The 114,854-nt window shown below is 65.8% G+C and carries 91 protein-coding genes, 1 tRNA gene, 1 pseudogene and 3 riboswitches (2 of these 96 only partly in view); of the genes and pseudogenes, 42 read left to right on the top strand and 51 right to left on the bottom strand.

Annotated features, from left to right (window positions below; genetic code table 11):
* Nucleotides 1-2,560, top strand: partial view of an autotransporter outer membrane beta-barrel domain-containing protein gene (locus ACSLUQ_RS08960; RefSeq protein WP_461808300.1) — the 3' portion only. The gene continues 1,034 nt to the left of window position 1, outside the view; only the last 2,560 of its 3,594 coding nucleotides appear in the window; its start codon lies beyond the left edge, outside the window; its stop codon occupies nt 2,558-2,560.
* Between the two features lie 24 nt (nt 2,561-2,584).
* Here the strand turns inward: ACSLUQ_RS08960 and ACSLUQ_RS08955 are convergent, their stop codons facing one another.
* The 3 genes from ACSLUQ_RS08955 to ACSLUQ_RS08945 all read right to left on the bottom strand — a co-directional run bounded on the left by ACSLUQ_RS08955 (nt 2,585) and on the right by ACSLUQ_RS08945 (nt 6,834).
* A complete protein-coding gene (locus ACSLUQ_RS08955; protein ID WP_461808299.1) occupies nt 2,585-3,418 on the bottom strand; it encodes a class I SAM-dependent methyltransferase in 834 nt (277 codons plus the stop codon).
* 253 nt (nt 3,419-3,671) lie between these two features.
* On the bottom strand, nt 3,672-4,991 hold the full coding sequence (locus ACSLUQ_RS08950; protein WP_461808298.1) for a glycosyltransferase family 4 protein: 1,320 nt from the start codon (nt 4,989-4,991) through the stop codon (nt 3,672-3,674).
* Between the two features lie 16 nt (nt 4,992-5,007).
* The gene (locus ACSLUQ_RS08945; RefSeq protein ID WP_461808297.1) at nt 5,008-6,834 is read right to left on the bottom strand and encodes a glycosyltransferase family 9 protein; all 1,827 of its coding nucleotides are present in this window, start codon (nt 6,832-6,834) and stop codon (nt 5,008-5,010) included.
* A 281-nt stretch (nt 6,835-7,115) separates the two neighbouring features.
* On the opposite strand from ACSLUQ_RS08945, the gene ACSLUQ_RS08940 reads away from it, so the two are divergent.
* The 11 genes from ACSLUQ_RS08940 (at nt 7,116) to ACSLUQ_RS08890 (ending at nt 19,838) form a co-directional block, all read left to right on the top strand.
* Entirely contained in the window at nt 7,116-8,183 is a 1,068-nt protein-coding gene (locus tag ACSLUQ_RS08940; protein ID WP_461808296.1) for a DUF2793 domain-containing protein, read from the top strand.
* Between the two features lie 135 nt (nt 8,184-8,318).
* Nucleotides 8,319-9,359 (top strand): SAM-dependent methyltransferase, encoded by a 1,041-nt coding sequence (locus tag ACSLUQ_RS08935; protein ID WP_461808295.1) that lies wholly within the window; start codon nt 8,319-8,321, stop codon nt 9,357-9,359.
* Nucleotides 9,360-9,389: 30 nt separating this feature from the next.
* Nucleotides 9,390-10,091, top strand: coding sequence for a class I SAM-dependent methyltransferase (locus tag ACSLUQ_RS08930; RefSeq protein WP_461808294.1), 702 nt, complete (start codon nt 9,390-9,392; stop codon nt 10,089-10,091).
* 281 nt (nt 10,092-10,372) lie between these two features.
* Complete coding sequence (locus ACSLUQ_RS08925; RefSeq protein ID WP_461808293.1) at nt 10,373-11,524, top strand: FkbM family methyltransferase; 1,152 nt, start codon at nt 10,373-10,375, stop codon at nt 11,522-11,524.
* Nucleotides 11,525-11,926: 402 nt separating this feature from the next.
* Complete coding sequence (gene rfaE1, locus ACSLUQ_RS08920) at nt 11,927-13,468, top strand: D-glycero-beta-D-manno-heptose-7-phosphate kinase (protein WP_461808292.1); 1,542 nt, start codon at nt 11,927-11,929, stop codon at nt 13,466-13,468.
* A 74-nt stretch (nt 13,469-13,542) separates the two neighbouring features.
* The gene (gene rfaD / locus ACSLUQ_RS08915) at nt 13,543-14,523 is read left to right on the top strand and encodes an ADP-glyceromanno-heptose 6-epimerase (protein WP_461808291.1); all 981 of its coding nucleotides are present in this window, start codon (nt 13,543-13,545) and stop codon (nt 14,521-14,523) included.
* A gap of 104 nt (nt 14,524-14,627) precedes the next feature.
* The gene (locus ACSLUQ_RS08910; RefSeq protein ID WP_417281049.1) at nt 14,628-15,809 is read left to right on the top strand and encodes a hypothetical protein; all 1,182 of its coding nucleotides are present in this window, start codon (nt 14,628-14,630) and stop codon (nt 15,807-15,809) included.
* A gap of 7 nt (nt 15,810-15,816) precedes the next feature.
* Complete coding sequence (locus ACSLUQ_RS08905; protein WP_417772613.1) at nt 15,817-16,617, top strand: ABC transporter permease; 801 nt, start codon at nt 15,817-15,819, stop codon at nt 16,615-16,617.
* Between the two features lie 75 nt (nt 16,618-16,692).
* Nucleotides 16,693-17,922 (top strand): hypothetical protein, encoded by a 1,230-nt coding sequence (locus ACSLUQ_RS08900; RefSeq protein ID WP_461808290.1) that lies wholly within the window; start codon nt 16,693-16,695, stop codon nt 17,920-17,922.
* On the top strand, nt 17,922-18,728 hold the full coding sequence (locus ACSLUQ_RS08895; protein ID WP_417772615.1) for an ABC transporter ATP-binding protein: 807 nt from the start codon (nt 17,922-17,924) through the stop codon (nt 18,726-18,728). The genes ACSLUQ_RS08900 and ACSLUQ_RS08895 overlap by 1 nt, the downstream gene beginning before the upstream one ends.
* A gap of 60 nt (nt 18,729-18,788) precedes the next feature.
* Entirely contained in the window at nt 18,789-19,838 is a 1,050-nt protein-coding gene (locus tag ACSLUQ_RS08890; RefSeq protein ID WP_461808289.1) for a hypothetical protein, read from the top strand.
* Between the two features lie 76 nt (nt 19,839-19,914).
* On the opposite strand, the gene ACSLUQ_RS08885 is transcribed toward ACSLUQ_RS08890, so the two are convergent.
* The 3 genes from ACSLUQ_RS08885 to ACSLUQ_RS08875 are packed head-to-tail and all read right to left on the bottom strand — an operon-like array spanning nt 19,915 to nt 22,452.
* Nucleotides 19,915-20,700, bottom strand: a complete 786-nt coding sequence (locus ACSLUQ_RS08885; RefSeq protein ID WP_461808288.1) for a MetQ/NlpA family ABC transporter substrate-binding protein — start codon at nt 20,698-20,700, stop codon at nt 19,915-19,917.
* Nucleotides 20,701-20,729: 29 nt separating this feature from the next.
* Nucleotides 20,730-21,407, bottom strand: a complete 678-nt coding sequence (locus tag ACSLUQ_RS08880; RefSeq protein ID WP_417772618.1) for a methionine ABC transporter permease — start codon at nt 21,405-21,407, stop codon at nt 20,730-20,732.
* On the bottom strand, nt 21,397-22,452 hold the full coding sequence (locus ACSLUQ_RS08875; protein ID WP_461808486.1) for a methionine ABC transporter ATP-binding protein: 1,056 nt from the start codon (nt 22,450-22,452) through the stop codon (nt 21,397-21,399). Before ACSLUQ_RS08875 ends, ACSLUQ_RS08880 begins: the two co-directional genes overlap by 11 nt.
* A gap of 379 nt (nt 22,453-22,831) precedes the next feature.
* Between ACSLUQ_RS08875 and ACSLUQ_RS08870 the strand changes: the two genes are divergently transcribed.
* Nucleotides 22,832-24,244 (top strand): mannose-1-phosphate guanylyltransferase/mannose-6-phosphate isomerase, encoded by a 1,413-nt coding sequence (locus ACSLUQ_RS08870; protein ID WP_461808287.1) that lies wholly within the window; start codon nt 22,832-22,834, stop codon nt 24,242-24,244.
* 116 nt (nt 24,245-24,360) lie between these two features.
* The gene (locus ACSLUQ_RS08865) at nt 24,361-25,860 is read left to right on the top strand and encodes a phosphomannomutase/phosphoglucomutase (protein ID WP_417772620.1); all 1,500 of its coding nucleotides are present in this window, start codon (nt 24,361-24,363) and stop codon (nt 25,858-25,860) included.
* Nucleotides 25,861-25,884: 24 nt separating this feature from the next.
* Here ACSLUQ_RS08865 and ACSLUQ_RS08860 read toward each other — a convergent pair whose 3' ends face one another.
* Nucleotides 25,885-27,099, bottom strand: a complete 1,215-nt coding sequence (locus ACSLUQ_RS08860; protein WP_461808286.1) for a glycosyltransferase family 4 protein — start codon at nt 27,097-27,099, stop codon at nt 25,885-25,887.
* Between the two features lie 202 nt (nt 27,100-27,301).
* On the opposite strand from ACSLUQ_RS08860, the gene ACSLUQ_RS08855 reads away from it, so the two are divergent.
* Together ACSLUQ_RS08855 and ileS are read left to right on the top strand one after the other, a co-directional pair.
* Nucleotides 27,302-28,615, top strand: coding sequence for a nucleotide sugar dehydrogenase (locus ACSLUQ_RS08855; RefSeq protein ID WP_461808285.1), 1,314 nt, complete (start codon nt 27,302-27,304; stop codon nt 28,613-28,615).
* Between the two features lie 166 nt (nt 28,616-28,781).
* A complete protein-coding gene (gene ileS / locus ACSLUQ_RS08850; protein ID WP_417772623.1) occupies nt 28,782-31,922 on the top strand; it encodes an isoleucine--tRNA ligase in 3,141 nt (1,046 codons plus the stop codon).
* Nucleotides 31,923-32,042: 120 nt separating this feature from the next.
* Here the strand turns inward: ileS and ACSLUQ_RS08845 are convergent, their stop codons facing one another.
* On the bottom strand, nt 32,043-32,477 hold the full coding sequence (locus ACSLUQ_RS08845) for a 6,7-dimethyl-8-ribityllumazine synthase (protein WP_417772624.1): 435 nt from the start codon (nt 32,475-32,477) through the stop codon (nt 32,043-32,045).
* Between the two features lie 104 nt (nt 32,478-32,581).
* Nucleotides 32,582-32,741, bottom strand: a riboswitch (FMN riboswitch).
* 318 nt (nt 32,742-33,059) lie between these two features.
* Between ACSLUQ_RS08845 and ACSLUQ_RS08840 the strand changes: the two genes are divergently transcribed.
* Nucleotides 33,060-34,247 (top strand): MFS transporter, encoded by a 1,188-nt coding sequence (locus ACSLUQ_RS08840; protein ID WP_461808284.1) that lies wholly within the window; start codon nt 33,060-33,062, stop codon nt 34,245-34,247.
* 48 nt (nt 34,248-34,295) lie between these two features.
* Here ACSLUQ_RS08840 and ACSLUQ_RS08835 read toward each other — a convergent pair whose 3' ends face one another.
* The 7 genes from ACSLUQ_RS08835 to ACSLUQ_RS08805 all read right to left on the bottom strand — a co-directional run bounded on the left by ACSLUQ_RS08835 (nt 34,296) and on the right by ACSLUQ_RS08805 (nt 41,449).
* Nucleotides 34,296-36,008 carry an FAD-dependent oxidoreductase gene (locus ACSLUQ_RS08835; RefSeq protein WP_461808283.1) on the bottom strand — a complete coding sequence of 571 codons (1,713 nt, stop codon included), beginning with the start codon at nt 36,006-36,008 and terminating at the stop codon, nt 34,296-34,298.
* Nucleotides 36,005-36,778: an SDR family NAD(P)-dependent oxidoreductase gene (locus ACSLUQ_RS08830; RefSeq protein ID WP_461808282.1), complete on the bottom strand. Its 774-nt coding sequence runs from the start codon at nt 36,776-36,778 to the stop codon at nt 36,005-36,007. Before ACSLUQ_RS08830 ends, ACSLUQ_RS08835 begins: the two co-directional genes overlap by 4 nt.
* Nucleotides 36,779-36,792: 14 nt before the next feature.
* Nucleotides 36,793-37,539: an SDR family NAD(P)-dependent oxidoreductase gene (locus ACSLUQ_RS08825; RefSeq protein WP_461808281.1), complete on the bottom strand. Its 747-nt coding sequence runs from the start codon at nt 37,537-37,539 to the stop codon at nt 36,793-36,795.
* A gap of 112 nt (nt 37,540-37,651) precedes the next feature.
* Nucleotides 37,652-38,773, bottom strand: coding sequence for a C4-dicarboxylate TRAP transporter substrate-binding protein (locus ACSLUQ_RS08820; protein ID WP_461808280.1), 1,122 nt, complete (start codon nt 38,771-38,773; stop codon nt 37,652-37,654).
* Between the two features lie 79 nt (nt 38,774-38,852).
* A complete protein-coding gene (locus ACSLUQ_RS08815) occupies nt 38,853-40,157 on the bottom strand; it encodes a TRAP transporter large permease (RefSeq protein WP_461808279.1) in 1,305 nt (434 codons plus the stop codon).
* Between the two features lie 9 nt (nt 40,158-40,166).
* Entirely contained in the window at nt 40,167-40,691 is a 525-nt protein-coding gene (locus ACSLUQ_RS08810) for a TRAP transporter small permease subunit (RefSeq protein WP_417772631.1), read from the bottom strand.
* On the bottom strand, nt 40,691-41,449 hold the full coding sequence (locus tag ACSLUQ_RS08805; RefSeq protein ID WP_461808278.1) for an SDR family NAD(P)-dependent oxidoreductase: 759 nt from the start codon (nt 41,447-41,449) through the stop codon (nt 40,691-40,693). Before ACSLUQ_RS08805 ends, ACSLUQ_RS08810 begins: the two co-directional genes overlap by 1 nt.
* A 143-nt stretch (nt 41,450-41,592) precedes the next feature.
* Between ACSLUQ_RS08805 and ACSLUQ_RS08800 the strand changes: the two genes are divergently transcribed.
* Nucleotides 41,593-42,336 (top strand): GntR family transcriptional regulator, encoded by a 744-nt coding sequence (locus ACSLUQ_RS08800; protein ID WP_417772633.1) that lies wholly within the window; start codon nt 41,593-41,595, stop codon nt 42,334-42,336.
* A gap of 36 nt (nt 42,337-42,372) precedes the next feature.
* The gene (locus tag ACSLUQ_RS08795) at nt 42,373-42,984 is read left to right on the top strand and encodes a glutathione S-transferase (RefSeq protein WP_417772634.1); all 612 of its coding nucleotides are present in this window, start codon (nt 42,373-42,375) and stop codon (nt 42,982-42,984) included.
* A 64-nt stretch (nt 42,985-43,048) separates the two neighbouring features.
* On the opposite strand, the gene ACSLUQ_RS08790 is transcribed toward ACSLUQ_RS08795, so the two are convergent.
* Complete coding sequence (locus ACSLUQ_RS08790) at nt 43,049-43,390, bottom strand: cupin domain-containing protein (RefSeq protein ID WP_417772635.1); 342 nt, start codon at nt 43,388-43,390, stop codon at nt 43,049-43,051.
* 127 nt (nt 43,391-43,517) lie between these two features.
* Nucleotides 43,518-45,140: a Na/Pi cotransporter family protein gene (locus ACSLUQ_RS08785; protein ID WP_417772636.1), complete on the bottom strand. Its 1,623-nt coding sequence runs from the start codon at nt 45,138-45,140 to the stop codon at nt 43,518-43,520.
* A gap of 511 nt (nt 45,141-45,651) precedes the next feature.
* On the opposite strand from ACSLUQ_RS08785, the gene fdhD reads away from it, so the two are divergent.
* On the top strand, nt 45,652-46,485 hold the full coding sequence (gene fdhD, locus ACSLUQ_RS08780) for a formate dehydrogenase accessory sulfurtransferase FdhD (RefSeq protein ID WP_417772637.1): 834 nt from the start codon (nt 45,652-45,654) through the stop codon (nt 46,483-46,485).
* Between the two features lie 137 nt (nt 46,486-46,622).
* Here fdhD and ACSLUQ_RS08775 read toward each other — a convergent pair whose 3' ends face one another.
* From ACSLUQ_RS08775 to ACSLUQ_RS08735, 9 genes are all read right to left on the bottom strand, one after another.
* Nucleotides 46,623-46,892: a formate dehydrogenase subunit delta gene (locus ACSLUQ_RS08775; RefSeq protein WP_417772638.1), complete on the bottom strand. Its 270-nt coding sequence runs from the start codon at nt 46,890-46,892 to the stop codon at nt 46,623-46,625.
* 34 nt (nt 46,893-46,926) lie between these two features.
* Nucleotides 46,927-49,809, bottom strand: a complete 2,883-nt coding sequence (gene fdhF, locus ACSLUQ_RS08770) for a formate dehydrogenase subunit alpha (protein ID WP_461808277.1) — start codon at nt 49,807-49,809, stop codon at nt 46,927-46,929.
* Between the two features lie 4 nt (nt 49,810-49,813).
* Complete coding sequence (locus tag ACSLUQ_RS08765) at nt 49,814-51,382, bottom strand: formate dehydrogenase beta subunit (RefSeq protein WP_461808276.1); 1,569 nt, start codon at nt 51,380-51,382, stop codon at nt 49,814-49,816.
* The gene (locus ACSLUQ_RS08760; protein WP_461808275.1) at nt 51,379-51,858 is read right to left on the bottom strand and encodes a formate dehydrogenase subunit gamma; all 480 of its coding nucleotides are present in this window, start codon (nt 51,856-51,858) and stop codon (nt 51,379-51,381) included. Before ACSLUQ_RS08760 ends, ACSLUQ_RS08765 begins: the two co-directional genes overlap by 4 nt.
* A 114-nt stretch (nt 51,859-51,972) precedes the next feature.
* Entirely contained in the window at nt 51,973-52,881 is a 909-nt protein-coding gene (locus tag ACSLUQ_RS08755) for a LysR family transcriptional regulator (RefSeq protein ID WP_417772642.1), read from the bottom strand.
* Between the two features lie 188 nt (nt 52,882-53,069).
* Nucleotides 53,070-54,824: an OFA family MFS transporter gene (locus ACSLUQ_RS08750; protein ID WP_461808274.1), complete on the bottom strand. Its 1,755-nt coding sequence runs from the start codon at nt 54,822-54,824 to the stop codon at nt 53,070-53,072.
* Between the two features lie 420 nt (nt 54,825-55,244).
* Entirely contained in the window at nt 55,245-57,308 is a 2,064-nt protein-coding gene (locus ACSLUQ_RS08745; RefSeq protein ID WP_461808273.1) for a sensor histidine kinase, read from the bottom strand.
* Nucleotides 57,301-58,827, bottom strand: a complete 1,527-nt coding sequence (locus ACSLUQ_RS08740; protein ID WP_417772645.1) for a sigma-54-dependent transcriptional regulator — start codon at nt 58,825-58,827, stop codon at nt 57,301-57,303. Before ACSLUQ_RS08740 ends, ACSLUQ_RS08745 begins: the two co-directional genes overlap by 8 nt.
* 189 nt (nt 58,828-59,016) lie before the next feature.
* Nucleotides 59,017-60,570 (bottom strand): DEAD/DEAH box helicase, encoded by a 1,554-nt coding sequence (locus ACSLUQ_RS08735; protein WP_461808272.1) that lies wholly within the window; start codon nt 60,568-60,570, stop codon nt 59,017-59,019.
* Between the two features lie 812 nt (nt 60,571-61,382).
* Between ACSLUQ_RS08735 and ACSLUQ_RS08730 the strand changes: the two genes are divergently transcribed.
* From ACSLUQ_RS08730 to iolB, 4 genes are read left to right on the top strand one after another with little or no spacing between them, the layout of a single operon-like run.
* Nucleotides 61,383-63,338, top strand: coding sequence for a bifunctional 5-dehydro-2-deoxygluconokinase/5-dehydro-2-deoxyphosphogluconate aldolase (locus tag ACSLUQ_RS08730; protein WP_461808271.1), 1,956 nt, complete (start codon nt 61,383-61,385; stop codon nt 63,336-63,338).
* 31 nt (nt 63,339-63,369) lie between these two features.
* Nucleotides 63,370-65,193: a 3D-(3,5/4)-trihydroxycyclohexane-1,2-dione acylhydrolase (decyclizing) gene (gene iolD, locus ACSLUQ_RS08725; protein WP_461808270.1), complete on the top strand. Its 1,824-nt coding sequence runs from the start codon at nt 63,370-63,372 to the stop codon at nt 65,191-65,193.
* Nucleotides 65,194-65,236: 43 nt separating this feature from the next.
* Nucleotides 65,237-66,145, top strand: coding sequence for a myo-inosose-2 dehydratase (iolE, locus tag ACSLUQ_RS08720; RefSeq protein WP_461808269.1), 909 nt, complete (start codon nt 65,237-65,239; stop codon nt 66,143-66,145).
* 30 nt (nt 66,146-66,175) lie between these two features.
* Nucleotides 66,176-66,982, top strand: coding sequence for a 5-deoxy-glucuronate isomerase (iolB, locus tag ACSLUQ_RS08715; protein ID WP_461808268.1), 807 nt, complete (start codon nt 66,176-66,178; stop codon nt 66,980-66,982).
* A gap of 196 nt (nt 66,983-67,178) precedes the next feature.
* Here iolB and ACSLUQ_RS08710 read toward each other — a convergent pair whose 3' ends face one another.
* The 4 genes from ACSLUQ_RS08710 to ACSLUQ_RS08695 form a co-directional block, all read right to left on the bottom strand.
* Complete coding sequence (locus tag ACSLUQ_RS08710; RefSeq protein ID WP_417772651.1) at nt 67,179-67,793, bottom strand: HupE/UreJ family protein; 615 nt, start codon at nt 67,791-67,793, stop codon at nt 67,179-67,181.
* 237 nt (nt 67,794-68,030) lie between these two features.
* The gene (locus ACSLUQ_RS08705) at nt 68,031-68,714 is read right to left on the bottom strand and encodes an energy-coupling factor ABC transporter permease (protein ID WP_417772652.1); all 684 of its coding nucleotides are present in this window, start codon (nt 68,712-68,714) and stop codon (nt 68,031-68,033) included.
* A 55-nt stretch (nt 68,715-68,769) separates the two neighbouring features.
* A riboswitch (cobalamin riboswitch) is annotated at nt 68,770-68,987 on the bottom strand.
* Between the two features lie 156 nt (nt 68,988-69,143).
* A complete protein-coding gene (locus tag ACSLUQ_RS08700; protein ID WP_461808267.1) occupies nt 69,144-70,781 on the bottom strand; it encodes a BCCT family transporter in 1,638 nt (545 codons plus the stop codon).
* A gap of 48 nt (nt 70,782-70,829) precedes the next feature.
* On the bottom strand, nt 70,830-71,249 hold the full coding sequence (locus tag ACSLUQ_RS08695; protein WP_417772654.1) for a universal stress protein: 420 nt from the start codon (nt 71,247-71,249) through the stop codon (nt 70,830-70,832).
* Between the two features lie 659 nt (nt 71,250-71,908).
* Here ACSLUQ_RS08695 and gph point away from each other — a divergent pair.
* Complete coding sequence (gene gph, locus ACSLUQ_RS08690; protein ID WP_417772655.1) at nt 71,909-72,607, top strand: phosphoglycolate phosphatase; 699 nt, start codon at nt 71,909-71,911, stop codon at nt 72,605-72,607.
* Here the strand turns inward: gph and ACSLUQ_RS08685 are convergent.
* A complete protein-coding gene (locus tag ACSLUQ_RS08685) occupies nt 72,604-72,810 on the bottom strand; it encodes a hypothetical protein (RefSeq protein WP_461808266.1) in 207 nt (68 codons plus the stop codon). The genes gph and ACSLUQ_RS08685 overlap by 4 nt on opposite strands.
* 293 nt (nt 72,811-73,103) lie before the next feature.
* Here ACSLUQ_RS08685 and ACSLUQ_RS08680 point away from each other — a divergent pair, with 293 nt between their 5' ends.
* From ACSLUQ_RS08680 to ACSLUQ_RS08665, 4 genes are all read left to right on the top strand, one after another.
* Nucleotides 73,104-73,847: an ectoine synthase gene (locus ACSLUQ_RS08680; protein ID WP_417772657.1), complete on the top strand. Its 744-nt coding sequence runs from the start codon at nt 73,104-73,106 to the stop codon at nt 73,845-73,847.
* Nucleotides 73,848-74,023: 176 nt separating this feature from the next.
* A complete protein-coding gene (locus tag ACSLUQ_RS08675) occupies nt 74,024-75,361 on the top strand; it encodes a lysine N(6)-hydroxylase/L-ornithine N(5)-oxygenase family protein (RefSeq protein WP_461808265.1) in 1,338 nt (445 codons plus the stop codon).
* 16 nt (nt 75,362-75,377) lie between these two features.
* Nucleotides 75,378-77,282, top strand: a complete 1,905-nt coding sequence (locus tag ACSLUQ_RS08670; protein ID WP_461808264.1) for an IucA/IucC family protein — start codon at nt 75,378-75,380, stop codon at nt 77,280-77,282.
* Nucleotides 77,283-77,447: 165 nt separating this feature from the next.
* Nucleotides 77,448-78,221, top strand: a complete 774-nt coding sequence (locus ACSLUQ_RS08665) for a 2OG-Fe(II) oxygenase family protein (protein WP_461808263.1) — start codon at nt 77,448-77,450, stop codon at nt 78,219-78,221.
* Between the two features lie 175 nt (nt 78,222-78,396).
* On the opposite strand, the gene ACSLUQ_RS08660 is transcribed toward ACSLUQ_RS08665, so the two are convergent.
* The 7 genes from ACSLUQ_RS08660 to ACSLUQ_RS08630 all read right to left on the bottom strand — a co-directional run bounded on the left by ACSLUQ_RS08660 (nt 78,397) and on the right by ACSLUQ_RS08630 (nt 86,896).
* On the bottom strand, nt 78,397-79,968 hold the full coding sequence (locus ACSLUQ_RS08660; RefSeq protein WP_417772661.1) for an MFS transporter: 1,572 nt from the start codon (nt 79,966-79,968) through the stop codon (nt 78,397-78,399).
* 213 nt (nt 79,969-80,181) lie between these two features.
* Nucleotides 80,182-81,273 (bottom strand): enoyl-CoA hydratase/isomerase family protein, encoded by a 1,092-nt coding sequence (locus ACSLUQ_RS08655; protein ID WP_461808262.1) that lies wholly within the window; start codon nt 81,271-81,273, stop codon nt 80,182-80,184.
* Nucleotides 81,274-81,283: 10 nt separating this feature from the next.
* Nucleotides 81,284-82,294, bottom strand: a complete 1,011-nt coding sequence (locus tag ACSLUQ_RS08650) for a 3-oxoacyl-ACP synthase III family protein (protein ID WP_417772663.1) — start codon at nt 82,292-82,294, stop codon at nt 81,284-81,286.
* 12 nt (nt 82,295-82,306) lie between these two features.
* Complete coding sequence (locus ACSLUQ_RS08645) at nt 82,307-83,299, bottom strand: hypothetical protein (protein WP_461808261.1); 993 nt, start codon at nt 83,297-83,299, stop codon at nt 82,307-82,309.
* 114 nt (nt 83,300-83,413) lie between these two features.
* Complete coding sequence (locus tag ACSLUQ_RS08640; protein ID WP_417772665.1) at nt 83,414-85,138, bottom strand: cobalamin-dependent protein; 1,725 nt, start codon at nt 85,136-85,138, stop codon at nt 83,414-83,416.
* A 55-nt stretch (nt 85,139-85,193) separates the two neighbouring features.
* Nucleotides 85,194-85,472, bottom strand: coding sequence for an acyl carrier protein (locus ACSLUQ_RS08635; RefSeq protein ID WP_417772666.1), 279 nt, complete (start codon nt 85,470-85,472; stop codon nt 85,194-85,196).
* 275 nt (nt 85,473-85,747) lie between these two features.
* Nucleotides 85,748-86,896, bottom strand: a complete 1,149-nt coding sequence (locus ACSLUQ_RS08630; RefSeq protein ID WP_417772667.1) for an acyl-CoA dehydrogenase family protein — start codon at nt 86,894-86,896, stop codon at nt 85,748-85,750.
* A gap of 654 nt (nt 86,897-87,550) precedes the next feature.
* On the opposite strand from ACSLUQ_RS08630, the gene ACSLUQ_RS08625 reads away from it, so the two are divergent.
* The 9 genes and pseudogenes from ACSLUQ_RS08625 to ACSLUQ_RS08585 all read left to right on the top strand — a co-directional run bounded on the left by ACSLUQ_RS08625 (nt 87,551) and on the right by ACSLUQ_RS08585 (nt 97,763).
* Complete coding sequence (locus ACSLUQ_RS08625) at nt 87,551-88,579, top strand: LysR family transcriptional regulator (RefSeq protein ID WP_417772668.1); 1,029 nt, start codon at nt 87,551-87,553, stop codon at nt 88,577-88,579.
* A gap of 281 nt (nt 88,580-88,860) precedes the next feature.
* Nucleotides 88,861-90,534 carry a dihydroxy-acid dehydratase gene (gene ilvD, locus ACSLUQ_RS08620; RefSeq protein ID WP_417772669.1) on the top strand — a complete coding sequence of 558 codons (1,674 nt, stop codon included), beginning with the start codon at nt 88,861-88,863 and terminating at the stop codon, nt 90,532-90,534.
* A 212-nt stretch (nt 90,535-90,746) separates the two neighbouring features.
* Nucleotides 90,747-92,015, top strand: a complete 1,269-nt coding sequence (gene dctP / locus ACSLUQ_RS08615) for a TRAP transporter substrate-binding protein DctP (RefSeq protein ID WP_461808260.1) — start codon at nt 90,747-90,749, stop codon at nt 92,013-92,015.
* A 76-nt stretch (nt 92,016-92,091) separates the two neighbouring features.
* Nucleotides 92,092-92,796 carry a TRAP transporter small permease gene (locus ACSLUQ_RS08610; protein ID WP_461808259.1) on the top strand — a complete coding sequence of 235 codons (705 nt, stop codon included), beginning with the start codon at nt 92,092-92,094 and terminating at the stop codon, nt 92,794-92,796.
* Entirely contained in the window at nt 92,793-94,076 is a 1,284-nt protein-coding gene (locus ACSLUQ_RS08605; protein WP_417772672.1) for a TRAP transporter large permease, read from the top strand. The genes ACSLUQ_RS08610 and ACSLUQ_RS08605 overlap by 4 nt, the downstream gene beginning before the upstream one ends.
* 28 nt (nt 94,077-94,104) lie before the next feature.
* Nucleotides 94,105-94,776 (top strand): YggS family pyridoxal phosphate-dependent enzyme, encoded by a 672-nt coding sequence (locus ACSLUQ_RS08600; RefSeq protein ID WP_461808258.1) that lies wholly within the window; start codon nt 94,105-94,107, stop codon nt 94,774-94,776.
* A gap of 48 nt (nt 94,777-94,824) precedes the next feature.
* Nucleotides 94,825-96,171 carry a hypothetical protein gene (locus ACSLUQ_RS08595; RefSeq protein ID WP_461808257.1) on the top strand — a complete coding sequence of 449 codons (1,347 nt, stop codon included), beginning with the start codon at nt 94,825-94,827 and terminating at the stop codon, nt 96,169-96,171.
* Nucleotides 96,172-96,200: 29 nt separating this feature from the next.
* Nucleotides 96,201-97,469: pseudogene (locus ACSLUQ_RS08590) on the top strand (amino acid adenylation domain-containing protein); the annotation flags it as partial.
* Nucleotides 97,446-97,763, top strand: a complete 318-nt coding sequence (locus ACSLUQ_RS08585) for an AMP-binding enzyme (protein WP_461808485.1) — start codon at nt 97,446-97,448, stop codon at nt 97,761-97,763. The pseudogene ACSLUQ_RS08590 and the gene ACSLUQ_RS08585, both read left to right, overlap by 24 nt.
* 97 nt (nt 97,764-97,860) lie before the next feature.
* On the opposite strand, the gene ACSLUQ_RS08580 is transcribed toward ACSLUQ_RS08585, so the two are convergent.
* Together ACSLUQ_RS08580 and ACSLUQ_RS08575 are read right to left on the bottom strand one after the other, a co-directional pair.
* A tRNA-Cys gene (locus ACSLUQ_RS08580) sits at nt 97,861-97,936 on the bottom strand.
* 279 nt (nt 97,937-98,215) lie between these two features.
* Complete coding sequence (locus ACSLUQ_RS08575; protein ID WP_417772676.1) at nt 98,216-98,677, bottom strand: Lrp/AsnC family transcriptional regulator; 462 nt, start codon at nt 98,675-98,677, stop codon at nt 98,216-98,218.
* A 431-nt stretch (nt 98,678-99,108) separates the two neighbouring features.
* On the opposite strand from ACSLUQ_RS08575, the gene ACSLUQ_RS08570 reads away from it, so the two are divergent.
* The 3 genes from ACSLUQ_RS08570 (at nt 99,109) to ACSLUQ_RS08560 (ending at nt 102,155) form a co-directional block, all read left to right on the top strand.
* Nucleotides 99,109-100,140, top strand: a complete 1,032-nt coding sequence (locus ACSLUQ_RS08570; RefSeq protein ID WP_461808256.1) for a TRAP transporter substrate-binding protein — start codon at nt 99,109-99,111, stop codon at nt 100,138-100,140.
* An 80-nt stretch (nt 100,141-100,220) separates the two neighbouring features.
* Complete coding sequence (locus tag ACSLUQ_RS08565; RefSeq protein ID WP_417772678.1) at nt 100,221-100,748, top strand: TRAP transporter small permease subunit; 528 nt, start codon at nt 100,221-100,223, stop codon at nt 100,746-100,748.
* A 45-nt stretch (nt 100,749-100,793) separates the two neighbouring features.
* Nucleotides 100,794-102,155, top strand: coding sequence for a TRAP transporter large permease (locus ACSLUQ_RS08560; protein WP_417772679.1), 1,362 nt, complete (start codon nt 100,794-100,796; stop codon nt 102,153-102,155).
* 134 nt (nt 102,156-102,289) lie between these two features.
* Here the strand turns inward: ACSLUQ_RS08560 and lpdA are convergent, their stop codons facing one another.
* From lpdA to ACSLUQ_RS08535, 5 genes are all read right to left on the bottom strand, one after another.
* Nucleotides 102,290-103,681, bottom strand: coding sequence for a dihydrolipoyl dehydrogenase (gene lpdA / locus ACSLUQ_RS08555; RefSeq protein ID WP_417772680.1), 1,392 nt, complete (start codon nt 103,679-103,681; stop codon nt 102,290-102,292).
* Between the two features lie 4 nt (nt 103,682-103,685).
* Nucleotides 103,686-105,056 (bottom strand): dihydrolipoamide acetyltransferase family protein, encoded by a 1,371-nt coding sequence (locus ACSLUQ_RS08550; RefSeq protein WP_461808255.1) that lies wholly within the window; start codon nt 105,054-105,056, stop codon nt 103,686-103,688.
* Between the two features lie 3 nt (nt 105,057-105,059).
* Complete coding sequence (locus tag ACSLUQ_RS08545; protein WP_417772682.1) at nt 105,060-106,073, bottom strand: alpha-ketoacid dehydrogenase subunit beta; 1,014 nt, start codon at nt 106,071-106,073, stop codon at nt 105,060-105,062.
* Nucleotide 106,074: 1 nt separating this feature from the next.
* The gene (locus tag ACSLUQ_RS08540; protein ID WP_461808254.1) at nt 106,075-107,307 is read right to left on the bottom strand and encodes a thiamine pyrophosphate-dependent enzyme; all 1,233 of its coding nucleotides are present in this window, start codon (nt 107,305-107,307) and stop codon (nt 106,075-106,077) included.
* Nucleotides 107,308-107,382: 75 nt separating this feature from the next.
* Nucleotides 107,383-108,534, bottom strand: a complete 1,152-nt coding sequence (locus tag ACSLUQ_RS08535) for an acyl-CoA dehydrogenase family protein (RefSeq protein WP_461808253.1) — start codon at nt 108,532-108,534, stop codon at nt 107,383-107,385.
* Between the two features lie 177 nt (nt 108,535-108,711).
* Here ACSLUQ_RS08535 and ACSLUQ_RS08530 point away from each other — a divergent pair, with 177 nt between their 5' ends.
* Entirely contained in the window at nt 108,712-109,185 is a 474-nt protein-coding gene (locus ACSLUQ_RS08530; protein ID WP_417772685.1) for an Lrp/AsnC family transcriptional regulator, read from the top strand.
* Between the two features lie 27 nt (nt 109,186-109,212).
* Here ACSLUQ_RS08530 and ACSLUQ_RS08525 read toward each other — a convergent pair whose 3' ends face one another.
* The 6 genes from ACSLUQ_RS08525 to ACSLUQ_RS08500 form a co-directional block, all read right to left on the bottom strand.
* Nucleotides 109,213-110,199, bottom strand: coding sequence for a FecCD family ABC transporter permease (locus tag ACSLUQ_RS08525; protein WP_417772686.1), 987 nt, complete (start codon nt 110,197-110,199; stop codon nt 109,213-109,215).
* Between the two features lie 3 nt (nt 110,200-110,202).
* On the bottom strand, nt 110,203-111,150 hold the full coding sequence (locus ACSLUQ_RS08520) for an ABC transporter substrate-binding protein (RefSeq protein ID WP_461808252.1): 948 nt from the start codon (nt 111,148-111,150) through the stop codon (nt 110,203-110,205).
* Nucleotides 111,151-111,213: 63 nt separating this feature from the next.
* The gene (locus ACSLUQ_RS08515) at nt 111,214-112,041 is read right to left on the bottom strand and encodes an ABC transporter ATP-binding protein (protein ID WP_417772688.1); all 828 of its coding nucleotides are present in this window, start codon (nt 112,039-112,041) and stop codon (nt 111,214-111,216) included.
* Nucleotides 112,038-112,520, bottom strand: a complete 483-nt coding sequence (locus tag ACSLUQ_RS08510; RefSeq protein ID WP_461808251.1) for a DUF1636 family protein — start codon at nt 112,518-112,520, stop codon at nt 112,038-112,040. The genes ACSLUQ_RS08515 and ACSLUQ_RS08510 overlap by 4 nt, the downstream gene beginning before the upstream one ends.
* A 120-nt stretch (nt 112,521-112,640) precedes the next feature.
* Nucleotides 112,641-112,852: riboswitch (cobalamin riboswitch) on the bottom strand.
* 52 nt (nt 112,853-112,904) lie between these two features.
* Nucleotides 112,905-114,128, bottom strand: coding sequence for a GTP-binding protein (locus tag ACSLUQ_RS08505; RefSeq protein ID WP_461808250.1), 1,224 nt, complete (start codon nt 114,126-114,128; stop codon nt 112,905-112,907).
* 75 nt (nt 114,129-114,203) lie between these two features.
* On the bottom strand, nt 114,204-114,854 hold the 3' portion of the coding sequence (locus tag ACSLUQ_RS08500; RefSeq protein WP_461808249.1) for a DUF4198 domain-containing protein. Its footprint extends 75 nt past the window's final position; only the last 651 of its 726 coding nucleotides appear in the window; the start codon falls outside the window, past its right edge; it ends in the stop codon at nt 114,204-114,206.

Raw genomic sequence — 114,854 nt, 5'->3', positions numbered from 1 at the left:
GTCACTGTGGAGCAATGACGGCGATCTCTTCGTGGGGCAGGGCGGCAGCGGCGCGCTGTCCGTGGAAGAAGGCGGCAAGGTCGCCAACACAGAGGGCTTCCTCGGCTATGCCGTCGGATCGAGCGGCACGGCAACCGTTTCGGGCAACGGGTCGACATGGTCCAACACCGGTGGCCTCATCGTCGGAAACCGGGGGCGCGGCGATCTGAAGGTGCTGGCTGGCGGTAAGGTCGAAAGCGGCTACGGAACCATCGGGTTTGAGAAGGATTCCATTGGCGAGGTCACGGTCTCCGGCGCCGGCTCGCTCTGGAAAAACAACAGCATCTTGTGGGTTGGCCGGTCGGGAAACGGCACGCTTACCGTGGCCGATGGTGGCGCGGTGGAGTTGAGCTATGGCTACATCGGCGAGGGCACGGGGGCCGTCGGCGTGGCCACGATCACCGGTCCCGGCTCCACGCTGCGCAGCGCCGGTGCATTGCGGGTAGGGTCGTTGGGCAAGGGCACGCTGATCGTCGCGAACGGCGGTGCCGTCGAGAACACCAACGGCACCATCGGCTACAGCGCGGGCGCGGAGGGCTCGGTGACAGTCACAGGCGTCGGCTCCAGCTGGACAAACGCCATCAACCTGAAGATCGGCAATGGCGGCAAGGGTGAACTGACGGTCGCGAACGGCGGTGTGGTCAATGTCACGGGAGCGGTCACGATCGCCCAGCAGGCTGGGTCGGCGGGTGTTCTCAACATCGGCTCTGCCTCCGGCGCGACGGCGACGGCGGCTGGAGTGCTGAACGTCGACAGCATCGCCTTCGGTGACGGTGCGGGACAGATCGTCTTCAACCACACGGGCACGGCCTTCGGGTTTTCCTCCGACGTCACCGGCACTGGTGTCATCCTTCAGGAAGCGGGCGTCACCCGGCTCACCGGCGACTATTCGGGCTTCCTCGGCACGGTAGCGGTGTCCGGCGGTACGTTGGCTGTCGACAGCGTGTTCGATGCGGCCATCTCCGTCCTGTCCGGAGGCACGCTGGCCGGCAACGGCACGCTGAGCAACGTGACGCTCGCATCCGGCGCGAGGGTCTCCCCGGGCAATTCCATCGGCACACTGAACATTGCCGGCGATCTCGGCTTTGTCGCGGGCACGAGCTACGCGGTCGAGGTGACGGGAGGAGGCGCCGTCGCCGGCGTCAACAACGACATTGTCCGCGCCACCGGTCATGTCACGATCGATGTCGGGGCCAGCGTCACGGTCGGCCCGGAAAACGGCACGGACACCGGTGTGACCTATTCGCCCGCCACCCGATACACGATCCTCACTGCCGATGCCGGGCGCGTCGGCATGTTCGGCGGCGTCTCCGACAGCTTCGCCTTCCTGGACGCGGAACTCTCCTATGACGCCAACAACGTTTACATGACGCTGTCGCGCAACGACATCGACATCGCCGATGTCGGCCAGACCCGGAACCAGATTGCCACCGGCACGGCGATCCAGAGTACCGGCATCGGCAGCTCGGTCTACGACACCATCCTGGGATTGAGCCTGGAACAGGTCCGCTCGGCCTTCGACCAGATGTCGGGAGAGGTTCACGCTTCCGTACAGACCACACTGGCGCGCGACAGCGTTTTCGTGCGCGGGGCGGTGAATGCGCGTATTCGCGCCGCCTTCGACGGAGTGGCGACCTCAGGGCAGCCACAGATCGCGACCCATGGAGGGATGGACGGGATCGTTGGAGAGCATGGAGGCGCGCGCGTCTGGGGCGAGGCTTTCGGTGCGTGGGGGCGCAACGATGGCGACGGCAATGCGGCCACGCTTGAGCGCACGACAGGCGGTTTTTTTGTCGGCGCCGACATGCAGACGGCTTTTGGGTGGCAGGCCGGCATTGTCGCTGGCTACGGGCGTACGGCTTCGTCCGTCGATGGGCGCGCCTCTTCAGCCGATGTCGACAGCTATTCGGCCGGTGTCTATGCCGGCCAGCAGTTCGGCCCGCTCGGCCTGAGGCTGGGGGGGGTCTATACCTGGCATGACGTTGATACCCGCCGCGACGTGGCCTTTGGTGCCTTCACGGATCGGCTTTCCGCCGACTATTCGGCGGCGACTGCCCAGGTGTTCGCGGAGATCGGCTACCGGATCGAGCGCGATCTGGTTCGCCTCGAGCCCTTCGCCGGGCTTGCGCTGGTACACCAGAGCAGCGACGGTTTCGCTGAAACAGGCGGTGCGGCTGCCTTGACCGCGGGCTCGACCTCGCAGGGGATAGGGGTCTCGACGTTCGGCCTGCGTGGCGAGGTCGATCTTGCGTCCGTTGTCGGGGCTCCGGCGTCGTTCACCGGGTCTCTCGGCTGGCGTCACGCCTTTGGCCGGGTCGATACGACGACACCGATGGCGATGACCGGATCGGTACCGTTTTCCATCGCCGGCGCGCCCATCGACCGGGATACGCTGGCCCTCGAGGCCGGTGTCAGGGTGGCGCTTGGAGCCGGTGCGCGCGTCGACGTCAGCTATCGCGGCGAGCTTGGCGCCAGCGCCAGCGACCAGGGCGTCACGGCAAGACTGTCGCTCCCGTTCTAGGGAGGACATTGGTCTGCGCGGATCTCACAGTTTGCGGAAGACGGCGGCATAGTCGAGGCGTTCGCCGTCTTCATACTCTTTGAAGCGCTGTGTGCCGGGCATGTCGGCCCAGTCGCGCGCATATCCGCGAAACGGCGGCGGTACGCGCGAGATGAGCGCCGCGCGCCGGGGTGCGTCCTCGGCGATCGCGGTGAACACATGGGCTGTGATGTCGCGAAAGCGCAGCGGCGCGAGACCCGCCGCTTCGGCCAGTTCGCTGACATAGGACTTCTGGCCTTCGAAGTCCTGTCGCGTGTAGCCGACCGAGAGTGTCAGCAGCCCGCCCGGGCGCAGCACGCGGGTCGCCTCGGGCAGGAAGTCCTCCATGCGGATATAGCTCGCCGCACCGACGCTGAAGACGAAGTCAAAGGCCGCGTCGTCGAGCGGCAGGCGTCGTCCGTCGCCGCTGACCACCGAAATCGCCGGATCGCCGCGGAACCGGTCGCGACAGACGCGCGCGGCCGCCCGGTCGACATCGACGCCCGTGATCCGCGATTGCGGGTGAAGCATGCGGGCCACCCGCATGCCGCCGCCGAGTCCGCAGCCGATGTCGAGCATTGCCGCGCGCGAGCCGTCGAGATCCCGCGTCATCTCGTCGATGACAACCTGATAGAGCGTCGCCTGCAACGCCTCGCGGGCAAACTGTGGTTCGGCGAGGATTGCCGGTGCAGCGGGTGCATAGCCGCTGTTGAAGAAGTTGAGCCGTCGCGCTGGCGAGAGCTTGTAGAGAATGAAGTAGATCGCCTCCTGCAGGCGGTCGCGCGCCTGACGCGGCAGGTGCTTCTGGATCGACTTCTTGAGCTCGAAAAGCGCGGACATGGCGGGAGATCCGGTTCAGGTCTGTCGGGCCATGGCGCGGCGGCGCGCGAGCGTGGCGTGATGAAGGAGAGGCGCGCCGCTCTCGAAGCCGCGCGCATGAGGCCGAAACTCGACATTGCCCTTGCCGGAGCAGGTCGGGTCACGGACAGGAACGGCGAAGAAGACCGGCTCCCGTGTGACGGCAGCTTTCGCAAGCCTCGCGGCGGCGCGGAGCGCTGCGCTTTGCGGTGGGGTAGGGGCGCGGCCGGTCACGTCACGGTTCCCGCGCTGCCTGCTGGAGCCGCTCGCGCACGGCGTCGAGCACCTGATCCGCGTGGGAAAGCCAGCCCTGGCCGGGGGCGCCTGCCGGCGCCGGGCGGGCGGAGGCGGGATCTTCGGCAAGGCGCAGGATTTCGTCGCGCCAGCCGCGCCCGTCGGTCGGGTCGAGAAGCGTCGCCCGTCCTGCAAGCGCTTCCCGGTGTGCGGCGATGTCGGAGGCGACGACCGGCACGCCGAGGGCTGCTGCTTCCGCCGGCACCAGGCCGAAGCCCTCGGCGAGCGAGGGGGCGAGAACGCCGGCCGCGCCGCGCATCAGCGCCACGATTTCCGCATCGGTGAAGCCGTTCGCCTCTGCCACATGCCCCGAAAGGCCCCGGCTGCGGTCGAGCGCGGCCAGGACATCGTCGCACGCCCAGCCGCGTCGCCCGGCGATCACCAGGCGCGGAACCATGGTCGAGGGCAGGCGCTCGGTCAGGCCGCGCCAGAGGTTGAGGAGGAAGCCTATGTTCTTGCGGCCCTCGATGGTGCCGGCACAGAGGAAATAGGGGCGCGTGGTGGCCGGTGGGGGCAGGGCGGTCGTTCCGGGACCGATGTCGCCGGGCAGCGGCACCACCGCGACGGGCGGGCGCGCCAGCCGCTCCTCCGCCTGGAACCGGGCGAGCCGTTCCGCTGTCGCCTTCGAATTCACCAGCAGCAGTTCGCCGCTCGCCGAGATCGCGCGGATGCGGGCCTTGTGCTCCTCGGTGCTGGCCGCGCCGCAAAACTCCGGGAAGTCGACGGGGATCAGGTCATGCAGGAAGAACGCCGGGCGCACCTTGCTTCGCTCCAGCCAGCGAAACAGATGCCGTTTCTCCAGCAGGATATGGGAGACGTGCAGATAAGCGGTCGGCATGTCGTTGGCGGATGCGAGCGGCCCAAGCCCCTCGGACGCGCGTGCCGCCGCCTTGAGGATCTGCCAATAGGCGGGAAGCCGCGTGCTGCGCGGCTGCGGGGCCTCGAAGCGGACCGCACCCGCGCGCTCGCGGGTGAGCGTGTTCGCGCTTTCGAGCCAGTCGACGAGCGCGCGGTAACAGGCGCGCGCGTCGCTCTGTTCGTCGATCCGCGTGCGGTGGGCGAGGATGCGGTGGAACTGCGCGCCCGACAGCGAGATCTGCCGCCCCGGCGTCAGCACCACATAGCGCAGGTCGCTCCAGCGGCCGGCGGCCTCCGGCATGGCGAGCCGGCGCACCAGCGCGTCCTCGACGCGGTCGATGCCCGAGCGCGAGGGATGGTAGAGGTGGGCGAGCGTCCGCGTGACGTCGAGGAGCAGCCTCATCGCCGGAGCGCCCCGCTCATGCTGTCGGCGCTGGGCTTGGGGCGAGGGAGCGCCGGCCGTGGTTGTCGAGCAGGCGGGTGACCTCGGCCTGGATCTCCGCGATGCCGATGGCGTTGACGCAGGGGCTGATGCCGGTGAGCCCGGTGAGGATGCAGGGCAGATCCTCGTTGCGCCAGCACGGCGAGCACCCATAGACCTCCGGCTTCCACAACACCGTCGCGTGCTTGTGGTGGCGGGTGAAGGTGCGCCCGTCCGTTGGCCCGAAGAGCGCGACGACGGGAACGTCGAAGGCGGCTGCGGCGTGAAGGAAGGCGGAATCGACGCTCACCATCGCGTCGAGCCGCGACACCAGAGCCAGCGAGGTGGCAAGCGACTGGCCGGCCGTGGACCAGATGCCCGGGCCTTGCGGAATGCCGTCGGCGAGGTGGTGGAGCACGATGACGTCGTGGTCCTCGGCAAGCTTGACGATCAGCTCGCCGATGCGCGGATGGTCCTTGTAGCTGTCGCGCGAATAGGGCTGCACGCCGACGACCGGCCGCCTGCCGATGCCGCGCTCCGCCAGGAAGGCGTCGCGCGCGGCGCGCTGGTCGGCGTCGAGCTCCATCTGGATGTTCCAGCCGTGGCGCGTGAGCAGGCGCTTGCGAATGCCCATGCCCCGGGCGAAGAGCTCGACCCGCCCCTTGCGCACATGCGGCCTGGTCCTGCTTTCGTAGCGTCCGGCCGGGCAGATCGTCAGATTGCGCCAGCCGCGATACGAAAGGGTGTCGAGCGGCGCGCCGTTGATGTCGATCAGGCGCACATGCGGGTTGTCGAGGAAGATCGGGAAGAACCCCTTCGGCACCGCCAGATCGACCGGTTGGCCGGACTTGAGCGCCAGCGCCCGCAGGCCGGGCGTCATCATCAGCAGATCGCCGATCCCGCCCATCGCGCGGGTGACGAGATAGCGGCGCGAGAGTCCGGCCTCCGCCGCTTTGGGCGCGGTCGGCGCGGTCGCGGGCTGGCGCCAGCGCAGGTCGCCGAAGCGCGACAGCAGATCGAAGAGCACCGCCATGCGCAGCGCCAGCGTTCCGCGCCTCAGGCGTGTGAGAACGCGCGGCACCAGCCCGCGTCGCGGCCGGCGCGCACTGACCAGCCGGCGCGCGGTGGTCACCAGCAGATGCGCGAACAGTCCTTCCGCCGCCGGTGGGGTATCGGCGGCGGCAAGGAACGGGGCGAAGGTGCGGGCGATGCCGACGGCCTTCATCTTGCCGTTGCGGATCAATCGGCGGCCGTGCACCAGATAGTCGGTGCCGCGCGCGCCGATGCGTCCGTCCATGAGCATGGCCTTGCCACGGATCTCGACCACGCGGCGGTAGTCGTTGAAGCCGCCCTGGATCAGGTAGGGCCGGTCGGCCAGACCGCCGATGGCCTCTTCCACGCCCTCTGGATCGCCCATGATCAGATGGACGTCGGCATGAAGGATGCGCACGCCGATCGCTTCCGCCGGATACAGCTTCTCGACGAAGGTGGCGAAGTCGGAGATCAGTTTCTCGAAGCGATGGATCGGGCCGGGATCGCGGGTGCGAAACAGCGGCTTGTAGGCCTCGAACACGGCTTCCAGCGCGGCGAGCGCGCGGCTGCAATCGGACGGCCGCACGCGCGGAACGCCGGAAACGGTCTGCCCCTGCGCCTTCAGCGTCTCGATGATGCGCTCCGCGTTCCGGTATTCCCGGTAGCTGGTTTCATCCAGAAACGCGCCGAAGAACCGCTCGAGCGTTTCCTCCAGCGTCGCGAGAGTGGCCTGGGCGGCGGGCGTGGCATCTGTCACGGAGGCGTCGAGCTCCTTCTGCGCGATCGCGGACATCAGGTCCGTAGCGGTTGAGTTCGGCGGAAACGCGGCGTCGCGGCTTGCGGGCGAGGAATCGGCGCCGCCGCCGCGCGCTTCCTTCCGGTTATCCGATGGGAGCCCTCGCAGGCAACCCAAAAGCACATCCGGTGCCTGCGAAATCCCCGCTGTCGGGCCCGATGCTAGACTCGTTTGCGCCGGGCATTGCACCGCCGTTGGCCAAACTTGCCCGCACCGCACGTCGCCGGCCGTCCGCCGCCCGTGTCTCCCGTTCCCCCTCGCACAGAGAGGACCACCGCATGTCCATCGATCCCGCAACCGCAACGCCGCTGCTCGCTCTCCCCCTCATCCAGGCCGCGCAGGCGCAAAAGCATGTCACCCACAACGAGGCGCTGATGGCGCTCGACGCGCTGTTGTTCCTGGCGCTGGAGCGGTCGGATCTGGCCACCGCTCCCGAGGAGGCGGGCGAGGCGGCGCGCTATCTGGTCGCCGCGCCGGCGACCGGCGCCTGGGCGGGACATGAGGGCGAGATCGCTCTCAGGCGCGACGGGGCCTGGCTTTTCCTTGCGCCCGCCGAGGGGTGGTGCGCCCTCGACCGCGCCCGTGGCGTGCTGATGCTGCGCGGGGCTGCCGGCTGGCGTGACCTTGCCGAGCTGCCCGATGCCGGGCGTGACGACCTCGCCCGCCTCGGCATCAACGCCAAGGCCGATCCGGTCAATCGTCTCGCCGTGCGCGCGCCCGCCAGCCTCTTTGTCGGCGAGACGGGCTCGCACCGGCTGACGGTGAGCAAGGGAGCGGCCGGCGACACGGCGGCGCTGCTTTTCCAGACCGACTATGCGGCGCGCGCCGAGATCGGCCTTTGCGGCGACGACAACCTGTCTCTCAGGGTTGCCCGCGACGGAGGCGGCCTGGCACCGGCGCTGACCGTCGCCCGCGCCTCGGGAAACGTCGGCATCGGCACCACGGAACCCGGCGCGGAGCTGGAGGTCTCCGACACAAACGGCGACGGCGACTGCCGCCTGCAACTGCGCACCGGCAACGAAATCGCCCAGTTCGGCGTGTCCACGACCCAGGTCTTCATCGACACCACCGACGAGAAGCCTTTTGTGCTCTATGGGAATGGGCAGGCCCGCCTGATTCTCTCATCTGACGGACATATTGGAATTGGAACGTACACACCTACTGTGAAGATGCACGTCACGGGGGCAATCCGAACTGCTGTCTATGAAAAGCCCGATCTGCCTGACGCTACGATCTCTGGTGTTGGTTCTCATGCATTCATGCGCGATGAATATCTTTCTGTTTTTCCGGTGTATTCTGATGGCGTTGCATGGCGATTTTATTCGAATAACGAAGAGATTGTTTGAATTTTACAATATCTGATTTTTATATATTTAAATGACTGTTGACATTCGTATAATGCGAGCGCTTTGGCTTGACGTCATGTCTTGGGATGTGCGACGACGGCACAGGTCAAACTTGCCTTGCGCAGGAGAGCACTCGTGCCGGATAAAGATGAGCAGGATCTTAGCGATCTGAGCCGAAAAATTTCCCTTCTTCGTTCACTCGTGAACGAGCATGATCAGCCGAATATCAACGCTCTTAGCGAGGCTATTCGGAATATTGACAATATTGCTCTCAATATAAAATTCTTCGGTTATGAGTTGGCGCGCAAGTTGGCGGACGATCTTCCGGTCCGGACAGGTTTGCAGGCTCAAGCCGTTGAGTTGATGTCAAAGGCGAGTACACAGAGCGATCTTGAGTCTGACTGGGTCGCTTATTGGTGTGAGCGACTTAAGATTCCTTTGGTCTTTCATAGGAAGATCTGGGAGCTCTGTTATGCAATGCAGGCATTCCATCAAGCTGGTGTCCTGCGACCTGGTGCTCGAGGTCTGGGGTTCGGGTGCGGTACTGAGCCACTTCCATCTTTGATGGCCAGCTATGGTGCGGAAGTGGTCGTTACGGACCTTCATCCGGATGCGCAGGAAACCTCGGGCTGGGCGAATACCAATCAGCACACCAAGGCGCTTGATGTTGCCTTCAAATCTGAACTGGTGGATCGGGCTACCTTTGATCGCAATGTGTCGCTTCGCTACGTTGATATGAACGACATTCCTTCCGATCTTCGTGGTTTTGATTTCTGCTGGTCGATATGTGCGCTTGAGCATCTTGGTAGTATCAAGAAGGGCCTCGATTTTATCGAAGCCTCTATTGATACGCTAAAGCCCGGTGGTGTGGCTGTGCATACGACTGAGTTCAATTTTTCGCGTGATGATGCGACGATTGATAACTGGGGGACGGTTCTTTTCCAGCGGCGCCATTTTCAGGAGATCGCGGAGCGCCTTCAAGGGAAGGGGTTTAACGTCGCGCCGCTCAACTTTGATATTGGTGACAAGCCTCTCGATAAGTTTATCGACCTGCCACCGTTCCCACACGACATGAAGGGCCTAATGGCTGAGTATTGGAATGTCGGTAGCAATCATATCAAGGTTTCGGTGGACGGATTTCCAGCGACTTGCTTTGGTTTGATTGTTACTAGGTGAGGCTTTTGTGTCGGATGGGGGAGGTGGCCGGTGGCTGACGAGCGCGGGATCCTGAGGGATAAACAGTACAGTCAGGCCTATTACGATGAGCACGTTGAGGCTGGCCTTGACTATCTAGCCTACGGCGAGTGGCATGAAGCCTATGCATTGATGGTTGCTGAGGCGACCTTGCAGACGGACTTTGTCTCACCGGCTGTTCTGGATGCTGGGTGCGCTTGCGGCGCGCAGCTTCAAGGGTTTCGCAAGTCCGGGTTGTTCAAAAAAGTACTCGGCATCGATATGTCGAGTGCGATGATCGAGATGGGGAAATCTCACTTCGGATTTTCGTCTGCTGAGCTGATGGCCGGCTCTATAGAGCATATCCCTTTGCAAGATGAGGATCTGACGCTCATTAATTCGGGTCAAGTGCTCGAGCATATCCCGGATGAACTCATAGATTCAATTTTAGCCGAGTTCTTTCGGGTTCTTGTTCCAGGTGGGCGGACGTTCCATAATCTCGCGGCGCTCAAGCGGTTCGACGCACTCGATATTCATGATGGCGACCCCACGCATGTGAATGTCAAGCCAACGATGTACTGGGCAGAGAAGTTTGCCAAGGCTGGTTTCCTTCCTGACTTCGAGAGCTATGATCGTTTCGTGCGTTCGAAGTATTCACCAGGTGCAGGATACCCTAACTTTTTTTCAACCTATGAGATATGGACCACCGTCGCATATATGAAACCTGCCTCATAGTGAGTCGTGAAATGGTCCTAAATGATGGATTTAAGGCCGTAGATAAGTTTCTCGATATAGCCCTGCTTTTGCCATTCGGAGACTGGCACAGTTGTGGTGTATGGGGTGTATAGATAGGCGCGTTCGCTTCGAGGGCTCCCCATACTTTCTCGTGAAAGCTGCGAGGGGGTGCTGATCAGCCTATAGGCACCGCTTCCAAATTGTCGCGAACAAGTGATGGCTCTCGAATATATGGGTTCGCGATGTCAAATGAATACTATTACCTTGGTCGTTCTATTGGGATGGCAAAGCTTCATGGTACGGATAGCTATATATGCGTAGATACCCGCTCTTGGGAATCCTTGGCATATATTCAAGGGTATCCTGTTGAGCCGGCCGAGCTTTCGGTTCTTAAGCGGTTTTTGTCTCCGGGTGGTGTGTTTCTCGATATCGGATCAAATTTCGGGCTTTATTCCATTGTTGCCAGCGAGATAATCGGTGCAAAAGGGTTGGTTTATTCTTTTGAAGCAAATCCTCATACCTTTGCGTATCTTAGGCAATCAGCCATTGCAAATCGCCTGTTCTGGTTGTCTCAGTACAGATGGGAAAATCTGGCAGTCGCTGAATGCTCTGGCGAGCTGGAATTTGCCTATGATCCAACTCATCTAGGTAGCGGCCATATTCGGGATGGCCGAGACATCGAGGACACCCAAAAAATCGTGCGGGTGAAGTCTGTGGCTCTTGACGACTATCTTCCCTCGGACGTGCAGCCCGATTTCGTAAAGATCGATGTCGAGGGGCACGAGCTTGGCGTCTTGAAGGGGATGGAAAAGACGCTGCGGCGCTCGCCGAACATTCGCCTTCTGCTGGAATATTACACGTTCACTGACGAGGTGACGGAGTACGGGCGGAGCGTCATCGGCTATCTGCGTGAACTTGGTTTCGGCGTCTGCGCCTTGGATGGACATGGGGCGCTTCGTGTCGTTCCCGAGGGAGAGATCCCGACGGGAAATATCTATATTCTGGCGACGCGGACGCCCGACGAAGACGCCTCGCGCGCCCTTGATTCCTTTAGTATCCGCCCGCACGGGTTCGTTTATCACCCCGTGTTTGAGTCTGGTGAGCATCGTCTTGTCCAGCGCGGCGGAGAGCTGCTCTACGACGGTGCGCGTAGTGGAGGCGTAGAGGAGCAAGCGTTATTCTATGGCCCGTATATATCTCTGCCTGCCGGCGCGTATACTCTGCGGTTTGAAGGCGAAGGCGATGGGGACGCACATTTGGCCCTGACCGCCGATGCCGGTGCGAAAGTGCTTTTCACGTCGGAGGTTTCGCGGTGGAACCAACCGATCCGGTTCGATGTCGCCGAGAGGGTCGGGCAGTTTGAGGTTGTTCTGAGGAAAACCGCCAGCTTGAAGAGCTTGAGACTGGACGGCGTTGTGATCGAAAGGCGTTGAGGCAATATGCGGCCGGGCGTTTGATGCCAATAGGTATTGAATGAAAGTCGCTTTGGGCCGTGCAAACCTTTCCGGCGTCTTGTTGATCAAGGTTGCCTGGGGAAATTGTCACGCGGCAAGCTCAACCCTGTAAATTGTGCGCGTTTTTCCGCAGTGCGGAATCTGCCATATTCCCGATGTACATATGTTTGCGTTCGATTCGGGCGCGCTCGCGCATGCTTCGGCTGTGCAACCGGTGTTGCCGGATCTCGGCTGGGGATTGTTTTGTGAGAAGGTGCGGACATGCCTGAACGCCTCCCTCGACATGGTGGGCGGCGCCCGTCTGCAGGCGACGGCGGGCCCAGCCCGAGCAGGGCGGTGCCGATCGAGGAGATCGGAAACGGGGACGGACCGGAGACACGCATGTTCGCTCGCAAGTTCTTCAACAAGTCGTTCGACGGGACCCGGATCCTCGTTGTCGGCGACGTCATGCTCGACCGCTTTGTCTACGGCAAGGTCTCGCGGATTTCTCCCGAGGCGCCCGTGCCCGTGCTGCATGTCGACAGGGCGTCCACCATGCTTGGCGGCGCCGCCAACGTCATGGCCAACGCGGTCTCCATCGGCGCCGAGGCGGTGCTGATCGGCCTTGTCGGCGCGGATCCGGCCGGCGCCCACTGCGCGGAGCTTGTCGCCGCGCATCCCAGGGCCCGCAACGGCCTGATCACCCGTCCCGATATCTGCACCACGGTCAAGACCCGCTACGTCAGCAATGGCCAGCAGATCATGCGCTGCGACGAGGAGGTCGTGCGTCATGCTCCCGCCGAGGTCGAGGACCGCGTCATCGCCGCGGCATCGGCGGCGATGGCCGATTGCGACGTGCTCGCCATCTCCGACTATGCCAAGGGGCTGCTGACCGACCGGGTTCTGGCCGAGGTGATCGCGGCAGCGCGGGCACGCGACATTCCGGTGATCGTCGACCCCAAGCGGCGCGATTTCTCCGCCTATCGCGGCGCGACGCTGATCAAGCCGAACCGCGCCGAGCTCCGCGACGCGACGGGCCATGCCTGCGCCGACCTCGAAGGATGCGCCGAGGCGGCCGCGCGGGTGATCGACCAGACCGGCGCGGACCTGCTCGTAACCCTGTCCGACGAGGGCATGGCGCTGTTTCGCGCTGGCCGCGAGCCGCTGCATTCGCCCGCCAGCGCCCGCGAGATCTTCGACGTTTCGGGCGCCGGCGATACCGCGCTGGCGGTCTTCTGCGCCGCGCTCGGCGCAAGCCATTCGATGGAGCAGGCGACGTTTCTCGCCAATGCCGGGGCAGGCGCCGTCGTGCGCCGCGCCGGCACGGCGGCGCTGACGCCGAGCGAGCTGTCGCGTGAGCTCAACCGCATCAACCGCCCGCTTGCCCATGCCGTCGCCTCGCTGGAGGACGCCGCCGAGATTGTCGAGGGCTGGAAGCGCGAGGGCCTCTCCGTCGGCTTCACCAACGGCTGCTTCGACATTGTCCACGCCGGCCATGTGGCGATGCTGGCGAAATCGGCGGAGCAATGCGACCGGCTGGTGGTCGGGCTGAACAGTGACGCCTCCGTCTCGCGGTTGAAGGGCAGCGGCCGCCCGGTGCAGCCGCTCGTCTCGCGCGCCGAGGTTCTGGCGGCGATGCAGTCCGTCGATCTGGTGGTTCCCTTCGAGGAGGACACGCCGCTGGAGCTCATCTCCGCGCTGCTGCCCGACGTCCTCGTGAAGGGCGCGGACTACCGCGAGGAAGACGTGGTCGGTGGCGATGTGGTCAAGGCCGCCGGCGGGCGCGTGGCGCTCATCGAACTCGTCCCCGGTCTCTCGACAACCCGGGCGGTGGAGCGTATCAGATCGGCGCAGGGCTCAGCGGACGTGGTGGCATCCGTTGCCCCGCCCGTCCTGTCCGCGGCCGGCGCGGCCACTGCGGAACCGGCCTCCAGCGCGGAATGAGCGCTGCGGATCGAACGACACGCGGTATCGAAACGCACACGGCATCGAAACACACACGACATGGAGCGAACGACGTGATCCTAGTGACCGGCGGCGCCGGATTTATCGGCTCCAACATCGCGCTGGCGCTGGCCGCGCGCGGCGAGCGTGTCGTGGTTTGCGATACCTTTGGCGATGGCGACAAGTGGAAGAACGTCCGCACGCTTCTGGCCGAGGAGTTCGTTTTCCCCGAGGCGCTTGACGGCTGGCTCGCCGCCAACGGCGATGCGCTCAGCGCCATCGTGCACATGGGCGCGATCAGCGCCACGACGGAGCGCGACGTCGATCTGATCGTGGCGAGCAACCTGCAGCTTTCGAAGCGGCTCTGGAGCTTTTGCGCGGCGCGGGCGATCCCCTTCGTCTATGCCTCCTCGGCCGCCACATATGGTGACGGCGCGCGCGGTTTCGACGACCGTTCCGACGATGCCTATCTGTCGGCGCTTCGTCCGCTCAACCCCTATGGCTGGAGCAAGCTCCTGTTCGACCGGCAGGTGATGGCCGCCGTCGGTCGTGGCGAACCGGCCCCGTCGAAATGGGCGGGCCTCAGGTTCTTCAACGTCTATGGCCCGCGCGAGGACCACAAGGGCTCGATGCGCTCCGTGATGCGGTCCAACTGGGAAAAGCTGTGCGCCGGCGAGCCGCTGCGGCTCTTCCGCTCCGACCGGTCCGACTATGTGGACGGCGGGCAGATGCGCGACTTCGTCCATGTGGACGATTGCGTCGCCGTGGTGCTGTGGATGCTCGACAATTCCTTCCCCGGCGACATCTACAATGTCGGCACCGGCACGGCGCGGCGCTGGGTCGATGTGGGCGAGGCGATGTTCGCGGCACTGGGGCGGGCGACCGACATCACCTTCATCGACATGCCGGAGCAGCTCAAGGGGCGCTACCAGTATTTCACGGAAGCGCGCATGGACAAGCTGCGTGCCGCGGGCTTCGACCGGCCGCCGACCGGCCTGACGGAGGGCGTCGCGGCTTATTATGCGTTTCTGGAGCGGGAATCAGACATACTTTGACCATAGAAGCCGCGTAGGAGGCGAGAACGCAACGTGATGACCGGCATCATTGGCACGGGTCGCGAACGCCTGACCCGCGCGGACGCGGGCAAACGGAGACGGTCGTGAACGTCGAACCGGACAGGCACCTGCTGCTCGCGGCGGCCGGGCAAGGCGGTGCGCGCGGGCTTTTCCGGCGTGCCTGGGATTTCGTGTCGCGCCACTACGCTCTGCTTCTCGTCACGGGCATCTTCGTTGTCCCGGTCACCTGGGCGCTTCTCTTCTACGGGCTGATCGCCGCCGACCGCTACGTGTCGGAGACCAAGTTCATCGTGCGCGGCGTCAACAGCCAGCAGATCGGCGGTCTCTCCGTGCTGCTGCGCAGCTTCGGCCTGGCGCGCGCCAATGACGACGCCTATGCGATCCACAGCTACATCCGCTCGCGTGACGCGATGGACGAGCTGATGAAGCAGGTGGACCTCAGGGCGGTCTACACCCGACCCGAAGCGGATTTCATCACCGGCTACTCCACTCTGTTCGGCGATACATCGGAGGGCTTCTTCCGCTATTTCTCCGATCAGATCGTGGTGGAAGAGGACATCCAGACCGGCATCACCACCCTGCGCGTCTCGGCCTACCGGCCGCAGGACGCGGTGGCCATCGCCCGCGCGCTGCTCAGCCTCAGCGAGGCCAGGGTCAACCAGATGAACGACCGCGCCCGGCGCGATGCGCTCGATGCCGCCGGCGAACTCCTCAGCGAGGCGGAAACGCGCGTGATCGAAAGCCAGACGGCGATCACCGCCTACCGCAACCGGGTGCTGATGGTCGATCCGGAGGAGAATGTCAGCAAGCGCACGGAGCTGATCGCCGCGCTCACCTCGGAGATGGTCGAGGACGAGGTTCTGCTGCGTCAGCTCCGCACCTCCTCACCGAACAATCCGCGCATCCCCCCGCTGGTCACCAAGATCACCTCCCTACGGGACCAGATCGCGGAAGAGCAGGGCCAGATCGCCGGCTCGGACGCTTCCATCGCCAGCAAGATCTCCGACTACGAGGGGCTTGTGCTGAAGCGCGTGCTTGCCGACAAGGCGTTCGAGAGCGCCATGCGCACCATCGACAACGCCCGGCAGGAAACGCAGCGCAAGCGTATCTACATCGAGGCCGTCGTCAGCCCGCACCAACCGGACAAATCGACCGAGCCCAAGCGCCTGCGCCGCATTTTCACGGTGATGATCATTTCTTTCGCCGCGTTCGTGATGATCTACCTGCTGGTTTCCGGCGGGCGCGATCACCTCAACATCCATTGAGGGCGCCATGACGGACGAGATCGCCGCCACCGATACCTCGATGATCCTCAAGCGACGCTTCAAGACGCTGAACGCGCTGCTGATCCGCGAGCTGATGGTGCGCTTCGGGCACAACAACATCGGTTTTCTCTGGCTGGTCGGCGAGCCGCTGATCCTGACGGTCGGGGTGATGATCGTCTGGTCGTTCATCTACGGGCGGGAGAACCATGGCGTTCCGATCCTGCCGCTGGTGCTGACGGGCTACTCCATGCTCACGGTCTGGCGGCACATGGTCTCGCGCTTCGTGCACTGCTTCCGCCACAACTCGGGGCTGTTCTTTCACCGCCGCATCCGCCCCTTCGACATGCTGGTCGCCCGCGGGCTGTTGGAGCTTGTCGGCACGCTGATCGCGTTCTTCGTCGCCTACATCCCGCTCGCCCTGCTCGAGGTGATTGCCCCGGTGCACGACTACCTGATCATGCTGACCGCCTGGTTCCTGATGTGCGCCTTCACCTTCGGCGTCGGCCTCATCATCGCCAGCCTGACGGAGATGTCGGAGACGCTCGAGCGCTTCGTGCAGCCGGTCATGTATCTGTTGCTGCCGCTGACCGGCTCCTTCTACATGGTCGCCTGGTTGCCCAGCACGGCGCAGAAAGTGGTGCTTTGGTCGCCGCTGGTGCACGCCAGCGAGATGTTCCGCGGCGGCTATTTCGGCGCGACTGTTCCCACCACCTGGGATGCGTCCTACCTCGCGGTCTGGGCGGTGGTCGTCAATGCTGTCGGCCTTGCCATGATCCGCAAGGCGCAGAACCATATCGAGGTGCAGTAGGATGGCGCGCCTGGCTCGCGGCATCGGCGGGCGGACAGGTCACCGTGCCCGCCAATCGGATGGATTCGGAGCGAGATGAGCGAAACGAAACAACGCGACGACACGCAGGAAGTCACGAGGGAGCGCAAGCTGGAGCTTGTGCCCGTCGACGGGACCGCGCATGTCGATATCGTGCGCCGTTTCGCCGGCCCCACCAGCCCGGACAAGGCGACGGTCGGCGGGCGTCTTTCGTGGCGCGCCTGGCTCTTTCTTTTCCTGGTGGCGCTGCCGGTGTCGGTCTCGCTCCTGTACAACGGCCTGATCGCCAGCGACCGCTACCTGTCGACCGCCTCCTACATCGTACGCCAGACACAGCCCGACAGCTCCCTGCTCGGCATGCTGCAATCCCAGACGGTGTCGAGGGTCGACGACGAGAGCTTCGCGGTTGCCGAGTTCATGCGTTCGCGCGACGCGGTCGACGAGCTCGACCGCGACGGCATGCTCTCCGCCATCTTTGCCGCTGACAATGTCGACATGTTTTCCCGTTTCCCCGGGATGTGGGCCGGTGACACGCGCGAGGATCTCTACGATCACTTCCAGAAGTATCTGCACGTCGAGTTCCAGCGCTCGACCGGCGTCAGCGTGCTCGACGTGCAGTCCTTCTCGCCCGAGGCGGCGCGGCGGATCGCCGAGAAGCTTCTCGTCGCGGCCGAGGCTCTGGTCAACCGGCTGAACGACCGCGCCCGCAACGACGCCATCGATCTTGGCCGCAAGATGGTCGATGACGCGCTGGCGCGCCTGTCCGGCATCCGCGACCGCATCACCCAGTTTCGCAACGATGAAAGCATGATCGACCCGAGCGTCGAGGTGAAGGCCGCTTCCGAGCTGATCAAGCAGCTGCTGCTTGAGACCAGCAAGATCGATGCAAAGCTTGCGGAGACCATCGCCTCGACGCCGGACAACCCGATGATCCCGCAGCTTCGTATCAAGCGCGATGCGCTGGAGGAGAGCATCCGTGGCATCCGTGAGCGCGTCGCCGGCAGCGGTAACGCCTCTCTGGCGCGCAAGATCTCCGATTACGAACGGCTTGTGCTGGAGCGCGAGCTTGCCGAAAAGCAGCTCGCCGGTGCGGTTGGAACCATGGAGGCGGCGGTGCAGGAGGCGAGGTCCGGCCGGCTCTACCTGGAGCGGGTCGTCGAGCCCAGCCACCCGGATCGCCCGGCGTTTCCGCGCCGCCTGCTCAACATCCTGGCGACGCTCGGCATCTGCCTCCTGCTCTACTGGATTGTCCGCTCCATGGCGGACCTGCTGACGGAGCAGAACTGATGTGGTCGGCTCTAGCGCGCCGTGGCCGCGGCTTTCCGCTCGCCAAGCGCCGCACGACCCGTCCCGCGGCGCAGGACACGCCCGAGATCGAGGGCGAGCGGATCGCCGACGTGACCCGCGCGCCCGGCCGCGCCGCGGATGCGCGCGCGCCTGAGCGCGCCATCGTGCTCGAGAATATCGTCAAGTGTTACCACACCCAGGCCGGAACCAAGCGCGTGCTCGACGGGATCGGCTTTCGCGTCGGCGCGGGCGAGAAGATCGCCGTCCTCGGCCGCAATGGCGCGGGCAAGTCGACGCTCGTCAAGCTCATCGGTGGTGTCGAGCAGCCGACCGCCGGCACGATCTCGCGCGGGCTTTCCATGTCGTGGCCGATCGCCTTCGGTGGCGGCTTCGAGGCCAATATGACCGGCTACGACAACATCCGCTTCATCGCCCGCCTCTATGACCGGCCGATCCAGGAGACCATCGAGATGGTCGACGATTTCGCCGAGCTGGGGCGAAATCTCCTGCTGCCGATCCGCATGTATTCCTCCGGCATGCGCGCGCGACTGGCCTTCGCGCTGACCCTCGCCATTGATTTCGAGTGTTTCCTGATCGACGAGGTCATTGCCGTCGGCGATCAGCGCTTCCACCGCAAGTGCCATGACGCGCTGTTCGTGCAGCGCGCCAATTCCGCGATGATCCTGGTCAGCCATGACATCGGCATCATCCGCTCGTTCTGCGACAGGGCCCTGGTGCTGAAGAACGGACGTGGCCGCGTTTTCAACGACATCGATCTCGCCCTCGACATCTATTCGTCGTTGTGACGGCGCCGGCAGGAAGGACCGCAATGAACCGCACCGCCAGGCAGGGCAGGCAGGTCTGAGATGTTTCTCGCGCTTTGCGGTCCGCCGTCCCCCAATACGATCTTCGTCTCGCGCGTCGCACTCGACATCCTGCGCCTGCAGGGCGAGGAGTTCCGCTTCGTCTCGGGCAACTCCGCCGCCGACATGGTGCAGGCGCTGAAGGAGAGGGGGGATACGTCCGCCATCCTGTTCTTCGATGTGCCGGACTGGCGCGTGGTGCGCGCGATTGTCTCCGGACACGTTCCCACGCTTCAGCTCTCCCAGACGTTCGAACGGGTCGTCGTCTACAACATGGTCTCGCGCAGCATGACCATGGAGCAGGCGATCCGCTTTGCCAGCCAGTCCGCCTCCTGCCTCTTCCCCGTGGCAGGCGCTCCCGAAACGCTGCTCGTGCGCATCGACGACAGCATCTCGACGCTTGGCGGCCTGGTCGAGGAGATCGGCGCCGCCTGGGGCCTGCCGATAGATGACCGGATCCAGGAGGAGGTCGCCCGCATCTACATGCCCGATGGCCAGATGGATCTGGAGGAGCTGATCCTTGCCAGGGTCGAGCACGCCCAGGCTGCACACCTTCGATCGCTGGAACTCACCGGCAGCGAACGCTCCCTGCTTGCCGCCGTCGGCGAGGAGTACCAGCCCCTGCTGGACGGCGCCCCGGTCGAGCGGGTCGAATGGCCGGTGCGCATCCTGATGAACGCGGCAAAGCCGGATCTGCCGTTCGAGGGCGGGGCCATCGACATGGTCGGGCCCGCGCGCTGCCTCACCTTCGGGCCCTACCTCCACCTTGCGCCCGGAGACTGGGAGGCAGACATCGCCTTCGCGGTGTTCGACAACCTGTCGGGCAACAGCCTGATGATCGACATCGTGGCCGACGGCGCCATCGCCAGCGTCGGGCGGGCGGAGCTTCCCGCCGAAGGGCTCTTTCGGGTGCGGCTGCCGTTTCGCGTCAGCGAGCCGCAGCAACCCGTCGAAGTGAGAACCGTCATGCTCACCGGCGCCATCGAGGGGGCCTTCCAGCCTGTCCACGTCGTCATGACACGCCGGCGGGACGACGCGCAGGCGGACGGCTGAGCCCCGACGCGGCGCGCGCAACGCAGAAAGGGCGGCACGATGGCCGCCCTTTCGCGTCTTTCCGTGAAACGGATGCTTACCAGCTCGACAGCACGGCGCCCTGGAAGGTCTCGGCGACGAACGCGCGGATCTCGTCGGACTGGTAGGTCTCGACGAGCGTGCGCACCCAGTCGGCATTCTTGTCGACCGTGCGAACGGCGATCACGTTGACATAGGGGCCCTTCGGGCTTTCGCGCAGGATCGGGTCGTTGACCGGGTCGAGGCCTGCTTCCTTGGCGTAGTTGGTGTTGATGCCGGCGGCGTCGACGTCCGGCAGCGAGCGCGGAAGCTGGGCTGCGTCGATCTCGATGATCTTCAGGTTCTTCGGGTTTTCGACGATGTCGGCGACCGAGGCCTTGGTGCCGACGCCTTCGGTCAGCTTGAGCAGGCCCTTGTCCTGGAGCAGCAGCAGCACCCGGCCGCCGTTGGTCGGATCGTTGGGAATGGCGATGGAGCCGCCCTCGGGAATGTCCTCGACGCTCTTGTACTTCTGCGAATAGACGCCGATGGGGAAGTTGACCGTGGTCGCCACGTCGGTCAGCTCATAGCCGCGGTCGCGCACCTGGTTGTCGAGATAGGGCTTGTGCTGGAAAGAGTTCGCATCGAGGTCGTCCGAGTTCAGCGCCTCGTTGGGCACCACGTAGTCGGAGAACTCGAGGATCTCGATGTCGAGCCCCTTCGGCGCGGCCAGTTCCTTGACCGCTTCCATGATCTGCGCATGGGGTCCGGGGGTGACACCGACCTTGATGCTCTTGGCGGAGGCCGGAGCGGCGGCGAGAAGCGAGACGGCGGCGAGGCCGGCGAGGAGAGTCCTGGTGAACATGATGAAGCCTTCCAGGTTGGAGGAGTGCGTCAGTGCCGGGCGCGCTTGTCGAAGCGCCGGGCAAGAAAATCGCCAAGGCTCTGAACGCCTTGAACGAGCAGGATCAGCACCAGCACCACGGCCAGCATGACGTCTGGCATGAAGCGCTGATAGCCGAAGCGGATACCGAGATCGCCCAGGCCGCCGCCGCCGACGGCCCCCACCATCGCCGAATAGCCGATGAGGCTGACGGCGGTGAGCGTGAGCGCCAGCGTGATGGCAGGCAGAGCCTCGGGAAGCAGGACCTTGCGCACGATCTGCAGCGGCGAGGCGCCCATGGCGCGCGCGGCCTCGATCAGCCCCTGGTCGACGCCGCGCACCGCGCCCTCGATCACCCGTGCGATGAACGGCGCGGCGGCGATCGTCAGCGGGACGATGGCCGCGGTGGTGCCGATGGAGGTGCCGGCGATAAAGCGCGTGAACGGCACGATGGCGACCACCAGGATGATGAAGGGCGTCGAGCGCGCGGCGTTCACCACCAGCCCGATCCCGGTGTTCAGCGCCGGAGCGGCGAAAAGCTCACCCTTGCGGCTTGTCGCCAGGAAGACGCCGAGCGGCAGGCCGACGAGCGTGCCGATCAGCCCGGAGACCGCCACCATGTGCAGTGTCTGGACAAGCGCGTCGACAAGCAGCCGCAGGATCTGCGGGGGCAGGAAATCAGGAAACATAGCCGAGCACCTCGGTTGTCAGGCCGTGAGCGCGTGCGCCCGTGTCGAGGGCGGCGAGCGCCGTGTCCGTTCCCTCGACGCTGAAGACGAGCTGGCCGAAGGTCTGGCCGGCGATCTGGTCGACCTTGCCCTGGACGATGGAAAGATCGAGCCCCAGCTCGCGCGAGAGATGGCTGATGAAGGGGGCTTCGCTGCCCGGCCCCTTGAAGACCACGCGCACCAGCGCCTTGGCGCCCGGGCTCCGGCTGGCGGTGAGTTTCTCGCGCAGATGATCGGGCAGCACCGCGCCGGTGACCGCCGAGACGAAGGAGCGTGTCGTCTCGTGCCGGGGCTCGGTGAAGACGTCGAAGGTTGCCCCGTGCTCGACGATCTCGCCGCCGTCGATGACCGCCACGGAATCGGTCACCGCGTTGATCACGCTCATTTCGTGTGTGATGAGCAGGATGGTGACGCCGAGGTCGCGATTGACCTGCTTCAGCAGCGCGAGGATCTGTTCCGTTGTCTCTGGATCGAGCGCCGAGGTCGCCTCGTCCGAAAGCAGCACCTTGGGATCAGTGGCGAGCGCGCGGGCAATGCCGACGCGCTGCTTCTGGCCGCCCGAAAGCTCGGCTGGATAGCGGTCGGCCTTGTCCGCGAGGCCGACGAGGTCGAGGAGGGGGCGCACCCGCTTTTCGATCTCGGAGCGGTTCGTGCCGATGATCTCCAGGGGCAGGGCCACGTTCTGGAACGCCGTGCGCCGGGCCAACAGGTTGAAGTGCTGGAAGATCATGCCGATGGAGCGGCGCTCGCGGCGCAGCGCCGCCTCGTCGAGCCGCGTGATGTCGGTGCCGTCGATGATGACAGAGCCGCTCGTCGGCCGCTCCAGCCCGTTGACGAGGCGGATCAGCGTCGACTTGCCCGCGCCCGAGCGTCCGATGACCCCGAGGATGCTTCCGCGCGCCACAGTCAGGTCGATGTTGCGCAGCGCCTGCACCGAGGCGTGGCCGGAGCGGGAGGGGAAGGTCTTCTCGATGGATTTCAGCTCGACGATCGCCTCGCGCGCCACCTGTGGCGTGGAACGATCAGGCGTCGGATGGTGTTGGCTATTCAATTCTGATGAACCGGTCTTTGGGGAGGCAGGGGGCGACACTATCGCCGTGCTGCACCGCAAAATCTAGAGACCGGGTGTTGTATTCCCCCGCTGGGGAGGATCCTGTTCTCTGCTTGGGCATGTTCGCGAAAATGGAATCCACCGACACCGGTTTCGCGGAGTGGTTCGAGTCTGGCGTCAGGGCGTGAATGCCCGTCCCCAGACGATTTCGCGTTGCAGAGCTTTGCGGTTAACGTTGCATCAGTCGCGGAGATGGCAAAAGGGACCGTGCCATCATCCGCGTGCTGCGGTGGCCAATTGCGACCAGAGACCCCTTGCGACGAGAGACCCAAGCGTGATCGTTCCCTGTATTCTGTCCGGCGGTGCCGGGTCGCGGCTGTGGCCCCTGTCCCGCTCGCTTCGCCCCAAGCAGTTCCTTCCGATCTTCGGCGGCGAAAGCCTGTTCCAGAAGACGCTCTCGCGTTTCTCCGGGGAGGGGTTCGCCGCGCCGCTGATCATCTCCAACGCCGACCATCGTTTTCTCGTCGGCGAGCAGATGGCGGAAATGAGCATCTCGCCCGGCGCCATCGTCCTCGAGCCCGTCGGTCGCAATACGGCGGCACCGGCGGCGGCGGCGGCGCTCATGGCGGCGGAGCAGGACCCGGACACGCTCGTCCTGCTGGCCCCTTCCGATCACATGGTGGCCGATCCGTCGACCTTTCTCGAGGCGGTGACGCTCGCCGCGCCGGCCGCCCGGGCAGGGCGCATCGTCACCTTCGGCATCACGCCCAGCGAACCCAACACCGGCTATGGCTACATCCGCCTGCGCGCCGGCGACAGCGCCGTGCGCGAGGTTGCCGCCTTTGTCGAAAAGCCCGACCGCGCGCGCGCCGAGGCGTTCCTTGCCTCGGGCGACCACGTCTGGAACGCCGGGATCTTCCTGTTTCGCGCCGGGACCATGATCGCGCAGTTCGAGCGCCATGCGCCGGAGGTTCTCGCCGGGGTGCGCTCCGCGCTTGCAGCCGCGGTACGCGATCTCGACTTCCTGCGCCTCGATGCGGAGCTTTTCGCGGCCTTGCCCGATATCTCCATCGACTTCGCCATCATGGAGCGCTCGGATGCGATCTCCTGCGTGCCGGTCGATCCGGGCTGGAACGATCTTGGTTCCTGGTCAGCGGTCTGGGAGACCTTGGAGAAGGAGGAGAACGGCAACAGCGCACTCGGCGAGGCGATGTTCCTGAAGAGCCACGACAGCCTGGTCGTCAGCGATTCGGCGCTGGTGTCCGTCGTCGGCCTCGACCATGTCATGGTGGTTGCGACGAAGGACGCCATTCTGGTCGCCGACAAGGGGCATGCCCAGGACGTGAAGACCATCGTCGACCGCTTGAAGGCCGATGGCCGGCGGGAGGTGCGCGAGCATCTTCGCGCCTATCGGCCCTGGGGCTGGCGCGAGGAGATCGCCGCCGGCACCCGGTTCCTCGTTCAGGAGATCGAGATCCGTCCGGGAGCAGCCCTGACCGAGCAGAGCCACGTCAACCGGGCCGAACACTGGGTGGTGGTGTCCGGCACGCTTGAGATCTGCATCGACGGGGAAACGCGGCTCGTGACGGAGAACCAGTCGGCCTATGCGCCGGTTGGCGCGCGCCACCGGCTGGCGAATCCGGGCCGAGTGCCGACCCGTGTCATCGAAATTCAGTCGGGCGCCTATATCGGCGATGACGACATCGTTCGCTATCACGCGAAGGCGGACGCCGCGCCTGAAGCGTGAAGCGGGGGAACCCGCCGCAGTTTCGGCCGTTTTAACAAGGAGAAGGACGTGGGCCCGTCGCGCCCGCGTCTTCGTTTCGCATTCGAATCGCTTGCCAGCATTCAAAGAGGTCTCACATGTTTCCAGTGCCCGTCGCCGGCCTCGTGCCCAATACCTATGCCTTCGAATCGACGCCGCTGGTGAAGCCGACGGGCTTTCGCGAGTACGACGCGCGCTGGCTGTTCGAGAAGGAAATCAACCTCATGGGCGTGCAGGCGCTGGGCATGGCCATCGCCACGCTCATGCACGAGCGCGGCGTGCGCCCGGAGATCGTCGTCGGCCATGATTTCCGCAGCTATTCCGCGTCGATCAAGCTGGCGCTTGTCACCGGTCTCATGGCTGGCGGCGTCAAGGTCCACGACATTGGCCTGGCCCTGTCTCCGATGGCCTATTTCGCCCAGTTCGCGCTTGATGTTCCCGCCGTCGCGATGGTCACCGCCTCGCACAACGACAACGGTTGGACCGGCGTCAAGATGGGCATCGACCGCCCGTTGACCTTCGGCCCGGACGAGATGGGCCGGCTCAAGGAGATCGTGCTCACCGCGTCCTTCCGTGAGGGTTCCGGTGGCGGCTATCGCTTTGTCGAGAACTTCCCCGAGCGCTATATCGCCGATCTCACCGACCGAGCGAAGCTGTCGCGTCCGATCCGCATCGTCGCGGCGTGCGGAAACGGCACCGCGGGCGCCTTTGCTCCGCAGATCCTCGAGGCGGTCGGCGCCGAGGTGATCCCGCTTGATTGCGAGCTCGACCACACCTTCCCGAATTACAATCCGAACCCGGAAGACATGAAGATGCTTCATGCGCTGCGCGACAAGGTGCTGGAGACCGGCGCCGAGGTCGGTCTGGGCTTCGACGGCGACGGCGACCGCTGCGGCGTTGTCGACAATGAGGGCGAGGAGATCTTCGCCGACAAGGTTGGCGTCATGCTGGCGCGCGATCTCTCCGCGCTGCATCCCGGCGCGACCTTTGTCGTCGACGTCAAGTCGACGGGCCTGTTCGCCACCGATCCGGTGCTTCAGGAAAACGGTGTCATCGCCGACTACTGGAAGACCGGCCATTCCTACATCAAGCGTCGCGTCAACGAACTTGGCGCGCTCGCCGGCTTCGAGAAGTCGGGGCACTATTTCTTCAACGCCCCCATCGGTCGCGGCTATGACGATGGCCTCGTCTCCGCCCTCGCCATCCTCGACATGCTCGACCGCAATCCGGAGCGCACCATGGCCGACCTGCGCCGGGCGCTGCCGCGCACCTGGGGCTCTCCGACCATGTCGCCGCATTGCGCCGACGAGATCAAATACGAAGTGGTCGACCGGGTCGTCGCCCGTTTCACCGCGATGCGCGACAAGGGCGAGGAGTTCGCCGGCGGCATGATCGTCGACCTGGTGACCGTCAACGGCGTGCGCGTTGTCATGGAAGACGGGACCTGGGGGCTGGTACGCGCCTCCTCCAACAAGCCGGAACTGGTTGTCGTCATCGAGAGCCCGGTGTCGGACGCGCGCCTGCGCGAGATGTTCAAGGCGGTCGACACCGTGTTGCGCGAGAACCCGGAAGTGGGCGACTACAACCAGACGATCTGACGCCCGGCGCGCGGCGCGGCTTTCTCAGTCGAGGCCGAGCCGCGCGCAGACCAGATCGAGATGCGTCTCCCAGCCAGGCGGGCGATAGTGTGCGAGCCGCGCGATCTGCGCCGCCCGCCGGGGCGCGTCTGGGCGGGCGTAGTCGATCACCGCCTGCTGCCATCCGAGACCGTCGAGGGGGTCGAGGAAGTCCGGCACCGTGCCGCCGACCTCCCGAAAGGCGGGTATGTCGGACACCACGGCGGGAACCCCCATGGCCAGCGCCTCCGCGAGCGGCAGGCCGAAGCCTTCCGCGAACGAGGGAAACAGCAGGGCGCGCGCACTGGCCAGAAGCCCGCGCAGGTCCGCGTCGCCCATGCCGGCGACCTCGCGCACGTGCCCCTTCAGTGCCGGCGCCCTGTCGAGCATGTCGAAGGCGGCCTCCGCCTCCCAGCCGCGCCTGCCGACGATGACGAGTTCCGGCATCTCGGACAGCCCCAGCCGGCCGTCCCGGTAGCGCTCGGCGAGCTTGCGCCACAGGTTCAGCAGCAGCAGATGGTTCTTGCGCGCCTCGATGGTGCCGAGCACGACGAAGCGCGGCCGGCCGTTCCGCGCCGCCGGCTCGACCGGAACCCAGTCGTCCTCGATGCCGAGAGGCGCGGTGATCGTTTCCGGCTGGGCAAGGCCGAAGTCGGCGACCGCCTCGGCGAAGCGTGCGGCCGTATCGCTGGAGTTGGCGATCACCAGCCGCGCATGGGCGGCCATCGTGCGCACCCGCGTGGCGTGGCGCGGGATCTGCGCCGGCACCACATATTCCGGGTGGGTGAGGGGGATGACGTCATGCAGCAGGCAGACGGGATCGGCCACGCCCGCCCGGCCGAGCCGCTCCACCGTGCCGCCACGCTCGAGGCCCCGGTGATCGAGGCAGAAGAACAGCGGTCGTCCGTCGACGCCCGGCGCTTCGCGTGGCCGCGAAAGCGTGCCGCGCAACGCGGCCGCAAGGGCTGCCGCGCGTGTCGGCCGATCACCCGCCGCGGCCGTCCCCGCCCAGATCGCCTGTGTCGCGCACATCGCCTCGTCGGCGAAGTCTGGCGGATAGCGCAGGACGCGGCCGGCAAGGGTGTCGACGCGAACGACCCTGTCGCCGAAGCGCGCCCGCAGGCCGCGCTCGTAGGCAAGCACCACCCGGTCGACGCCGGTTGGCGTCGTGCGGTTCAGGCGGCGCACCAGTCGGCCGATATCGATGAAGATCTCGCGCATGTCCTGTCCTCTTGCATGAAAATCGCGCGCGTCCTATCCCCCTTCGTCGGAAAACCATGATAGACGCAGTCGCGACAGGGGCGCGGGCGGCAGTCCTGTCGGGCCGTCAGGCCGCTTCCGCCACGCGCCCGACACGGATCTCTGGCGGTGGACGGACGCCCTGCGCGGGCCCTGGTCGCTGCGTCATGCGAGAGCACTGAACATGCAGCCTTCCTCCGCGCTTGCGAGCCTTTCCGGCCGTATGTCCGACCGTTCCGCCGTCATCGGCATCATCGGGCTCGGCTATGTCGGCCTGCCGCTTGCCTATCGCTTCTCGGAGCTCGGCCATGCCGTCGTCGGCTTCGATGTCGACCCGGCAAAGATCGCCGCGCTCAACGCCGACAACGGTTACCGCCGCTATGTCGGCTCGCGGACCGAGGACATCCGTTTTCCCGCGCCCTTCGAAGCAACCTCGGACTTCGCCCGTTCGGCCGACTGCGATGCATTGGTGATCTGCGTGCCGACGCCGCTCGGCAAGTATCACGATCCCGATATCGGCTATATCCTCGACGCCGCGCGGCGCGTGCGGCCGCACTTGCGCCCCGGTCAGGTGATCGCGCTCGAATCGACCACCTATCCCGGCACCACCGAGGAGGACATGCTCCCCGAACTGGCGCGCGACGGGCTGACGGTGGGTGAGGACATTTTCGTCGTCTATTCGCCCGAGCGCGAGGATCCCGGCAACGAGCGCTTCGGCATCCGCCAGATCCCCAAGGTCGTCAGCGGCGTCACCGCCAATTGCCTGGAGGCGGCGAAGGCGCTCTACGGCGGAGCTGTCGACACCCTGGTGCCGGTCGCCTCGACCCGCGTTGCCGAGATGACCAAGCTCCTGGAGAACATCCACCGGGCGGTGAACATTGGCCTCGTCAACGAGATGAAGACGCTGGCCGACCGCATGGGCATCGATATCTTCGACGTGATCCGCGCGGCCGCGACCAAGCCCTTCGGCTTCACCGCCTTCTATCCGGGGCCGGGGGTCGGTGGTCACTGCATTCCCGTCGACCCGTTCTATCTGACGTGGAAAGCGCGCGAATACGGGCTCCACACCCGCTTCATCGAGCTGGCGGGCGAGATCAACCGCTATATGCCCGATTACATCGTCGAGAAGACGATGGAAGCGCTCAACGGCGACCGCAAGGCACTGAACGGCTCGCGGGTGCTGGTGCTGGGCGCGGCCTTCAAGAAGAACATCGACGACATCCGGGAATCCCCGAGCCTTCAGGTGATGGAGGGGCTCGCCGCGCGCGGTGCCCGGCTCGGCTATGCCGATCCCTTCGTGCCCGCGCTGGCGCTCGCCGACGGAACCCGGCTTGAGGCCGTGACGGCGGACGCGGCGACCATTGCCGCGCAGGACGTGGTGGTGATCGCCACGGATCACGATGCCTTCGACTACGACATGATCGCCCGCGAGGCGAAGCGCATCGTCGACACGCGCGGACGCTTCCCCGCCGCCGATGCGAAGGTGACGCGGGCCTGAACGGCAGCGCGTCGCCGGCTTTTCCGTCCGGCCGCGCCGCCACGATGATTGTTTTTTGCGCGCCGGTCGGCTAACCCACGAATGCCAACCGGCGCCTCCAGCCGGGATCCACGGAAGAGGGCGGCAAGGCCCTGTCCGCGATCAACAACACAGCGGGACTTTCGCGATGTATGAAGCCATCGATCCAAACCCCAATTTTCCCAAGCTCGAGGAAGATATCCTCAAGTTCTGGGAAGAAAACCGGATTTTCGAGGCTTCCGTCGAGAACCGGCGCAACCAGGACGGCGCTGGCGAATATGTCTTTTATGATGGCCCTCCCTTCGCCAACGGCCTGCCGCACTACGGCCATCTGGCGACCGGCTTCGTCAAGGACCTGATCCCGCGCTACCGCACCATGCGCGGCGACTGCGTCGTGCGCCGCTTCGGCTGGGACTGTCACGGTCTTCCCGCGGAGCTGACGTCGGAGAAGGAACTGGGCATCTCGGGCCGCAACGAGATCCTCGAGTACGGTATCGGCAAGTTCAACGAGCATTGCTCCGTTTCGGTCATGCGCTTTACCAACGAGTGGCGCTATTACGTCAACCGGCAGGGGCGCTGGGTCGATTTCGATAACGATTACAAGACTATGAACCTCTCCTTCATGGAGAGCGTGATCTGGGGGTTCAAGCGCCTCTGGGACAAGGGACTGGTCTATCGCGGCTATCGCGTCGTGCCCTATTCCTGGGCCGTGCAGACGCCGCTGTCGAATTTCGAGACCCGCCTCGACAACTCCTACCGCGAGCGCCAGGACCCGGCTCTGACCGTCGGCTTCCTGCTCAAGGACGAGCGCTTCGCCAGCCGGCCGACCCGCCTGCTCGCCTGGACGACCACGCCCTGGACGCTGCCGTCCAACCTGGCGCTGGCCGTCTCTCCCGATCTCGACTACGCGGTCCTGGAAAAGGACGGCCAGCGGGTCATCCTGGCCGAGGCCGCGCTGGAGCGCTACGAGCGCGAGTTCGGTGAATGGACCAGGGTCGACAGTCTCAAGGGCGCGGCGCTTGCAGGCGTTGCCTATGAGCCGCTCTTTCCCTATTTCGCCGACACCGAGAACGCCTTCACGGTGCTTGCCGCCGAGTTCGTCGAGGCGGGCGACGGTACGGGCTGCGTGCATATCGCGCCCGGTTTCGGTGAGGAGGATTTCGAGCTCGCCCGCGACCGCAACATTCCGCTCGTGGTCCCGGTCGACGAGGCTGGCAAGTTTACCGCCGAGGTCACCGATTACGTCGGCAAGAACGTCATCGAGGCCAACAAGGACATCATCCGCGACCTGAAGGCGCGCGATGTCGTCTACCGCCACGAGACCTATCTCCACGACTATCCGCACTGCTGGCGCACGGACACGCCGCTGATCTACAAGGCGATCGACGCCTGGTACGTGGCGGTGTCCCAGTTCAAGGACCGCATGGTCGAGCTCAACAAGGAGATCGACTGGGTTCCCTCCCACGTGCGCGACGGCCAGTTCGGCAAGTGGCTGGAGAATGCCCGCGACTGGAACATCTCGCGCAACCGTTTCTGGGGATGTCCGATCCCGGTATGGATCAGCGACGACGCCAACTACCCGCGCACCGACGTGTATGGCTCCATCGAGGAGATCGAGCGCGATTTCGGCGTCAAGGTCGACAACCTGCACCGTCCGATGATCGATGAGCTGGTGCGCCCCAACCCGGACGACCCGACCGGCAAGTCGATGATGCGCCGCGTGCCGGAAGTTCTCGACGTGTGGTTCGATTCCGGCTCCATGCCCTTCGCGCAGGAGCACTATCCGTTCGAGAACAAGGAGCGGTTCGACCGCAACTTCCCGGCCGACTTCATTGTCGAATACGTCGCCCAGACGCGCGGCTGGTTCTACACGCTGATGGTGCTGTCGACGGCGATCTTCGACCGTGCGCCGTTCCGCAACGCGGTCTGCCACGGCGTCGTGCTCGACGAGAACAAGCAGAAGCTGTCCAAGCGGCTGATGAACTATCCCGACCCCGTGGGCGTGTTCAACACCTACGGCGCCGACGCGCTGCGCTGGTACATGCTGTCCTCGCCGCTGCTCGTCGGCGGTGACCTGGCGGTCGCCAAGGACGGGCGCGGCATTGCCCAGTCGCTGCGCCAGGCGATCATCCCGATCTGGAGCGCCTATTACTTCTTCACGCTCTACGCCAACGCGGACAAGTACAAGGCCGAGGTGCGCTTCGACCAGAAGAACCTGCTTGACCGCTACATCCTGGCCAAGACCCGCGAACTGATCGAGAAGATCGAGGGATCGCTCGACGCTTACGACATTCCCGCTGCCTATTCGCATGTGCCGGGCTATATCGACGCGCTCAACAACTGGTACATCCGCCGCTCGCGGTCGCGCTTCTGGGGGGAGGAGCTCGATGCCGACAAGCGCGACGCGCTCGACACGCTCTACACCGTTCTGACCCACCTGATGCGCACGTTGGCGCCGATGATGCCCTTCGTTGCCGAGCGCATCTACAAGGGCCTGACCGGTGAGCTGTCGGTGCATCTCGTCGACTGGCCGGACGCGACGAAGCTGCCGCACGACCCGGACCTGGTTCGCCGCATGGACCTGATCCGCGACATCTGCGCCTCGGTCATGTCGCTGCGCGAGGCCAAGCGCCTGCGCGCCCGCCTGCCGCTGAAGACGTTGACCGTCGCCCATGTCGACATTGAGGATCTTCGCGACTACGCGCCGCTCATCGCCGAGGAGGTCAACGTCAAGGACCTGGTGCTCGAGTCCGACCCGCTTTCGGTCGGCGAGCACAGCCTTGTCGTCAAGCCGCAGATCGGCAAGCGTCTGGGACAGAAGATGAAGGAGGTGATGATTGCCTCCAAGTCCGGCAACTGGACGCTGCGCGACGACGGCATGGTCGAGCTCGCCGGCATCGAGCTGCCGCCGGAGGACTACACGATGCGTGTCACCGCGCCGGAAGGCTCCGACACGGGTCTCTTCGACGCCGGTCGCGGTGTGGTCGTCATGGACACGCGCCTTTATCCGGAGCTCGAGCGCGAGGGCTACGCCCGCGATATCGTCCGCCTCATCCAGCAGACGCGCAAGGACGCTGGGTTCGACGTCAGCGACCGCATCCGCCTGGCGCTTAGCGTCCCTGCGGGGCTTGTCGAGGCGGTCGAGGAGCACAAGGCCCGCATCGCGCAGGACACACTGGCGATCGATCTCGTGATCTGCGATGCGCCGAAGGGTGGCGCCGGCGTTCATGCCGCGACCCATGAGGTCGGCGGCGAGAGCGTCACCATCGAGGTTGCAAAGGCCGGCTGACGCCGGTCTGACGCGCGACATTAAAGAAGGCCGCCGTCCCTTCCGGGGCGGCGGCCTTCCTTATTGTGCGCATGGCGGTGGAGGGCCACGGCGTCTGCCGCCTTGGCCCGGCCGTGGCCGCTAGGCGGCGAGCGAGGCCCGGATCTTGCCGATCTGCAGCGCGGCGCGTGCGGCCTCGCGGCCTTTCTCGACGAAATGCGTGCGATAGATCGCGTTGTGGTGCTCGTCGTCGCGATATTGGTGCGGCGTGAGCGAGACCGACAGCACCGGCACGCCGGTGTCGAGGCCGGCGCGCATGAGCCCGTCGACGACGGCGCTGGCGACAAAGTCATGCCGGTAGATGCCGCCGTCGACGACCAGCGCGGCCGCAGCCACCGCCGCATAGCGGCCGGTCTGCGCGAGGTCGCGGGCAACGAGTGGCATCTCGAAGGCTCCGGGCACGTCGAAGACATCGACCTGTGCGGCGGGGATCAGCTCGAGGAAACCCTCGAGCGCGCGGTCGACGATGTCGGAATGCCAGTTGGCCTTGATAAAGGCGTAGCGGGGTTCTGTCATTGGATCACCCTGGTCGTGGCCCCGGTGGGGCGCGTCTGCGGTCAGGTCACCCAAGGCGATTACCCGCGAGCCGGCCGAGGGCTCCGCCTGGAGCCTGCCGGTTCGCTGGTTCTCTTCCATCCGGACTGTGACCGTCGGCCCAGGCATCGCACCTGGTCTGCTGACCCCTCGGCCGGCGTGGTGCCGGGTCGAAGGCGCTCGCGGGCTCGCCGCACGACGCGGCATACCGCCGGTGGGGAATTTCGCCCCGCCCTGAGAACTGCGCCAACATAATGCCGTCCGTCCGCCGCTTCAATGCACTTGAGCTCTGAACGGACTGTCGAATTCCGCCCGGGCTTGACGGCCGGCAGACTTTGCGGCACCTCTGGATTACTGGAACCGCCGCCAGGGCGCAGTTTCGTTCCGGTCTTTCCCGTTGCATTTTTTCGAAAGTCGGGAGCGCAAGGTTTGCCGCGCCGCGCCGCGCGCGCCGCCTCCGTTTCAAGCGTCTCCCGCAAATCCCCCAAACGCTCCTCGGTTCCCGCAAGGCGCTCCGCGCGCCTGCGGGCGCTCGTCTTTGATCTCTCCGCAAGGATGCCTCACATGTCCGTTTCCCCGCTTCTCGGGTTGCTTGCGCTTGCCGTCTTCTTCGTCGGCGCGAGCGAATTCATGATTTCCGCGATGCTGAGCCCGCTTGGCGCGGCCTTCGGCGTGTCGACGGCGCAAGCCGCGATGCTGGTTTCCGCCTACGGATTTGCCTATGCGGCGGCCGCACCCTTGCTGGGACGCCTGTCCGACCGGGTGAACCGGGAGCGGCTGCTTGTCGTCGCGCTGCTGCTGCTGGCCGCCGATGGGCTGGCACTGACGCTGGCGCCGCATTTTGCCGCCGCCGTTGTGCTGCGTGTTCTTGGCGGCTTTGCCTCGGCTGCGCTGGTGCCCAGTGCCTTCGCGCTCATCGCCGAGCGGGTCGGGGAGGGGAAACAGGCGGCGGCCATGGGAAGCGTCATGCTCGGAATGACAGCAGGGATCGTGCTTGGTCCCGTCGGCGCGGGGCTTTTGACAGAGGCCTTCGGCTGGCGCGCGCCCTTCCTGGCGACCGCCGCCGGCTGCTTCACGCTCGCCTGTTGCGCGGGACTGCTGCTTGTGCGCCAGGCAGGTTCGACGTGCGAGGGGCAAGAGAGCGCCCCGGCACGGGCAACGGTCTGGCGCGCCTGCCTGCGGGGCCCGCTTCTGCGCCCGCTTGTGGCCAAGGGATTGTGGAACGGCGCGGCGGTCGCCGGGTTTCTGCTCGCAGGCGAGGTCTTGCGCCGGCGCTTTGGTCTGTCGACCGGCTCGGTCGGATTGGCCATTGCCGCCTTTGGCCTCGGCCTTGGCGTGGGCAATCTCGCTGTCGGGCCGCTCGGTCGTGTCTTGCGCTCGAACGAAGGGACCCTGGCGCTGGCGAGCGCTGTTGCCGCTGCGGCGGCGCTTGCCTTCCTGTCCGGCTTCGCGTCCCTGCCGGCGGCAGTCCTGCTGCTTGCCATATGGGGCGCGGCGCTTGGCGTTGCCGCGCCCGCCAGCACGGCGATCATCGCGGGTCGGGCGGCGGGGCTGCGCGGCACGGCCCTGGCGCTCTCCGAGAGCCTCAACAATCTGGCGGTGCTGACCCTGCTGCCGCTCGCGGCACTGGCTCTGGAGACGGGTGGCGGCGCGCGGGCCGGGCTCGTTCTAGGAAGCGCTGCGGTGGCCGGCGCGGTGCTTGCTGCGTGCGACCGACACCTTGAAGAGGAGAACCGGGCGGCTGGAGGATGAGCCGCCCGGCCGGGAGGCACCCGGCGGCACGCCGCCGGGTGTTGTGTTTCAGTTGGCCGCCGTCGCCTGCGCGCCGGCCGCGTGCCGGCCGACCACATAGCCGAAGGTCAGCGCCGGGCCGAGCGTGATGCCCGCCCCCGGATAGGCGCCGGCCATGATCGAGTTCATATCGTTGCCGCAGGCATAGAGGCCCTCGACCGTGGCACCGTCCTCGTCGAGGACCTGGCCGTTGCCATTGGTCGACAGGCCAATGCTCGTGCCGATATCGCCGGGATAGATGCGAATGGCGTAATAGGGGCCCGTGTCGAGCGGATGCAGGCAGGGGTTGGGTGCATTCTCCGCGTCGCCCAGATAGGTCTGGTAGGCGGTCGAGCCCTTGCCGAAGTCGTGGTCCTTGCCGTTTTCCGCATCGTGGTTGAAGCGCGAGATGGTGTCGGCCAGTGCCTCCGGCGGGACGCCGATCTTTTCTGCCAGGGCCTCCGGCGTCGCACCACTGGTGATGTAGCCGGAGCGCAGATGCGCGCGATAGGGCGCGGGGAAGGGGCGTACTGCCCCGAGCCCGTATTTGCGCAGCGCCCGATGGTCGCACATCAGCCAGGCCTGCTGTTTGCCGGCGTTCAGCATTGCCTGGACGAAGTCGTGATAGGACAACGCCTCGTTGGCAAAGCGCCGGCCGTCGTCGCCGATGGCGATCACGCCGGGCTTGGCCCGATCGAGGAAGAGATGCGGGAAGGGACGCGGCCCCTCCTTGCCCGGCAGCAGCGATACTGGCGCCCAGAAGGCGGCGTTGCTGTTGGTTGAAACCAGCGCCGCGCCGACGCCGAGGCTGGCGTCGATGGCATCGCCCGTGCTTGTCGCCGGCGACATAGAATAGTGCCGCGCGCCCGCCTGTACATGCGGCATGTAGGTGGCGCGCTTCGCCTCGCTCTGCGGAAAGCCGCCGGTCGCCAGCACCACGCCGCGTCGCGCCAGCACGCTCCGCGTGACGCCGCCGTGATGCACGCTCACGCCGCTGACGCGGCCGCCGTCGCGCTCGAGCGAGACGAGGGGCGTTTCCACGAAAAGCGGAATGCCGAGCGCGAAGACCGTTTCGGCCAGCCGTCCGGCAACCGCCTGCCCGAGCACCAGCCGGGTGCCGCGCGGGTGGGTGAGCCTGTCGAGCGCATGGCGCATCATGAGCTTCGTCGCGTGGATCGCCGATTTCGGCGAACGCGTCATCTTCATGAAGTGGCCGATGTCGAAGCGGTTCAGCATCATGCCGCCAAAGACGGTAAAATCGGCGATCGGCGGCTTCAGCCGCTTGAAGTTGGCGCCGAGCCGCCGCCCGTCATAGTCCTTGGCGTCGAGCACGCGCCCGCCCATCGCCGCGCCGTCCTGGTCGGGGTGATAGTCCGGCGAATAGCTGCGGTGCTCGAACTGGAGCGCGGTGTTGGCCTCGAAGAAGCGGACCATCTCGGGTCCGTTGTCGAGGAAGGAGTCGACCAGCTCGGCGTTCATCCGGTTGCCGGTCTCGGTCTTCAGGTAGGTGCGCGCCGCCTCCTTGCTGTCCTGCATGCCGGCGTCGCGCATCTTCGGATTGTCGGGGATCCAGATCGCGCCACCCGAGACGGCGGTGGAGCCGCCGTAGTGGGCGGCCTTCTCCAGGATGGCGACATCGAGTCCGGCGAGCTTCGCCGTGATCGCAGCCGCCATGCCGGCGGCTCCCGAGCCTACGACGACGAGATCATAGGCATCGGCGAGAACGGGGTCTGTCCGGCTCATGCGGTTTCTCCGACCGTGGACTGCTGGCGCGGGTAGCGTCCGACCGCCCAGCCGCCGTCGACCCGCAGCGTTGCGCCGGTGATGAAGCGCGCCTCGTCGCTGGCGAGGAAGGCGACCGCCGCGGCCACCTCCGCAGGCGTCCCGACGCGGCGCAGCGGCGCCTGCTCGATGAAGATCTGGTGGCGCCAGGCCTCGGTGCGGATACGCTCGGCGGTGAGCGGCGTCTCGATCAGCCCCGGAGCGACGGCGTTGACGCGAATGCCCTCGGGGCCGAAGTCGGTCGCCATCTGCCGGGTCATCCCGTCGACGGCGGCCTTGCTCATACTGTAGGCGGCGCTGCCTGTCGCGCCGATCAGCGCATAGATCGAGGCGATGTTGACGATGGCGCCGCCACCGGTCCCGCGCATTCGCTTCACCGCATAGGCGCTGAGGCGGAAGACGGAGCGCACGTTGATATCGAAATAGCGCTGCAGGTCGTCGTCGCTGGTTTCGTCCGCGCGTCCGCCGCCGCCAATGCCGGCGTTGTTGACGAGGATCGACAGAGGCCTGGCGCCGAGCTGCTGGTCGAGCCGCGCGCCAAGCTGAGGATCGGTGACATTGCCCTTCACCTTCTCCACGCCGTCGGGCAGCAAGGTCAGGCCGGCGGCATTGCGGTCGACGGCGATGACCGTCGCGCCCTGCTCGAACATTTGGGTGGCGATGGCGAGACCGATGCCGGAGCCGGCGCCGGTGACGATCGCCGTCTTGCCGGAAAAGCGGTTGGTGTCCATGGGTGTCGCCCTTCTCAGAATGCCGTTGTGCCGCCGAGCGAGCGGCCGCCGTCGACAAGCAGGACCTGTCCGGTGATGAAGCCCGCGACCGGCGATCCCAGGAAGGCGACCGCCTCGGCGATGTCCTCGGGCCGGCCAAGCCGACCGCTCGGCTGCTGGGCGCGCAGGCCGTCGAGGTTGGTGTCGGAGCGTGCCTTCAGCATGTCCGTCTCGATCACGCCGGGAGCGACCGCGTTGACGCGGATCTGCCGCTCGGCAAGCTCCAGCGCCATGGCCCGGGTCAGCCCGCCGACGGCCGCCTTGGAGGCGACGTAATGGGCGTAGTGGCGCGCGCCGAGCATGGCGCGCGAGGCGATGTTGACGATCGCCGCGTCCTCGCGCATGCGCTCGGCCACGAGCCGCGACAGGTCGAAGAGCGCGACGAGGTTGATCTCGTACATCTTGCGGAAGTCGTCGGCGGTGAGGTCGAAGAAGTCCTTCACGCCAAAGATGCCGGCGTTGTTGACGAGAAGCCGCACGTCACCGGCCTCTTCGGCCAGGCGGACAAGCGCAGCGCTGTCGGTGATGTCGAGCGCGCGGGCGCGCGCCTTGCCGCCCTCGGCGATGATGGCGGCTGCGGTCGCCTCGGCCCGCTCGCCGTCGCGGTCGACGATGATCACATCATGGCGACGGGACTGGTCGTGCAGGGCAAGGCGCCGGCAGATGGCCGCGCCGATCCCGGCGCCGCCGCCGGTGACGATGGCGATGGGGCTCTCGGTCATGGTCTGGATCCGTTCTGGCTGGGGCAGGTCGCTAAGGACGGCGGGCATCGAAATGCCCGCCGCAAGTTTCGACAGGGCAGGGGCGGCCAGGGGAGCCGCCCCAACCTACGGCTCAATCGAGGCCGAAGGTCTTCTCGTCGATCTTCGAGTAGAGGTTGTCCTGCAGGACCTTGGCGAGTGCGTCCGCGTCCGTGCGGTCGACGCCCTCGAGCAGGCCCTTCCACTTGGTCTGAAGCTCCTGGAACTCCTTGACCATGTCGGTCGGGTCCTCGACGCCGCGGCTCTCGACGGACTTCTGCGGCAGCGCATCGACGAAGCCGCTCTGGAAGGCGGCGAGCTTCTCGGTCATGTCGGCCGACGGCTCGATGATCTCGAGGCCGCGCTCCTTGGAGCCCTCGATCGCCGCGTTGACGCCGATGTGGTAGGAAACCTGCGCGCGCGCCTCGCCCTTGGCCATCTCGTCCAGCATCGCCCGGCGCTCTTCCGGCGTCAGGCCGGCCCAGAAGTCCGGGTTGATGACGTAGTTGGCGCCCATGACCACGCCCATCGGCAGGCGGGTGACCGACTTGGCGACCTCCCAGAACTTGTTGCCCTTGTCCAGGTTGGTCGGATCGGACATCGTGCAGTCGATGGACCCACGGCTCAGGCCGGAATAGACGTCGCCGATCGGCACGGAGACCGGCACGCCGCCGATGGCTTCCACCCAGGCGGTCTGGGCGCCGCCGGCGGTGCGGATCTTCAGGCCCTGGGCATCGGCGAGGGCGCGGATCGGCTTGACGCAGATGAAGTTGTAGACCGGCGTGGAATAGCCGCCGGCGAAGATGCCGCCGTTCTTCTTCCACTCACCCTTCAGCCGGGCGTTGGTCATGCCCATCTCGGTGTAGGCGAACGCCGAGGCGATGTCGTCGTCGGAGACGAAGACAAGATCATTGAGCACGTTGTTGAGCGGCAGCTCGGAAGGCGTGTAGCCCGGATAGACGATGCCAAGCTGGACGACGCCATCGCGGATCGCCTGCATGGTCGACTTGGCCGGCACCAGCGAGCCGCCCGAATAGACCTCGAAGGTGATCGCGCCGTCGGTGTCGGCGGCCAGATCCTTGGCGAACTTCTGGTAGGTCTCCTCGTTGAGGATATGAACCGGCGTCATCCAGTTGCTCGCCTGATAGGTCTCGGCCGAGGCCGTCGACGCGGCAAGGCTGGCGGTCAGTGCGGCAAGAACCAGCAGTTTTTTCATGTTTCTCCCACTCCCAGTGTTTGGCGCCTCTCGCGGGCGCCATCTTGTTTTGCGAACCGGCCGTTGGATCGATGGGGCCTCAGTTCGCCATGAAGGCAGGCAGCCACAGGCTGATCACGGGGAAGGCGATCAGCAGGGCAAGCGTGATCAGATCGGCAAGGATGAACCAGGAGACGCCGGCGAAGATCTTGCCGAGCGGTATGACGTTGCCGAGACTCGAGCGGATCACGTAGACGTTCATCCCGACCGGCGGCGTCACGAGGCCGATTTCCAGCAGCTTCACCGTCAGGATGCCGAACCAGATCAGGTCGACGCCGAGATGAGCGAGCAGCGGCGCCAGCACGGGCAGCGTCAGCAGCATGATCGAGATGCTTTCCAGGAAGCATCCGAGCACGAGGTAGAGCACGCCGATCATCAGGATGACCGACAACGCGCTGTAGCCCTCGAAGAAGCCCGTCACCCAGACCGGCACGGTCGACAGCGCGATGAAGCGGGCAAAGAGGGCCGCGCCGACGACGATGATGAAGATCGCGGAGGTGCTCAGCGCCGTGTCGATCAGCGCCGTACGCATCACGGAGAACGAGAGCTGGCGGCGGAAGAGCGCGATCAGCGCGGCCAGGAACGCGCCGATGGCGCCGGCTTCCGTGGCCGTGAAGATGCCCGTGAAGATGCCGCCGAGCACGCCGGCGATGAGCACCGGCAGGGGCCACACGTCCTTGATCAGGTCGATCTTCTGGCGAAGCGTGTAGTGCTCCTTGAGCCGCGGCGCGAGCGAGGGGTTGAGCGTCGTGCGCACGGTGATCAGCGCGATGAACATCACGCCCGACAGAAGCCCGGGAATGAGGCCGGCGACGAACAGCGTGCTGATCGAGACGTCCATCATCAGGCCGAAGACGATGAGCAGCACGCTCGGCGGGATAAGCGAGCCGAGCGTTCCCGCCGCGGCGACCGAACCGGCGGCCAGCGAGGGCGCGTAGCCTGCCTTCAGCATCTCCGGAATGGCGATGCGCGAGAAGGCGGCGGCGGTGGCGACGCTGGAGCCGCTGGCGGAGGCAAACAGCGCGCTCGAGGCGACGGAGGCCGAGGCCAGCCCGCCTGGAACCCTGTTGAGGAAGACGCGGGCGGCGGCGAAGAGGCCGCTGGTCAGCCCGGCGCCGGAGGCGACATAGCCCATGAGCAGGAACATCGGCACGGCCGACAGGTTCCAGTCGCCGACGAGTTCGTAGGGGATGGCCTTGGCAATGCCGATGGCCGGCATCAGCCCGAGCATGGCATAGATGCCGGCGATCGCGACCGCGCCCATGGCAACGCCGATGGGGATGCGGATGCCGATGAGAAGCAGCGTGATGACGATGCCGATGAAGCCGATATCGAGACGATCCATGGTCAGGCCTCAGGCTGGGTCAGCGTGGTCGGCGGCGGGACCGTCTGCGGTCACGTCGCGGCCGGAAAGGATGAGGACGAGGCGCAGTGCCAGCGCGACGCAGGCAAGGCCGAGGCCGATCGGCAGAAGGAACTTGGTCGGCCAGATCGTGACCTTCCAGGCGCCCTCGACGATCTCGCCGATGTTCCAGGCGTGCATGGCCGGCTTCCAGGAAAGCCAGGCAAGCACGGCGTAGAGCACCAACGAAAGCACCGTGCCGAGCACCAGCATGCCGCGCTTCATCCAGTCGGGGCTCAGTTCGTAAAAGAGATCGACGGTGATCGGCCCGTTGGTTGCCTCCAGCCAGGCCAGCGGCAGGAACACGACGGAGATCATGTAGTAGCTGGCGACGACCTCGGCGGTGCCGGGGATCGGCTTGTTGAAGAGATACTTGCCCGCAACGTCGGCCGTCACGTGCAGCATCATCAGCAGAAGTGCCAGCGCCGCCACCGAGGCAAGCGCGAAGGACAGTCGGTTGAGGGCCTTTTCCACCATCACTGCATCCGGTATCCGCCGTTGACGTCTATGGTCGCTCCGGTGACATAGGCACCATCCGCGCCGGCGAGATAGGCGACCGCGCCGGCGACGTCCTCGGGCGTGCCGATGCGGTTGAGCGGGATCGACTTGGCGATTTCCACGTCGTTGGCCGGGTCGAGCGACAGGCGCAGCATCGGCGCGTCGATCAGCCCCGGAGCCACCGCGTTGACGGTGACGCCGATTGCCGCGGCCTCGCGGGCGGCAGCCTTCACCAGGCCGCTGATCGCGCTCTTGCTGGCGATATAGGCGGCGCTGGAGCGGTAGCCGCCGAGCTGTGCGGCGACCGAGCTGAAGGCGATGAAGCGTGCGTGGTCGATGGGGGTCTGCGTTCTGTGCCGCAGGTATTCACGCACGAGAAGGAACGTGCCGGTGCTGTTGACCTGCTGCGTCCTGTCCCATTCCTTCATGCCTGTCTCGATGATCGGGCGGCGCTGGCCGTTCTCGTCGAGAATGAGCAAGCCTGCGGCGGCGACGAGCACGTTGATCGGCCCGTGCTCGCTCTCGACGCGGGCAAGGGTGTCGGCAACCGCCGCCTCATCCGCCACGTCAAGCGCTAGGCCCGCGTGACCGCTGCCCGGCAACGACCCGGCGACGTCTCGCGCCAGAGCGGCGTCGATGTCCGATGCAATGATCCTGAAACCGTCGGCTGCAAGCCGCCGTGCGACCGCACGGCCGATACCGCCTGCGGCGCCGGTGACGAACGCGGTAAGCGTCATCACGTACCTCCCTGGTTGTTGACCGAGGAATGGATACATTTTTGAGGTATGTCAAGCTGGAACTGCCGATTTTTGCACTGCAACAATCAAAATGTATCCGATTTTCGCTTGCCTCGAAGCTAGAAACTGGCCATCTTTCGCCCATGAAGATCAAGGGCTTCACCGCATCACCGCCGGTTGACGTGACCAGCGCCGACGCCGCCGCCACCGCGATCCGGGAGATGATTCTGGAAGGTCGCTTCCTGCCGGGAGAGCGGCTGCACCAGGATCACCTGGCCGAGACGCTTGGCGTCTCGCGGACGCCTCTGCGCACCGCGCTGGCGCGTCTCGCCCAGGACGGGCTCATCGACTACGAGCCGAATCGCGGCTACCGCATCCGTCTGTTCCTCGTCGATGACATTCGCGATGCTTTCGCCGTGCGCGCCAATCTCGAGGGCTTTGCCTGCCGGCTCGCGGCCGAGGTCGGGATGAGCGTCGAGGATCTCGACCGGCTTGCGGCGCTGGTGGAGGAGGGGGACCGCATTCTGGTTCTCGGCAAGCTGGAACCGGACATGCTTCCGGGCTACCGTCGCATGAACGTGGAGTTCCACGAGACCATCATCGAGGCGACCGGCAACAGCTGGCTCGGCCGCTTCGTGCACCAGTCCCACAACGTCCCGCTGGTGTCGGATCGCGTCATCCTGTGGGACGATTTCGAAGTGATCCATCGCTCTCACGACGACCATCGTCGCATCGCCAAGGCGCTGGCCGACCGCGACGGCGTCAGGGCACAGAACCTGATGAGCGAGCATGTGATCTACGCCGGCCAGCTTCTGGCCGACAGGCTGGAGGACGATCCCTCCGCCGCTCTGCGCCACGCCTACCAGGAGCGCCAGGCCGGAACGTGACCGGCTGGCGCATCAACAAACCCGGAGTATCTACTGATGAAGCTCTATTTTTCGCCTGCGTCTCCCTATGTCCGCAAGGTCGTGGTCACCGCCCATGAAAAGGGTGTCGCGGACCGGATCGAGCTGCTGTCCTCGGCTGCGAGCCCGGTCAACCGCGACAAGACCATCGTGCGCAGCAATCCCTCGGGCAAGGTTCCCACCATGCTGCTCGACAGCGGCGAGGCGCTCTACGACAGCCGCGTGATCTGCGCCTATGTCGACGCGCAGGGCGAGGGCGCGAGCCTGCGTCCGCAGGGTGTCGCCGGCTTTTCCGACATGACGCTTGAGGCACTCGGCGACGCCATTCTCGACGCCGCGCTTCTTGCCCGTTACGAGACCGTTGCCCGGCCGAAGGAGCTCTACTGGGGCGCCTGGTACGATGGCCAGATCGAGAAGATCGACAGCGGCCTCGACGCGCTCCTGGATGTCTGGCTTGACCGGCTCTCCGGTCCGGTGACGCCGGGCGTCATTTCGGCCGCCTGCGCGCTCGGCTATCTCGACTTCCGCTTCCCGGACAAGGACTGGCGCACCGGCCGCGAGAAGCTGGCCGCCTGGTTCGAGGCATTCGAGAAGCGCCCGTCCATGCAGGCGACGATGCCGAAGGGCTGAGGTCGGTCTTGTTTCGACATGCGACGGGCGGGGAATTCCCCGCCCGTTTGCGTTTATCGCGGCATCAGTCGGGATAGTGGCGGTCGTCCAGCGGAATCGGATGGGAAATCGCCAGGAATTCGGCCGGCCGGTCGGAGCGGTTCGAAACCACGTGAAGCGTGCCGGGCGCGATCTCCATCGCCTCGTGGCGCTCCAGCCGCTGGTGGGTGTCGCCGCTTTGTATCCAAAGCGTGCCCTCCAGCACGAAGAACACCTGCCGCGCCGTCTCGTGCCAATGGGCGCGCTCCGCCGTTCCCGGCGGCATCCGCTCGTGGAAGACGGCAAGATCGGGATGGCGTGCCAGTTCCCATGTCTTGCAGCCGTCGCCCCAGTCGCGCGGTGCCACTGCCTGATTGCTCGTTTTCATCGCCTCTGCTCCTCGCGTCTGCGTCGCTGCCTGCGCAGGGATCCGCATAGGCTGTCAGGGGGCGTGGTGTCGCGTCCGGCTTTCTCATGTGCGGTGAAAGCAGGCTCAGGCCCGGCGCGCGACTCGCTCAGATCAGCCGCGATTTTCGCAGTGCGCCGGCCTGCTCGAGGATCGGATAGGCGATCGCCGCCACATAGGCGTTGATGCGCTTCAGGTCGCGCAGGATGTCGAGATGCAGCGAGGACGTCTGCACGCTCTCCGCCCGCCCGTCGCGCAGCCGCGCCAGATGGTTCGACGTCGAGCGCTCCTCATAGTCGCGGATGTCGGTCTTGGCTTCCATGAGCTGTCGGGCAAGCTGCTCGTCGCCGGAGATCAGCACACTCTGGGCCAGCCGCAGATTGTCGATCGTGATTTTGTAGAACGCCTCGATCTCTTCCTGCCCCTCGGGCGAGAAGGTCAGCTGATAGCGGATCTTCTTTTCGATCATGTCGCGCAGGTTGGTATCGACGATGTCGCCGACGTGCTCCAGGTTGATCGCATAGGAGATGATCTCGTCGGCGCGCCGCGCCTCGCGTTCCGGCATCGGCATCCGGTTCAGCTTCGACAGGTAGAGCTTCACGGCCTCGTTGAGCTCGTCGACCTCGTCGTCGAGCCCGCCGATCCCGGCGCACAGCGAGGCGTCGTTCTTCTTCAGCGCCTGCAGGTTCCGCTCCAGCATCAGCGCCACCCTGTCGCCGATCCGCAAGGTCTCGCGCGCGGCCGCGGCAAGCGCCTGCGCCGGCTGGTCGAGGAACCTCTTGTCGAGATGTTTCGGCCCGGTCTCGGCGATCTGCGCTTCCGGCAGCATCTGTCGCATCAGCTTTGCCATCGGGCCGAGCAGCGGCAGCATGACGAGCGACAGCAAAACGTTGAAGAGGATATGCGTATCGACCACCAGAGCGGCCGGGTCGCTGTGGAAGACAGAGAGAAATGCGGCGGTCGCCGGCTGGATGAAGGCCAGCACCGCAAGCGCGCCGGCAAGGCGGACCAACAGGTTGCCGATGGTCACCCGACGGGCCAGCGCCGGCTGGGTCAGAGTGGCCAGAACAGGCGGCACGGCGCCGCCGAGGTTGGCGCCGAGCACCAGGGCGATCCCGGTCTGCGGGCTCACGCCGCCGCCGGCGGCGAGGGCCATGGTGAAGAGCACGACGGCAAGGCTGGAGGAACAGGAAAGCGCCAGCACGGCGGCGATGGCCACGGCCACCACGGGCACCGCGTCGAGCGTCGCCATCAGCGCCAGCAACGTCGGCGAGCCGAGCATCGGCTTGGTCGCGGTGCCGAGAAGATCGAGCGACAGCAGCATCAGACCGAGGCCGAGCACGGCGCGCGCCAGCCCTCTCTTCGGCTTGCTCTTGCTGAAGGAAAACGCGAGGAAGCCGACGGCGATCAGCACCGGCGACAGCCAGTGAAGGTCGAGGGCGAGCAGGCGGGTGACGAGGCTTGTGCCGACATTCGCCCCCAGCATCACCGCTTGCGCCATCATCGAGTTGATGAGCCCGATACCCGCGAAGGAGGCGGTCATCAGCGCGATGGCCGTGCTGCTCTGGAGCGCCAGCGTGGCGATGAGCCCGGAACCGAAAGCGGCGACGCGGGTTCGTGTCGCCGTCGCCAGCACGCGGCGGAGCTGCGGGCCGAACGCCCGGCTCACGCCGGTTTTCACCATGCGCAGCCCCCACAGAAGGAGGGCGAGCGCGCCGATCAGGTCTATCATCTTCTTGTCATCGCTTCGAAGTCACGCGCAGAAACGCCCGAACCGGGTTTCGCCGCGAGGCGAAAAGGGGAGGGGAAGGAGCGATCCGGTAGGATATTTCATGCGCCGGCTAATCCCATATGATACCAAAAAACAATGGATAGGGACAGTGTTTCGTCATTTCCTGTGCGACCGGGCGTAAGGCTGCCCTTTCCACCTGTCGCTTTCGCGCTCAAATGGCTTGCGGGCAAGCGACGGCCGTTGACTGGCGTCGGGGAGGATTGCGCCGCGTTGTCCGGCCCGCCCAGCCCGTCGGCGCGGATCTCGATTTTCGCACCACGGTGCGCCTGAGATGAGACATTTGGACTGGCTCCACGAGGCTTCTCGCCGGGCGTCGCAGGCCTTTGCCGCACGGGGCCGCGGGCGGGTGTTCGCCAGGTGAATCGATTTGCCCGCAAGTGCCCGGATTTTGCTGATTTCCCGTGCTTTTTCATCGATCCGGCGGAGCGAGCCGGGTATACTCGCGGCCATCATGAGCAGTATCGACGAGCCCGAGATCACCACGTTCCCGCCGCCCTTCGAGCGGGTTGAAAACCGTCGCTGGCAACAGGGCGGCGCCAGCGCCTCACGCCGCTCCATTCCCGAGGAAACGCCCGTCGCGTTGACCTATGACGGCTCCACCCAGGCGGTGATGATGGCCACCCCCTCCGATCTGGAGGATTTCGCCGTCGGCTTCAGCCTGACGGAGGAGCATATCGCCTCGCCGGAGGAGATCCGCTCCGTCGAGCCGACCGCCTTCGACGACGGCATCGACCTGCGCGTCTGGCTGAAGCCGGGTGCCTCGGGCCGCTTTCTCGAGCGCCGCCGCCGCATCGTCGGCCCGACCGGCTGCGGTCTTTGCGGCGTCGACAGCCTGTCGGAGGCCTTGCGCCTGCCGCGTCAGGTCCTGGATGACACGCGCTTCGCCGCCGCCGATATTCTTGCCGCCCAGGCCTCGATGTTCGAGGCGCAGGCCCTGCATGCGGAGACCGGCGCGGTTCACGCCGCCGGTTTCTGGACGCGGGAAGAGGGGCTCGTGGCGCTGCGCGAGGACGTCGGCCGGCACAATGCGCTCGACAAGCTGGTCGGCGCGCTCGCCCGCCAGGGACGCAGCGGTCGCGGTGGTCTGCTGTTGCTGACCAGCCGCGTGTCGGTCGAGCTCGTCGCCAAGGCCTCGGTGCTCGGCGCACCGGCGATCGTTGCCGTTTCCGCGCCGACCGCGCTTGCCGTGCGCATGGCCGAGCGCGCCGGTCTCACCCTTGTCGCAAGCGCCCGCTCCGGCGGCTTCGAGCTTTTCACCCGCACGCAGCGCATCACCGACGGTTGATGCCTGCCTACCGATGTCCTGTGCCGGGCGAGCCGGGCGCCGACATTGTCGCAAGGGGGGCGGCTCTCGATGAAAACCAAAAAAGGGCGGAGGCCGTCCGGCGCTCCGCCCTTTTCATTGTGTCGTTGACGTTCGCCTCAGTGCGGCGCCGCCCCTTCCGTTCGTGCATAGGCACGCGGCAGGTGCGAGGCGTCCGGCTTGCGGATCGCCGGCAGCGCCTCGCGCACGAGCGCGGCGAGGCCGTGGCCATCGTCCGCTTCGGCGATCGCGAAGAGCTGGGCCCGCATGCGCGGCTCCCAGAACTTGTTGATGTGGACCGCCACCCCCTCTACGCCCTCGTCATGGGGCTTGGAGGTGAAGAATGTGGCGATCTGGTTGGCCATGTAGACGAGCTTTTCCGGCTTCATACCGCCATCTCCCGTTGGTTGCGCGTGCTCCGGTTCATTCGGCGGCATCCACCGCCGGCATGATCCGGCGCGACTGACGGGCCTGCTCCTCGTATTCCACCTGCCAGTCCGTCGGGCCGTTGGAGGGCGAGATCTGCACCGCCGTCACCTTGTATTCCGGGCAGTTGGTTGCCCAGTCCGAAAAGTCGGTGGTGATGACGTTGGCCTGGGTCCCGGGGTGGTGGAACGTGGTGTAGACCACGCCCGGCGCCACCCGCTCGGTGATCAGCGCGCGCAGGGTCGTCTCGCCCGCCCGGCTTGCCAGCCGCACCCAGTCGCCGTCCTTCAGGCCGCGGTTTTCCGCGTCGAACGGGTGGATCTCCAGCCGGTCCTCCGCGTGCCAGACAACGTTCTCGGTGCGCCGCGTCTGGGCACCGACGTTGTACTGGCTGAGAATGCGGCCGGTGGTGAGCAGCAACGGGAAGCGCGGACCCGTCCGCTCGTCGGTCGCCACGTACTCGGTGCGGATGAACTTGCCCTTGCCGCGCACGAAGCCGCCGAGATGCATGATCGGCGTACCCTCGGGCGCCGTCTCGTTGCAGGGCCACTGCACCGAGCCCTTTTCCTCAAGCAGCGCGTAGGAGACATCGGCGAAGCTCGGCGTCGTCGCCGCGATTTCGTCCATGATCTCGCGCGGGTGCTCGTAGGTCCAGCCGGCGCCCATGGCGTTGGCGATCTCCTGCGTCACCTCCCAGTCGGCGAGGCCGTTCTTTGGCGTCATGACCCTGCGCACGCGGTTGATGCGCCGCTCCGCGTTGGTGAAGGTGCCGTCCTTCTCCAGGAAGGTCGAACCCGGCAGGAAGACATGGGCGTGATTGGCGGTCTCGTTGAGGAACAGGTCGTGCACGACGACGCATTCCATCGCCGCGAGGCCGGCGGCCACGTGGTGGGTGTCGGGATCGGACTGGAGAATGTCCTCGCCCTGCACGTAAAGACCCATGAAGGTGCCGTCGACGGCTGCATCCAGCATGTTCGGGATGCGCAGGCCCGGCTCATCGTCGAGCGTCACGCCCCACAGTTTCTCGAAGATCTCGCGCGTCTCCTCGCCCGAGACGTGCCGGTAGCCCGGCAGCTCGTGCGGGAAGGAGCCCATGTCGCAGGAGCCCTGCACGTTGTTCTGGCCGCGCAGCGGGTTCACGCCCACGCCCGGACGGCCGATGTTGCCGGTCGCCATGGCAAGGTTGGCGATCGCCATCACCGTGGTCGAGCCCTGGCTGTGCTCGGTGACGCCGAGGCCGTAATAGATCGCCCCATTGCCGCCGGTGGCGTAAAGGCGCGCGGCACCGCGGATCTCGTCCGGGTCGATGCCGGCGAGCTTGCCCACGGTCTCGGGCGAGTGCTCCGGCTGCGACACGAACTCGGCCCAGTCCTGGAATTCGTCGAAATCACAACGCTCGCGGATGAAGGCCTCGTCGAAGAGCCCCTCGGTCACGATGACATGGGCGAGCGAGGTCAGCACCGCCACGTTGGTTCCCGGTCGCAGCGGCAGGTGATGGGATGCCTCGATGTGCGGCGAGCGTACCAGGTCGATGCGGCGCGGATCGATGACGATCAGCTTGGCGCCCTGACGCAGACGCTTCTTGAGCCGCGAGCCGAAGACCGGGTGGCCGTCCGTCGGGTTGGCGCCGATCACCACCACCACGTCGGCCTGTTCGACGCTGTCGAAGTCCTGGGTGCCGGCGGAGGTGCCGAAGGTCTGGCCGAGGCCATAGCCCGTCGGCGAGTGGCAGACGCGGGCGCAGGTGTCGACGTTGTTGTTGCCGAAGACCTGGCGGATCAGCTTCTGCACCAGGTAGGTTTCCTCATTGGTGCACCGCGAGGAGGTGATGCCGCCGACGGCGCCGCGTCCGTACTGGTACTGGATGCGGCGGAACTCGCTCGCCACATGGCTCAGCGCCTCTTCCCAGCTCACCTCGCGCCAGGGATCGGAGGTCTTCTCGCGGATCATCGGATTGAGGATGCGGTCCCGGTGATTGGCGTAGCCATAGGCGAAGCGGCCCTTGACGCAGGAGTGGCCCCGGTTCGCCTTGCCGTCCTTCCACGGCACCATGCGCACCAGTTCCTCGCCGCGCATCTCCGCCTTGAAGGAGCAGCCGACGCCGCAATAGGCGCAGGTGGTGACCTTGGAGTGCTCAGGCTGGCCGATCTCGATGACCGACTTCTCCTGCAATGTCGCCGTCGGGCAGGCCTGTACGCAGGCGCCGCAGGACACGCATTCCGAGGCCAGGAAGCTCTCGTGCATGCCCGGCGACACGCGGCTGTCGAAGCCGCGGCCCTCGATGGTCAGCGCGAAGGTTCCCTGCACTTCCTCGCAGGCGCGCACGCAACGCGAGCAGACGATGCACTTGGACGGGTCGTAGGTGAAATAGGGGTTCGATTCGTCCTTCGCCATGAAGCGGAAGTTGTCGCCGCCCTCGCTGGCGCGCGGCTTGACGTGGTTGTCCCCGTCGTAGCCGTAGCGCACGTCGCGCAGGCCGACGGCGCCGGCCATGTCCTGAAGCTCGCAGTCGCCGTTGGCCGCGCAGGTCAGGCAGTCGAGCGGGTGATCGGAAATGTAGAGCTCCATCACCCCGCGCCGGATGGTCTTCAGCCGCTCCGTCTGGGTGGTCACCACCATGCCGTCGCCGGCCGGAGTCGTGCAGGAGGAGGGGGTGCCCTTGCGGCCCTCGATCTCGACGAGGCAGAGCCGGCAGGAGCCGAAGGCGTCGACCATGTCGGTGGCACAGAGCTTGGGCACGGAAATGCCCGCCTCCATCGCCGCGCGCATCAGCGAGGTGCCCTCGGGCACCGTCACCTTGTTGCCGTCGATGGTCAGCGTGACGGTCTTGTCGGACTTGACCGCCGGTGTTCCGAAATCGGTTTCCTGGATCAGGCGCATGGGATTACTCCGCTGCTTCGGCGACTGTCTGCGGACAGAAGTCGTCGGGGAAGTGGGTGATGGCGCTCATGACCGGATAGGGCGTGAAACCGCCCAGGGCGCAGAGCGAGCCGAATTTCATCGTGTCGCAAAGGTCGGCGACCAGGTCGCGCTGTGCCTGCGGGTCCTCGCCGCCGTCGATGCCGCTGGCGATCCGGTCGATCACCTCCGCGCCGCGCACCGCTCCGATGCGGCAGGGCGTGCACTTGCCGCAGGATTCGATGGCGCAGAACTCGAAGGCGAAACGGGCCTGCTTCAGCATGTCGGCGGTGTCGTCGAAGACGGTGATGCCGGCGTGGCCGATGAGCCCGTCGCGCTTGGCGAACTCCTCGTAGTCGAACGGCGTGTCGAACAGCGCGCGCGGAAAATAGGCACCGAGCGGGCCGCCCACCTGCACCGCCTTCACCGGCCGGCCACTGGCCGTGCCGCCGCCGATCTCGTCGATGATCTCGCCGAGCGTCAATCCGAAGGCGGTCTCGTAGAGGCCGCCGAACCGGACGTTGCCGGCGATCTGGATCGGGATCGTGCCGCGCGAGCGGCCCATGCCGAAGTCGCGGTAGAACTCCGCGCCGCGGTCGAGGATCACCGGCACGGAGGCGAGCGAGATCACGTTGTTGACCACCGTCGGCTTGCCGAGGAAACCCTCGAGCGCCGGCAGCGGCGGCTTGGCGCGCACGACACCGCGCTTGCCCTCCAGCGAGTTGAGCAGAGACGTCTCCTCGCCGCAGACATAGGCGCCGGCGCCCACCCGCACCTCCATGTCGAAGGCATGGTCGGAGCCGAGCACGGACGCGCCGAGGACGCCAGCCTTGCGCGCGATCAGGATCGCCTCGCGCATGGTCTCGATGGCGTGCGGATATTCCGAGCGGGTGTAGAGATAGCCGCGCGTCGCCCCGGTGGCGATGCCGGCGATGGCCATGCCCTCGATGAGCACGAAGGGATCGCCCTCCATGATCATACGGTCGGCGAAGGTGCCGCTGTCGCCCTCGTCGGCGTTGCAGACGATGTACTTCTGGTCGGCCTCGGCGCCGAGCACCGTGTTCCACTTGATGCCCGTCGGGAAGCCGGCACCGCCACGCCCGCGCAGGCCGCTGTCGGTGACCTCCTTGACGATCTCCGCCGGCGTCATCGTGACGGCCCGCTCAAGCCCCTTGAGGCCCTTGTAGTGGCGGTAGTCGTCCAGCGACAACGGGTCGGTCACGCCGCAGCGGGAGAAGGTGAGGCGGGTCTGGTTCTTCAGGAACGGGATGTCATGGGTCGGCCCCTGGCAGAGCGGATGATCCGCGCCGGTCAGGAAGCCGGCGTCGAAGAGGCCCGGCACGTCGGAGGCTGCGACCGGCCCGTAGGCGATGCGGCCATGGTCGGTGCGCACCTCCACCAGCGGCTCCAGCCAGTGCATGCCGCGAGAGCCGTTGCGCACGATGCGTGCGTCGACGCCGCGGGCGGCGATCTCGCGGGACATCGCCTCGGCGACGCGCTCGGCGCCGAGCGCCAGGGCGGCGGCGTCGCGGGGAACAAAGATCGTGATGGTCATCGGCTGGCCTCCCCGATGAGAGTGGAGAGCCCGTCGGCATCGAGCCGTCCGTGAACGTCGCCGTCGAGCATGGCCGCGGGCGCGCAGGAGCACAGGCCGAGGCAATAGACCGGCTCGAGCGTCACCGCGCCGTCGGGCGTCGTCTGGTGAAAATCGATGCCGAGCAGGTCCCTGGCGCGGTCGGCAAGGGCGTCTCCGCCCATCGACTGGCAGGACTCCGAGCGGCACAGCTTGAGCACATGGCGGCCGGCCGGCTCGGCACGGAAGTCGTGGTAAAAGCTCATGACGCCATGGACTTCGGCGCGGCTCAGGTTGAGCCGGTCGGCGATGATCCGCAGCGCTTCTTCCGGAATATGGCCGAGCTCCGCCTGCACGTCGTGCAGGATCGGCAGCAGCGGGCCTTCCTCCCGTGTCCAGCGTTCGACGGCGGCTAGGACGCGCTCCTGATCCGGAGCAGCGAGTTCCCTGGCTTGCATGCGTTCCCTCCAAAGGTGTTCTGGTTGAATCCTGCCGTCACGCAAGGGGTTAGTTCAATAGAGCTGTCCCGTTCCGCGATAGCAAAAACCTATCGAACGCCGGCACCGTCCTCCTCAGGCCGGCGTTCGCACCTGCTGTTCGGCCTGCGCGTTGCGTCGGGCCTGGTCGATCAACGCCGCGATTACCGGCGTATAGGGCTCCCTGTAGGCGGCCACGAGGCCGACGGAATGGGTCGCCTCCGGCTCGACGATGGGGATCGAGCGCAGCCTGCTCCATGTGCTGAATGTCTCGACAAGTTTCAGCGGCATCACGCTCGCCCACTTGCCGGTGCGCACGTGGGAGAACAGCGCGATCATGGAATCGGATTCGAGCGTCGGCGTCGCCGAGGCGCCCGCTTCGCCGAGATGCTGGTTGACGATCCGCCGGTTCTGCATCTGACCGGTCAGCAGGCAGAGCGGGATCTCGCTCACCTCCTTCCAGGTCACCGTCTCTCGGTCGGCGAGGGGGGCGCCCTCGATCGTCACCAGCCGGTAGCGCTCCGTGAACAGGGGCACCGTCACCACCCGGCCGAGCGGCTCGTTGTCGAGATAGGTGATGCCGGCGTCGACCTCGAGGTTCTCGATCAGCGCCAGGATCTCCACCGACGAGCGCGACAGGATCGAGAAGGTGACGTTCGGATGCTTCTCGCAGAAGGGCTCCGTCAGCTCCGCCACCATGGCGAGCGCCGTCGGAATGGTGGCGATGCGGACGTGGCCGGAGAGGCCGTGCTTTGCCGCGCGCATCTCCTGGTGCATCGAGCGGGCGTCGCCGACGATCCGCCGCGCCCAGTCCAGCACGCGCAACCCCTCGGGCGTCAGCCCCTGGAAGCGCGAGCCGCGGTTGACCAGCATCACGCCGAGCTGGTCCTCGAGCTGCTTCACCGCCGCCGAGAGAGTCGGCTGGGTGACGCCGCATTCCTCGGCCGCATGGCCGAAATGGCGTGCCCGCGCCAATGCGATGAACATCTCGAGCTTGTCGATCATAGCCTTCCCCTGACGGCCCGCGTCCGGCCGCCTCTGTGCGTCCGTGTCCCGCCCGCCGAAGCGGGCGGGCCCATGCCCCGCAGCCTAGTTCATTTTGCCGCGAGGCTGGTATCCCGGAGCGTGAAATTGCGACGGAACAAGGAGTTGGGACGGCAGGGCCCCTTGCAGGCCCTGCCGTCCCGCTTGCCTCAGGCGCGCGCGGTGGACGTGCGCGTCGCGTCGCTGCCCTGCCCGGAGCCGGCCGGCTTGGCAGGCGCGTCCTCCATGTGGTGCTTGGCGTGGACGGGCTTCACCAGCATGTTCGCCACGAGCGCGATCACCAGCAACCCGGCCATGGCGTACATGGTCGTGTTGTAGACGCTGGAGGTCGGGTCGACCGTTCCGGCCGGTGCGATCTCCATCAGCCGCGAGATGGTGACGGTCTTCGCCACGACGAGCTGATCGAGCTGGTCGACGCTGGCGCCGAACTTCTCGGAGAAGGCGGCCGGGTCGATCTTCGAAGCCAGGTCGCGGATCGAGTTGGTCACCGACATCTCGCGCAGGTGCGTGATCGCCAGCGGGCCCAGCACGCCGGCCGTGCTCCATGCGGTCAGCAGGCGACCGTGGATGCCGCCGACGTATTTCGTGCCGAAGATGTCGGCCAGATATGCCGGGATCGTGGCAAAGCCGCCGCCGTACATGGTGAAGATCACCATGGTCGCCGCGTAGAACATCACCAGCCAGGTCACCGCCGGACTGACGCTCACCTGCGCCGCGGCGAAGGGGATCGACAGGTAGAGGATCGTGCCCAGGATGAAGAAGCAGTGATAGGTGTTCTTGCGCCCGATGTAGTCGGACATCGAGGCCCAGAAGAACCGGCCGACCATGTTGAACACCGAGATCATGAACACATAGGTCGCGGCGAAGGTCGAGTTGACGATCAGCGGCAGCGTCGTGCCGAAGATCTCGGTCATCATCGTCTTGGCGACGCCGATCACGCCGATGCCGGCGGTCACGTTGAAGCACAGCACGATCCACAGCAGATAGAACTGCGGGGTCTTCAGCGCCTGGTCGATGTGGACGTTGTTGGAGGTGATCATCTTGCGCGATGCGGCGTCGGCGGCGGGCGGCGTCCAGCCGGCCGGCTTCCAGCCCTCGCGCGGCACGCGATAGGAGAAGGAGGCGAGCATCATCACGATGAAGTAGACGATGCCGAGGGTGAAGAACGTCCCGGCTGCGCCGGTGTTGCCGGTGCCCACCACATAGACGCCTTCCTGCAGCGCCATCGGGGCCGAGGCGAGCTGCTTGGCGCTGGCGACCACCACCTCGACCATCTGGCCGTTGACCTCGGCGACGCGACGGCCGCCTTCGGTGACCATCTGCACGGCGCTTTCAGGGCCGAGGTAGGTCGGAGCCTTGTAGAACAGGCCGAGCAGGTACTCCTTGATCGGCGTCGCAATCATCGCGCCGCCGCCGAAGCCCATGATCGCCATGCCGGTGGCCATGCCGCGCCGGTCAGGGAACCAGCGGATCAGCGTCGACACCGGCGAGACGTAGCCGAGGCCGAGGCCGCAGCCGCCGATGACGCCATAGCCCAGATACACCAGCCAGAGCTGGTGGGTCATGATGCCGAGGCCGCCGATGATGAAGCCGCCGCCCCAGCACATGGCCGCGACGACGCCGACCATGCGCGGGCCCACTTCCTCAAGCCACTTGCCGGCGAAGGCCGCCGACAGGCCGAGGAAGACGATGGCGACGGAGAAGATCCACACCACGGAGGACAGGCTCCAGTCGCCCGCCGAAGCGGCGACGACGCCGAACTGCTTGGTCAGCGGCGGATTGAAGATGCTCCACGCGTAGACCGAGCCGATGCAAAGGTGAATGGCGATGGAGGCGGGTGGCACCTTCCATCTGTTGAACCCATCGCCCGCAACGATGTGTTCCTTTTTCAGGCTGTCGAACATGTATTCGCTCCTCCCAGGCCGCGTCTTCTGTCGGGCGCGGCTGACCGACCGGTCGGGGAGGGCGGAGCAGGCGCTGACGCGCCATGCCTTCCGCGCCGTTGTGGACAAAATGTCCGGCGCTGCCGTCTCCCCCTTGCCGGCGACCTGGGCATTGCAGGTTCGATGCCAACCGCGCTTGATCAGGCTTTGCAATGGGTCGATAGGCCCGGCGAATGCCCGGACTGGACATTTTGTCCGCAAAAGACCGGATGTCGGCCGCGCGACAGGGTCAATTTGTCCTCGGACGACCCGGTGCGGCGGGTGACCCGGCCCGCCTCAAGTGGCGGGTGACCCGGCCCGCCTCAAGTGGCGGGTGACCCGGCCCGCCTCAAGTGGCGGGTAACCCGGCCCGCCTTAAGTGGCGGGTAACCCATGCCCGCCTCACGTGGCGGGCAGCCAGATGCTGAAGGTCGTGCCCTGTCCGGGGGTGCTCTCCACCGCGATGCCGCCGCCCAGCCGCGTCACCAGCGTCTGGCTGATCGACAATCCGAGCCCCGTTCCCTGCTGCCGCTTGGTGGTGAAGAAAGGATCGAAGATGCGCGCGGCGATGTCCGGGGGCATGCCGGTGCCGGTGTCCTCCACGACGATTTCCACCCCGGGTTCGTCGCGATCCGCGTCGCGGGTCCAAAGCCGCAGGGAGCCGCCGTCGGGCATGGCGTGCAGCGCGTTGACGATGAGGTTGATGATCACCTGCTGCAGTTCGGTGCGGTTCATCAGCACCGTGCGCGTCGCCGTGTCCTCGCGCTCGACGCTGATTTCGGCGCGCTTGAGAAGGTGCTGCACCAGCGGCAGGCAGTCGCCGATGACTTCGGCCGGCGTCTGCCGGTCGGCATAGCCGGCATATTCCTCCGGCTTGGCGAATTGCAGCAGCTTGGTGACGATCTGGTGGATGCGGTGGATCTGCTCGTCGATCAGGCGGATCTCGGTCCGCGCGATGTCGGCCTTTCGGCCGAGCAGGTCGCGCAGCACCTCCAGGTTGCCCTGCATGACGGCGATCGGATTGTTGATCTCATGGGCAACGCCGGCGGTGATCTCGCCGATGGCGGCGAGCTTTTCCGACATGATGAGCTGCTTGGTGGTTTCCTCCAGCCGCCTGTTCGCCTGCTGCAGCTCGGCGGTGCGTTCCTCCACCCGCACGTTCAGCTCCTCGTTCCATGAGCGCAGTTGCCGGTCGCGCTGCTGGACGAGGTCGAGCAGATGGTCGAGGTGCAGCGCCACGCGGGCGATCTCGTCGTCGGCGGCCGGGATCGAGGTGCGCGCGCCCATCTCGCCGCCTTCCACCCGGGCAATGGTGCTGGCCATCTTCTCCAGTGGGCGGAAGATGCCGCGCGCCCACCGCAGGAAGATCGGCACGCTGACCAGCGCGACGATGAGAAAGGCGCCGACGATGGTGACGAATGTGGTGTATTTCGCCCGGTAGAAGGGGCGTTCGAGAAACCCGACGTAGAGCATGCCGACCCGCGCGCCGGCGCTGTCGACGATCGGCTCATAGGCGGAGATGTACCAGTCGTTGACGACGAAGGCGCTGTCGAGCCACACCTTGCCCTCGCCGAGCACGGCCTGGCGCACCGCCGCGGAGACCCGCGTCCCCAGGGCCCGCCGGTTCTCGAACAGCCGCACATTGGTGCTGATGCGCACATCCTCCAGGAACAGCGTCGCCGTGCCCTGGCTGCCCTCCGGCAGGCTTGCCTCGCGATAGACGAGATCGTTGATCGTGTCGATGAAGACGAGGTTCTGGTTGAGCAGGATGCCGCCGACCAGCGCACCGCCGGTGCTCTCCCCGGCGTTGACCACGGGGGCGGGGGCGGCCGAATGCACGACCATGCCGCGGGTTTCGCTCGCCCGTTCCGTCGGCACCGCGTTTTCCGTTGGGATCAGTTCCAGCTGCGCGCGCTCCGCAAGCGCGGGGGAGAGGGCTGCAAGTGTGGCCCCGTCGAAGATGTCGATGGCGGTCGAGGGAGTTCCCCCCAGCGCCTGCGCGACCACGGGGCCGGCGGTCGCGGCGTCCGGCCGCGCGCCCATGGGTGCTGCCGCGCGCAAGGTTCCCCCCGCGTCGACCAGATAGAGGAAGTCGAGCCCGATCTCGGCGCGCTTGCGCTCAAGCAGCGCCGACAGCGCCGCCGCGTTGCCGCTCTCGACGATGTCGCGATAGGCGGCCGACTGCCCGAGCGCCTCGATGCGCTCCCCGGTGTTTTCCAGGATCCGCGTCACATACTGGTGGGCGATGGTCAGGTCGCCGTGGACCTTGGCCTTGAGCACGCCATCGAACTTGGTGCTCCAGCGGGCGATGGTGATGCCGAGCAGCAGCGGCAGCAGCACCAGCGTCGGCAGCAGCGCGATGGCCAGCAGGCGGAAGCGCACCGAGCGGGAGGGGCGGGGCCGCGCCGCTTCGCGTACGGGCGCGCGCGCCTGCGGCAGCGGGCCGGCGCGCAACTCGTCAGCCATTCCAGGCCGCGAGCTTGCGGTCGATGGTCTTGCGCGAAACCCCGAGCCGTCGGGCGGCCTCGGCCCGGTTGCCGTCGGTCTCGGCGAGGATGGCCTCGATGTGCCGCCGTTCGACCGCTTCGAGGGTGTCTTGCGCTGCTTCCGCCTCCGACGCGTCGGCGACGGGCTTGCGCACGTCGTCGGGGAATTCCCCCAGAATCAGCGAGCGCTCGATCAGGTTGCGCAACTCGCGCACGTTGCCCGGCCAGGGGTAGGCGAAGAAGCCGGCCTCGACCGAGGCGTCGATGGGCACGGGCGGCATGCCGAGCTGCTTCGACAGTTTCTGCATGAACAGCGTCGCGAGCTCGACCACGTCCGCGCCGCGCTGGCGCAGCGGCGGCATGGCGATCTGCAGCACGTTGATGCGGTAGTAGAGATCGGCGCGGAACCGGCCGTTCTCCACCGCCTGCTCCAGGTCGGCGTTGGTAGCGAAGACGAAGCGCAGGTCGACCGAAACCTCGCGTTCCGATCCAACCGGCCGGATGCGCCGGTCCTCGATCGCGCGCAGCAGCTTGCTCTGCATGGCCAGCGGCAGCTCGCCGATCTCGTCGAGGAAGAGCGTGCCGCCCTGGGCGTGGCTGAAGAGCCCGTCGCGGGCCGCATGGGCGCCGGTGAAGGCGCCCTTGAGATGGCCGAAGAGCTCCGCCTCGATCATGTCGGTGGGGATCGCGGCGCAATTGACCGGCACGAAGGGCTTGTCGGCGCGGTCGGAGAGCGTGTGGATCGAGCGCGCGGTGACCTCCTTGCCGGTGCCGGATTCGCCGGTGATCAGGACGGAGGTCGGCAGCGGCGCGACGCGGGCGATGGTCTCGCGCACCTCCTCGATCTCGCGTGAGTGGCCGATCAGCTTGTCGCGCAGCAGCACATGATCCGAGGTCGCCCGCAGTTCGTGGCGCAGCACGTAGTTCTCGCGCTCGAGCCGCATCCGGTCGAGACAGCGCGCCACCGCGTTGAGGATCTGGTTGGAGCGGAACGGCTTCAGCACGAAATCCACCGCGCCGGCCCGCAGTGCCTCGATCACCGTATCGAGGTCGGCATAGGCGGTCATCAGGATGGCGTCGGCGAAGAAGCCGATCTGCCGCTGCTCCGAGAGCCATTCGACGCCCGACTTGCCCGGCAGGATATTGTCGAGGATGACCACGTCGAAATGATGCGTGTCGAGCTTGGCGGATGCCTCCTGGGTGTCGGCTGCTTCCTCGATGCGCTTGCAGCGCGGTCCCAGCGTGCGCACCAGGAAGTTGCGCATGCCCGGCTCGTCGTCGATCACCAGGATCGAGGCTTGCGCCAGCCAGGGGCCGAATTCGGGATCGCGCTCGTCGTCGTCGCGCTGTGTCGCGTCGCCGTCCTGCGCGTCCGCGCGCGCATCCCGCGCCGCGTCCGTCGCATGCCGCCGCGTCCCTCCTGGCCTTGAGGTCCTGGTGTCGAAGTCGGCGCGTGTCGCCTGCGCGCTTGCGCCCTGCGCTCCTGTAACGGAACCCATCCTGTCCTCCCTCGCGCCTGTACCGGCGTTTTGCGAAGCATTACCCGAAACCGGATGGAACGCAAAAATCTGCAGGATTATGCACAAAAGCGAAGGGGGGCGCCGGTCGGGCTGTGCACAAGACAAAAGAGGCGCCCGGGTCTCGGGCGCCTCTTTCAAGGATGGTCAGGCAAGGCTGGGAGCATCCGCTCAGCTGTAGCGTTCGGCGCCACCGCTGCGTCCGCGCGGGGCGGCGGGACGGCGCCGTCCCTCGAAGCCGCTGTCGCTGCGCGGGCCGCGCGGCTGGTCGGTGCGGGCGTGGTCGCCGCGATTCTGCTCGCCGCGCGGAGCGCCGGCACCGGCCGAACGGCCTTCGCCGCCGGAGGTCCGGCCGCGTCCGCCGCTGCGGTTGGAGGAACCGTCGTTCGACCAGATCTCGTCGCGTCCACCACGGCCTTCGCCGGAGCGTCCGTCACGCGGGCCGCCGTTGGCAGGGCGCGCGTTGCGATCGCCGAAGCCGCCACCGCCGCCTTCGCGACGGCCACGGCCCTCGCCCGGGGCGCCGTTCTGGCGCGGACGACGCGGGCCGGAGCCTCCGCCCGGCTTGCGGGCGGGCTTGCCCTGGCCGATGAAGTCGCGGTCATCCTCGCGCTCGACCAGCGTCATGCCGATCAGGCGCTCGATGTCACGCAGATACGGACGCTCCTCGCGGTCGCAGAACGACACGGCGATGCCGCTGTGGCCGGCACGCGCGGTGCGGCCGATGCGGTGGACATAGGCTTCCGGAACGTTCGGCAGCTCGTAGTTGACCACATGCGAGACGCCGTCGACATCGATGCCGCGGGCGGCAATGTCGGTGGCGACCAGGATGGGCGTGCGGCCGGAGCGGAAGGAGTCGAGCGCGCGCTGGCGCTGACCCTGGCTCTTGTTGCCGTGGATGGCGGCGGCCGAGAGGCCGGCCTGCTCAAGCTGGCGGGTGACCTTGTCAGCGCCGTGCTTGGTGCGGGTGAAGACGATAGCGCGATTCATGTTCTCGGAATCGCGGAGCACCTCGACCAGCGCCTGACGCTTGGCGTCGCGCTCGAGAAGCATCACCTTCTGTTCAATGCGCTCGATCGGCGTGGAGGCCGGAGCCACCGCGATCTCGGTCGGATTGTTCAGGAAGTCGGATGCAAGCGCGCGGATCGGCTTGGGCATGGTCGCCGAAAGCAGGATCGTCTGGCGTTCGCGCGGCAGGGCCGAGAGAATGCGGCGGATCGCCGGCAGGAAGCCGAGGTCCAGCATGTGGTCGGCCTCGTCCAGGACGATGGTCGTCGTCTGGTCGAGACGCACGGCGCCAGCGTCCATGTGGTCGATCAGCCGGCCGGGCGTTGCGACGATGATGTCGAGACCGCGCGCCATGGCGCGGGCCTGCGGCATCGCACGCACGCCGCCGACGACGACGGTGGACGATTGGCGCATCTTCTGGCCGTAGGCGCGAATGCTGTCGGCGATCTGCGCTGCAAGCTCACGGGTCGGAGCGAGGATCAGCGCAGTGGTCGTCTTCGGCATCGGCCGGTTCTGGAGTTCGTGGATGCGGTGAAGGAGCGGCAGCACGAAGGCTGCGGTCTTGCCGGTGCCGGTCTGGGCGAGGCCCAGCACGTCGACACCAGAGAGAATGGCCGGGATCGCCTGCGCCTGGATCGGCGTGGGCGAATCATAGCCTTCGGCGGCAACCGCCCGGAGGATCGGGTCGGCGAGGCCGAGATCGGAAAATTTGGTCAAGCGGAATCCTTGATGGTTGTGCGTCGACGCGGCCGGCATGGCAGCGCGCGACACAACGGTCGTCAGTTTTTGTTTTCGGGGAGCTTGCGCAGACCAGCCGCCTCGGGGATCGCGCCGCCTGTTCGGGCGGCAAGGCGACGATCGGCTAGGAAGGTCGCTTGTCATGCGCACCTTCGCACGAATGACTCGTGTCTCTGCGCGGTGCTGACGGTGCGGGTAGACCACGTTTCATGATGCACTGCAATGAAAATCGCCTCGTCGCGGCGAGGGGCCAGGTCTTTCGCACCGTCTTCGGCGCATTTTCGCTGTCCGGCGGGCGATGCCGATCTGATATGGAACAAAAATTCCAATACGACACATGATTTGGCGGAGTAGGACCGATCAAAGACCCGGCCTGCCTTCACTCCGGCCCCCGGGGACGGGGCGATATCGCCGCAGAAGACGGCCGGTATACGCTTTTCCAGCCTTGCGGTCCGCTGCGGCCTTGCACCTTGTTTCGCAGGCCGGAATGCAGGCGTGAGGTTCGGTGTTGGCCGTAGTCATCTGTTTTTATGCGTGTCCTTGCCAAAATGCGGGGACGGCGCGTGCATTTGGGCCGCTCTCGCTCCGCCGATACCATCGGGGACGGCAGGGGGCGGGGCCAAGAAACCGGTTGCGATGGTCAAAAATGGAATTTATGTTCCGTTTTATCAGGCGAGGTGAGCACGCCGATGGGCGCGTGGCCGTATCGGGCCGGCTTGAGACCCTGCGGCGGACAACAGCGGACAAGATCAGGGCCCTCCGGCGAACCGGAGGCCGGGAGGAACGGGCGAATGGACAGCGGAACGGGACGCGAGGGCGCGCCGGCACGGGCGCATCCGCTCGACGTGATCACGATCGGGCGTTCCTCGGTCGATCTCTACGGCTCCCAGGTCGGCGGCCGGCTCGAGGACATGCGCGGTTTCGCAAAGTATGTCGGCGGCTCCCCCACCAACATGGCGACCGGCACCGCCCGTCTCGGTCTGCGCTCGGCGCTGATCACCCGGGTCGGCGATGAGCACATGGGCCGGTTCCTGCGCGAGGAGCTGGAGCGGGAGGGGGTCGACACGCGCGGCGTCGTCACCGATCCCGAGCGCCTGACCGCACTCGTGCTCCTCGGCATCCGCGACAAGGAGCAGTTCCCGCTCATCTTCTATCGCGAGAACTGCGCCGACATGGCGCTTTGCGAGGACGACATCGACCCGGCGTTCATCGCCGAGGCCGGCTGCGTCACCGTCACCGGCACGCATCTGTCGCATCCGCGCACCGAGGCCGCCGTTCTCAAGGCGCTTCGGCTGGCGCGACAGAACGGCGCGCGCACCGCGCTCGACATCGACTATCGGCCCAATCTCTGGGGGCTGGCCGGTCATGACGCGGGCGAGAGCCGCTTCATCGCCTCCCAGGCGGTAACGGCGAAGCTCCAGTCCCACCTCGGGCTCTTCGAGCTCATCGTCGGAACGGAAGAGGAATTCCACATCGCCGGCGGCACCACCGATACGCGCGCCGCGCTCGCCGCCGTGCGTGCGGTGTCGGGGGCGACGCTGGTGTGCAAGCGCGGGCCGATGGGGGCGGTCGCCTTTGAGGGGGCGATCCCGGCCGATCTGGATGACGGCATTTCTGGGCCGGGCTTTCCCATAGAGGTGTTCAACGTGCTGGGGGCGGGCGACGGCTTCATGTCCGGCCTGCTGCGCGGCTGGCTGCGCGACGAGGGCTGGCAGCAGGCGCTGACCTATGCCAATGCCTGCGGCGCGCTCGCCGTCTCGCGTCACGGCTGTACGCCCTCATATCCGAGCTTCGAGGAACTGAGCTTCTTCCTGAAGCGCGGCGTGCGCGTGCCGGCGCTGCGCAAGGACGCGGAGCTTGAGCAGATTCACTGGTCGACAAACCGCAAGGGCGCGTGGCCGGTGATGCGCGTCTTCGCCTTCGATCATCGCAAGCAGCTTGAGGATCTCGCCGACGAGCTCGGCGCCGACCGCGCCCGCCTGCCGGCCTTCAAGGAGCTGTGCCTGGCGGCTGCCTGCAAGGTGCGCGCGCGCGGTGGTGGCGAGGGGTATGGCATCCTGTGCGACGGGCGGATCGGCGAGGAGGCGCTCTATCGCGCCGCCGGTTCCGGGCTGTGGACCGGACGCCCGGTCGAACGTCCCGGCTCGCGCCCGCTGGAACTGGAGATCGGCCCGGATTTCGGCAGCGACCTCACAGAGTGGCCCGCCGGCCAGGTGGTCAAGGTGCTTTGCTTCTATCATCCCGACGACACGCCCGAGCTCTGCCGGCGGCAGGAGGAAACCGTCCTGCGCCTTGCCCGCGCGGCGCGGGCCAACGGGCTGGAACTGCTTCTGGAGATCATCCCCTCGAAGGCGGGGCCGGTCGATGACGGGACCACCGCCCGCGCCATCCGCCGCTTCTACGAGATCGGCGTCTACCCCGACTGGTGGAAGCTCGAGCCGATGACGCGCGAGGCCGGGTGGCGCGAGACCTGTCGCGCGGTGGAGGAAAACGACCCCCATGTGCGCGGCATCGTCGTGCTCGGCCTCGACGCTCCGATGCGCGAGCTTGCCGACAGCTTCGCCGTCGCCGCCCGCTTCCCGCTGGTGAAGGGCTTCGCCGTCGGCCGCACGATCTTCTTCGGTCCGGCCCGGCGCTGGCTCGCCGGTGAGATCGACGACGCGAAGGCGATTGAGGAAATGGCCTCGACATTTGCCGATCTCTGCGCGATCTGGGACGGGGCGCGGGCCACCGTCGCCGCGCGCTGACCGGCTGCCGTCTTTCGGGAGAACCAAAGCGATGACCACGATCCGTCTCACTGCCGCCCAGGCAATGGTGCGCTTCCTCGCGGCCCAGCGGAACGACGCCGGCGAGCCGTTGATCCCCGGCTGCTGGGCGATCTTCGGCCACGGCAATGTCGCCGGCCTCGGCGAGGCGCTGCAGGCCGCGGGCGATGCCTTTCCCACCTGGCGCGGCCACAACGAACAGGGCATGGCCCATGCCGCCATCGCCTACGCCAAGGCGCGCAACCGCGCCCAGGCGATGATGGTGACCAGCTCCATCGGCCCGGGCGCCACCAACATGGTGACGGCCGCCGCCCTTGCCCACGTCAACCGGCTGCCGGTGCTCTTCGTGCCCGGCGACGTCTTTGCCGGTCGTATGCCCGACCCGGTTCTGCAGCAGGTCGAGGACTTCGCCGACGCCACCGTTTCGGTGAACGACTGCTTCCGCCCGGTGAGCCGCTATTTCGACCGCATTCAGCGGCCCGAGCACCTGCTGAGCGCGTTGCCGCGCGCCATGTCGGTGCTCACCGATCCGGCGGAATGCGGGCCGGTGACGCTGGCCTTCTGCCAGGACGTTCAGGCCGAGGCCTTCGACTGGCCGTTGGCGTTCTTCGACGAGCGTGTCTGGCACCGGCGCCGGCCGCGCGCCGACCGTGCCGAGCTTCGCCGCGCCGCGGAGGCGATCCGCGCGGCGAAGCGGCCGCTGATCGTCGCCGGCGGCGGCGTGCTCTATTCGCAGGCGCAGGACGTGCTTGCCGATTTCGCCAGCAACCGGGGCATTCCCGTCGCCGAGACGCAGTCGGGCAAGTCGGCGCTTCGCCACGACCACCCGCTCAACCTCGGCTCCATCGGCGTGACCGGTTCGTCGGCGGCAAACGCGGTGGCCGCCGAGGCCGACCTCGTCATCGGTCTCGGCACCCGGTTCCAGGATTTCACCACTGGCTCATGGGCGCTGTTTCGCAATCCGGATCGCCGCATCCTGTCCGTCAATGTCACGCCGCTCGACGCGGCCAAGCATGGCGCGATGCCGCTGCTCGCCGACGCGCGCTCCGCGCTCGAGGATCTTGATGCAAGCCTCGGCGACTACTGCGCGACCCCGCCCGACGCATCGCTCAAGGCGGAATGGCTTGCCGCCGTCGAGGCGGCGACGGCCGCGCCCGCCGGCAACGCGCTTCCCTCCGATGCGCAGGTGATCGGCGCGGTGCAGCGGGGGCTCGACGAGGATGGCATCGTCGTCTGCGCCGCCGGCGGACTTCCCGGCGAGCTGCACAAGCTCTGGCGCGCGTCGCGGCCCAACGGCTACCATCTGGAATACGGCTTCTCGACCATGGGCTACGAGATCGCCGGCGGCCTTGGCGTCAAGATGGCCCATCCCGACCGGGAGGTCGCGGTGATGGTTGGCGACGGCTCCTACATGATGATGAACTCCGAGCTTGCCACCTCGGTGATGCTCGGGCGCAAGCTCATCGTCGTGCTGCTTGACAACCGCGGCTTCGGTTGCATCAACCGCCTGCAGATGGCCACCGGCGGCGAGAGCTTCAACAACCTGCTCGACACCGCCCGCCACGAGGTTCCCGCCGACATCGATTTCGCCGCCCATGCCGCCTCCATGGGGGCGATCTCCGAGAAGGTCGACGGCATCGCGGCGCTGGAGGAGGCGCTGGCCCGTGCCCGGACCTCGGCGCGTTCCCATGTCATCGTCATCGACACCGATCCGCTCGCCACCACCGACGCCGGCGGCCATTGGTGGGACGTGGCCGTGCCGGAGGTGTCCGCCCGGCCCCAGGTGCGTGCCGCCCGCGCCGGCTACGAGGCGGCGGTAAAGCAGAGAAATTCCTGAACACCCGGCGGCCTGCGGCTGCCTCTTGCGAAAGACCCGCGCAATGATCCTCTATGGCACCAACCCGATCGCCTGGTCCAATGACGACGACCAGACCCTGGGCGCCCATATCCCGCTCGAGACTTGCCTGTCGCAGGCGGCCGAAATCGGCTTCGACGGCATCGAGAATGGCCACAAGTTCCCCACCGATCCGCTCGAGCTTGCGGCGACGCTGGCTCCCCACGGGCTGGCCTTCGTCTCCGCCTGGTATTCGCTCAACCTGCTGGAGCGATCGGCGCAGGACGAGATCGCCGCCATCGGTCCGCATCTCGCCCGGCTGAAGGCGATGGGGTCGCCGGTCCTGATCGCCTGCGAGACGTCGAACGCGATCCACGGACAGGACGCGGCCGCACTCAACGACCGGCCGGTCCTCGGGGCGGAGCGCTTCGCCCGCTTCTGCGCCGATCTGGAGACGGTCGCCGCCCATTGCGCCAGCGCGGGCGTGCCGCTCGTCTACCATCACCACATGGGCACCATCATCGAAAGCGAGGAAGAGATCGACCGGTTGATGGCGTTGACCGGCCCGGCGACGCGGTTGCTGCTCGACACCGGCCACGCCTTCTTCGGCGGCGGTGATCCCGCGCGCCTCGCCGAGAAGCATATGGACCGCGTCTCGCATATCCATGCCAAGAACGTCCGGCCCGAAATCATGCGCCAGGTGCGAGAGCAGGGCCTGAGCTTCCTGGAGGGCGTCCGGCGCGGCGTCTTCACGGTGCCGGGCGACCCGCAGGGCGCGGTCGATTTCGCCCCCGTGCTCGCCTGTGCCGCCCGGCATGGCTATTCGGGCTGGCTGGTGATCGAGGCGGAGCAGGATCCGCTGGTCCGAGATCCGTTCACCTATCAGTCGATGGGCCTCAAGGCGCTCAGGGAAACCGCCCGCCGCGTCGGCCTCGACCGGGCGACGAACGACTGACGACCAGACCAAACAACGGGAGTGGACGACATGGCCGATCTTCTGGTGAAGCCCAACGGCGCGCACGGCAAGGTGCACGACATCACGCCGGAAAGCGCCGGCTGGGGCTACGTCGGCTTCACGCTTTACCGACTCGCGCCGGGAGAGAGCGTTGCCGAAGAGACCGGCGAGCGGGAGGCTATCCTCGTTCTGGTCGAGGGCAGGGCGAAGCTGTCCGCCGGCGGCGAGGACTTCGGCGAGCTTGGCAACCGCATGAGCGTCTTCGAGCGCAAGAAGCCGGCCTGCCTCTATGTGCCGAACGACAGCGCCTGGTCGGCGACGGCGACAACCGGACTGACGCTCGCGGTATGCAGCGCGCCGGGCAAGAGCGGGCACGAGGTCGCGCTGATCTCCGACATCGGTTTCGAGGAACGCGGCAAGGGTGCCAATACCCGCTACATCCATCCGATCGCCATGGAGGACAGCGACGTCGCCGACAGCCTGCTGGTGACGGAGGTCTTCACCCCGGCCGGCAACTGGTCGTCCTATCCTCCGCACCGTCATGACGAGGACAACTTCCCGGACATGACCTATCTGGAGGAGACCTATTATCACCGGCTCGACCCGGCGACCGGCTTCGGGTTCCAGAGGGTCTTCACCGAGGACGGCAGTCTCGACGAGACCATGGCGGTGAGCGACGGTGACGTCGTCCTGGTGCCGAAAGGCCATCACCCCTGCGGCGCGCCGCACGGCTACGAGATGTACTATCTCAACGTCATGGCCGGCCCCTTGCGCAAATGGCGCTTCAAGAACCATCCCGACCACGACTGGATCGCCCGGCGCGACGCGGCCAAATAAGAGGCTGTCGGCGCGTCTGAGCGCACCGCCCGCCCGTGCGCGGGGATATCTGAGCGTCGACTTGATGCAAGCGGAGGGAAAAGAGGCCCGGGCGGGATCCGTCCGGGCCTTTCGGGCCGTGGCGGCCCGTCGATGCAAATTTGCGTTTCGGCGCGACAGAATTTCGAAATCCTGTCGCGCCGATTGCCGGAAATGCTCAGGCGTAGAAAAGGGCGACGCCGGCGAGCGCGGTGAGGCCGCCGAGCACGCGCGTGACGGTCAGCCCCTTGGCGCCGGCGGCACGCGCCAGCGCGCCCGTGCCGAAGCCGAGCGCGACGCCGGCAGCATGCAGCAGCGCCGTGGCAATCGCGAAGCCGGCGGCGTAGGCGAGCTGCGTGGCCGAGCCGATTTCACCGCCATGGGCATGGCCGTGGAAGAGGGCGAAGATGCCGACGATCGCCGCGCAGGCCCCGACCGGAAGACGAACCGCGAGGGCGACCATCAGGCCGAGGGCCACCACCGACGCCAGGATCGCCGGCTCGACGAAGGGCAGGCCGACGCCGCCGAGCGCCAGGCCGAAGCCGACCAGCATGGTCACGACGAAGCTTGCCGGCACCACATAGACCGCGCGCCCGCCGATCTGCCAGGCCCACAGGCCGACGGCGACCATCGCCAGGATGTGGTCCGTGCCGAACAGCGGATGCGAGAAGCCAGCAGCGAAGGAACCGTGCTCGCCGGGGGCGAGGTGGGCGAGTGCCGGCGTTGCGCCTGTCAGGAAAACGGCACCGGTGGTCGCGGCAAGCGCGAGGGCGGCACTGGCAAATTTCTTCATGCTGTCGATCCTTCCATTGAGTCGATCTTGCGCCCCGATTTGGGTCACGCGGATTGGGTTTCACGGGGCGCGGGAAGCTGGACGATCCACCAGAGCGACCCGGCCATGCGCCCGATTCCGCTAGGAAAACAGGTTCCTCGAGGAAGACAAGGCCTCTGTGGGCCGTGTCCAGAGGCAAATCCCGCCGCCGGAGGCGAAATGCGTCCCGGCGGCGGAGGTTGTCCGCTCAGGCGCTGCTCAGGCCGCGGCCTGATGCAGGCGTGACTGGAACAGCAGTCCCGTGCGCGCCTTGTCGAGCGTCTTGGCGCCGGCCAGAACGGCCAGATCGACAAGCGGTTCGAGAATGATCACGGTCAGATAGGCGCCGCCGAAGCTGGCGACACTGGCCAGGTTCTCCGCGCCGAAACCGCCGCCATAAAGCGCCCAGAACGCCACCCAGGCAACGATACCGCCCTGGTAGCTGGTCGACAGCGCCAGCGCCTGGACGTAGCTGACGTCCTTGTAGGCGGTGCTGGCGGGAATGATCCGCCGCGCCAGATGGCTCATGGCGTACAGCGGCACGATCAGCGTCGTCAGGTTGATGGCGTACTGCGGCAGGTCGGCTGGCGCGAAGAAGAGGCCCTGGGTCAGCAGGCCGAGCGCCAGGCCGATACCGGCGGGACCGGCTCCAAGCGTCAGATAGAGTGTCGATCCCAGGATTATGTGCACCTCCGAGACGCCGACCGGTCGGGTCGGGAGCACCTCGAAGAAGCAGAAGACGAGCGCGGTGGCGATGACCGACCGCAGAACCAGCGCAGCGAAGCCGCCGTCCTTGCGGATTGTGTCGAAGGACATCTTCGCGATCAGGCCGACAGAGCCGACGGCAGTTGCGTAGCTCAACATCATCTTGGCGCCGGTTACGACGCCCGGTTCGATATGCATTATAAGCCCCCTTGCGCACCCTCCGTGCGCCAAGCGATTGAAAAAAGACGTGAAAATCACGTCGCCAATGATGGCAGGTCTCCTGGCTCGCGGTTGCTGTTGCTTTGCCCGCCTTCCCGGCCGTCTGTCGGCCAGTGGCATCCTGGGCATCGCTTGCCGCTTACAGTTGCGGGGGCAGCCACGGTCTTGGCCCCTGATGGGTACGCCGCACCGTGTTCCCTTTTCATCCGTGCTCGGCTTTGCCACACGGAAACCATCACAGTGAATCCTAAGGGCGGCGCGGGAGTGCTGACAAGGTCATTTTTTATAGGATCGCGCCGTTTCAAGACCAAAACGCGGGCAGAAGCGGCTGCTTCTGCCCGCGGATCGGGACAAGTCCGCCGGCGCGGGGCAGGAACCTCGCGCCGGTTCTGATCGCGGTTTGCCGGCTCAGCGGGCTTCGCTCTGCAGCCCGCGGAAGATCGCCACGCACATCAGCAGCAGCACCAGCGTGAAGGGCAGGCCGGTGGAGATCACCATCGCCTGCAGCGCGCTCAATCCGCCGCCGATCAGCAGCACGATCGCGACCAGCCCCTCGAAGGTGCACCAGAACACGCGCTGCGGCACCGGTGCGTCGACCTTGCCGCCGGCCGTGATCGTGTCGATGACGATCGAGCCGGAGTCGGAGGAGGTGACGAAGAACACGATCACCAGGATGATGCCGAGCGTCGACGTGATCGAGGAGAACGGCAGCCCCTCCAGCATGGCGAAGAGCGACAGTTCCGGATGGTAGGCGTCGATCACATTGGCCTTCACCGCGCTGGTGGCCGGATCGCTCAGCACCTGGTCGACGGCGACGCCGCCGAAGACGGCCATCCACAGCACGCAGACCACCGAGGGGATGATCAGCACGCAGGTCAGGAACTCGCGTACCGTCCGGCCGCGGCTGACGCGGGCAATGAACATGCCGACAAAGGGCGACCAGGAGATCCACCACGCCCAGTAGAAGGCGGTCCAGCCCTGGCGGTAGTCATCGTCGGTCCGCCCGAACGGGTTCGACAGCGGCACCAGGTCGGTGGCGTAGGCGGTCAGCCCCTGCCAGAAGTCCTTCAGGATCGCCACGGTCGGGCCGGCGAAGAGCACGAACAGCAGGAGCAGGGCGGCGAGGCCCATGTTGATCTCCGACAGCACCTTCACGCCGCCATCAAGGCCACGCAGCACCGAGATGAGCGCGATGGAGGTGATGATGACGATCAGGATCACCTGCACGGTCGTCGTGTTGGGAATGCCGAAGACATGCTCCAGTCCGGCGTTCGCCTGCTGCGCGCCGAGGCCGAGCGAAGTGGCAAGGCCGAACAGCGTGGCGAAAACGGCGAGCATGTCGATCACATGGCCGGTCCAGCCCCATACGCGCTCGCCGAAGATCGGATAGAACGCCGAGCGGATCGACAGTGGCAGGCCCTTGTTGAACGAGAACAGCGCCAGCGCCAGCGCCACGATCGCGTAGATCGCCCAGGGGTGCAGGCCCCAGTGGTAGATGGTGGCGGCAAGGCCCATGGACTTTGCCGCATCGACGTTGGCGGCGATGATCGACCCGTCCTCGGCAAAGGGCGAGGGGGTTCCGAGCGGCTGCGAAATGGCCATGTGATAGACCGGCTCGAGCACGCCGAAGAACATCAGGCCGATGCCCATGCCGGCGGCGAACAGCATGGCGAACCAGCCGGAATAGGTGTAGTCCGGCGTCGCATCCTTGCCGCCGAGCCGCACGTTGCCCCAGGGGCTGACGATCAGCATCAGGCAGAACAGCACGAAGATGTTCGCCGAGATCATGAAGAACCAGTCGAACGTGCTCGTCAGTGCCGGGCGAAGCGCGCCAAAGAAGCTGCTGGCCTGCTCGGGCGCGGCAAGCGCGTAGATCACGAAGGCGATAATGGCGAGCGACGAGATGAGGAAGACTGGATTGTGGATGTCGAAGCCGAACGGCCCGACGCTGCCCTCGAGATTATCCTGACCGATTTCGAAGTCGGTATCGATAAGCTCGGTGGGACCTTCGGGCGCCGGGATCCCGGTGCTGGTCTCGTCAGACATTCTTTGTTTTCCTCTTGTGTCTGCAGGGGGAACTGGGATTGGGACGGATCATTCGCCGCGCACGACAAAGACCGATGCGGCGGAGCGTGCGGCGATCGTGCCGCCGTTGGACGGCCACAGGTGATCGGCGATGTTGGGAATGTGGGAGGCCATCACCACAAGGTCGGCGCCCGTGTCCGTCACGGCCTTGAGCAGCGTGGCGTCGAGATCGATGGACGGGTCGTTGGAAATCACCGCATGCGCGGTGGTCTCGATGCCGTTGGCCTTGCCTTCGGCCGACGCGAAGGCCTTGAGCCGCTCCGCGTATTCCTCCGGCGTGTGGCCCAGCGTTCCGGGCGCGGAGGAGGAAACCCCGGTGTAGCAAACCGGAATCCCGTAGTGGCTGGAGAGATCGGCCGCGGTCTTCAGCGCCTTTTTCAGTCGTTCCACATGTCGCAGGTCGACCGGAACGAGAATGAGCGTGTACATGGCTGGCAAGCCCCCTGTCTGCCAATAGGAACCGGACAGCCCTGCTCGGACCGCCCGGAACGCGATGAGATTTCTTGCCCGTTCGTCACGCCGGCGTGCACAGCGCGCCAGCGCGATCAAGTCGTTGGGCACGGGCGAGCCCGATCGCATCGCGATCGCTCCGCCCGGCGATGGGGTATGGGCGGTCCTGAGGCGGACCGCACCCCGCACGAAGCCGGTAGATGACGGGCAGGGTGCCCGCAGGGAGGAGCCGCTGCCATGAACGGCAAGGCCCCGGGTGACCGGTCGGCACGCACCCCGCCTTGCTGGACCGAAAAAAGCCGGCTGCATCGAAGAATGGCAGGTTGCGCCCCGTCAAACTGCCACATGCGCAAGAGGGCCGCAAACGCGCCTGCGGCAGGACGCGGCGCGGATGCGACACGTTTCAAACGCGCTCCCGCCACGATGGTTCCACCGTTTCGCCATTTTTTTAACCCGGCGCGGCCCCGGAAAGGCGCCGTAAACGGCGGAAACCCCGGCAGCGGCGGCTGTCCGACGACGACGCCATGCAGCCGATTGCGCCGGCTCCGGATCGCTGGCAAAAGAACGCGCGCCCGCCGGCGGTCGTGCATGTGGACGACCAACGGGAAACGGCGGCGACAAAGGGGAAGGAACGGGACATGAGCGGCGAAATCACCGAATCACGGACCATCGAGGCATTGCTCTTCGACCTCGACGGCACGCTGGTGGACAGCCTGCCCGACCTCGCCGCATCGCTGAACATCCTGGTCGCCGAGGAGGGCGCTGCGCCGCTTTCCCTCGACGAGGTGAAGGGCATGATCGGCCATGGCATTGCAAAGCTTGTCGAGCGGGCCTCAAGGGCGCGAGGGCTCGAGACGGCGGGCGAGGCTCTGGCCGCGCGCGTTGCGCGGATGATGGAGATCTACGACGGACATCTGACGGTCGGCACCCGACCGCTGCCGGGTGCTCTCGAGGCGCTGGCGCGTGCGGCGGACAAGGGGCTGAAGCTTGCCGTCGTCACCAACAAGCCCGAGGCCATGTCGCGGCGGATCCTCTCCCATTTCGGCATGGACGCGCATCTTGGCGCCGTGGTCGGCGGAGACACCTGCGCGACGCGCAAGCCGCGGCCGGAGATGGTTGTTCACGCCGCCGTGCTGCTTGGCGTTGCGACGCGGCACTGCGTTATGATCGGCGACAGCCCGGCCGATGTCGGCGCGGCGCAGGCCGCCGGCATTCCGGCGGTCGTGCTGAGCGGGGGCTATCACGCCGGAGACGCCGAGGCGATGGGCGCGGATGCGCTCATCGATGGCTATGCAGAACTGGACGCTGCCCTGGATGGCCTTCGCGCCGGGCGCTAGCCGCCGAAGATCACCGCGTCTGGAACCTCGTAGCGTTCGTCACGGATGCGGATCAGCGTCAGGTCGCCTGTCCGTTCCGAGCGGATGCGGCCTGCGCCGTCGCTCGAGATCGCGTTGCCGAGATCGAAACGGATCTGCCGTTCGCCGCCGCGCCCCGGCGACACCCGAAGGTCCGCGTCGCCGGGCCGGCACTGGCCGAGCACGGGAGCATCCTTGAAAAGTATCTCCAAGGTTCCTGATTGGTGGAAATCACAGGTCTTTGACCGGGAAGATGTGCCCGAAATATAAATAACGCGGATAGATTATATTATTTTCATATATGTCATTGTTTTGGTTTGACGAATTAAAGTTGTTGGACAAGCATGTTCTTGTCGCGATGGTTGCTTTTTCGCGAGGATGTTTTCGAAATGGAGTATTCGATGTAAGGCTTCGCGCACAGCGGGCGGGCTTGCTCGTGGTTTGCGGCGCGCGGGCTCTTGCCTCAGGGGAGGGTGCCATGATCGTTCGCACGCTGAAATCCGCCGGGGATGCCCCGCTGTTTCGATCCGTCGCCTCGCGCGAGGTGGTCTCGCGCGCCGACCAGGTCGGCCATGCGGTCTATGACACCCTGTTTGCGGAAGGCCAGGGGGACACGCTGTGCCGCGATGCGGCACGCGAATTCCCGGCGCAGGCGCATTATTGCATCGAGGGCGAGGGCAGCGTGACCCTCGACGGCGAGACCTGGCCGCTCGGGCCGGACATGCTCATCGCCGCGCGCGCCTCGGTTTCGTTTTCCCTTCTCGCCGATACGCGCCTACGGCTCTGCACGGTGTTTGGCGGCACGGGGCCGCAGGAGGATCTGCCGGCCCATCCGCTGGTGCGCCGCGTTGCCGATACCGTGGGCACGCCGCGCGACGTCTTCTGGGGCAACGGCAGGAGCCGGCGGCTTCTGGTGAAGAGCGACGGGTTCGGATTCGCGCTCTGCCAGACGCTCGGAAACCCGGACACGGACTCTCCCCTGCAATACCGGCAGCATTTCGAGAGCTGCTACTACGTGCGCGGCAGCGGCGAATATGTCTGGGACGAGGGACGTCACCCGATCGACACCAACGGGGCAGGGGCAACCGCCTTCATCATGAACCGCAACGACGCCCACCGCATGGTGGTGCGCAACGCCTCCTTCTGCATCAGCGTGTTCTCGCCCGCCATCGAGGGCCATGAGGCGCATGACTTCAGCGGTGGCGGCTCGTCTTCCTACTGAGGCCCTGGCTGAGACGAAATCCCACCGACTGGCACGACCAACTTATATTTCAAATACCTAGAGGGGGAGCCTAACATTTCGCGACAGCGGCGGAGACGCTTGCGAAACGATGGCGGAAGGGGCGACGGCCGCCGGGTCTGGCGCATCCGCGCCGCATCTTGAAAGGACAGGGGCGGATGACCGCTGAAGCGCATGACATCATCGGGATCGGCATCGGCCCGTTCAATCTGGGCCTTGCCTGCCTCGCCCATCCGATCAAGGAGCTCGACTGCGTCTTCCTCGAAAGCAAGGGCCAGTTCGACTGGCACGAGGGCACGTTGCTCGAGACCGCGACGCTGCAGACGCCGTTCCTGTGCGATCTCGTGACGCTGGCCGACCCGACCAGCGAGTTTTCCTTCCTCAACTATCTCAAGCAGACCGGCCGCATCTACGCCTTCTATGCCTTCCTGCTCGACACCGAGAATTTCTTCCTGCTGCGCAACGAATTCAATGCCTATTACCGCTGGGCGGCGGCGCGGCTCGACAATCTCGTCTTCAACCGGCAGGTCGAACGCATCGACTATGACGAGGCGGAGGGGCTTTATCGGGTCACGGTGCTCAACACCAGGATGGGGCATCGCAAGGTACTCAGCGGCCGGCATATCGTACTCGGCTCGGGCATGAGCCCGTTCATCCCGCAGGCCTGCGAGGCGGAGCGCGACGCGGTCCTGCACACCGCCGACTACATGCGTTATCGCGACGAGGTGCGCCAGGCGGGCTCCATAACGGTGGTCGGCAGCGGCCAGAGCGCGGCCGAGGTCTATCATGACCTTCTCGGCGAGATCGACCGGCACGGATACCGGCTCAACTGGGTGACCCGCTCGTCGCGGCTGGTGCCGCGCGAACTCACCAAGCTGACGCTGCAGATGACGACGCCAGACTACACGGACTATTTCTTCTCGCTGCCGCGCGGCAAGCGCGAGGACCTGGTGCGCTCCATGCAGGCGATCTTCCAGGGCATCAATCCCTCGCTGATCAACGATATCTTCGACCTGCGCTATCGCAAGCTGCTTGGCGGCGACATCGAGACGCTGCTGATCTCCAACAGCGAGATCACCGGCTGTGAACGCCAGGGTGCGGACGGGCCGTTCCGGCTCAGCTTCCGCCAGATGGAGGAGGAGCGCTCCTTCGAGCTGACCTCGGAGGTGGTCATCCTTGGAACCGGCTACCGGTTCCGCCGGCCCGATTATCTCGCGCCGATCTCCGGGCGGATCAACTGGGCGGGCGAGGGCCGTTTCGCCGTCGCGGGCAACTGTTCCGTCGACCGGGAAGGCGGCGAGATCTTCGTGGTGAATTCGGAGATCCACGCCGACGCCTATCTGCCGCCCGATCTTGGCCAGGCCTGCCACCGCAACTCGCGCATCCTGCGCGCCGTCACGGGCCGCGAGGTCTATCCGGTCGAGCGCAGCATCGCCTACCAGCGCTTTTCCGCGCCCGCCGGGCATGGCGGCGAGGCCGCCTCGGTCGGCGGCTGAGCGGGAAGGGGCGGAGATGGACGCGCGGACCATGGACTTCGGCGACAAGGGCAGCGAGGCGCGTGCCGTCGCGCATGTACGCACCGAGACCTGGGTTACGGTGAACCGGCATCTGCTGCGCAAGGCCATCGCCGAATTTGCCCACGAACTGCTGATCGAACCGAAGCGCGAGGGCGGCGGCGGCGCCTGGACGCGCTACCGGCTCGAAGCGCCGGCGCATGGCGCCATCTACCGGTTTCGCGCCCGTCGGCTCTCGCTCGACGCCTGGCTGGTCGATCCCGCCTCGATCGAAAAGACCCGGACCATCGACGGCAAGGCCGTCGCCGCGCCGCTCTCGGTGCTCTCGTTCATCATCGAGTTCCAGCAGAAGCTCGGCATTCGCGATGCGATGCTGCCGGTCTATCTCGACGAGATCGCGAGCATTCTCTATTCGAGCGCCTACAAGCGCGAGAACCGGCCGCACGATGTCGACGACCTCGCCGACGCCGACTTCCAGACCATCGAGACAACGATGAGCGAGGGCCATCCGTCCTTCGTGGCCAACAGCGGGCGGCTTGGCTTCAGCACCGCCGACTACCCGCGTTACGCCCCGGAGGCTGCCGGCCCGCTGCCCATCGTCTGGATCGCGGTCGATGCCCGAAACGCCGCGTTCACCGCCGTTTCGGGCCTTGATCACATGCGCCTGATGGCCGAGGAGCTGGGGCCGGAGGCGATTGTCCGCTTCAACGCGGAGATCGCCGCGCGCGGCCTCGATCCGGCCAGATTCCTCTTCATGCCGGTCCATCCGTGGCAATGGTTCAACCGCATCTCCATGAGCTTCGCGCCAGAGATCGCGGAGGGGCGGATCGTCTATCTCGGCCTCTCGCCCGACCTGTATCAGCCGCAGCAGTCGATCCGCACCTTCTTCAATGCGACGACGCCCTCCCGGCGCTACGTGAAGATGGCGCTGTCGATCCTCAACATGGGATTCCTGTTGCAGCGCGGCCTGTCGCGGGAGGACATGGAGACCACGCCGCCCTTCAACGACTGGCTTCACACGCTGCTTTCGCGCGATGCCTTCCTCCAGAAGAACGGCTTCACGCTCATCCGCGAGGTTGCGACGATGAGCTATTTGAATGCCTATCACGCAGAGGCGCTGCCGGAGAATTCACCCTATCGCGACGTGCTCGCCGCCGTCTGGCGCGAAAACCCGGTGAACCTGATCCGCCCCGGCGAGCGTTTGATGACAATGGCGGCGCTGCTCCATGTCGACCCGCAGGGAAAGCCGCTGGCGGGCGCGCTGATCGCACGCTCCGGCCTTGACGCGGCCGACTGGATCCGCCGCTATCTCGAGGCCTATCTGGTGCCGCTGCTCCACTGCTACTACGCCTACGACCTCATCTTCATGCCCCACGGCGAGAACGTCATCCTGGTGATGGAAGGGGCGGTTCCGAGCCGGATCGTGATGAAGGACCTGGCCGAGGAAATGCGCGTGCTGGAGGGATGCGACACGCTGCCTCCCGCGGTTCGGCGAAACTGCGTCACGCTCGGCGACGAGGTTCGCCTCGATGGCATCTTCACCGACGTCTTCGACTGCTTCTTCCGGCATCTCTCGGTGCTGCTCGAGGAAGCCGGCGTCCTTTCCGACGACCGCTTCTGGCAATTGGTCGCCGACAGCGTTCTCGCCTATCAGCGCTCGCAGCCGCAGCTTGCGGAAAAGTTTGCGCGCCACGATCTCTTTCGCCCCGAGTTTCCCAGGAACTGCATCAACCGTCTGCAACTGCGCGACAACCAGCAGCTCATCGATCCGGACGACCCCGAAAAGGGGTTCCAATACGCCGGCACGCTGACCAACCCGCTCGCCGAGGCCGATCCGCGCGGCGCTGGCGGTACCTTCCGGCGGGTTTTGGGGCGCATCGCCGGGCGCATTGGCGGCATGTAGCCTGGCGCGGGCGGTCATCGCTCTCTCCGCAAGACGAAAACGATATTTGTTCGTCCTTCCGCTCTCGAAGATAATTTTCAGAAAATCATTTCGGTGAGATCTGCAACGCCGTCGGCGAATGCTTCGCGCCGGATAAAGATGTTCTGCAAAAAAGGGAGGGACGTCATGTTGAAGACGGTGGAAATTGCCAGGGAGTTGACCGAAGAAAGCGTCCGTGGGCTGATCGAACGAACGGTCGACGTGATTCACGTTCCGGGGTTCTATCCGAAAGATCTCTCGGCGGAATTCTCGGACCGGGTCGCCGGCCACTCGGAGCTCGAGGCTTATAAGGTCCAAAACGCGCTGAAGCGCCTTGGCATGGGGTATGTCGATGTCGGCAATGACGACGACAACGCCGCGCGCTACCACAGTGCGGCTGTGCGCTCGATCTGGGGCATCCGCGATCTGGTTTATCCGCGCATGACCCCGCTCGATCACTTCCGCCTGCTGCTTGAGGAAGTCTGGACGCCGGGCGCGACGATCCAGGTGATCGAGGGCAAGAAGAGCTTTGTCGGCACGTGCCGGGTGATCGAACCCGGCGCCAACATGCTGCCCCACAACGACCGGCTGGCGCGGATGCTCAAGGACGGCAATTCGGGTCTGACCGGGCAGATTGCCGTCAATGTCTATCTGGACATGCCGCCGGAGGGCGGGGAGCTGGAACTCTGGCTGAGCGAGCCGACCCCGGAGCAGGACCGCATTCAGGCGACGACAGACGGGCTCGACAGGTCCGAGCTCGACGCACCGCGTCTCATCGTGCGCCCGGCCAATGGCGACCTGGTTCTGTTCAACTCGCAGCTTATCCATTGCGTGTCGCCGGGAGTTGGCGGCCGGCGGGTCACCATGTCCTGTTTCGTCGGCTATCGCGGTGATGACAAGCCGTTGACCTACTGGAGCTGAGCGGCGCCCGAAAACAAGGGACATCGCAAAGCCGAGACTTAAATGGGCGGGGCGCGGAGGCGCTCCGCCCTTTTTGCGTCGCTCGTCCTCGCGCGCCTGGTGTCAGAAAAAAAAGCCGCGCGGCCCCTTTCGGGAGGCCGCGCGGCAGCGAGACGGTCGACCGCCGGAGGAGGCGTTACTCCCCGGCGGGGGAGGTGACCGCCTCGGGTCCCGCCATCAGGTCGCGCCGCCGGATCATGATCGCCGACACCAGAACGGCGGCGATCGAGAGCAGCGCCACGATCCACAGCAACACGGAGAAGGCGGCGGCGAAGCTGTCGCGGCCGAAGCCCTCGACAGCGGCCTGCACCTCGACCGGGGCGCTGGTCACGGCGCCGGCGAAGTCGCCGCGGGCGATCATGTTCGCCGTCTCCCGCAGCCCGTCGCCGAGCGAGGCGGCCAGTTCGCCGGAACCCGACAGTTGCAGCGTGACGCTCGACAGCAGGATCGCGCCGAAGACCGAGATCGACAGTGTGAACGAGCCATGGCGGAAGGTGATGTTGACGCCGGAGGCGATGCCGGCCTTCTCCGGCGGCACCACGGCGGTGGCGACGTTCGAAAGCTCGCCGTTGATCAGCCCGGTGCCGATGCCCAGCAGCAGGAAGGCGACGACCCACAGCGTCACTTCCGCTGGCGGGGCGACAGCGAGCCAGACGAAGCCGACCGCGATCAGCGCGCAACCGAAGGCAATCAGGCCGCGCACGCCGAAGCGCTCCGGAGCGGCCAGCTTTGCCCCCATCGGCGCGAACAGAAGCAGCGGGATCGTCATCGGCATCAGCATGAGCCCGGCCGAGGACGCCGACATGCCGTGTACCACCTGGAAGTAGATCGGCAGGTAGACCAGCATGACCCAGAAGGTGATGCTGTTGAGCACGCAGACGAGCTGGATGCCGGTGAACGTCGGGATGCGGAACAGCCGAAGATCGAAAGCCGGGCGCTTGATGGTGAGTTCGACCGCGGCAAAGAGCGCCAGCAGCGCCACCGCAGCAATAAGCGCGGTGAGCACCGAGCCGCTCGACCAGCCGAGTTCGCCGCCTTCGATGACGCCATAGGAAAGACAGGCCAGGGCGGCGGTGAAGGTCGCGATGCCGATCCAGTCAAGCGAGCCCGCATCGGGATCCGCCGACTCCTCGACCCGCCAGTAGCAAAGCGCGACCAGCGTCGCGACGATCGGCACGTTGAGAAGGAAGATCCACCGCCAGCTCAACGTGTCGACAAGAATGCCGCCGACAATCGGGCCGAAGGCCGCGCCGCAACCGATGGAAACGCCCCAGATGGCGAAGGCCTGGGCGCGGTCGGCCCCCTGGAATGCGTTGGAGATGAGCGCGACGCCAAGGATCAGCATGGCGGACGCCGAAAGCCCCTGCGCGACCCGACCGAGGATCAGGGCCGTTGGCGTGTCGGCAAGGCCCACCATCAAAGAGGTGAGGCCGAACAGCACCAGGCCGATGACCATCACCCGCCGTCGACCGAACCAGTCGGCGAAGGCCCCGACGGCGATCAGCACCGAGGTGTAGGCGATGTTGTAGGCGTTGATGATCCACTGCAGCTCGGCGAAGCTGGCCTTGAGCTCGCGCTCGATGGAGGGGAGCGCGATTGCGACCACCGTCACGTCGAGGATCACCAGAAAGGATCCCAGCGCCGCGACGGCGAGCGTCGGCCAGTTCGCCATGAGCGAGGATCGGGAAGTCGTTTGCACTGAGGTCATTGTCCTGTCCCGCTTGCATGCCCGGGCGGGAGAAAACGGTCCCGCTCCGGCGATCCGGCGGCGGCTGCCGACCGGGAAGAGGCGCAACCCGAAGTGGTTTTTTGGGTTTTTATTGCGTCCTGAGCGCGAGGTTAAGGTGTCGATGCAGTGCTGGGAAATATAGTTTGTACGCAGCGCTAGGAGTGTTTGCGTATGACGCGGCGCGAAAGACCTTCAGGCGAAGGAAGGGTCCAGAGACGCGCAAGTCGGCTCGAAGTAACCGTTGATCTCCTGCGGCGGAGGGGCGACCTCATGGGTGCCCCGCCAGTGTGGCTTGCGGTCCCGGTCGATCATGGCCGCGCGCACCCCTTCGCGGAAGTCCGGATGGGCGAGAAGCCGGGAGATGACACGGGACTCTCGCGTCAGCGCCGCCTCCAGGCCGGGGCGCCGCCGGGCGCGCTCAAGTGCTGCCAGCGCCAGCGCCAGGCTGAGGGGCGATCCACGCCTGAGCGCCCTGGACGTCATTTCCCGCCAGGCCGCATGCGGGCTGCTGTCCGCGCGCGCCGTCGTGGGCGTTTCCAGTTCGCGGAGGATCTCCGGCACGCCCGGCGCTGCGAAGGCGGCCTCGATCCATGGCCGTTCACCCGCAAGCAGCCCCGTGCCGGGGCGCTGACCGAAGCCCGCAATGCGGGCCGGATCTCCGGTGGCGCACAGCGCGGCGACGAGCTCGGGCAGGCTGTCCGTGGCAACGAGCGTGTCCGCGAAGCCGAGGTCGATGGCGTCGGCCGCGCCGATCCGGGTTCCGGTCAGCGCCAGGAAAGCGGCCAGGGGTGCGGGGATCCCGGAAAGAAGGTGGGTCGCGCCGGAATCCGGCAGCCAGCCGATGGCGCATTCCGGCAGGGAAAAGGCGGCGCGCGGCGTCACGACCCGATGCGCCGCATGGCAGGCGATGCCGATGCCACCGCCCATCGCCACCGCGTCGACGAGCGTCACGATGGGTTTGCCGAAGCGCGCGATCCTCAGATCCAGTCGATACTCCGCAAGACAGTGTCGGAACGCCCCGGCGGTGTCTCCGGCGGCGACCAGCCCGTGCACGGCGGCGATATCGCCACCGGCGGAAAAGGCCCGCTCTCCCGACGCATCGATGATGACAAGCGCGATCCCCGGGTCGTGCTGCCAGGCCGAGAGAGCGGCGTCGATGCCCTCGACCATCTCCGCCGTCAGCATGTTGAGCCGGCGCGGCCGGTCGAGCGTGATGCGGCCGGCGCGTCCCTCCTCGCGAACGAGAAGGCCGGTTGCCTTCGTCTGCGTCGCGGCAGGGGACATGCCGAACGCCTCAGTGTTCGACCAGGGCGGCCGACCAGGCGAAGCCCGCGCCGTTCGACACCACCATCACCTTGTCGCCGGGCCGGATGTGCCCCTGGGCGACGGCCTCGGCGTAGTTGATGACCATGTCGCTTTCCTGCACATGGCCCCGGTGCTTCAGTGCGCTGGTGTAGACCTTGTCGCGGGTAAGGCCGAATTTCTTCATGAAATAGGCCTGATCCCAGGTCGAGAATGTCGGGTAGATGTAATAGTCGACGTCATCCTGCGTGAGGCCGCACTTGTCGAGCAGCTTCTTCATCACCTTGCCGAACATACGAAAGTTGATCGGAATGACGCCCTCGTTGAATTTGTCCATCTTGGCGTACATGTGCAGCAGCTTTTCCGAAACCTCCTCGTTCGGCTGGCGGCTTTGCAGGCCAGGCACATACCAGACATCGTGCAGCCTGCCGATGGAGATGGTCTCGACGCCGAGAATGCGGGCGCGACCGGCGTTGCGCCGCAGCACGATGGCGCTGCCGCCGTCGCTGGCCACCGTGATCGGATAGTAGGTCTTGTTCAGTTCCGGCGTGCGGTCGCCGGCGAAGAGCAGCGCCGTCTCGAAGCCGCTGTCGGAGAGAATGAGCGACATCACCGACTTCAGCGCCAGGTGATAGCTGGCGCAGCCGCCGGTGTTGACGGCGGTCGCGAAGGCGTTGACGAGGCCAAGCTCCTCCTGAACGAGACCGGCAGCCGACCAGGTCGGCCCCACGTAATCTTCCGGGATGGAGGTGAAGTCGACGACGAGATCGACCTCGTCGGGCGCGACGCCGGCTTCGTCCAGCGCCCGCCGCGCCGCCTCGAGCGCCAGCACCGAGGGCATTTCGTCGGTGACATGGATGTCGTGGATGCCGATGTCGCGCTGGAAGTCGATGTTCTTCGACAAGGTGCCGAAGGGCACGTCCTCGTCGCGGAACACATCCGAGACGAGCTTCTTGTCGGGAGGAAGGTAGAACGCCTCGGAAAGAATGCCGACGTGATCCATGTGTCCTGCTCCTTACTGGAAGCGCAAAAGCGTCGCGCCGTAGGAAAAACCCATCCCGTGCGATGCCATCAGCACGGTGTCCGGCGTTTCGTCGCCGGCGAGAAGATCGCGCAGGCCGAAGACCAGATCGCTGGAGTGAAGATGCCCGCGCGCCGATGCGTCGGGCCGGATCAGCCGGTCTCCTGCCGCCAGCGCCGCGTCGAAGCCGGCAAGATCCGCGTCGGAAACATGGGCGGTAAGAAAGCGGTCGATGCCCTCGCGCGCCAGTCCGTGGCGGGAAAGGAGCGCGTCGACGAGACTGCCCAATTCGCCGTGCCGGTCGGCGGCGGCGTATTTCTCCGCGTCGAGCGTCAGCTTGTAGAGGTCGAGCCGTGTCGGGTGGCGCATGCCGCCGCCGGGAATGTAGAGCACGTCGTGCAGCGCGCCGCGCGAGGCGAGGCGGGTGTCGACGACCCGCGCCCGACCCGCGTCGCGGCGCAGGATGAGGGCGCTCGCCGCATCGCCGATGACGGTGACCGGCTCGTCGCCGGCGCCGATCACCCGGTTGCCGGAAATCGCCTGGTCCGAGGCCGCCAGAAGCACCGTGTCGACATCGTCATTGGCCAGGATCAGCGCCGTGGCGAATTTGATCGCCGCATGGACATTGGCCGCGCCGCCGCCGCTGAAGCCGAGGGTGAAGGCGTTCTTCGCGCCGAGTTCGGCCTGGAGCTCGTTGCTCATCGACCATGCCGGCTCGACATAGCGTTGCGGCATGACCGAAAAATCGATCACGGCATCAAGATCGAGCGGCGAGACGCCGGCCTCCGCGAGAGCCTGACGGGAGACCTCGACCGCCATGTCCGTCGGGCTTTCCCCGGTGAAGACGTGAACGCCGGTAAAGCCGAGGGCGGCGACCTTCGGCCCCGCGCCATTGACGTTTTCGGCGCTCAGGATCTTCGAGAGCGTCGTGGTTTCGGGAGGCAGGTGGCACGCGGCCGCGATGATCCCGACGGGGTGTTTCTGCATGGAAAGCCTCATCCTGTCTGGCGCGCGGGAGCCTGCCCGCGCATCGCGAGATCTGGGGAAGGGCGGGAAGGGGCGGCCTGACGCCGCCTTCCCGCATTGGCAGGCCAGGCGGCGTCAGGCCGCCTGCGTCTCGCGCACGCAGGCCGAGATGATCTCCGCCGGCACCGTGTGATCGTCGTACCAGCGGCCCGAGAGGGGCTTTTTCACCAACGCCACGTCGGCGGCGTAGGAGAGGATCTCGTCGTTGTGCTGCCCGACCTCGCGGCGCAGGCTGTCCGGCAATCTGCCTTGCAGCGTCATGGCCCGGTCGACCGCGCCGGTGAGGTAGCGCAGGTGATCGATGCGGTCGTTGACGATCTTGATCGAGCGCGGCGTGATGCGGCCGAAGTCGGCCTTGAAGTTGGCCATCCGTTGCATCGCGTCATAGGTCGAGGGCAGGAACTCCTCCCGCTTCATCCAGCGCGTCTCGTAGTTCATCGCGTCGTGCCAGCGCGGCTGCGTCAGCGACTGGCGATGGGATTCGAGATCGCGGTGGAAGACAGTGTAGCCGTGCTGCTCGGGCTCCTCGAACCACTGACAGCCAGGATCGAGGAAGGGCACCATGCCGAAGATCGTCGGCACGATCTTGTCGTTGGGGAACTTCTCCATCAGCCGGGCGGTATAGTCGACCGTCTCCATCACCGAACTGTGGGTCTGCCGGGGCATGCCGATCGTGTACCAGAGGAAGACACCCTTGATGCCGATATCGAGCGCCTCGGCGATCCAGGCTTCCATCTCCTCGTTGGTGTAGGTTCCGCGCCCCGTCAGCCGGCTGATCTCCACGTCGTGCGACTGCGGCGACAGGTTGATGTAGATGTCGAGCCCGGGCGCGACCTCGACCATCTGGCGCAGGACAGAGGGCTTGGTCAGGCGGAACTGCTCGAAGGAGACCGACTTGACCACGCCGCTGTCGGAAACCGCCGCCAGATATTCAAGCAGGCGCGGGGAGGATTCCGAATAGGCCTGAAGCGTGTAGACGCTGAGCGGCGACTCCGTCTTCGGGAAGGTGGTGATCTCGCGCACCAACTGCTCCGAGCGTCGGTGGAAGACGGTCTTCTTCTCCACGTTCATCATCCGCTGGTAGGCCCAGCGGGAGCCCGAGCACCAGCCGCAGCTTTGCTGGCAGCCGGTGTTGGGCAGCACCATCAGATTGGGCATGTTCAGAAGGCTCGAGGTCTTCGGGAACATCTTCGACCAGTCGATGGCGACGTCGTTCAGCACCTCCGGCGTGTAGCTGTGGCCGTTGTCGATGACCTCGCCCGCGTCCTTGTAGACCAGGTTCTCGACATTGAAGCGCCCGCGCACGCCGCGCTTGATCTGGCCGACGAGATCGGCGAGCGGCTCCAGCGTGTCGTAGCCGCGGATGACGCCGTCAATCTGCGGGTATTGCATCATCTCCTTGGCGTAATAGGTGGAAACGATGCCGCCGAAAGTGATGAAACTGTCCGGATGGACCTTCTTCAGGACACCGGCCACCTCGATCGAACCCTGGCAGTGGGGAAGCCAGTGCAGGTCGATGCCGAAGGCTGGTGCGTCCAGGTGCTCGAACAGCTTCTCCACGTCGAGCGTCGGGTGCTTGAGCATCAGCGAGGCAAGGTTGACGATCTTCACGTCGAGCCCGCGCTCGGCCAGAAAGCTCTTGATCGACAGGAAGCCGAGCGGATGCATCTCGAAGATCGGCGTGACGTTGCTGCTTTCCTGGCTGGAGTACCAGCCGAGCACGAAGTCGTCGCGATTGCGGAAGTCGAAAATCGCCGGTGCATGCACCAGGATCAGGTCCGCCTTGATGGTGCTGGTCATGAACGCTTCCTCCCTGAGGGTCTGTTGATCCCGTCGTCAGGCCGTCCGGCGCGGCTCAGGCCGCTGCGGCGGTGATCTTGGAGTGGCAGAACTGCGAAAGGGCGCTCAACGTCTTGTAATTCTGGGAGGAGATTTCGTCCTCGTCGATGACGACCGAGAAATGCGCCTCGATGAACTCCGTGATCTCGGCGATGCCGAGGGAATCGAGAATGCCGCTGTCCAGCAGGTTCTCTTGCGGATCGATGCCGCCTGACACGTTCACGCTCGAATGCTCGAGCAGATAGTCGCGAAGGACGGTTTCGACGTCGACAAGGTCGGGAGTGGAAGCGCTCATGATCTTTCCTCCTGCTGCCGGAAAATGACGGATCGCTATGATGTCGCGAGGTATCATTCCGGTGGTTCACCATTTTCCTTGTGCGAATACTTTTGTTTTTGCTCTGCGTTTCGCGATGAATTTGATTATGTTTTGCAAAAATGGCGCGTCAATGGAATAAAACATAGTATTTTTGTATTATTATGTATTTTTAATGTATTTATAAATTTGAAGTTGGCGCGGTTCATCGTTCTTCGCCGAATTCTCGCGAAGTTTTTCTTGCGTGAAGGGGGGGCTTAGAGGCCGAGTGCCCGCGCGGCGATGGTGCGCTGGATATCGGAGGTGCCGGAGTAGAGAAGGCTGCCGACCGCGTCGCGGAAGTCGCGTTCTACCTCATAATCGGCCATGTAGCCGTAGCCGCCATGGATCACCACCGCGTTTTGCGAGGAGGTGACCCATGCCTCGCTGAGGAAGAGCTTGGCGAGCGCCGCTTCCATGGCGCAACTCCCCTGCGTTTTCTTCATCCAGGCGACCTTGTAGAGCAGAAGCCGAGATGTCTCGTGGCGCAGCTTCATGTCGACGATCCGGTTCGCAACCGACTGGAACTTGCCGATCGGCTTGCGGAACTGGGTGCGCTTGTTGGCGTGGGTGATGCAGTGCTCGAGCTGGTTTTCCATCGCCCCGACCAGGTTGGCCAGGATCGACGAGCGCTCCCATTCCATCGAGTTGTTGAAGATGCGTCCGCCCTGGCCCTCCTTGCCGAGTCGGGCCGTAGCCGGCACGCGGCAGTCCTCCAACGTCAGCCAGGCCATCGGCGACGTCCTCAATCCCATCTTTCGCCGGTTCGGGCTGATTGTGAGGCCGGGCGTGTCGCGGTCGACGACGAAGCCGGTGAGGCCGAGCGAGCCGGCGCTCTTGTCGACGGTTGCGAAGATGACGAAGACGTCGGCGACGGGGCCATTGGTGCAGAACACCTTGGCGCCGTTGAGCACATAGTCGTCGCCGTCGCGGCGTGCCGTTGTGCCCAGGCTCATGACGTCTGATCCGGCCTCCGCCTCGGTGATGCCATGCGCGCCGATCAGATCGCCGGCGATGAGGCCCTTCAGGTATTTCTCTTTCTGCTCCTGCGAGCCGAACTGGGCGATTGGCATCTGAACGGTCCACATCTGGCCGTTCATGCTGAAGAGCAGGCCGTTATCGCGGCACCCGTAGCCAAGCGCCTCCATGGCGAGCACGGTTGTGATGATGTCCTGTTCGCTGCCGCCGTATTCCTTCGGGAAGGGCAGGCCGAGGATGCCGAAGCCGGCGATCTTGCGCCAGAGGTCGCGCGACAGTTCGCAATCGGCGTCGCGCTGCTTCAGGTCACCCTCGTTGAGCTCCTCGCGGGCGAAGCGGACGACCTTTTCCCGAAACGTTTCCTGTTCCTGCGTGAACCCGAAATCCATCTCCGCATCCTCCCTTCATGCCGGCAAGGCGGAACGGCTGTCCCGCCGGGGAATACAACCTGATTGCGGTCCTGGATGGGGCTTGGGAGACCGGCGCCCTTTCTCCGGGCGCTTCAGGCCGTCCTTGTCGCTCTGTCTGGAGAAGCTTGTTTCAGCACCGGGCTATGCCCTGATTGCTCTTATCTTGTTTTTCTCCTGTAAACATATGTATCTCCACACATCAATGTTATGGAAATATTATATTTATATATAAAAATTCTGGAAGATATTATTGTTTCTCGATTGGGTGGATAATATTTAACAAAATTACAAACCTGCCCGAAGGTGGATCGAGAAATACAAAAAATCACTAAATGTTATGCGTTCGATATCGCGTCAAACGGGTGACAAAATCATATTGCGTGTATTATCATTTAAATTAGAACGGGAGTTCAATTAAACATGCAACCAAAAGACTGCATTCCCGTCTAGAGGAAAAGCCTATTATTCCGCGTGGAATAAGTCGCTCTGTGAATGACTGCCGTGTGCCAACGGCCGGGTAACGGCTCTGGCGCGTCTGGTGGGGCGGAGTGTCCGGCCGCTTGCGGAAAACCGACTTCGGGCATGCGCGCCGTACCGGCCGACATGTCGCTGAGCTAGGGAGTGGAAGGCAGCATGAATCTTCGCAGGCTGAAGTTTTTCGTCACGGTTGCAGAGGAATTGCATTTCGGGCGGGCCGCCGAGCGGCTCTGCATGACGCAACCGCCGCTGAGCCAGGCCATCCTCGCGCTGGAGGACGAGCTTTCCGTCACCTTGTTCAAGCGAACGAAGCGAAATGTCGCGCTGACGCCGGTGGGCGAGCATTTGCTGTCCCATGTCACCAAGCTGCTGGAGGAGGTGGAGGCCCTGCCGGGGCTTGCCCGCCAACTGGCGCGTGGAGAGATCGGGTCGCTGAAGCTCGGTTTCGTCACCACCGCCGACTACAACCTGCTTCCAGACCTGATCAGTCGCTACAGCGGTGCCTATCCGGAGGTGCGGGTGTCGCTGAAGGAGATGACAAGCGATCTGCAGCTCGATGCACTTTTGCAGGGGGACCTGAATGCCGGGCTGATCATCCCGCTGCACCAGACGTTGCACGCCTCCTTGTCCTACATGCCTCTTATGCGCGAGCCGTTGCTCGCAGCCGTGCCGGAGGAGTGGATGCGCTCCGGCCGGCTCGAACTGTCGGATGGGAAGCTCTGTCTTCGCGATGTCGCGGACGAGCCGCTGGTGTTGTTTCCTCGCCGCAGCGCACCCGCTTTCCACGACATCATCACCACCTATTTCGTTGCCAACGGCATTCAGCCGACCATCGGCCAGGAGGCGATCCAGATGCAGACGATCATCAGCCTGGTCTCGGCCGGAATGGGGATCGCGCTGGTGCCCGGGTCGCTGCGCAAGCTCGGCCGTTCGGGCGTGCGCTATGTTCCGCTCGACGGGCGGCCGCCCACCATCGAGACCGGTCTCGTCTGGCGGCGGGACGACGTCTCGCCAACGGTGTCGCGCCTCGTCGAGGTGGCGCGCATGGTAAGCGCGCGCGGAGAGGGCGAGGCCCAGCCGGCTGCTGGAATGGCCTCCTCGCTCGCTGATGCTCCGACCGTCGCGATGGCGCGCAATGGCGCGGCTTTCAACGGCGTTGCACACGCGGGAGAGGGGCGCTCCTGAGACGGTTGGCGGGGCTCTCCTGGAGCCCCGTCGCGGATGTCGATTAAGACGTAAAAGCTCTCAGTTTGGTCTGAGAAATATATTTCTGAAATGAATTTTCGCGGGCTAGGTTTTTCTCGCGGGAGCGCGAAAAGCGGTCGGTTCGCCAGGGGCATACGCCGCCTGGCCATCGCGCGGAGGCGTTGTCCGGGGCATGGGCTCCCCGGTCGTTCGCCACGAGGGCGCGATGGGCCGAAGTGTCCCGCGGACCGTTTGAATTGCCTGCGAGGGAGGATGTGCGGGTGGCATACAACGAGCGTTCGAAGACGATTTCGCAAGGGATCGAGCGTTCGCCGAACAGGGCCATGTTCTATGGCCTCGGCTATACGAAGGAAGATTTCGACAAGCCGATGATCGGCGTGGCCAATGGCCATTCGACCATCACGCCGTGCAATGCCGGCTTGCAGCCGCTTGCCGATATCGCCGTCGAGGCGATCCGGGAGGCTGGCGCGAACCCGCAGATCTTCGGCGTGCCGACGATATCGGACGGCATGGCGATGGGCACGGAGGGCATGAAATACTCGCTCATCTCGCGCGAGGTGATTGCCGATTGCGTCGAGATGACCGTCCAGGGCCAGTGGATGGACGGCGTTCTGGTTCTCGGGGGCTGCGACAAGAACAAGCCGGGAGGCATGATCGGCATCGTGAGAGCCAATGTGCCGGCGGTCTACGTCTATGGCGGGACGATCAAGCCGGGCAAATGGAAGGGGCAGGATCTCTCGGTGATCTCGGCTTTCGAGGCGGTCGGCGCGATCAAGGCCGGTCGCATGAGCGAGGAGGATTTCGAGGGCATCGAGCGCAATGCTTGCCCGACCACGGGCGCCTGTGGGGGCATGTACACGGCCAACACCATGAGCTCCTCCTTCGAGGCGCTTGGCATGGCGCTGCTCTACTCCTCGACCATGGCCAACATCGACAAGGAGAAGTTCGATTCCACGGCCCGCTCCGCGCAGGTGCTCGTCGAGGCGGTGAAGAAGGGGCTTAAGCCCCGCGACATCGTGACGAGGAAGAGCGTCGAGAATGCGATCGCGCTGGTCATGGCGACCGGCGGCTCGACCAATGCGGTGCTGCACTATCTCGCGATCTGCCATGCGGCCGGGGTGGAATGGACGCTCGACGATTTCGAGCGGGTGCGCCGCAAGGTGCCGGTGATCTGCGATCTCAAGCCCTCGGGCAAATACATGGCCGTAGATCTGCACAGGGCGGGCGGCGTACCGCAGGTTCTGAAGATCCTGCTCAACGCCGGCCTGCTGCATGGCGACTGCATCACCGTCACCGGGCGGACCATCGCCGAGGAACTCGCCGATGTGCCGGACGAGCCGGCCGCGGATCAGGACGTCATCCGCCCGATCGACAAGGCGCTCTACAAGCAGGGCCATCTGGCGATCCTGCGCGGCAATCTGGCCGAGGACGGCGCTGTCGCCAAGATCACCGGCCTCAAGTCGACGTCGATCACCGGCCCGGCCCGGGTCTTCGACGACGAGCAGTCGGCGATGGATGCGATCCAGTCGGACCGCATTCGCAAGGGGGACGTGCTGGTGCTGCGCTATCTCGGCCCCAAGGGCGGGCCGGGCATGCCGGAGATGCTGGCGCCGACCTCGGCGATCATCGGGCGTGGACTTGGCGCCGATGTCGGTCTCATCACTGACGGCCGTTTCTCGGGCGGGTCCTGGGGCATGCTCGTCGGGCATGTGACGCCGGAAGCCTTCGACGGTGGAACCATCGCGCTGGTCGAGGAGGGTGACGAGATCACCATCGACGCCTCCCGCCATCTGCTCCAGCTCGAGGTCGATGACCAGGAACTGGCGCGCCGGCGTGCCGCCTGGAAAAAGCCGGAGCCACGCTATCGAAGCGGCGTTCTCGGCAAGTTCGCGCAACTCGCCTCGCCGGCGAGCAAGGGTGCGGTCACCGGCTGAGGCAGCGCAGCCTGGGCTGAAGGCAAAACAACACGGACCTCCCGGGGCGGCCGATCCGCCCCGGAGTGTCCGTATGTCCTTTTCTTATATTTTATTTCTATTGTCAGTTTCAGGTAATCAAAAATAGAAAAATAGAATTAGACCTGAACAACTTCGCGTACATATTCTGAAATCCTGATCTTCGGAAATAATAACCCTGTCAGGAGGGGCGGATGCCGCGTGAAGACGATTGCTGTCGGTCCGACTATGGCGTCGAACTGATCTTCGGCGGATCTTCCGCCTGCTTCGCACGGCCTTCCGGGACCGCGCCCCGGACCCGCCTTCACGCCTCCCTTCGGAGTACACTGACTTCGCCGCGCCAGATCCGCGGTGAGGCGCCCCGGCAGCGGGCGTCCCGCCCGACCGGCAGGCGGCTCGCGGTCCGCCGCCTGCTCGCCGGGGCGGTTTTCGCGCTGGCCGCCCTGGCGCCCGTCGCCGCGCCGGCGGCGAGCTACACGATGACGATCGCCCATCTCTATCCTGACGATCTGACGAACAACGAGACCGCGCCCGCGCTCAAGCATTTCGAGCAACTGGTGGAGACCGCGACCAACGGCGACATCGATGTGCAGGTGTTCGGCAACGGCGCGCTCGGCGGCGAGGTCGAGATCGCCCAGCAGGCGCGGGCAGGCATGACCATCCAGTCGGTGATGCTCGGCTCCGGTACTCAGGCGACCTTCTTCCGCGACTACGAGATGATCACCTCGCCGTTCCTGTTCCCCGACTACCGCACGGCCTGGACCTTCTTCGACAGTCCATGGTTCGCGAAGTTCATGCGTCCGATGGTCGAGCAGGCGGGCCTGCGCTATCTCGGCACGCTCGACGACGGCGGCGGCTTCGTGGCTTTCGCCAACAACAAGCGGTTGATCCGAACCGTTGAGGACCTGAAGGGCCTGAGGATCCGCATCGAGGAGAACCAGGCGCACATGACGATCATGCGCGCGCTCGGCGCGGCGCCCACGCCGCTGCCCTGGGGCGAGTTGCAGACCGGACTGGCGACGGGGCTCGTCGACGGCCATTTCCATGCGCCAGGCGTCAATGACATCTTCAAGTTCTACGACGTTGCCGACTACACGACCTGGTCCGGGCACGTCTACAACACGATCACCTGGAGCGTCAGCGAAACATGGTTCAAGACGCTTCCCGACGACTACAAGATCATTGTCATGTCGGCGGCGCGTGAGGCGGTGGCCATGGCACATGGCATCGCCACCCAGATCACCGTGATCGGCTGGACCAATTCCTGCAAGAAATTCAAGGAATGCTACGTCCTGCCCGACGCAGAGAAGGCGCGGATGCGCGCCATTGCCCAGCCCTACTATCGCGACTGGCTGGTGGAGACCTTCGGCCCCCGCGCAACGCTCTACGACGACCTGCGCGCCGAGGTGGATCGCATCCACCGCGAGCTCAGGTCCGAGGTCGTCGAGAACTATCTCGAATAGCGGCAAGCCGCCAAGGCTTGCCCCGACGCTAGCGCACCGCCTGCCGGGACGGTCCGCAGCCATGAGGAACCGTGCGATGATGACCCTGACGATGCCGTTGCGGCGGGCAAGCGATGCCGTCAACCGGACGACGATTGCCGTCTGCGCGGTGCTGCTCGCCCTCATGCTGTTGATTTCGGCCGCCGGCGTCGCGCTGGAGGCCGGACTGGCGCTGGCGGCGCGCACGGGGCATGCCGAGCTTTTCGAGAGCGGCATCCTTGCCTGGCTCTACTCGAACACGCGGCCCTCTCTCTTCCGGCTGCTTCTGCCGTGGTTCGCGATGCTGTCGATCACGGTTGCCTTCAAGTACGGCGAGCACATCGCCATCAGTGCGCTGGCGCGCGGCCTGCCCGCATGGGCGAGGGGGTTGATGCGCGGCATCTGCTTTGCCTGCATCGCACTCTTCGCGGTTTCTCTTGTCTGGTACGGCGCGGGCTTCTTCGAGCACGCGACCAATCTCTATGTCCTGTCCGACACGCTCCAGGTCTCGCACCGCTGGACGGCGGCCAGCGTGCCGGTTGCCGGCGTGATCCTCTGCGTTCACCTCGTCGACGGACTGGAACTGCTTGAAGAGCGCGGCGTCATGGCGCTGGAGGAGGAGGGCGTGCAGGACGACGGCCGGAAGGGCGTCGAACCCGGCGAGCCGACGGCCGAGGCCGAGACGGTTGCCGGGCTGGCGGAGGCGGAGGTTGGAACAGCCGGCGGGTCGCAGCCGCGCGCGATGCTGGAGGCAACCCGATGAGCGCCTCGCTCGCCTTCGTGGTGCTGATGTTCGTCGGCGTGCCGCTCGGCCTCGTTCTGACGGCGGCGGGTCTCGTCGGCGCCTGGTCCATCGGCGGGCCGGCGTTCCTGGCGATCCTCGCCGACCGCTTCTATTCCGGCGTGTCGGGCTATGTGCTGATCGCCGTTCCCTATTTCATCATCACCGCCGAGATCATGAACCGAGCAGGTCTGACCGAGCGGCTGATTGCCTTCGCAAGCTCGCTGTTCGGGCGGATTCCGGGGGCCCTGTCCCATGTCAATGTGACCACCTGCCTGCTCTTCGCCGGGTTGACCGGCGCTGCGGTGACGGAGACGGCGGCCATCGGGCGCACGCTGATCCCCTCGATGCGCCGCGAAGGCTACAGCGCCTCCTATTGCGCGGCGGTCACGGCCTGTGCGGCGATCGTCGGGCCGATCATCCCGCCAAGCATCATCATGATCGCCTATGCGGCGGCGCTACGCGATATCTCGATCCTCGGGCTTTTCGCAGCCGGCATCGTGCCTGGGGTGATGATGGGGCTGGCCATGCTGGTTGTCAGCGGCATCGTGTCCTGGCGGCGCGGCTATGCCAGTCACGGCCGGGTGCGGCTGTCCGTCGTGCTCTCGACCGGCGCCAGCGCCCTGGCGGCGATGGGTATTCCGGTGGTTATCCTGGGCGGGGTGCTGACGGGACTGACCACGGTCACCGAGGCCTCGGTCATCGCCTGCATTTACGCGCTGGCGCTTGGCGGCCTGGTCTATCGCCGCCTAAGCCGCCGCGACCTATGGGAAGCCCTCGTTTCCACTGTCAGCTTCAGCGGCGTCGTGTTCCTGCTTCTGGGGGCCTCGAACGTGCTCGGCTGGTACGTGACACGCTCGGGCATCGCCCGCCACGCGGCAGAAACCATTGCCGCGATGAGCAGCGATCCGGTTGTCCAGATCCTGGCGGTGGCGGCGCTTCTCATCGTCACCGGCATGTTCATCGACGTGCTGCCGGCGATCATCGTCGCCGTCCCGGTGCTGGCACCGGCGCTGGTGGAACTCGGCTTCCATCCGCTGCACGCCGGCATGGTGATGCTGCTCGCGCTCAATCTGGGAAACATCACGCCGCCTGTCGGGCTGACGCTGATGACGGCGGCCCGCATCGCCAACGCGCCCTACGAAAGTGCGGTGCGCGAGGCCGCGCCCTTTGCGCTCGCCCATGTGGTGATCGTGGTGCTGTGCGCCGTCTTTCCGGCGCTGACCCTGGCTGTTCCGCGCTTCTTTGGCGCGGGGATGTAGACGCAACGAACCAAACGGGACGGAGACGATGGATCAGACGGTGGAACGCCTGACGGCGGTATTGAGGAAGATCTCGGCGGCGGAGGAAGTGCGCGAGCAGGCCGGCGATCCGGTGACGCTCGTGACGGTCAGCAAGACCTTTGACGCGGATGCGATCCGTCCGGTGATCGCCGCCGGAGCGCGCGTGTTCGGCGAGAACAAGGTGCAGGAAGCGCAACAGAAATGGCCGGGCCTCAAGCAGGAGTATCCCGACATCGAGCTGCGCCTGCTCGGGCCGCTGCAATCCAACAAGGCGCGCGACGCGGTGGCGCTCTTCGATGTCATCGAGACGGTCGATCGGGAGAAGATCGCCGCGGAGCTTGCGAGCGAGGTGCACCGGCAGGGGCGTCGGCCGCGCTTCTACGTGCAGGTGAACATTGGCCGCGAGCCGCAGAAGGCGGGGATAGATCCGGATGAGGCCGTCGCCTTCGTGCAGCGTTGCCGGGAGCTTCACGGGTTGGAGGTCGAGGGTCTCATGTGCATTCCCCCGTCCGGGGAGGACCCGGTGCCTCATTTCGGGCAACTGGCGCTGCTCGCCGATGAGGCTGGCCTCGAGAAGCGGTCGATGGGCATGTCAGGGGACTTCGAGAAGGCCATCGTCTGCGGCGCGACGAGCGTGCGCGTCGGCTCGGCGATCTTCGGTGCCCGCACCTACGCCTGAGGATGCGAACGGGCCCGCGCTGGCCGATGACTTCGAGGAACGACTGCCATGAACATGCACCAGAAGCTGAACTACCAGATCACCCATCGGTTCGACGGTCTCGACATCGGCGAGGATGAAGTCCGCCGCCTTCTCAACATCGCGAGCTGGAACGGCGCGGTGCCGCATTTCAATCGCCGCGGCCGCGGTTCCTGGGAGATGCTCTCCGCCCCGGTTGCGCTCAGGGACGATCCGTCGCGTACCTATCATGCCGCCAAGCTCAAGGGCGTCGGCCTTTGGAACCCGGTGATGCCGGGCGACGCGGAATATTCCAACAAGCTGCATGACGACGCCGGCAACGACCCGGTGCCGCCGCTTACCGATCTTCTGGAATATCTCGTCACCTATCCGCATTTCGGCGTCTCGGCGGAGGGTGAATACAAGTTCGCCTATTCCTCGCCCAGCCCCATTGGCGGCATCGTGCACGAGCGCGCCCACCGCGAGTTCTGGTCGTCCGAACGGCTGGTCAAGGCAGGCGTGCCCACCATCGCGCCCCTGGCGGTGATCCAGTACGACGAAAGCCTGCGCTTTCAGGGCGAGCCGATGGGAGCGGTGATCACCCTGTCTCCGGGCGTGGCCGCCTACAGGATCTCGGAGATCCTGTTCGGGTCGGCGATGGAGCGGGGATCGGATCCGAAGTTCGATGCCCATTACGACGATATCCGCGAGGCGCTGGGGGTGGAGGGCGACCCGGACGACGAGCGCGTCCGCCTGCGCGTGATCTGTGCGCTTGCCCGTCAGGCCGGCAAGCTGCTGCATGATTTTTCACTCGCCGAGATGTATCGCTACTCCGGCGACTGGGGGAACTTCGTCTACTCGGTCGAAAGCCGCGCGCTCTTCCTGATCGACCTCGATTCCGTCCAGGACCTGAACGGCCTGCCGGAGGCGGTGCGCCCGATGCAGGTCTGGCGCGATCTCGCCAGCGCCATCTACCGCATGGTCGCCAAGATCGGCTACCCGACGGCGCTCGACAAATACACGCTCGACAACCTCCTCGAGTTCGACCCGATCGCGGCGAAGATCCAGGGCTATTTTCCCGAAATCCCCGAGGAGGAGATCCGCGCCGTTTCCAGGCGCATGTGGAGCTATTTCATTCCCCACCTCTTCCTGTTGAAGAAGCACCGCCACGCGATCCGGCACGAGTGGGATGGCGACCGGCGCAAGAGCTACAAGATGGATCACGACCTCTTCTATATCGTTGCGCTGACCTGCCTGCGGCCGCTTTTCGAGCGCTCGCCCGTTGGTCGCAAGTACCCGAGCACGATCACCGAGGCGGATATGTGGGGCAAGGCGGAGCGCTTTCTGGGAGAGCGGATGGAGTATTTCGCCTGGCTGATGAACCGGCCGGTCGGCTGAGGCCGGGATCGGCAAGTGAGGAGAGCGGGATGGCGAGAACCCCCTGCCTGTTGATCGAGGAGATGGCCGCGCGCGCGCCCGAGGCTCCGGCCCTGTGCTTCGAGGGGGAGACTGTGGACCGCGGCGCGCTCCAGCGTCGCGCCAACCGCATTGCCCGCTGGCTCACGGCGCAGGGCGTCGGCCGGGGCGACCGCGTGGCGGTCTGTCTCGACAAGTCGCCCGATGCGGTCGCCGCCCTTCTCGCCATATGGAAGGCGGACGGCGTGTGCGTGCCGCTCGACGCCAACGGCCCCGCGCCCCGGCTGGCGACGGTGCTGGCCGACAGCGACCCGGCCGCGCTGGTGACCTCGAAGACCAAGGCGCGTCGGATCGACGCGGTCCGCGACGAGGGGGCGGCACTGCCCCGCCGGCTCGAACTTGGCGACGAGGAGGCTGAAGCGGGGCTGTCAGGGCTCGCGGATGGGCCGTTGCCGCGCCGGTCGCTCGACGAGGACCTGGCCTATATCCTCTACACCTCCGGCTCGACCGGCCGGCCCAAGGGCGTGATGATCACCCACCGCAATGTGATGGCGTTCAGCGACTGGGCGGGATCCTATTTCGACGTCAGCGAGGCCGACCGGGTGTCCTCGCACGCGCCGTTTCACTTCGACCTGTCCCTGTTCGACCTCTGGACGACGCTCGTCCACGGCGCGACCGTCTGCCTGGTGCCGCAGGGGATTGGTTTCCTCGGCGTCGATCTCGCGCGGTTTCTAGCGGACAACCGCATCACCGTGTGGCAGTCCGTGCCCTCGGTGCTGATGCTGATGGCGAAGCATCTGGAGCCGGGGCAGCCGGGGCTTGAGACGCTGCGCCTCGTCTTCTTTGCCGGCGAACCCTATCCGCCGCCGGCCCTGCGCGACCTGATGGCCAGGGTGCCGCAGGCCCGCTACGTGAACATCTACGGCTCCACCGAAGCGAACGATGTGACCGCGCTGGAGATCGACACCCCTCCCGGTGATGCGCCGCTCCCCATTGGCCGGCCCTGCGCCCACATGGAGGCAATCGTCGTCGACGACGAGGGACGACTTGTTACGGGAGAGGCGGCGGTCGGGGAGCTCTGCGCGCGCGGTCCGACGGTGGCGAAGGGCTACTGGCGTGATGCGGAGATGACCGCCGCGCGCTTCGTGCAGAACCCCGTCCATGCGCTCTATCCCGATCCGGTCTATCGCTCGGGGGACATGGTCGAGCGCGGCGCCGACGGAATGCTGCGCTATCTCGGCAGGCGGGATGCGCAGGTGAAGATCCGGGGCAACCGTGTCAATCTGCGTGAGGTGGAGGACGCGCTGCTTGTTCATTCTGCGATTGCCGAGGCCGCGGTGATCGATGTCGCGGGAGAGGCGGGCGCGCGACAGCTCAAGGCCTGCCTGGTCCTGGCCGGTGGAGCGGAACTCTCCGCGCGTGACCTCAAGCGCCACTGCCTCGCGCAGCTACCAGCCTATATGGTGCCCGAAATCGTGGAGATGTTTGTCGATATTCCGAAAACGTCGACCGGCAAGATCGACCGCCAGAGCCTGCGCCGCTCCGCCGAGAAGGCGACCGGACCCGCGAACTGAGCCTGCACGTCGCCGAGCCTTAACCTGCCGGGCGCCGCAAGCGCGGCGCGCAAAGGCCATGACCGAACTTCAAAGACCGATTTTCAAAAAGGGAGAGTGGAGGCCTCGCCTGGATTCGAACCAGGATACAGGGAGTTGCAATCCCTTCGCGTCGCCATTTCCGCCACGAGGCCTCAAGTAAATAATGATGAAATTCAAATTAATTTCATTTCGAATAAGTGATTATCATCGTATTGAAAGTTTTTTTCATGGTCAATTGGGCTGAGTAAATCGATATATCTTGAAATCGACCTATCGGAGCGGCGTGTGGTCGAGGCGGAGTGTTGCCGCACAATGGCTGTTTGGCGGGCTGGGAGCGCCGAGCGCCCCGTCCGTGTCGGCGTTGCGCGGTGCTGCCGGGGCCGGGCGCGCGTTGCGACCTTGTCGCGCGGAGCGCCGGTGAACCCGCCACCTCAGATAGGCAGCAGCGAGGTGTACTTCATTTCCTCCAATATCACTGTGCTCTGTATCTCACGCACGCCCGGCATCATCACGAGCTTCTCTCGCAGCAGGATCTGGTAGTGATCCATGTCGCGCACGACGACGCGCAGATGAAAATCGAAGTCGCCGAGCATCAGCTGCACGACCTGAACCTCGGGAATCCGGAACGCCGCTTCCTGGAAGACGGAGATGGACTGGCGGCCGTGTTCGGAGAGCTTGATGCGCGCCAGGATGATCGCGTGAAAGCCGAGTTTTCGCCGGTCGAGAAGAACGGATCGGCCGATGATGATGCCGTCTTCCTGCAACCTGCCGATGCGCCGCGAGCAGGGGGATTGCGACAGGCTCACCCTGTCCGCGACGTCGGAAACGGTCAGGGATCCGTCGTTTTGAAGCACCCGAAGAATCTTCAGGTCCGTTTCGTCGAGCATTGACATGCAATTACCTCCAGACGTAACTTTCACGCGCATTATATGCACAGTAGCGCGGGAATCGCCCGGAAAAAGGCAAGTTTAGTCGATTTCGCGCCCCTATATTCTAGGCGGAGAGCCGGCGCACAAGCGCCGGTTGGGGAGGGTGCCGGAGCGATCCGGAGCAGCTTGAAATGGCCGGTTTTCCTGGGAGGGGAGGCTGGGCGGACGACGGTTTGTATGTTCCGCGTTCCATGCTCAAGACCATCGCGACGCGCCGCCAGCAGCGCGAAATCCCCCCGACCGTCATGTTTGCCCGGCCTATTGGCCGGCGTCGGCTTTTGCGTCGCGTAAAGCGCGGTCGCCATCAGGGAGGATGGCGTCAGCAGTCGCGGCGTTGCTCCTGCGCGGTTTTCGCGGGGGGCGTGCCTGAGCAGCGATAATGGGAGGAAACCATCATGTCCTGGAAAACAAGTCTGAGCCTTGCCACCGCCCTCGTGACACTGGCCGCGGTGCCGGCGGTCGCGAAGACCCTTGAGATGACCAGCGTCTACCCCGGCTCGTTTCCGATCGTCGGGGACATCGGCAAGGACATCGGCAACCGCGTTTCGAAACTGACCGGCGGCGATCTCACCTTCACCTTCAACGAGCCGGGCGCCCTGGTGCCGGCGCCCGAGGCATGGGACGCGGTCTCGACCGGCGCCGTCGACGCGGCCTGGTACTCGACCGGCTTCGCGCAAGGCGTGATCAAGTCCGCGGCAATGTTCACCTCGGTTCCTTTCGGCCCGGAAGCGCCGGAATACCTCGCCTGGTACTACAAGGGCGGCGGCAAGGAAATCTGGGACGACATCGCCGCGAAGCACAACATCGTCAGCATCGTCTGCACCACGACGCCGCCGGAGGCTTCCGGCTGGTTCCGCAAGCCCATCGACAGCCTTGATGATCTCAAGGGCATGAAGATGCGCTTCTACGGACTCGGCGCACGGGTGATGGAGAAGCTCGGTGTCCAGACCCTGACGCTGCCGGTCGGCGACACGGTGCCGGCGCTTGAGCTCGGCACCATCGATGCCGCCGAAGTGTCCATGCCGGCGCTCGACCAGAAGCTCGGCATGCAGGACTATGCCAAGCATTACTACTTCCCCGGCTGGCACCAGCAGACGTCGCTCTATTCGCTCATCATCAACAAGGATGTGTGGGACGGACTGAGCGAGAACGAGCAGGCGGCGATCAACGAGGTCTGCCGTTCGGCGGTGGCCGAGTCCATCGCCTGGGGCGAGGCGATCCAGTTCGAGGCGCTGAGCCAGCTCAAGGAAAAGGGCGTCGTCATGCACAAGTGGTCGCCCGAGATCCTTGCGGCGATGGAGACGGCCTGGCTCGAGGTTGTCGAGGAGATGAAGGCCGAGGACGAGGACTTCGCCCGCGTCTGGAAGTCTTACTCAGACTTCCGCACCAACTACGCCGAGTGGCGCGACCTCGGCTACATGCGCTGATCCCTGCTTGAGACCGGCTTCGGGAGATGCCGGATCGCGATGATCCGGCATCTCCTCTCTCACCAGCGAGGAAACGCGATATGGAACGACTGGCGAGCCTCTTCGCGGCGTTGCCGCGGGGCGCCCATGCCATCGGGAGCTGGATGCTTCTGATCCTGGCCTTCGTCATCGGATATGACGTTCTCGGCCGCAAGTTCTACGATACCGGCTCGATCATGCTGCAGGACCTGGAATGGCACCTGCATGGCGCGGCCTTGATGCTCGGCCTCGGTGCGGCCTATCTGCGCGATGCCCATGTCCGCGTCGATCTCTTTCGCGAGGGCTTTTCGCGCAAGAGCAAGCTCTGGCTCGAAGTCTTCGGGATTGTCTTTTTCCTGATCCCCTATGCCAGCGTGCTCTTTTGGTTTTCCATCGATTATGTCCTGCGCGCCTATGCGTCCGGCGAGGGGTCGGTGTCCGGCGCCGGCCTCGCGCACCGCTGGATCATCAAGTCATTCCTGACGGCAGGCTTCGCGCTTGTTGTCCTGTCGGCAATCGCCGTGCTGCTGCGCGCCATCGACTGCCTGAGGGATCCGGAAGGCACCTCGATGCCCTTCGTCGAAGACTGATCGGGTTCCCGCCCATTCCAATTCCAGATCGAAGGACGCTTCCGAATGCTCGCGGAAATGCTGCCGGTGTTGATGTTCGCCTGCCTGGTCCTCTTCATATTCACTGGCCTGCCGGTGGCCGCCGTGCTCGGCGGCGTGTCGCTGGTCTTTGCCGGCATCGGGTTGGCGATGGGCGAGATACGCCTTGCCCACCTGCCGTTACTGGTCAACCGCATCTTCAGCGGTATCGTCTCCAACTCGGTGATGGTGGCCGTACCGATGTTCGTGCTCATGGGCACGCTCATGGAGAAAAGCGGCATAGCCGAAGACCTGCTCGAAGGGTTGCAGACGCTGATGCGTCGCGTTCCTGGCGGTCTTGCCATCGCCGTGACCATGATGGGAACGATCCTTGCCGCCTCCACCGGCATCATCGGCGCCTCGGTGGCGATGCTGACGCTTCTCGCCCTGCCGATGATGCTGCGCTCGGGCTACGCGCCCTCGCTGGCCACCGGCACCATCGCCGCCTCGGGCACGCTTGGCATCCTCATCCCGCCGTCGATCATGCTTGTCATCATGGGCGACCTGCTGACGGTCTCCGTCGGCAAGCTGTTCATGGCGGCGCTGATCCCCGGGCTGATGCTGTCGGGCTTCTATCTCCTCTATATCGTGACCGCGAGCGCGCTGCGCCCGAAGCTCGCACCGCGCGCGACGGAGCCGCTCAGCGCCGAGGAGCGGCGCGAGTTGTTCTGGAAACTGTCTTCCGGCCTGCTGCCGCCCGCACTTCTCATCGGTCTCGTGCTCGGGTCGATCCTCGGCGGCTTCGCGACGCCGACAGAGGCCAGCGGCGTCGGCGCGCTCGGCGCCCTGGCACTTGCGCTGTTCCGCCGCCGTCTGTCACTGGGCGGGCTGCACGACGTGCTGACCCGCTCGCTCAACACGGTGGCGATGATCTTCTTCATCTTCGTCGGCGCGACGGCCTTCAGCTATCTCTTCCGCCGCTTCGGCGGGGAGCATCTGGTGCTCTCGCTTGCCGATGCGTCGGTGCTCGGCCCCTGGGGCGTCCTGGCGGCGCTGATGCTGCTGATCTTCGTGCTCGGCTTCTTCTTCGACTGGATCGAGATCACGCTGATCATCCTGCCGATCTTCGCGCCCATCGTTGCCAAGCTCGATTTCGGCGCGCATGTCGCCTCTGGCGACGCGGTCTACTGGTTCGCCATTCTCGTTGCGCTCAATCTGCAGACCAGTTTCCTGACGCCACCATTCGGCTTCGCCCTGTTCTATCTGAAGGGAACGGCAAGAGCGCTGGTCTCGCTGAAGCAGATCTACCGGGGCATCATCCCCTTCGTCATCCTGCAGCTCCTGGCGCTGGCGGTGGTCGTCACCTGGCCGGAGGTGGCCATGTGGCTGCCGAACAGGATGTTCGACTAGAACTCGGGAAGGAGCGGTCGACGGACCGCTCCTTCCCGGCTGTAGAAGCGGTCCTGGTTGGCAGCCGGCACCACAACGAAAAATGCCCGGCCAAACGGCCGGGCATTTTCCTTTCCGAGGCCCTGGACGGGTCGTCAGATATGCAGCGCGTGTCCCATCGCGGCGAAACAGGCCTCCTGCAGCGCCTCGCTCTGGGTCGGGTGAGCGTGGATGACGCCGCCGATGTCTTCGGTGCGTGCGCCCATCTCGATGGCGAGCGCGAAGGCGGCGGACAGCTCCGACACGCCGCGCCCGACAGCCTGCAGGCCGAGCACCAGATTGTCGCTCTTGCGCGCCACCACTCGCACGAAGCCGTCCTCGGCCTCCATGGTCATGGCGCGGCCATTGGCGGAGAAGGGGAAGAGGCCGGTCGTGACTTCATGCCCCTCCGCCTTCGCCTCGTCGGGTGACAGGCCGCAGGTGACGATCTCCGGGTCGGTGAAGCACACGGCCGGAATGCAGCGCTTGTCCCAGCGCCGCTTGTGGCCGGCGACGATCTCCGCGACCATCTCGCCCTGCGCCATGGCGCGATGGGCCAGCATCGGCTCGCCGGTCACGTCGCCAATGGCGAAGACGCCCTGCATGGAGGTCTTGCACTGGTCGTCGACGCGCAGGAACGCGCCGTCGGTGGCAAGGCCGAGGCTGGCAATGTTGCCGCTTTCCGAAAGCGGCCGCCGGCCGACCGTGACGAGCACCTTGTCGGCCGCGATCTCGCGGGTCTTGCCGTCCGCCGTCTCGATTTCCAGCCCCTTGTCGCCCAATCCTTTCGCCTTCGTGTCGACGAGTACCTCGACGCCGAGGCTCTTGAGCGACTTCATGACCGGTCGGGTCAGCGCATTGTCGTATTGTGGCAGGACTCGGGAGGCGGCCTCGACGACGGTCACCTTCGAGCCGAGCTTTGCAAAGGCGGTGCCGATCTCGAGGCCGATGTAGCCGCCGCCGACGACGCACAACGTCTCCGGCACTTCGGAGAGCGAGAGGGCTCCGGTCGAGCTGATCACCTTGCCGCCGAACGGCAGGAACGGCAGTTCCACCGGGGCGGAGCCGGTGGCGATAACCACCTGTTCGGCACGGATCTGAACGGTGCTGCCGTCCGATGTCACCTTGACGGTCTTGCCGTCTTGGAAGGTGGCGCGGCCGGCCATGAGCCGCGTGCCGGCCTTCTTGAGCAAGCCGGCGACGCCGGCGTTCAGCCGGCTGACGATGCCGTTCTTCCAGTCGAGCGTCGCGGCGAGATCGATCGCGGGTGACGCCGCGCTGATGCCGAGTGCGCCGGAGCCGGAGGCGAAGCGGCTCAGCTTGTGGAATTCCTCGGCGGCATGGATCAGTGCTTTCGAGGGGATGCAGCCGACGTTGAGACAGGTGCCGCCGGGCTTTTGGTCGTCGATGACGATGGTGTCGATGCCAAGCTGGCCGGCGCGGATGCCGCAGATATAGCCGCCAGGGCCCGCGCCGATGATCAGCAGCCTGCAGGTGAGGTCGCTCATCCGGTCACTCCTCGATGAACAAGAGGGCAGGGGTTTCAAGAAGCGATTTGAGCTTCTGGACGAAAACGGCCGCGTCCCACCCGTCGATCACCCGGTGATCGAAGGAACAGGAGATGTTCATCATCTTGCGCGGCTGGAAGGCCTGGCCGTCCCACATGGGGCGCACAGCCATCTTGTTGATGCCGACAATGGCGACCTCCGGGTGGTTGATGATCGGCGTCGTGGCGATGGCTCCCAGCGGGCCGAGCGAGGTGATGGTGATGGTGGAGCCGGAAAGCTCCTCTCGCGCCGCCTTGCCGTCGCGCGCAGCACCTGCGAGCCGGGTCAGTTCGCCGGCGGCGTCCCACATGGAGCGGGCCTCCGTATGGCGAACGACAGGCACCGACAGGCCGGCCGGCGTCTGCGTGGCGATGCCGATATGGACCGCATCCGACTGGTGAATGACGCCGCCGTCATCGTCGAAGGTGGCATTCATTTCGGGCTGGGCGCGCACCGCGGACACGATGGCGCGCATGACGAAGGGAAGCACAGTGAGCTTGCCTCGGGCTGCGCCATGCTCGCTGTTGAGCTTTGCCCTGAGCTCTTCCAGGGCGCTCATGTCGACTTCCTCGACGATGGTGATATGGGGAATGCGCGACTTGGAGAGCGCCATTTTCTCGGCGATCTTGCGGCGCATGCCGATGACCTTGATGTCGCGTGTCCCGGTCGCCGGCATCCGTCCGGCGGGCGCTCCCGTTGAAGGACCCTGCTCGATATAGGCGTCGAGATCCTCGTGCAGGATGCGCCCGGAAGGACCGGATCCGCCGACAAGGCGAAGGTCGATGCCGCTTTCGAGCGCACGCCTGCGAACCGAGGGGGCGGCGAGGGGCTTTTCGCCACGGGCAAGCGGCTTGCGCTGCGGGGTGGGGCGCGGCGCGGGCTGCGGGCGGGACGCTGCCGCTCCGGCAGGCGTTGCCGCCGCTTTCGCGGAAGACCTGGTGTCGCCGCCATCGCTCGGCGTGGCAGCGTTCTCATTGTCGGCGCCGGGATCGCCCCCCGGCTCGTCGTCTTCCGGCCGGTCGCCCGCCTGTGCCGGGGTGCTTGCGCTCGCGGCAGAGGTGGAGGCGGCTGAGCCACCCTTGTCGTTGCCTTCGCCCTCGACCTCGATCTGAGCGAAGCGGTCGCCGATGGCAATCGTGTCGCCCGGTTCTCCGCACAGCCAGACCACCTTGCCGGTGACCGAGGAGGGAACCTCGATCGCCGCCTTGTCGGTCATCACGACGCCAATCACGTCGTCCTCGGAAATCTCGTCGCCGACGGCAACGCTCCATTCGGTAAGTTCAGCCTCCGCGATGCCTTCGCCGACATCGGGCAGGGTAATGGTGTGGATGCCCATGTCTCAGCCCTCCAGCACTTCGGCAAATGCGCGCTTGATCCGGTCCGGTCCCGGGAAGTAGGTCCACTCCTGGGCATGCGGATAGGGTGTGTCCCAGCCGGTCACGCGCAGGATCGGCGCCTCCAGGTGGTAGAAGCAGGTCTCCTGAACCACGGCGCTCAGCTCCGCGCCGAACCCGGAGGTCTTCGTTGCCTCGTGAACGATGACGCAGCGCCCGGTCTTCTTCACCGACGCCTCGATGGTCTCCAGGTCGAGTGGCAGCAGCGTGCGCAGGTCGATGATCTCCGCGTCCACCCCGGCTTCCTCCGCCGCGGCCTGTGCCACATAGACCATGGTGCCATAGGCCAGGACCGTCAGTGCCGAGCCCTCGCGGTGGATCTTCGCCTTGCCGAGCGGCACCGTATAGTAGTCCTCGCTGACGTCGCCGAGCTCATGCTTCTTCCAGGGAACCACCGGACGGTCGTGATGGCCGTCGAAGGGGCCGTTGTAGAGCCGCTTGGGCTCGAGGAAGATCACCGGGTCCGGATCCTCGATGGCGGCGAGCAGCAACCCCTTGGCGTCGCGCGGATTGGATGGCACCACCACCTTGAGACCGGCGACATGGGTGAACAGGGCCTCCGGGCTCTGGCTGTGGGTCTGGCCGCCGAAGATGCCGCCGCCGGTGGGCATGCGGATCACCATCGGGCAGGTGAACTGTCCTGCCGAGCGGTGGCGCATGCGCGCCGCCTCGCTGACGATCTGGTCGTAGGCGGGATACATGTAGTCGGCGAACTGGATCTCGACGACGGGCTTCAGTCCGTAGGCGGCCATGCCGACGCCGGCGCCGACGATGCCGCTTTCGTTGATCGGCGCGTCGAAGCAGCGGTTCGCGCCGTATTTCTTCTGGAGGCCGGCCGTACAGCGGAACACACCGCCGAAATATCCTACGTCCTCGCCGAAGACGACGACGGTGCTGTCCCGCTCCATGGCAAGGTCGTGGGCGTTACGGATCGCCTCGATCATGGTCATGCGTGCCATGTCAGAACCCCGCTTCCTGGCGCTGCCGTGCAAGATGCGCCGGCATCTCGGCATAAACGTCGTCGAACATGGAGCGCGGCGAAGGCTGGCCGCCGGAAATCAGCGTGCCGTTCGCTTCCGCCTGCTTCTGGCAGGCGCGCACCGTGTCGTTGATCTCCGCCATTGTCTGGGTTTGGCGTTCCTCCGACCATTCGCCGATGGTCACGAGGTGTTTCTTCAGGCGGTCGATGGGATCGCCCAGCGGCCAGGCGCTGACCTCGTCCTTGGAGCGATAAGCGGAGGGGTCGTCCGAGGTCGAATGGCCGCCGGCGCGGTAGGTGACATGCTCGATCAGTGTCGGGCCGAGACCTGAGCGTGCCCGCTCCGCCGCCCAGCTCGCCACCGCGTGGACCGCCAGGTAATCGTTTCCGTCCACCCGGATCGAGGGAATGCCGAAGCCGTGGCCGCGCGCGGCGAATGTCACCGCTCCGCCTCGGGCCATGCCCTGGAAGGTCGAGATGGCCCACTGGTTGTTGACGATGTTGAGGATCACCGGCGCCTTGTAGGTGGAGGCGAAGACCATGGCCGCATGGAAGTCGCTCTCGGAGGTCGAGCCGTCACCGATCCACCCGGCCGCGATCTTGGTGTCGCCGGCAATCGCCGATGCCATGGCCCAGCCGACCGCCTGGATGAACTGGGTGCCGAGGTTGCCGGAGATGGTGAAGAAGCCATGGTCCCGGGCGGAGTACATCACCGGCAGCTGCCGTCCCTTCAGCGGATCGGCGGCATTGGAGTAGATCTGGTTCATCATGTCGGCCATCGGATAGCCGCCGGCGATGAGGAGCCCCGCCTGCCGGTAGGTGGGGAAGTGCATGTCGCCGTCGTCGAGCGCCATGCGGAATGCGCAGGCGACCGCCTCCTCGCCCAGATGCTGCATGTAGAAGCTGGTCTTGCCCTGACGCTGCGCCTTGAGCATCCGCTCGTCGAACTGGCGCAGGGTCATCATGTGGCGCAGGCCCTCGCGCAGGGCGTGGGCGTCGAGCAGGCCGGCCCAGGGACCGACCGCCTCTCCGGCCTTGTTGAGCACGCGCACCACGGAAAACGCCATGTCGCGCATGTTCTCCGGCGCCTCGTCGACCTCGGGTCGTCGCACCGCGCCGGCGCGGGGGATCTCGAAGTCGGAGAAGTCAGGCGTATCGCCGGGTCGGCAACCGGGTTCTGGAACATGCAGCGATAGCGGTCGTGGAGCGGTCATGGAAACTCCCTTGTCGACGTCAGGGCCGGCCGGCGGCCGCCCTTGTGATTTCAAACGCATGGGCGGCGAAACGGTTCAGGACCGATCGCGCTCGGCCAGAAGGCTGCGCGCGACAATGACGCGCATGATCTCGTTGGTGCCTTCCAGGATCTGGTGGACGCGCAGGTCCCTCACGATCTTCTCGATGCCGTAATCCTCAAGATAACCGTAGCCGCCGAAGAGCTGGAGCGCATCATTGGCAACCTTGAAGGCGGTGTCGGTGACGAAACGCTTGGCCATCGCGCAATGCTTGGTGGCGTCGGCCGCGCCGGTGTCGAGTTTCCAGGCGGCCTGCCGCAGGAAGATGCGCGCCGCGGACAGCTCGGTTTCCATGTCGGCGAGACGGAACTGCAGGGCCTGGAACCGGTCGAGCGACTGGCCGAAGGCGCTGCGCTCGCCGGTGTAGCGCAGTGCCGCGCGAAGGGCCGCCTCCGCCCCGCCGAGGGCGCATGCGGCGATGTTGAGACGGCCACCGTCGAGCCCTTCCATCGCATAGGAGAAGCCGCGTCCCTCCTCGCCGAGCAGGTGGTCGGCGGGGACGGTGCAATCGTCGAACTGGACCTGTGCGGTCGGCTGGGCCTTCCAGCCCATCTTGCGCTCCAGTGCGCCAAAGCTGAGGCCGTCGGTTCCCGCTGGTACGGCGAGCGTCGAGATACCCTTGGGGCCGTCCTCTCCGGTCCGGCACATCACAACATAGAGATCCGAATAGCCGCCGCCGGAGATGAAGGCCTTGTTGCCGGTGAGGCTCCAACCGGCATCGTTGCGTGTCGCACGGCTCCTGAGGGCCGCCGCATCGGAGCCCGATCCGGGCTCGGTCAGGCAGTAGGAGGCCACCGCCTTCAGCGAGGCAAGCCGTTCCATCCAGGTGTCGCGAATGGCCTCGGAGCCGTATTTCGCAATCATGTTCAGGCACATGTTGTGAATGGATATGAAGGCCGCAACGGACGGGCAGGCCATCGACAGGGCCTCGAAGACGAGAACCGCGTCGAGGCGCGTCAATCCGGTTCCGCCAAGCTCCTCGGGCACGTAGAGCGCTCCGAAGCCAAGCTCTCCGGCGGCTTCAAGAGCCTCGCGCGGGATGGTTCCCTGACGCTCCCAGTCGGAGGCGTGCGGTGCGATGGCCTCTTGCCCGAAGGCGTGGGCGGTGTCGAAGATCAGACCTTGCTCTTCCGACAGTGTGAAATCCATGAAAGCGCTCTCCCTATAGCGTTCGTGCACCGACTCCTCCTGTCGGCGGCAACCTGTGGCTGCGATTTTCCGGGATTGTCAGCTCGATCAGGTGGAATTTCTTTTCGAATTTGCTTTGAAATCGCCAATATGAAAAATCATGTGCCGGCTTTTTCGGAAAGTTAAGGGGAATGTTTCATGGCACGACAGCTCGACGAAATTGATCGCAGAATTCTCAAGGCGCTGGTCGATGACGGGCGGCTTTCCAACACGGAACTGGCCCGCAAGGTCGGGCTGTCGCCCAGTCCGTGCTGGCAGCGGGTTCGTCGGCTGGAGGAAGAGGGGATCATCACCGGCTATACGGCCGTTCTCGACCAGGAGGCGCTGGGCATGGGCGACACGGTGATGATCGAGGTCTCGCTCGACCGGCACAACGCCGACACGCTGGAGAGCTTCGGCCAGTCGATGGCGGCTTTGCCGGACGTGCTCGAGGTGCACATGATGGCGGGGGAATACGATTACTTCGTCAAGGTGGCGGCGAGCGGCACCAAGGGGGTGGAGCGCTTCCTGCGCGAGCAGCTGTTCGGCGTGGAAGGCTTGCGCAACTCGCGTTCGAGCTTCTCGCTGCGCTGCCTGAAGCGTGTGACGTCCTGTGTGCCGGACGAGGCCTGAGGCCCGTTCGGGCCTCAGGCGCCATGGTCAGTTTCGCCGTCCGACCAGCGCGAGCACGAAGATTGCGCCGAGCGCCGTTGTGACGATGCCGACGGGCAGTTCCTGCGGTGCGAGCAGTGTACGCGCGGCAATGTCGCTGGCCAGCAGAAGTGCCGCGCCGATCAGGGCGGCGAGCATGATCAGGCCGCCGTGCAGCGGCCCGGCGAGCGCGCGTGCCATATGCGGAACCATCAGGCCGACGAAGCCGATCACGCCGGTCAGAGAAACGAAGGCGGCGGTGCCGAAGGCGCAGACCAGGAAGGTTGTGGTGCGCAGCCTGCCGACATCGACGCCCAGCGTGCGGGCGGTGTCCTCGCCGGCGAGAATCGCGTCGAGACGACGGTGGTTGATCGTGGCAAAGGCGAGAACGGCGGCAAGGCCGACGGCGGCGACGGGAAGGATTTCCCAGCGCGCGAGGCCGAGCCCGCCGAGCGACCAGAACAGAACCGAATGGGCGGCGCGCTGGTCGCCGGCGAAGACGAGGTAGTTGGTCAGCGCCATGAACAGGAAGGACACCGCGAGACCGGCCAGCACCAGTTGTGCCGGCCCCCGGTCGCCGAGTCTGGCGTTGAGCGCCAGAACCACCGCGGAGGCGGCCATGCCGCCGGTGAAGGCTGCGGCGGGCAGCGTCCAGATGCCCAGCAGGTCGCCGGTCACGGTGATGACGAACACCGCGCCAGCGGCGGCACCGGATGAGAGGCCGAAGAGGAACGGGTCGGCGAGATCGTTGCGCGTCGTTGTTTGAAGCAGGCAGCCGACAACACCGAGGCCCGCGCCGGTGAGCAGGGCGAGGATCGCGCGCGGCAGGCGCAGGTCGGTGACGATCCGCCCCAGTGGCGTGGCGGCTTCCGGTCCGCCGGAGAGCGCGCCGATGACCGTCGACAGGGGAAGCGGCGTCGACCCGACCACGATCGCGGCAATGACGAGAACCGCGACCGCCAGCACCCCGGCGGCCGCGAGTACGAGCATGCGCATGGCTCAGAAAGCGTCCGGATAAAGCGCGCGGGCGATTTTTTCCACGCCGTCGATATTGGCGGGACCGGGCGTCAGTTCCTCATAGCGCAAGGCGAGGGTGCGGTTGTCCTCGACCGCCTTGAGGTGGCTCATTACCGGGTGGGCGCGCAGGAAGGCCATGAGCTTTTCGGCTCCGCCGCTGTCCTGATAGTCGAGCAGGATGATGAAGTCCGGATCTGCGGCGGCCACCGCCTCCCAGGAGGTGGTGCCCCAGCTCGTCTCCATGTCGCCGGTGACATTGCTGCCGCCGGCCGCGGAGATCATCGCCGTCGGCATGGCGAACCGACCGGCGGTGAAAGGTTTGTCCTCACCGGAATCGTAGAGGAACACCGTCACTGGCGCGCGCCCGGCCACAGCGGCCTGCACGGCGGCGACGCGCGCCTTCCAGCCCTCCACCAGCGCCTGCGCCTTGTCCTGGCGGTCGAAGATCTCGCCGAGCCGCAGGATGTCGCCATAAAGCAGATCGAGCGAGGCGGCGGGGCGGCTCTTGTCGACGTGGATGCAGCTTTCGGTGAGGATCAGCGTCTTGACGCCCTGGTCGGCGAGCGTCTCCGGCGTTACGTCGCCGCCGGGCTTCATGCCGTAGTACCAGCCGCCGAAGAAGACGTCTGCGCCGGAGGCGACGATGTTTTCCAGCGAGGGATACTTCGGCGCGATCTCCGGTAGCTCGCCGCGTCTGGCTTCGAACTCGGGCGTCGTCTTGTACCAGCCGCTGATGCCGCTGACGCCGACCATGTGATCCTGAAGATCCAGTGCGAAGGCCATTTCGGAAATGTTGATGTCCTGCGTCACCATGCGCTCGGGCGTGGTCTCGAAGGTCAGTGGCTGGCCGCAGTTGTCGACGGTGACAGGTGCGGCATGGGCGGTGCCGGCAAGCAGGAGCGCGGCAAGCGCGGCGGTGAGACGGATCATGAAAGGCCCTTTCGGTGAAGGCAGGCGATGTGATGGGAAGGTTGCGGCCGCGCCGGAGAGGGATCAGTCCGCGAGCGCGGGCACCGCTTCAGGCGTCGTCCGGCGGATCGGGATGTCGAGGGCGCACAGCATGCGGTCTTCGGAGGGGTGCGGAAGGCGGTGCATGTCGACCTCGAAGGTCGCACGCACCCGAGCGCTTGAGAGGACGTCTCGCGGGTGTCCGTAGGCCGTCAGCCGGCCTTCGTCGATCAGCGCGACGTGGCTGGCGAAATCCTCGATCAGCGTGAGATCGTGCAGCACGGCGATGACCGTGATGCCAAGGCGGGTGACCAGGCTGAGCAGGTCCCCGCGGGCCCGCGGGTCAAGATGATTGGTCGGCTCGTCGAGAACCAGAAGCCTTGGCTCCTGGCACACGGCGCGGGCGATCTTGGCCCGCTGCCGTTCGCCGCCGGAGAGGCTCCCCATGGTTCGCCGCGACAACCCCGTCAGGCCCGCCACGGCTAGAGCTTCGCCGAGGGCTGCCTGATGGGCGCGGGCGTCGAGTGCCCGGCGATGGGGCAGGCGGCCGAGCGCCACGTAGTCGGCGACGGAGAGGCGTCCATCCGGCTCCTCGCTCTGCCCGACGTAGGCGATGGCGCGGGCGCGCTCGTGGATCGGCACACGCGCAAGCGAACGCTTGCCCAGCAGGATCTCGCCGTCGCCGGCAGGTGCAAGACCCGCGATCATGCGCACCAGCGTGCTCTTGCCGGCTCCGTTCGGGCCGGCGATCACCAGGATCTCGCCTGCATGGACATGGAAGGAGACATCCTCGACGAGCCGTTGCCCGCGTGCGGTCGAATAGCCGACGCCGATGAGTTCCAGGGTGGTTTCCAGGCCGCTCTCGTGTGTCATTCAACGATCTCCGCGTTTGCCATGGAAAGCGGGAAGGCGACGACGGGCGCGGGCAGGCGGGCCAGGGTCTTGCCCTTCAGAGCTTCCGGGCGCTGGAGCGAGGAACACCATCCGTCCGCCAACTCGAGGTATTGTCCGGCGAAAGTGGCAATCGCCGAGATTTCCTCGTCTGTCTCGATGCTGCCGAAGAGATAGCCCGCCTTGCCCGGCGCCTGGATGGCAATGGCGCAGGGGCGGCCGCAGCCGGCCATGCAGGCCGCACCAGTCACGGCCACGGATGGTGCCAGTCCCTGGTCGCGCAAGGCAGTGCACAGGCGCTCGCTCACTGCCGGGCCGACACGCTCGCCGTAACGGGTGCTGCCGTCCTCGTCGACGGTGCGTGCCCGGCAGGTGGTGCAAACGATGACGACCGCGCCGGCCATGGCGGACGGGGCCGTGTCGTCAGCTCGCGTTTCGCAAGGGATCAGGTCGTGCGCCATCTACATCCTGCCGGTCGGAAAGACGGGGCAGGAGAAGAACGCAGGCGGTCTGATGGCGCACCTTCGGCGTGCGCGCTATCGGAATTGCCATGTCGCCCTCCCGGAACACCCCGTCCGGTCACTGGTGAATCCACGATGGCAGGTCTCCTGGCTCGCGGGTCATCGCCTTCCCCACCTTCCCGCCCGTCAGGGCAGTGGCAAACCGGGGTCGGCTTTCCGCTCACAGTTGCGGGGGCAGCCACGGTTTCGGTCCCTGCTGGGTACGCCTCACCGTGTTCCCTTTTCATGCCCTCGGAGATTCTCGTCGGGCAACCATCGCAGCTGAAACTGGCAGATCGGCCGGGGTGCTGCAACCGGCTTTCGTCGCCCTCTCGCCGCATACCGCTAGTCTCCGCCGGCGTTCCAAAGGGGAAAGGGGTCGGCAAGGCCTGTCCAACGCTCCGGCTTGAAGGCGGTCGCCTCCACCAGGCAGGCGTCGAGATCGGCGCGAAGTCGGGCTTCGTCCATGTCGCTGACGCCGATGAAGACGATCTCCTGGCGTCGGTCGCCCCAGACCGGGTCGAAGAGAGGTCGCATCGCCTCGCGCCACTCCGGGTGTTCCGGCCAGTAGGAGGTCGGTACGGCGCTCCACCAAAGCCCGCGCTTCTCGGTTCGCACGATGCTGCCGGCCTGGCTGATCTCACCGACGAAACGCGGGCGCGTCGCCAGCCAGAAGAATCCCTTGGCGCGGATGACGCCGGGCCAGGTGGTGTCGATGAACCGCTTGAAGCGTGTCGGGTCAAAGGGGCGGCGCGCCCGGTAGACGAACGAGCGAACGCCGTATTCCTCGGTTTCGGGGATGTGGTCGGCATAGCCGTTCATCTCCTTGAACCAGAGCGGATGCGTCTGCGCCCGCTCGAAGTCGAAACGGCCGGTGCCGAGAATGTCCCCGGCGGCGACTTCGGCGAAATCGGTCTCGATGACGTGGGCGTCGGCGTTGAGCGCGCGCACGATCTTGCGCGCGGCGGCGAGGTCGTCAGGGCTGGCCGAGGAGACCTTGTTGAGGACGATCGTATCGGCAAACTCGATCTGGTCGACGAGCAGGTCGACCAGCGTGCGCTCGTCCTCCTCGCCCAGGGATTCGCCCCTGTCTGTCAGGAAGTCGGTCGAGCCGTAGTCCTTCAGCAGGCTCGCTGCGTCGACCACGGTGACCATGGAATCGATCTGAGCCACGTCCTCGAGGCTGACATCATCCTCGTCGCGGAAGGAGAAGGTCGCGGCGACGGGCAGGGGTTCTGAAATGCCGCTCGCCTCGATCAGCAGATGGTCGAAGCGATCTTCGCCGGCAAGCCGGAACACTTCCTTGAGAAGGTCCTCGCGAAGCGTGCAGCAGATGCAGCCGTTGGTCATCTCGACCAGTTTCTCTTCCACGCGGGACAGGTTTGCTCCACCTTCGCGGATCAGGCTGGCATCGACGTTGACCTCGCTCATGTCGTTGACGATGACGGCGACGCGTAAACCTTCCCGATTGGAGAGGACGCGGTTCAGGAGCGTGGTCTTTCCAGCGCCGAGAAAGCCGGAGAGAACCGTAACGGGAAGCTTCCCTTTCGGGTGCGGACGGGGAGGCATGGCTGGCTCGCTGTGTCTGATGGGCTGTTCTGCGGGGACGCCGAAAACTCGGCGCCCCCGCGTTTGCGTCATCCGTCAGTGGCTGTGACGGGAGAGGGTGAAGGAGAAGGTGGTGAAGTGATTGATGGTGTCGGCCTTGGCCGGGTCGTCGGTCGGGGCCTTGTAGGAGGCGGCGATGACGTTCAGGCCTGAGTTGCGCACGGTGATACGCGCCTTGCCCTCGGCATCGGTGCGCACCGGGCTCGCCTCGCTGTCGGTCGTGTATTCGGCGGTGACGGGCACGTCTGCGACCGGAACGCCGTCGGCAAGAACCTTGATCTCGAGCGTGTCGCCGGCATGCAGATGAAGAGGGTCGGCTAGCGGCACGATCTCCAGCGGCAGACCCTGCGGGCGGGGAGCACCGCCCGGCTCGCCGACAAGCGAGACCGCGTGCTTGAAGTTGCGGCCGGCAGTCCGGGCGTCGGTGACTTCGTCCTTCGCCTTGTTTACCCAGCTGCCATCCTGGCGCTCGGTCCAATAGCCGTTGTCCATCGTCGCGCTGACGTAGACGGCGCTGTCCGGCAGGCTGAAGGTGACATGATCCTTGGCCTTGCGAACATCCGGCGCCACCGCCTTGCCGTCGCCGGTGGCTGCGGCAAGGCTCGTGAGCTTTGCCGGGTCATAGGCCTCGTCCGAGGCACCGTGACCGTAGACGATGGCCTGATCGCCGTGGCGCTGGGCGATCCA

Source organism: Stappia sp. ICDLI1TA098, assembly GCF_054880955.1.
The sequence above is the reverse complement of the archived record's forward strand: the minus strand, read 5'-3'. Positions and strand labels throughout refer to the sequence as shown.

Bases quoted from the DNA above. Each gene is read 5' to 3' on its own strand.
- ACSLUQ_RS08570 (WP_461808256.1), top strand. From the start codon at position 99,109: ATGTCCTGGAAAACAAGTCTGAGCCTTGCCACCGCCCTCGTGACACTG.
- ACSLUQ_RS08670 (WP_461808264.1), top strand. From the start codon at position 75,378: ATGGACGCGCGGACCATGGACTTCGGCGACAAGGGCAGCGAGGCGCGT.
- ACSLUQ_RS08745 (WP_461808273.1), bottom strand. From the start codon at position 57,308: ATGGCTGACGAGTTGCGCGCCGGCCCGCTGCCGCAGGCGCGCGCGCCC.
- ACSLUQ_RS08855 (WP_461808285.1), top strand. From the start codon at position 27,302: ATGCAGCCTTCCTCCGCGCTTGCGAGCCTTTCCGGCCGTATGTCCGAC.
- ACSLUQ_RS08655 (WP_461808262.1), bottom strand. From the start codon at position 81,273: ATGTCCCCTGCCGCGACGCAGACGAAGGCAACCGGCCTTCTCGTTCGC.
- ileS (WP_417772623.1), top strand. From the start codon at position 28,782: ATGTATGAAGCCATCGATCCAAACCCCAATTTTCCCAAGCTCGAGGAA.
- ACSLUQ_RS08705 (WP_417772652.1), bottom strand. From the start codon at position 68,714: ATGCATATCGAACCGGGCGTCGTAACCGGCGCCAAGATGATGTTGAGC.
- ACSLUQ_RS08790 (WP_417772635.1), bottom strand. From the start codon at position 43,390: ATGAAAACGAGCAATCAGGCAGTGGCACCGCGCGACTGGGGCGACGGC.
- ACSLUQ_RS08550 (WP_461808255.1), bottom strand. From the start codon at position 105,056: ATGGGCATCCACACCATTACCCTGCCCGATGTCGGCGAAGGCATCGCG.
- ACSLUQ_RS08600 (WP_461808258.1), top strand. From the start codon at position 94,105: ATGGATCAGACGGTGGAACGCCTGACGGCGGTATTGAGGAAGATCTCG.
- ACSLUQ_RS08660 (WP_417772661.1), bottom strand. From the start codon at position 79,968: ATGACCTCAGTGCAAACGACTTCCCGATCCTCGCTCATGGCGAACTGG.
- ACSLUQ_RS08810 (WP_417772631.1), bottom strand. From the start codon at position 40,691: ATGGTGGAAAAGGCCCTCAACCGACTGTCCTTCGCGCTTGCCTCGGTG.
- ACSLUQ_RS08845 (WP_417772624.1), bottom strand. From the start codon at position 32,477: ATGACAGAACCCCGCTACGCCTTTATCAAGGCCAACTGGCATTCCGAC.
- rfaE1 (WP_461808292.1), top strand. From the start codon at position 11,927: ATGTTCGCTCGCAAGTTCTTCAACAAGTCGTTCGACGGGACCCGGATC.
- ACSLUQ_RS08820 (WP_461808280.1), bottom strand. From the start codon at position 38,773: ATGAAAAAACTGCTGGTTCTTGCCGCACTGACCGCCAGCCTTGCCGCG.
- ACSLUQ_RS08795 (WP_417772634.1), top strand. From the start codon at position 42,373: ATGAAGCTCTATTTTTCGCCTGCGTCTCCCTATGTCCGCAAGGTCGTG.
- ACSLUQ_RS08595 (WP_461808257.1), top strand. From the start codon at position 94,825: ATGAACATGCACCAGAAGCTGAACTACCAGATCACCCATCGGTTCGAC.
- ACSLUQ_RS08650 (WP_417772663.1), bottom strand. From the start codon at position 82,294: ATGGATCACGTCGGCATTCTTTCCGAGGCGTTCTACCTTCCTCCCGAC.
- ACSLUQ_RS08645 (WP_461808261.1), bottom strand. From the start codon at position 83,299: ATGCAGAAACACCCCGTCGGGATCATCGCGGCCGCGTGCCACCTGCCT.
- ACSLUQ_RS08565 (WP_417772678.1), top strand. From the start codon at position 100,221: ATGGAACGACTGGCGAGCCTCTTCGCGGCGTTGCCGCGGGGCGCCCAT.
- ACSLUQ_RS08530 (WP_417772685.1), top strand. From the start codon at position 108,712: ATGGCACGACAGCTCGACGAAATTGATCGCAGAATTCTCAAGGCGCTG.
- ACSLUQ_RS08605 (WP_417772672.1), top strand. From the start codon at position 92,793: ATGAGCGCCTCGCTCGCCTTCGTGGTGCTGATGTTCGTCGGCGTGCCG.
- ACSLUQ_RS08805 (WP_461808278.1), bottom strand. From the start codon at position 41,449: ATGACGCTTACCGCGTTCGTCACCGGCGCCGCAGGCGGTATCGGCCGT.
- ACSLUQ_RS08510 (WP_461808251.1), bottom strand. From the start codon at position 112,520: ATGGCGCACGACCTGATCCCTTGCGAAACGCGAGCTGACGACACGGCC.
- ACSLUQ_RS08905 (WP_417772613.1), top strand. From the start codon at position 15,817: ATGACGGACGAGATCGCCGCCACCGATACCTCGATGATCCTCAAGCGA.
- ACSLUQ_RS08885 (WP_461808288.1), bottom strand. From the start codon at position 20,700: ATGTTCACCAGGACTCTCCTCGCCGGCCTCGCCGCCGTCTCGCTTCTC.
- iolB (WP_461808268.1), top strand. From the start codon at position 66,176: ATGGCCGATCTTCTGGTGAAGCCCAACGGCGCGCACGGCAAGGTGCAC.
- ACSLUQ_RS08560 (WP_417772679.1), top strand. From the start codon at position 100,794: ATGCTCGCGGAAATGCTGCCGGTGTTGATGTTCGCCTGCCTGGTCCTC.
- ACSLUQ_RS08835 (WP_461808283.1), bottom strand. From the start codon at position 36,008: ATGAGCCGGACAGACCCCGTTCTCGCCGATGCCTATGATCTCGTCGTC.
- ACSLUQ_RS08700 (WP_461808267.1), bottom strand. From the start codon at position 70,781: ATGTCTGACGAGACCAGCACCGGGATCCCGGCGCCCGAAGGTCCCACC.
- ACSLUQ_RS08785 (WP_417772636.1), bottom strand. From the start codon at position 45,140: ATGATAGACCTGATCGGCGCGCTCGCCCTCCTTCTGTGGGGGCTGCGC.
- ACSLUQ_RS08800 (WP_417772633.1), top strand. From the start codon at position 41,593: ATGAAGATCAAGGGCTTCACCGCATCACCGCCGGTTGACGTGACCAGC.
- ACSLUQ_RS08695 (WP_417772654.1), bottom strand. From the start codon at position 71,249: ATGTACACGCTCATTCTCGTTCCGGTCGACCTGCGACATGTGGAACGA.
- ACSLUQ_RS08540 (WP_461808254.1), bottom strand. From the start codon at position 107,307: ATGACCGCTCCACGACCGCTATCGCTGCATGTTCCAGAACCCGGTTGC.
- ACSLUQ_RS08840 (WP_461808284.1), top strand. From the start codon at position 33,060: ATGTCCGTTTCCCCGCTTCTCGGGTTGCTTGCGCTTGCCGTCTTCTTC.
- fdhD (WP_417772637.1), top strand. From the start codon at position 45,652: ATGAGCAGTATCGACGAGCCCGAGATCACCACGTTCCCGCCGCCCTTC.
- ACSLUQ_RS08895 (WP_417772615.1), top strand. From the start codon at position 17,922: ATGTGGTCGGCTCTAGCGCGCCGTGGCCGCGGCTTTCCGCTCGCCAAG.
- ACSLUQ_RS08525 (WP_417772686.1), bottom strand. From the start codon at position 110,199: ATGCGCATGCTCGTACTCGCGGCCGCCGGGGTGCTGGCGGTCGCGGTT.
- ACSLUQ_RS08815 (WP_461808279.1), bottom strand. From the start codon at position 40,157: ATGGATCGTCTCGATATCGGCTTCATCGGCATCGTCATCACGCTGCTT.
- ACSLUQ_RS08520 (WP_461808252.1), bottom strand. From the start codon at position 111,150: ATGATCCGTCTCACCGCCGCGCTTGCCGCGCTCCTGCTTGCCGGCACC.
- ACSLUQ_RS08535 (WP_461808253.1), bottom strand. From the start codon at position 108,534: ATGGATTTCACACTGTCGGAAGAGCAAGGTCTGATCTTCGACACCGCC.
- ACSLUQ_RS08740 (WP_417772645.1), bottom strand. From the start codon at position 58,827: ATGGGTTCCGTTACAGGAGCGCAGGGCGCAAGCGCGCAGGCGACACGC.
- ACSLUQ_RS08675 (WP_461808265.1), top strand. From the start codon at position 74,024: ATGACCGCTGAAGCGCATGACATCATCGGGATCGGCATCGGCCCGTTC.
- ACSLUQ_RS08955 (WP_461808299.1), bottom strand. From the start codon at position 3,418: ATGTCCGCGCTTTTCGAGCTCAAGAAGTCGATCCAGAAGCACCTGCCG.
- ACSLUQ_RS08830 (WP_461808282.1), bottom strand. From the start codon at position 36,778: ATGGACACCAACCGCTTTTCCGGCAAGACGGCGATCGTCACCGGCGCC.
- ACSLUQ_RS08940 (WP_461808296.1), top strand. From the start codon at position 7,116: ATGTCCATCGATCCCGCAACCGCAACGCCGCTGCTCGCTCTCCCCCTC.
- ACSLUQ_RS08865 (WP_417772620.1), top strand. From the start codon at position 24,361: ATGTTTCCAGTGCCCGTCGCCGGCCTCGTGCCCAATACCTATGCCTTC.
- gph (WP_417772655.1), top strand. From the start codon at position 71,909: ATGAGCGGCGAAATCACCGAATCACGGACCATCGAGGCATTGCTCTTC.
- ACSLUQ_RS08505 (WP_461808250.1), bottom strand. From the start codon at position 114,128: ATGCCTCCCCGTCCGCACCCGAAAGGGAAGCTTCCCGTTACGGTTCTC.
- lpdA (WP_417772680.1), bottom strand. From the start codon at position 103,681: ATGAGCGACCTCACCTGCAGGCTGCTGATCATCGGCGCGGGCCCTGGC.
- fdhF (WP_461808277.1), bottom strand. From the start codon at position 49,809: ATGCGCCTGATCCAGGAAACCGATTTCGGAACACCGGCGGTCAAGTCC.
- ACSLUQ_RS08635 (WP_417772666.1), bottom strand. From the start codon at position 85,472: ATGAGCGCTTCCACTCCCGACCTTGTCGACGTCGAAACCGTCCTTCGC.
- iolD (WP_461808270.1), top strand. From the start codon at position 63,370: ATGACCACGATCCGTCTCACTGCCGCCCAGGCAATGGTGCGCTTCCTC.
- ACSLUQ_RS08925 (WP_461808293.1), top strand. From the start codon at position 10,373: ATGGCAAAGCTTCATGGTACGGATAGCTATATATGCGTAGATACCCGC.
- ACSLUQ_RS08630 (WP_417772667.1), bottom strand. From the start codon at position 86,896: ATGGATTTCGGGTTCACGCAGGAACAGGAAACGTTTCGGGAAAAGGTC.
- ACSLUQ_RS08545 (WP_417772682.1), bottom strand. From the start codon at position 106,073: ATGGCACGCATGACCATGATCGAGGCGATCCGTAACGCCCACGACCTT.
- ACSLUQ_RS08880 (WP_417772618.1), bottom strand. From the start codon at position 21,407: ATGTTTCCTGATTTCCTGCCCCCGCAGATCCTGCGGCTGCTTGTCGAC.
- ACSLUQ_RS08750 (WP_461808274.1), bottom strand. From the start codon at position 54,824: ATGTTCGACAGCCTGAAAAAGGAACACATCGTTGCGGGCGATGGGTTC.
- ACSLUQ_RS08890 (WP_461808289.1), top strand. From the start codon at position 18,789: ATGTTTCTCGCGCTTTGCGGTCCGCCGTCCCCCAATACGATCTTCGTC.
- ACSLUQ_RS08640 (WP_417772665.1), bottom strand. From the start codon at position 85,138: ATGACCAGCACCATCAAGGCGGACCTGATCCTGGTGCATGCACCGGCG.
- ACSLUQ_RS08775 (WP_417772638.1), bottom strand. From the start codon at position 46,892: ATGAAGCCGGAAAAGCTCGTCTACATGGCCAACCAGATCGCCACATTC.
- ACSLUQ_RS08950 (WP_461808298.1), bottom strand. From the start codon at position 4,991: ATGAGGCTGCTCCTCGACGTCACGCGGACGCTCGCCCACCTCTACCAT.
- ACSLUQ_RS08665 (WP_461808263.1), top strand. From the start codon at position 77,448: ATGTTGAAGACGGTGGAAATTGCCAGGGAGTTGACCGAAGAAAGCGTC.
- iolE (WP_461808269.1), top strand. From the start codon at position 65,237: ATGATCCTCTATGGCACCAACCCGATCGCCTGGTCCAATGACGACGAC.
- ACSLUQ_RS08610 (WP_461808259.1), top strand. From the start codon at position 92,092: ATGATGACCCTGACGATGCCGTTGCGGCGGGCAAGCGATGCCGTCAAC.
- ACSLUQ_RS08825 (WP_461808281.1), bottom strand. From the start codon at position 37,539: ATGACCGAGAGCCCCATCGCCATCGTCACCGGCGGCGGCGCCGGGATC.
- ACSLUQ_RS08760 (WP_461808275.1), bottom strand. From the start codon at position 51,858: ATGCAAGCCAGGGAACTCGCTGCTCCGGATCAGGAGCGCGTCCTAGCC.
- ACSLUQ_RS08515 (WP_417772688.1), bottom strand. From the start codon at position 112,041: ATGACACACGAGAGCGGCCTGGAAACCACCCTGGAACTCATCGGCGTC.
- ACSLUQ_RS08860 (WP_461808286.1), bottom strand. From the start codon at position 27,099: ATGCGCGAGATCTTCATCGATATCGGCCGACTGGTGCGCCGCCTGAAC.
- ACSLUQ_RS08765 (WP_461808276.1), bottom strand. From the start codon at position 51,382: ATGACCATCACGATCTTTGTTCCCCGCGACGCCGCCGCCCTGGCGCTC.
- ACSLUQ_RS08900 (WP_461808290.1), top strand. From the start codon at position 16,693: ATGAGCGAAACGAAACAACGCGACGACACGCAGGAAGTCACGAGGGAG.
- ACSLUQ_RS08625 (WP_417772668.1), top strand. From the start codon at position 87,551: ATGAATCTTCGCAGGCTGAAGTTTTTCGTCACGGTTGCAGAGGAATTG.
- ACSLUQ_RS08680 (WP_417772657.1), top strand. From the start codon at position 73,104: ATGATCGTTCGCACGCTGAAATCCGCCGGGGATGCCCCGCTGTTTCGA.
- ACSLUQ_RS08730 (WP_461808271.1), top strand. From the start codon at position 61,383: ATGGACAGCGGAACGGGACGCGAGGGCGCGCCGGCACGGGCGCATCCG.
- ACSLUQ_RS08755 (WP_417772642.1), bottom strand. From the start codon at position 52,881: ATGATCGACAAGCTCGAGATGTTCATCGCATTGGCGCGGGCACGCCAT.
- dctP (WP_461808260.1), top strand. From the start codon at position 90,747: ATGCCGCGTGAAGACGATTGCTGTCGGTCCGACTATGGCGTCGAACTG.
- ACSLUQ_RS08575 (WP_417772676.1), bottom strand. From the start codon at position 98,677: ATGTCAATGCTCGACGAAACGGACCTGAAGATTCTTCGGGTGCTTCAA.
- ACSLUQ_RS08945 (WP_461808297.1), bottom strand. From the start codon at position 6,834: ATGTCCGCGATCGCGCAGAAGGAGCTCGACGCCTCCGTGACAGATGCC.
- ACSLUQ_RS08710 (WP_417772651.1), bottom strand. From the start codon at position 67,793: ATGAAGAAATTTGCCAGTGCCGCCCTCGCGCTTGCCGCGACCACCGGT.